Genomic DNA, 115343 nt, shown 5'->3' with positions numbered 1-115343 from the left:
CGGCAAGGCCGTGACGGTCCTGCCGGGCGGCGGTTTCCTGGTCCTCGACACCGTGGTGACCGAGGAACTTGCGGCCGAAGGCTCGGCGCGGGATGCCATCCGTGCCATCCAGCAGGCCCGGCGCGACGCGGACCTCCACATCAGCGACAGGATCATCACCACCCTGGGCGCTGCACCCGAACTGGTCGACGCCCTGACGTCGAACGCAGCACTCATCAAAGCGGAAACGCTCACCCACGAACTGCGGGTCGTCGCCTCGGCGTCGGCAGACGGCGAGCCAGCAGCCGGCGAGTTCACAGTGACAGTAGAGAGGCACTCATGAGCCAACAGATCCCCGAGCCGATGGGCTCAGAGCCAGCAGCTTTCGATCAGTTCTCGGTTGAGAGCGTCTACGCGGAATTGTTGAGCCGTGCACCGGAGAACAAGATGGAGCCACGGATGGCACCGATGTTCCGGGCCATGGAAATCCTGGGTGAACCGAACAAGGCCTACCCGATCATCCACCTCACCGGTACCAACGGGAAGACGTCCACCGCACGGATGGTCGAAAGCATTCTGCGGGCGCACGAGCTCCGGACGGGCCGCTACACGAGCCCGCACCTGAGCCGGGTCACCGAGCGCATCAGCATCGACGGCGAACCGGTCTCCGACGAAACCTTCGTCAGGATCTGGGACGAGATCAGGCCGTTCCTGGAAATCATTGACGCCGAGCTGGAGGCGGAAGGGGACCCCCGGCTGACCTACTTCGAGAGTGTCACCATCCTCGCGTTCGCTGTCTTCGCCGACGAACCCGTCGACGTCGCCATCATTGAGGTGGGCCTTGGCGGCATCACCGACGCCACGAACGTGGGCGACGGCCAGGTGTCGGTGGTCACGCCGATCTCACTGGACCACACTGAGCTCCTCGGCGACACCGAATACGACATTGCTCTGGAAAAGTCGGGCATCATCAAACCCGGCGGTTTCCTGATCAGCGCTGCCCAACACCAGGAGGCCGCCCAAGTGCTCCTCGAGAAGGCGCGGGAAGTCGGTGTCGAGTTCCGTTTCGAAGGAGTGGAGTTCGGCGTCGAAACCCGGACCGTGGGGGTTGGGGGGCAGGTCCTGTCCATCAACGGCATCGCGGGCCGGTACGAAGAGCTCCTGCTGCCCCTGCACGGCGCGCATCAGGCGCAGAACGCCGCCGTCGCCGTCGCAGCCGTGGAGGCGTTCATCGGTGGTGGTAGCCGGGAACTCGACGCGGCGGTAGTCCGCGAAGGGCTGCGGACCGTCACCTCGCCGGGGCGGGTCGAGGTGGTCCGCACCGCCCCCAGCATCATCGTTGACGCTGCCCACAACGCGGCCGGTGCCAAGGCGGCCGCGGCGGCCGTCAAGGAGGCCTTCGATTTCAGCCGGCTTATCCTGGTTGTGGGTGTGCTGCAGGACAAGGACGCGGGAGCCATCCTGGCGGAGCTGCACGAGGAGTTGGGCGGAATTCTCGAGGACATCTGCCTGACCCAGTCGAACTCGCCCCGCGCAATCCCCGCCGCTGACCTCCTCCAGGATGCCCTGGCGGCAGGATTCGCCGAAGAACATGTCCACATCGCCGAACGCCTCGACGACGCCCTCGAATGGGCGGTCATGAAGGCCGAGGAAAACAACGACCTTGCAGGAGGCATCCTCATCACCGGTTCCATCACGGTGGTGGGGGAGGCCCGCACCCTGCTGGGCAAGTAAGGCGGGTTGACTATGGAGCACAATCGAAAGCGCCGCATGACCAAGGCACAGCGGGAGTGGCGGCCCGGAACGCCGAAGAAGCGGCGTTCGATCAAGGTGACCTTTGCCTCGGTGGTTCTCACCCTGGAGGCTCTGGTGGTGTTGTTTGCTACCCTCGCCGCCTTTGGTCTCCTCCGCGACACTATTCCGCCCGCACTGATCCTGTCGGTCGGCGTGGTCCTTGCGTTCGCGCTGGTGGCGTCCTGCGCGTTTCTTACCAAGCCCTACGGTATTGCGATCGGCTGGGCACTTCAGCTGCTGATCATTGCCACCGGGTTTATCGAGCCCACCATGTTCCTGATCGGTGTGCTGTTCGCCCTCACCTGGCTGTATGGGATCCGGACCGGCAGGCGACTCGATGCCGAGAACGTTGAGCGGGACCGCCAGCAAGCCGAATGGGAACGGGCCAACCCCGAGGGCGGGTCGGAGCCCGGGGCTAATCTTTAGTAGAGTTCCAGTGGCCATACCCAACACTTTGGAGGACTTCTGTGAGCGCTGAACGCACTCTTGTACTGATCAAGCCCGACGGCGTGTCCCGCGCACTGACCGGGACCATCCTGTCCCGGGTGGAAGCCAAGGGATACACCCTCACGGACCTGAAGCTGGTGTCCGCTACCCGCGATCTCCTTGAAGAGCACTACGCCGAGCACGTGGGCAAGCCCTTCTTCGAACCACTCGTTGAGTTCATGCTCAGCGGGCCTATCGTTGCGGCCATCTTCGAAGGCGAACGGGTGATTGAGGGCTTCCGCTCCCTCGCCGGCGCCACCGAGCCGACGGCCGCCGCACCGGGCACCATCCGCGGGGATCTTGGCCGGGACTGGGGCCTGAAGGTTCAGCAGAACCTCGTCCACGGGTCGGACTCGACCGAGTCGGCCCAGCGCGAAATCGGTATCTGGTTCTCCTGATCCCTCAGCTCACCTTCGCCGCCCGGGCCCGAAAGGTGCCTCGGGTAACAGGTGTTGTAGCGTAGTGCCATGACTGAATATCGCAGACTTGGCAACTCCGGACTGAACGTTTCGGTGGTGGGGCTCGGGTGTAACAACCTGGGCCGCACCGGAACGCCAACGGAAACCCAGCGGGGCACCAACGCAGTGATCAACTCTGCTGTCGATGCCGGGATCAATTTCTTCGACGTGGCGGACTCCTACGGCAAGACTCCGGGCCTGAGCGAGGAAATGCTCGGCAAGGCCCTGGTCAAGAACCGTGACGACGTCCTGATCGCCACCAAGTTCGGGTTGGACCTCAAGGGCGCCAACGGCCCCGACTGGGGTGCCCGCGGGTCGCGCCGCTACATCATGAAGGCAGTCGAAGCCTCGCTGAGGCGTCTCGGCACCGACTGGATTGACCTGTACCAGTTTCACGCGCCCGACCCGCTGACGCCGATCGATGAGACGCTGTCAGCGCTTGATGCGCTGGTCCAGAGCGGCAAGATCAGGTACATCGGGCATTCGAACCGTGCCGGCTGGCAGATCGCTGAAGCAGAGTTTGTCGCCCAGCTCGGTGGATACACACCGTTCATCTCCGCGCAGAACCACTGGAATCTGCTGGAGCGCAAGATCGAGGCCGAAGTGGTTCCCGCCGCCGAGGCGTACGGGATTGGCGTGTTGCCCTTCTTCCCGCTGGCCAACGGGCTCCTGACCGGCAAATACAGCGCCTCGAAAGTTCCTGCCGGGAGCAGGCTCACCCACTCCCGCATCAACCTGCTCGAGGGAGCTAACTGGAACCAGCTGGCTGACTTCGGTGCATTTGCCCGGGCCCGTGACCTGACCGAACTGCAGGTGGCGTTCTCCTGGTTGGCGGCTCAGCCATCAGTGGCGTCCGTCATCGCGGGCGCCACCAAACCTGAACAGATCCAGCAGAACGCCGAGGCGGTGTGCTGGGTGCCCTCCGAAACCGAGCTGCAGGAACTCGACCGTATCTTCCCCAGGACTGCTGGCTAGAGTCCCGGATGGAGTCAGCCGAACGGTTCCATCTGAACGGCGAAGCCGTCGGATGGATAGTCCGGAGCCTTGACGGCGGCACCTTCAGGACCCAGGTGGACCTGAGGCCCCGCAACGGTGAGCGGTTCTCCTCGACCAGTGTGGTGGAAGGGATCGGAGAGGGGGCGGCTACCGAGGTCTTCGGCTGGCGTACCTATACCTACCGGGAGAAGTCCATGGAGGCTCCCATGGAATACATACGACCTGCTCATTTCGCCCCCGGGTCTGGTGTCGGCCCCGCAGTGCCGTCTTACGCCGAGCAGCTCCTGGTGGACGCCATCATCGCCGAGGGCCTTCCCGAGATCGTTTACCTTCGGTTGCAGGACAGCGATCCGACCGCGTCGCCAACGGTGGCGCGGCTCTTCCGCGCTGGATCGGGCCCGCTCGACGTGCAGGGGAGAACGCTCAGTGCGGAGCGGATCGACCTCATCGTCGACGGCAGAGTCGAAAACAGTCACTGGTTTGGCCGCGTGAACGACGACGGCCGGATCCAGCGCGTCAAGTCGTGGTGGAATGGTGCCGTCTCGTACCCGGTTACCGCAGACCAAGCGCCCTAGCGTTTGTCCCGTTTCGCCTGACGCTTCGCACCCTGGGATCGGCTCGACGCATCGCGCTTGACTCCGCCGGTGGTTTTTCGATGGATCCGGGCCCGGCCGGAAGCCTGGCTGGCCGTGATATCTGACCCTGAGGTAGCTGGTCCTGCCGACTTCCCCTTCCGCGAGCGTTCGAGACGCTCAAGTTTCAGGTCTTCGGCAGTGCCGTGCGCCACGCGGGCTAGTTCCGCGCTGACTATCGACAACGCCTCCTCAAACACATAGGCTCGGGCTCGCGCTTTGTCGGAACTTTTGGAGGCCGTACCCCGTCCACGGGCTTTCGACACTTCGCCAGCGGCTTTACGACGGTAGTTGGTTTGGTACTTGTTGCGGGCGCGCCTGATCCGCTTGTGCAACGCCAACAGCCCATCCTCATCCAACTGTGCCAGGCGCTCCGGATCCAACGCCCGAATGAGATCGAGCTGGCCCTTCTTCAATACCCACAGATACTGGTCCATCTGCCGATAATCCCACACCGCACACTTCAGGGATAGAGCTCCTCGCGGGGTACAGTCAATCAGATCCACCCGATCGTGAGATCGGGTGACTGCCTGAGGGGGATGGGATGTCGGTAGTGAAAGGCCGTGCCGTTGCGGTTGTCTTCGTTGGGCTGGGGTTGCTGGCCCTCGCCGTCGTCCCGGCCCTGGCCTTCCCCACGCTGATCGCACTGTCCTTGACCGTGGCGTTCCGGCTGAGGACGAAGCATCCCGCCTATTCCCGGGCCTGGATCTGCGCCGGGCTCACCGTGGGCCTCGGCACCGCTGCTATCGCCGCCGGAGCGATGATCGCTCCTCAGCCGGTAATCACTGGTCTTCTGGTGTTGGCGGTGCTCGCGTATGCCGCAACGGTTGTCCTGGTTGGCCACGCGTGGAGCCGCGGGAGCAACGCACCGCGGGCAGCGTGGATTAGCGCCGGCTCCCTGGGTCTGGCAGTTCTACTAGCTGTCATCTTCATGGCATCGTTTGGTCGCGGCATCGCGCTGGCGAACGACGGTGAGCAGTCTCCGGCGATCGATACACTTCTTCTTGTCAGCGCCATAGGGGCTCCGGTACTTCTCATTGCCGGCCTGATCGCGGTGCCGATCGCACGCCGCCAGCACCCTATCAGTACCCCGGCACGCTGACGGCGCTCAATTCTTCACGCTCTGCCGTCTGAGGCTCAGTCGTCCGAGACCAGCACCTTGACGTCGATGTTGCCCTGGACGGCGTTGCTGTAGGGGCACACCTGGTGCGCTTTGTCCGCCAACGCCTGGGCGTCTTCCTGCGACAGGCCCGGGACAACCACCTCAAGGCTGACGAGCAGGGAAAAGCCGCCCGCATCGTTGCGCGCCAGCCCCACCTTCGCCCCAACACTTGAATCACCAAGATCGGCCTTGGCCTCCCGTGCCACCAGCTGCAGCGCCGAATGGAAACAGGCCGCGTACCCTGCGGCAAAGAGGTGCTCAGGATTTGTCCCGGCACCCGAACCGCCGAGAGCCTTCGGCGCAGCGAGGGCAAAGTCGACCTGCCCGTCGTCGGTGCGGGTGCGGGTGCGGCCATTGCGGCCGGCTCCGGTGGCGATGGCCTCGGCGGTATAGATGGCGTTCATGATTCTCCTCATGGTTGGCTGATCAAGGGGTGAAGGGTCAGGCTGGTAGGACGGCGGACGGGGTTCGCGAAACGCTGCAGAATCGGGTGGCCAGCAGCTGCAGCGCCGCCAGTTCCTCGTCGGTCATGACGAGCCGTTCCCGGAGCTGTTTTTGGATGGCAGCTACTTGCGACTCAACGCCAGCGCCACGTTCGGTCAGGCGAATAGTGACCTGGCGTCCGTCGTGGCTCTCCCTGCGGCGTTCAACCAACCCAAGCGTCTCCAACCGCTTGAGTAGCGGTGATAGCGTGCCGCTGTCCAGATGCAGCCGCGACCCCACCTGCGAAACGGAGATGCCATCCTCTTCCCAGAGGACAAGAAGAACCAGGAACTGCGGATAGGTGAGCCCGAGCGGCGTGAGCGCAGACTGATAGGCACCGGCCATGGTCCGGGACGCATCGTAGAGCGCGAAACATAGCTGATTCTCGAGCCGAAGGTCACCGTCCATACACTCATCCAATCATCAAACTAAGTTGTGCACAACTTAGCTGGCGGCGAAGGGTCAGAACTCGCCGGCAGCTAGCAGGCCGCTTTCATAGGCGGTGATGACCAGCTGGGCGCGATCGTGAGCACGGAGCGTGGTCATCACACGGTTGACGTGGGTCTTCGCCGTGTGCATCTCCAGTGGTAGTGGGCTCCGGGGGGAGCACAAAGCGGGTGATTCGCACGCGCAGCGAAAGCCGACCCGGTGGAATCACTGCGATACGAGTAGGGAAGCCTGGCAAGCCCCAAAACGAAGAGAACCGGCGTCCGCACCTGCTCAAGAGGTGCGGATGCCGGTTCGCTTCGGCTAACGGGTGCTCTGCCCAGCCGTCTAGTGGAAGGTCTTCCCATTCACCCGCTCGGAGGCGCCGACCCGGTCCAGATACGGGGTGATACCGCCCAGATGGAACGGCCAGCCAGCGCCAAGGATGACACACAGGTCAATATCCTCGGGCGCAGCAACCACACCCTCGGCCAGCATCCGGCCAATCTCATCGGCGAGAGCATCCTGGGTCCGGCGCAGCACCTCGGCGCTGTCCGACGGCGAATCCCCCCGGGACATCAACGCAAGGGTTGCTTCAGGTACCGTCTCGGCTCCGTCGTCGCCCTTCACCCACAAACCCTTGATTCCCGCGTCGATCAGTTTCTGCTGGTTCGCGGAGACGTGGAAGCGGTCGCCGAAGGCCGTGTGCAGTGACTCCTGCACATGCTGGCCAACCGGCAGGCCCACCAGGGCCAGCAGCCGGAACGGGGTCATCGGCAATCCCATCGGGCGCAGAGCGTTGTCAGCCGTCTCCGCGTCGGTGCCCTCGTCGAAGACGGCAGTGATCTCGCCGAACATCCGGCCAAGGATCCGGTTGACGACAAACGCCGTGGCGTCCTGCACCAGCACCGCCGATTTCTTCAGTTCCTTGGCCAACGCGAAGGCGGTCGCCAGGACAGCGTCGTCGGTATGCGGGGCCCTGACGATCTCCAGCAGCGGCATGGCAGCCACCGGGTTGAAGAAGTGGAACCCCACCACCCGCTCGGGGTGGGCCAGATCCGCGGCCATCTCCGTGACGGACAGCGAGGAGGTATTGGTGGCGAGGATGCACTCGGAGGACACCACGGCTTCCACCTCAGCGAAGACAGTCTTCTTGACGCCCATCTCCTCAAAGACAGCCTCGATGACGAAGTCGGCGTCAGCGAATGCCTCCTTGGAGACCGAACCGGTGACAAGCGCCCTGGTCCGGTTCGCTGCATCGGGGGAGAGCCGCTTCTTCGACAGGAGCTTGTCCACCTCACCGTGAACGTAGGCGACACCCTTGTCGACGCGTTGCTGGTCAATGTCGGTGAGGACCACCGGGACCTTCAGCTGGCGGGCGAACAGCAGCGCCAGTTGCCCGGCCATCAGACCGGCGCCCACCACGCCGACCTTGGTCACCTTGCGCGCCAGTTTGCGATCAGGGGCGCCCGCCGGCCGCTTGGCCCGCTTCTGCACCAGATCCAGGAAGGCGTAGACGGTCGAGTGGAACTCGGGGGTCTGCATGAGGAAGGTCAACGCCTCGCACTCGGCGGCGGCTGACTCCTCACGGGTGAGGGTCTTCCCGGCCTCGAACAGGTCGAGCACCTTACCCGGTGCGGGGGCGGCATTGGAGGTTTTAGCGGTCACGAACGTACGCCCCGCGGCGGCGGCCGCGTCCCAGTCGGCGTCGGTGTAGGTGGCGTGGTCGGCACGCCGGGCCTCGATGGCGGACGGGTCCTTGAGTACCCCGGCCGCCCAGGCAAGGGACTGCTCGAGGAAGTCGGCTGGCTCAAGCAGCACATCGGCGATACCCAGACCGAAGGCGGCGCGCCCGTCGAGCATCCGGTTGTTGCTGAGCGGGTTCTCGATCATGACCTTCATGGCGGCGGCCGGGCCGATCAGGCGGGGCAGGCGGTAGACCCCGCCCCATCCTGGGACGAGGCCGATGAAGGCCTCGGGCAGGCCGATGCCGTTGGCTCCGGTCGAAATCGTGCGGTAATCGGCCGCCAATGCGACCTCCAGGCCGCCGCCGAGCGCCACCCCGTTGATGAACGCGAAGCTGGGGACGCCCAGGTTGCCGAGCAGGTTGTAGGCCTCGTGACCCAGTTCGGCCATCAGCCGGCCGTACTGGGCGGCTTTGAGGGACTTGACCGTCGACAGGTCAGCCCCAGCCACCAGGAAATAAGGCTTCCCGGTGATACCGACGGCGGCCAGGTCGCCATTTGCTGCGCGGACCTTCAGCCCCTCCAGAACCCGGCCCAGTTCGATCAGCGTGTTCGGGCCGAGCGTGGTGGGCTTGGTGTGGTCCAGTCCGTTGTCCAGAGTGATCAGCGCGAGGGTCCCCGCGTCGTTCGGCAAGGCAATGTCCTGGACGTAGGAATGAGTGATGACCTCATCCGGGACCAGGGCTGCGAGTTCCTCAAAACGGTCAAAACTCATGCTGCGTCCTCCGCTGCGGTTGACGTGTAGTCGGGGTGGTGGGGGTTTTCCCAGATGACGGTGGCGCCCATCCCCAGGCCGATGCACATGGTGGTCATGCCATACCGTACCGACGGGTCTTCCTCGAACTGACGGGCGAGCTGCAGCATGAGCCGCACTCCCGAGGAGGCGAGAGGATGCCCCACGGCGATAGCGCCGCCGTAGCGGTTGACGCGGGGATCGTCGTCGGCGATGCCGAAGTGATCCAGGAAGGACAGTACCTGGACCGCGAAGGCCTCGTTGATCTCAAACAGGCCGATGTCCTCGATGGTGAGCCCGGCCTGCCGCAGTGCCTTCTCCGTGGCGGGAACAGGCCCAATTCCCATCACCTCGGGTTCGACGCCGGCGAAAGCGTAGGCGACAAGGCGCATCTTGGCGGTCAGTCCCAGTTCAGCCGCTGTGTCCGACGAGGCGAGCAGGGCGGCGGTGGCGCCGTCGTTCAGCCCAGCGGCATTGCCCGCGGTGACCCGCCCATGCGAGCGGAACGGGGTGCGTAGCTGGGCGAGGTCCCCGGCGGTGGTGCCGGGCCGTGGTGGTTCGTCGACCGTGTTGAGCGTCCAGCCCGTGCCATCCTTCCGGGAGGCAACAGGAACCAGATCGGGCTGGATCTGACCGCCGGCGTACGCGGCTGCGAGCTTGGTCTGGCTGGCCACGGCGTAGGCGTCGGTGCGGTCCTTGGTGATAGCGGGGAAGCGGTCGTGCAGGTTTTCAGCCGTGTTGCCCATGTTCAGTGCGGCAGGATCAACCAGCCGCTCGGACATGAACCGGGGGTTCGGGTCGGTGTCGGCCCCCATCGGGTGGTTGCCCATGTGTTCAACGCCGCCAGCGATCACCACGTCGTAGGCGCCAAAGGCAATGCCCGACGCCGTCGTCGTCACCGCGGTCATCGCACCGGCACACATCCGGTCGATAGCGAAGCCGGGAACTGACCGGGGCAGTCCGGCGAGGAGCGCGGCGGTCCGCCCGATGGTCAGCCCCTGGTCCCCGGTCTGCGTGGTGGCGGCGATGGCGACGTCGTCAATCCGTTCCGGGGGGAGGGTGGGGTTGCGGCGCATCAGGTCGCGGATGCATTTCACCACGAGGTCATCGGCGCGGACGCCCGCGTAGATGCCCTTATCGCCGGCCTTGCCGAACGGGGTCCTGACCCCGTCAACAAAGACGACATCCCTGATCCGGCGGCCTGCACCGGTCTGTGCTGGCACTGAAGTGGTGCTCACCTGTTGCTCCTCGTTGAGTCCCTAGTCGATCTGAGATTGTGATTCGACCCTATGTTACTTGCGAGTAACTTAGGCCGCAAGGAGGGGAGGAGGTGTTGACCATCCGGTGAGGCGGTCTTACCGGGAGGAGTCGGCGGTCCGGGCGACCTTCTCGGGCAGGGGATCGGGGTCGAGGAACGCCACCGTCAACACCGCCGCTGTCTTCTCGACCTGCCACGGGCGGGCGCCCAGTTCCGCAAGCGCGGCGCTGACCGACTCAAGGGTGATCTCGGCCGGCGGCCGCCACGCCACCCGACGCAGATAGTCCGGCGTGAGCAGGTTCTCGATGGGGAGATTCAGGGTTTCCGCGATGGCCGCCAGCCGGGGGCGGGCGGTTGCCAGCCGTGCTGCGGCGTCGGGATCCTTATCGGCCCACACCCGCGGCGGTGGCGGCGAATTGGTGGGAAGTTGCAGGTCGGGCAGTTCAGCCAGCGAGCGGGCGTCGCTGATGCAGCGGAGCCAGCGGGGGGCTTCACGCGCCGCCGCGCGGCCATGGAAACCGCTGGTGCCCAGAAGCTGGGGGACGGTGGCGGGCATGGCCTTGGCCGCCGCGAGGATCGCCGAATCGGGGATCAGCCTGCCGGGAGCAATGTCCCGGTTCCTGGCCAGATCCTCCCGTTCCAGCCACAGCTGACGGACTGCTGCCAGCTGGCGACGGTCACGGATCTGGTGCAGCCCAGAGTTCCTGCGCCACGGATCAACGCGCGGCTCGGCGGGGGGCGTCTTGCGGAGGTGTTCAAACTCCTGCTCGGCGAAGTCCAGTTTGCCGTCGCGGGCCAGGAGGTCGATGAGTTCGCTGCGCAGTTCGGTGAGTACTTCGACGTCGAGCGCTGCGTAGCGCAGCCAGGGCTCGGGGAGGGGGCGTCGGGACCAGTCTGCTGCCGAGTGCTCCTTGGCCAGGGTGTACCCCAGCAGGCTTTCGATTACCGCTGCCAGCCCCACCCGGGGCATCCCGGCGATGCGGGCGGCAAGTTCAGTGTCGAACAACCGGTCGGGCCACATGCCCAGTTCCGAGAGGCAGGGGAGGTCCTGGGAGGCCGCATGGAGGATCCATTCAACCCCCTCCAGCGCTTCGTCGATGATCCGGAGGTTGGCAAAGGGCTCGGGATCAATCAGCCAGGTGCCCGACCCTTCGCGACGGATTTGCACCAGGAACGCCCGTTGTCCGTAGCGGAACCCTGACGCCCGCTCAGCGTCGACACCAGCCGGGCCGGTGCCCTGGGCGAGGGCCCGCGCGGCGCGTTCCAGGCCGGCCTGGGTGTCGATGACCAGCGGCACGCCGTCCTTGGGCTCATTGAGGAGGGGGAGCGGCTCTACGACGTCCTGCAGGGGTGCGTCATCACCTGGAGCGGGGTCGTCAGGAAACTGGGAAGTCTGCGAGGTCATGATGGGTCCAGTCTAGCCGCGCGGGCCGGGCAACAGCGCCAGCAGTCGCCGAGCTTCGCGTGGATCATCGGTGTGCTGCCGCTAGTTCCTGCGCCGGTTCGGGAGCGACACCACGCCGTCCGGGAGTGGGGGCAGGCCCGCGAACGTGCAGACCATGTCCGCCCAGGCCTCAAGGTGATTCCCCACCATCGATGAGTCGGGAGTCCAGGATGCGCGCAACTCGATGTCGATGCTGTCCGGCCGGTCGGTCAGGGTGCCGTAGCTTTCCGACAGGATCCGGGTGGCAGTCCCACCAGCTGAACCATACTGGGCGCCGTGGTTCTGCAGGGCTTCCACCAGCCAGGTCCACGCGACCGAACCCAGAAGCGAGTCGTTCCCCATTTCGGGCTCAAGTTGGGCCCGGATATAGGTGACAATCCGGAAGGTACCGTCCCACACCTCGGAACCGTTCGGGTCGTGGAGGAGGATGAACCGTCCGGTGGCCAGCTCTTCCTGCTCGGTGCCGGCGAAGGCCGCCCGCGCTGGTCCGTGCACTGGAAGCCGCTGCGGTCCGGCCTGCAAAACCTCGGCTCCCAGGGCCACAGCGAAGGGAGCCAGCCGCGAGGGGGCCGGAATTTCGTCAAGCCGGATCTCGCTGCGGCAGTTCGCCTGCCGGAGTTCCGTCAGGGCTGACAGGAAGTCACGGGGCATCGGGGTCAGATCGCCAATTGCGCTCACTCAGGAAGGCTATGGCACGCCACCGCCCACAACGGGCAGGCTCGCCGATGGAGAGTAGCGGATTGTGGGGAGGCGGTCAGCCCTAGTGCTCGACCTGGCTGGCCGCCGTCTCCCGGCGGATGGCAGCAGCGAAGGCGTCGACGTCCTCGCTGGTGGTGTCGAAGGAGCACATCCAGCGCACCTCGCCGGTGGTGATGTCCCAATCGTAAAACTTGAACTCCTCGCGGACCCGGTTTGCCGCGTCGCGGGGGAGTACAGCGAAGACCGCGTTGGCAGCGGTCTGCTGAGTGAGTTGCACCCCAGGGATCTCGCTGACCAGCGCCGTGAGACGGGCCGCCATCGCGTTGGAGTGGACGGCCGAGCGCAGCCACAACCCGTCCTCCAGGAGCGCGATCAGCTGAGCGGAGATGAAACGCATCTTGGAGGCCAGCTGCATATTCATTTTGCGGAGATAGGTCAGCCCGGTCGACGCTTCGGGGTTCAGGACCACTATGCATTCCCCGAACAGGAGTCCGTTCTTGGTGCCGCCGAAGGAGAGGATGTCGACGCCGGCGTCCCGGGTGAAGGCCCGCAACGGCAGGTTCAGGGCCGCTGCGGCATTGGCAATCCGTGCCCCATCCATGTGCAGGTGCATGCCCCGGGCATGGACGTGATCGGCGATCGCCCTGATCTCGTCAACCGTGTAGAGGGTGCCCAATTCGGTGGTCTGCGTGATGGACACCGCCAGCGGCTGTGCCCGGTGCTCGTCGCCCCAGCCCCAGGCTTCAAGGTCGATCAGCTCCGGCGTGAGTTTGCCGTCGGGTGTGGGGACGGCGAGGAGTTTGATCCCACCAATACGTTCGGGTGCCCCGTTCTCGTCCTTGTTGATGTGGGCGGTCTGGGCGCAGATGACGGCACCCCACCGGGGCAGGAGGGACTGCAGGCTCAGGACGTTGGCGCCGGTTCCGTTGAAGACAGGAAACACTTCTGCACCCGCACCGAAGTGTTCCTGCATGAGTTCCTGCAGGCGGTGGGTGTAGACGTCGTCGCCGTACGCGGTTTGGTGGCCGCCGTTCGCCGCGGCCAGGGCGGCGAGGATTTCGGGGTGAACACCCGAATAGTTATCCGACGCGAAGCCGCGAACGTGGGGGTTGTGAAGGGAGGCAGAGGGCGCAATGGTTTCAGTCACTCCTCAATTATCACCCAGCCGGTGTGCCCCTTTCGCGTTTCAGGCGCCGATGCGTGCAGACTGCCCCTCGGGGTCTGCTGCGATGAACGATTGGCGACGACCCGATGAACGGCTGTTGAACGAGACGCGAAACGGGACTACGCTGCTGTGTGCCCAAGGACGGGCTGGATGTCACGGGTGTTCACTGAACATGCAGGCATCTGGAAGGCAAGGGGTGCCATGTTCGGCCGTATTCTTCGCGTGACCCGACGGACCGGCGTCGTCGTGGGATTGGTCATGGTGCACGTTCTCATAGGCGTGGGGATTGCCCTGCTCATGGCCGCCGTCATCATTCGCTCCTATTGGGGCGAGATCTCCGTCAACCAGATGGTCCTGAACGTTGTCTCGGTGGAAACGGACGGCGGGGGCGGACCGATCGTCTGGATCAGCATCCTGGGAATCGGCGTGGTGCCCCTGCTGGTGACGGGAGGGATTGCCCTGTGGCGTCACTCCCGGCGCCGCAGGCGCCGTCGGGAGGGCGGCCGCCGCCCCCGTCACGCGCCATGGGTCATGCGCTCCGTCTCCACCGGCCTGGTGGCGGCGGTGGTTGTCGGCGGGACCACCGCCTTTGCCACCACGGTGAATGTAGGGGATTACCTGGAGGCAGCCAACTCCGAGTACGACGTCGGCGACTTCTATGTGGAGCCGACCGTCACCAACCACACCAACCAGCGCAACCTGGTGCTGATCTACCTTGAGTCCGGAGAAGCAACCCTCGCCGACGACCAGTTGTTCGAGAAGGACGCTTTCGCTCCCCTGAAAGCGGTGACCAAGGCCTCCGGCGGCTGGCAGAGTGTGGACAACCTCAAGCAGTACGAGGGCGGCGGCTGGACCATGTCCGGGCTCGTCTCGACTCAATGCGGCATCCCGCTGAAAGGCATTGGCTCAACCGCGGGCGGAGGCGCCTACAACGCCCTTGGTGGCAACGTTGAAACCTATCTCGAAGGATCCACCTGCCTGGGCGACGTTCTGGGCGAGCAGGGCTACACCAATGTGTTCCTGGGCGGCGCCAACTCCTCGTTCGCCGCGAAGGACGTCTTCCTGGGGAGCCATGGCTACTCCGAGGTGAAGGACCTTTCCGACTGGCGCGCCGCGGGTGAGCCCAAGACGGCTTTCCGCAGCGACTGGGGACTGAGCGATGAACGCCTGATGGCCAACGCCAAGGACGAGGTCGACCAGCTGCACGCCGAGGCGGAGAGGACCGGTCGCCCGTTCAACCTCACCGTGCTGACGCTCGATACGCACGAGCCGGTGCATGTCTACGATTACTGCAGCGTCGATACAGCAAGCGAGGTGACCTCTGTGTTCGCGTGTTCCATGACGCAGGTGGCCGGAGTGGTTGAGCATCTGAAGCAGGAGGGCTACCTCGACGACACCGCGGTGGTGATCATGGGTGACCACCTTAAACAGCTCGGTGGCAGCCACGCGTTCCAGGAGGAGCTGGCGGGCAACGCCAACCGCACCATCTTCAACCGGATCTGGGTGCCGGGCGGGAACCAGGACAGCACACTGCGCGCGGGCGTGGACCAACTGAGCATGTATCCCACGATTCTTGAGGCCGCCGGCCTGACCCTGTCGGGGCAGGAGGCCGGGTTGGGCGTGTCAGCATTTGCGCCGGAGCCCCCGGAAGGTTCAGCGCAGGCGCTGCCGCCTGGCCCCTATGCAGAGTTGGTGAAATCGCTGTCGCAGCAGTTCTACGCGGGGGCCTGGGCCGGTGAGGACGCCGCCGCGCAGTAGCCCTGGCCGCAGCCAGCTGTCCTGGGACAGCTAGCTGCGCTAAGCCAGGATGATCCGCTGGCCGTTGATGGCTGGCGCGTCGCTGCCATAGAGTCCGACCACTGCCGCCGCGAGGTCATCAACGTGGGTGTAGCCAGGAAACGCGCGGTCCGGTCGCGCGGCCCGCATCGCATCATCGACCAGGGCTTTGACCACAAGGATGGTGGCGGCCGAGGCCGGACCGGCGGCAGCGTCGTCGCTGCCGCCCACGCCCTGCTGGTCGCGCCGGAATCCGTCGGCAACCGCCCGGGTCCAGGTTTCGGCTGCCGATTTGACCGCCGCATAGGAGGCAACGGCCGCCGTCGGGTGGTCCACAGCGGTGGAGGAGACGATCGCCAGCCGGCCGGTCCGGGAGGCAACAAGCGCTGCGTAGAAGGCGCGGCTGGTGTTCCTGAGGGTAGTGAGCCCACTGGCTCGGAGTGCCTCGTAGTCGTCGTCGGACTGTCCGGTGATCCCGCTGCCGCCGCGCCAGCCTCCCACCAGGTGAATCAGGCCATCGATCGAGGGGTAGCCGGCCGTGAGCGCGCGGGCCAGGTCAGCGACCGCCGGTGCGTCGGTGAGGTCGCAGACCCTGCGGTCCACCTCCGTGAGGTGGCCCAGCGCGTGGTCCAGCCTGCCCTCATCCGAGCCGACGGCTACCACCGCGGCACCGTGCCGCCTCAGCAGGCTCACACAGGCAACGCCCGAGGCCCCTGCGGCGCCAGCGACGACGACGGTCAGGCCAGCCAGCGTGGGCCCGTCAGCACTCACGCGATGGTCCCGGTGATCCCTGCGGTCGACTCAATGACCTGCCGCATCTTGCGGTCGAGGGCCTCGAAGAACATGGAGAGCGGGAACTCGTCGTCGAGGACGGCGTCGGTGAGTCCGCGGGGCGGGCCGGTCAGTTCCAGGGCGTCGGGGCCCTTGGCCCAGACTGACGCCGGGTGGGGTGTCACGGTTTCGGTGACCAGATCGTAGGCTGCCAGCCAGTGGGCGGTCTTGGGGCGGTCGATGGACCGCCAGTACAGCTGCTCGATTTTCTCGCCGAGGGCGATGACGACGTCGGGAACCTCGTCCCAGTCGATGCTGAGGCGGCTGTCGGTCCAGTGCAGGACATGGTGCTGGTGCATCCAGGCGAACAGGAGCTGACCACCCAGGCCGTCGTAGTTCCTGACCCTGCTGCCGGTGATGGAGAAGCGGAAGATCCTGTCGAAGATGACCGCGTACTGGACCAGCCGGGCGTGGCGGCGGGTTTCGTCCGGCTCCGTGTCGTCCTGGGCAATTTTTACCGACTCGCGGAAGGCAGTGAGGTCACACCGGAGTTCCTCGAGGGAGTACAGGAAGTAGGGCATCCGCTGCTTGATCATGAATGGATCAAAGGGCAGGTCGCCGCGCATGTGGGTGCGGTCGTGGATGAGGTCCCACATGACGAAGGTGCGCTCGGCGAGCTGCTGGTCTGCCACCAGCTCCGCGGCTTCGGCAGGAAGCTCCAGCTTGGTGATGTCGGCTGCGGCGGTGACCACCCGGCGGAAGCGCGCCGCTTCGCGGTCGGCGAAGATGGCTCCCCAGGTGAACTGTGGAGTGGTGCTGACGGCCACCGTCTCCGGGAAGAGGACGGCCGAGTTGGTGTCATAGCCTGCCGTGAAGTCGAGGAACCGGATGGGGACGAAGAGTTTGTTGGAGTAGTCGCCTGCTTCCAACTCGGCGATGAATTCCGGCCAGAGCACCTCGATCAGCACTGCTTCGACCAGTCGGTTGGTGCTTCCGTTCTGGGTGTACATCGGGAACACCACCAGATGCAACAGGCCGTCGACTCGACGCTCCTGGGGCTGGAACTGCAGCAGGGAGTTCAGGAAGTCGGGCACACCGAAGCCTGTGGCCTGCCAGGCGCGGAAATCCTCAACCAGGGCGGTCAGGTAGGCGGCGTCGTGGGGGAAGCGCGGAGCCAGCGCCTCGATCGCCTCGACGATAGCGTCGACAGACTCGGTGGCGACGGGGAGGTCGGACGGTTCGGGGACGGAACCGTCCTTGACCTGGAGTGCCTGCAACGTCGAGGCGGCGGTCTTCAGCTGCCGCCAGGCGGGCGAACTTTCGGGGGCTCCGGTGGGCGGGACGGCGGGCAGGGCCGTCGGTCCGGCTGCGGTGCTACTGGTGTTCGTGGTCATCGTGGTCATGACAGCGAGCGTAGCAACCAAAAAGGATTACTTATGAAAAAAGATCATTAGCCTAAGGAACTCTAATGTTCCGTGAGATTCCGCGGGAGGGAAGGCCCAGACCTGCTGGACCTCCCGACCGTGGACTGCTTAGCCCTGTTCGACCAGTTTCATTGACACCGAGTTGATGCAGAACCGCTGATCCGTGGGGGTGCCGTAGCCCTCGCCCTCGAACAGGTGGCCCAGGTGTGAATCGCAGTTGGCGCAGCGGACTTCGGTGCGCTTCATGCCCATGGAGGTGTCATGCAGGTAGCGGACGGTATCCTGGGCCAGCGGGGCCCAGAAGGACGGCCAACCGCAGTGCGAATCGAACTTTTCGTTGCTGGTGAACAGCTCGTGGCCGCACGCACGACACTGGTAGACACCCTTGGTGTCATTCTCGTAGTACTCGCCGGTGTAGGGGCGCTCGGTACCGGCCTGGCGGAGGACGCGGTATTCCTCTGCGGTCAGCTCTGAACGCCATTCGTCGTCGGTCTTCTGGACAGGGACATCGCGGGGTTCTGTTGTGCTCATGATTTCTTCAACGCCTAAGAACCGCCGATAAATCCCGAACCGGAGTAGAGGTGCAACACTGGCACTCCCAGCCGGTCCTGCGCCTGGTTGGCCCAGTCGGTATGCAGCGTGTCGGCCACGGCATGTGGCCGGGTGATGACCACAGCCTGGCGTGCACCATGTTCGGCGACCGCCTCCACCAGGGATTCGACGGCGTTGCCGGTGGCGATGAACCCGCGGGCGGGGATCCCGTGGGATTCAGCCACCCGGAGCGACGACTCGAGCGCCGCTTCGGCGCTGACCCGTGACTCCTCGGCTGAGGGCTGCCCCTGGGACAGGTCGCGGAATGCCCCGGAGAATTCCAGCAGGCTCAGATGATGAAAGAACTCGGCCAGCACATTCTTGTGGCGGTCATTGGGGATCAGCACCAGCAGGGTGGTCGGTTCGTCGCCGACCAGGGTCAACAGGTTCTTGGCGTCGCCGTCGTTGAGGCTTTCTTCGGTTAGTACCACTATCGTCTCGGACATGAGCCAAGACTAGTGCTCAAGCCGCCAGCGCCCTAGCACCCGGCACGGTGGGGTCGGCACGACACCCCGCCCGGTGTGTCGACGATCCTCGGGGCGTCAGGCAAGAATGGGGTATGCCAAAATTTCGCGCCTCGGTGTCGGCGCCGATCGAAACCGCTCCCTGGGTCAAATGGACCATGCTCGGGATGGGGATAGGTGGCGCCGTCGGGTCAACGGTCGCGGCCGCCACGTCAGGTCTCGCAGCCCACTTCGCGCGACAGGTGGTCACGCCGGCGCGTGTCAGGGATGAAAACCTTGACATTCTTGCGGTGATCGGCGCGGGCACCGGACAACAGGTCATCCTCCCAGCAAACGACGACACAACGGTCGAGGGCACCTATAGCCTGTATTTTGACGGCGGCCGCGGGCATGCCCGGGTCGGAGCAATCCTGTCCTATGTTCCCCGTGAGGGCACCGTGCAACGCGAGGTGGAGGCTGTCTACTCGGGGCATCTGCCGAGCGCTACCCGCGGCTGGTGGAGCGGCGCGGTTTACCCGTCGCCGTCGTCGCTCGGTTTTGCCGACGAGGAGGTAAGCATTCCCGTGGAAGGGGGAGTAGCCCCTGCCTGGCTGATCCGCGCGGAGGAATCCTCGAAGGACTGGGCGGTCATGGTCCACGGCCGTGGGGTGCAGCGGACCGAGGGGCTGCGGGCGGTGCGGCTCGCCCGTTCGCTCGGGATGACCTCGCTGCTGGCCTCGTACCGGAACGACGGCGAAGCCCCCTATGCTGCCGACGGCAGATACGGTCTGGGGATGACCGAATGGCGGGACGTCGAGGCGGCAATTGATTATGCAGTGGCCCACGGCGCCGAGGGAGTGGTGCTTTTCGGCTGGTCGATGGGCGGTGCGATCTGCCTCCAGACCGCCGATCTCTCCCGGCACCGCCAGCGGATCAAGGCGCTCGTTCTCGACGGCCCCGTGGTCAACTGGATAGAAGTCCTCGCCTATCACGCGCAGCTCAACCGGATTCCCGCGCCGATCGGACGGCTGGGCCAGTGGCTGCTGACCAACCGTGCCGGCCGGAAGGTCACCGGGCTTGCGGCGCCGCTGGACCTGAAGAGCCTTGACTGGGTGGCCCGTGCCGAGCAACTCACGATCCCCACGTTGATCATCCACAGTGAGGATGACGAGTTTGTTCCGGTGGGTCCATCGGCCGAACTGGCCGAACGAAACCCGGCTTTCGTGACCTTTGAACGGTTCCACCTTGCCCGGCATACCAAGGAATGGAATGTCGACCCGGTGAAGTGGGAACAGACGGTGGCCGCCTGGCTCGCCCCGGTGCTCCACGGCCGGGCCCGTCCGGGCGTCCGGGCCTGACCGCGTGCCGAGGCCGGGTTAGGCCGGCTGGCCGGCCCGGACCGTTCGTTTGATCCGGCCGAGCATTGCCGTCATCCCCCGCATGCGGAGCGGAGTGATGGCGCGGGTGAGTCCCAGCCGATCCGGGACATCGTCAGGGACGGCGAGGACGTCGGCGGAGGGTAGCCCGTCCAGGCCCTCAAGCAGCACACCAGCGAACCCGCGGGTGGTGGGAGCCTCCGGTGGTGCAGAGAAGTACAGATGCACAATCCGCTCGGGATCCTCGCCAATCTCGACGTTGAGGAACAGGGGCGTCTGGCATTCAACCACCTGTTCGAGCAGTTCCGGGTGCTCCCGAAGGTGCTGGGGCAGCTCGGGGAGCCCCTGGGAGAACTCAAGCAATAACTGCAACCGGTCGGGTTCGTCGAGGGCCTGGAAATCGTCGACGATTTCCGCCAGCTTGACGGGAAGCGGCGTCGTCACGATACCGGGACCTCCCCGCGCTCTTCACCTTTGACGATGGGGACGCGCACAGCGTTCCCCCACTCGGTCCAGGACCCGTCATAATTCCGTACCTTGGTGAATCCCAGCAGGTGGAACAGGACGAACCAGGTGTGGCTGGACCGTTCCCCGATGCGGCAGTAGGCGACGACGTCGTCGTCATCCTTCAAGCCAACCTCGTCACGGTAGATGGCGTCGAGCTCACTCCTGCTCCGGAAGGTGCCATCCTCCGCGGCGGCGCGGGCCCAGGGCACCGACGCGGCCGTCGGGATGTGGCCACCCCGCAGTGCGCCCTCCTCCGGGTAGGCCGGCATATGGGTGCGTGCACCCGTGTACTCATCCAGCGAACGGACGTCGATGAGTGGCTTCCCGAGATGATCCAGGACGTCGCCCAGATAGGCGCGGATCGGTGCGTCGTTGCGTTCCACCACCGGATAATCGGTGGACTGGGGGGCGGGCACATCGGTGGTGGTGGGTCTTCCCTCAGCCAGCCACTTGTCGCGGCCGCCGTCGAGCAGCCGGACGTCCTCGTGGCCGAACAGAGTGAACACCCAGAGTGCGTAGGCGGCCCACCAGTTGCTCTTGTCACCGTAAATCACGACGGTCGAGTCGCGGGAAATTCCCTTGGCCGACATCAGACGGGCAAACGCGGCGCCGTCAACATAGTCCCGGGTAACCTCATCATTGAGATCGGTGTGCCAGTCCACCTTCACCGAGCCGGGGATGTGACCGGTGTTGTAGAGGAGCACATCCTCATCGGACTCGACCACCACCAGCGAGGGGGTATCGAGATTCTCCGCCAGCCAGGCGGTGGAGACGAGCCGTTCCGGGTGGGCATAGTGAGTGAACTTCTCCTGGGGGTCTGCTGCGACTGACATCCGCTGGCCTTTCTCGTAACGTTTGTGTGGTCCCTACTAGCCTAACCACGGGCACCCACAATTATTTCCGGGGCGTTCACCTCGGGTCATCATTGGTCCTTGCTGGGTCGCCGAAGGGCACCTGCCCCGAGGAAGTGCCGTATTCTTGCCTACCGTGGCAACTATCGAGCAGCTTTCCCAGCGGACCCCCAAAGTATCGGTCGACGAACTTCTGACGGGGTTCTTTCCGTCGCCGCGTTTCGGCGATGTGTCCTTTGACAGTTACCGTCCCGACCCGGGTCAGCCGTCGCAGGCCGCCGCAGTCAAAGCACTGTCCGAGTTTGCCGACATGGTCAACCAGCCAGAACCGACCGGCTTGCGCAAACTGTTCGGTGCGAAGAAGGCTCCGGCCAGGGCCGGGATTTACCTCGATGGCGGTTTCGGGGTCGGGAAGACCCACCTGCTCGCATCCCTGTGGCATGCCACCGCCGGCAAGAAGGCTTTCGGCACGTTTGTCGAGTACACCAACCTGGTGGGAGCCCTGTCCTTCCGCAAGGCAGTCGACGCCCTCAGTGGGTATGCGCTGGTCTGTATTGACGAGTTTGAACTCGACGATCCAGGCGACACTGTGCTGATGTCCCGCCTGATGCGGGAACTGGCCGACGCCGGGGTCAAGCTCGCTGCGACCTCGAACACCCTCCCGGGCTCGCTGGGCGATGGCCGGTTCGCTGCCGTCGACTTCCAGCGCGAAATCCAGGTGCTGGCCGACCAGTTCGATGTGCTGCGCATCGATGGGGAGGATTACCGGCACCGTGGGCTTCCCGAGGCGCCGGTGCCGTTCACCGAGGCGGGCCTCCACGATCGGGTGCGCGACCTTAAGGGCGGCCCCGATGGGCTGCTCGCCGAGGATGCCTTCAGCGACCTGGTCAAGCATCTAGCCGGTGTGCACCCGAGCCGGTACCGCCAACTGATCGACGGCGTGGACTTCATCGCCTGGCACAGCGTGGAAACCATTTCGGAGCAGGCAGTAGCACTCCGTTTCGTGGTCCTCGCTGACCGGATTTACGACAAGGACATTCCGGTGCTCGCCAGCGGCGTCGCCTTCGACCAGCTCTTCACCGAAGAAATGATGACCGGCGGGTACATGAAGAAGTATCACCGCGCGGTATCACGGCTGACGGCCCTGGCGCGTCAGGGCAGCGAGCTGTAAGGCTGACACGCAAAAAGTGCCGGTGCTGCCTCACGGCAGGACCGGCACTTTTTTGTCGAGCAGTAGGTCTTATACGGCCGGGGGAGTCCCGGGGCCAGCTGGCCGGTTGGTGTCCCCGCGGTCGGTCTTATCGACCATTTCGGAGGCTTTGGACTGAACCTGGTCGATCTTGTCGGCGTACTTTCCTCCGGTCTTGCTGTCAACGAAGTTGCCAGCGTGACCGATGCCGTCCTTGATCTTTTCAGAGTTCTCGCCCACCAGCTCGGTCGCTTTTTCCTTCAGCATCCCGGCCTTGCCTTTGAGCCCGTCAAATACAGACACAGGCACCTCCTTTCGATCCGGGAACCTGTTGTTCCCTCTGACCTACATCGTAGAACGTTGGAATGACAGTTCCAAGGACAAAGCCTGTGTGGAGGCTGGGTATCCGCCATTGGCGTATATTCGCCTGGGATTGCCCCCGGGCAGGGGGTGTGACAGCCTTGAAGAGCCAGATGGCACCCGGACGAGGTGCGCCGTACCCGGCCAGCGACAAGACGGCGTTTCAGGAGTGAGACTGTCATGGCATGGATCGTTCTAGTCATATCCGGCGTACTTGAAGCCGTCTGGGCCACGGCCCTGGGGAAGTCCGAAGGATTCACCCGGCTCGCACCCACCATCATTTTCGGTATCGCGGTCACGCTCAGCATGGTCGGACTGGCGTGGGCCATGCGAACCCTGCCCGTCGGGACGGCCTACGCGGTCTGGGTGGGGATCGGCGCTTCCCTGACCGTTGCCTACGCCATGATTTTCGACGGCGAGTCAGCGTCAGTGATCAAAGTGCTGCTGGTCCTGGGGATTGTGGCCTGCGTGATCGGTCTGAAGCTGCTTCACTGACCAAGAGCGGAGCCGACGCGGGGAGTGCGGGGATTCTGGCGCTCGGTCCCACCCACGGAGATGATTCAGTAGGGAAGTCTAGATATTCCCACTGATGGTCGCCGTTGGGTGGGATTCCAGGTGGCAAAGCAGCAGAAGGTGGAGCGGACGACGGGATTCGAACCCGCGACATCCACCTTGGCAAGGTGGTGCTCTAGCCAGCTGAGCTACGTCCGCGAAAAAGCGGTATCCAGATGATTCCGGGGAATCACAGGAAACCGCTTTGAGTGGGCGATACTGGGATCGAACCAGTGACCTCTTCCGTGTCAGGGAAGCGCGCTACCGCTGCGCCAATCGCCCATCGAGATGGGTGCAAGCTGTCGTACTGGAGGTGGGGACGGGATTCGAACCCGCGTATACGGCTTTGCAGGCCGCTGCCTCGCCTCTCGGCCACCCCACCGTGCCTGGTAAACCAGAACTGCCGAAAGGATCTCCGCCAGCTACAGTGACTTGCGAGCGGACGACGGGATTCGAACCCGCGACATCCACCTTGGCAAGGTGGTGCTCTAGCCAGCTGAGCTACGTCCGCATTGTTGAGTAAAGATTCATAACCCGCAAGAAATCGCTTGATTTACAGGGTTATTCGTCGTTTTCCAACGAGTAAAAACTCTATAGGAGGAAGTGGGGTTCGTCCAATCCGGGTCCGACAGCGCCGGATAAAGGCCGAATGTAGATTGTCGGTATCCGGTGTCAGACTGGAAGCATGACTCAACCGCTGCTGGCTCATTCGACTGAGCACGGACGCATGTATTCACGGTCCACCACCGACCGCCCCATCGTTCCGTCGATCACCACCGTTATCTCGCAGGCCACCACCTCGCTCGACGGCTGGATCGGCTACATGGCCGCGAACGCCGTCGCCAATGATCCCCGGGTGCCCGCGGCGCTCGGCAATCCGTCGCAGCTTCGGACGGTGGTCAAGGACGCTTCGGTCGCAGCCGAACGGTACCGCGATGAGGCAGCCGGTCGCGGCACCAGAGTGCACTACTACTGCGAACAGGTGGCGCTGCGGGACCTCGAACAGCAGCACGACGTCGACGCCGCCCGGCTCGCCCTCGTCGAGAACGGAGAGGAGGCCTTCGCCGCCCGCTTCGACGAATGGTGGACCCTGTACCAGGTGCGGCCCATCGCGGCGGAATTGACCGTCTGGAACCATGAGGTTGGCTACGCCGGTACCCTCGACCTGCTCGCCGAGATTGGTGGGCGGATGTGCCTGATCGACTTCAAGACCAAAAACACCGACCGCGACGGTCAGGTCAAGCCGCTTGACGACAAGGTGGTGATGCAACTGGTCGCCGGGATGAAGGCCCAGGAGAGCCTGGTCGACGGCGAGGCCGGATCCTGGGAGCCGTGGAAATACGACCACGAACTGATCCTGCTGGGAGTGGCGATCGGCAAGACGGAGGTCCGGGCCATGCGCGCCAATCCGGATGTCCTGAAGGAACACTGGTTCCGGTTCTGCGCCTTGAGGCGGTCGTGGGAGGCAGGGCTCGACGCCGCAGCCGCCGGCCGTGCGCTGTTGCCCATTGGGCCGCCGCCGGTGCCGGCCGCAGGCTGACAGCCGGGCCAGCGGACCTCCGCTCAGGACAATCCCCGGTTCCCGCCTAGAATGGCACCGAAGCCGTGAGCGTTGAGCGGGTGACCCGGAACCACCGGCGAAGCACCAACACCAGCGTTTTTCTACACCAGCGAATTTTCAACGTCCACTGATTTTTCAACATCCAGAGCAGCACCCACAACGTGAGGACCCCGCAGAGCATGGCCGTCTTGAGCATTCGGATCATCGGCGACCCGGTACTGAGAACTCCTTCCGCCGAGGTCACCGGCTTCGGCCCCGAACTGGCCAAGCTGGTCGCTGACATGACGGAAACCATGGACGATGTGCATGGCGCCGGCCTGGCCGCTCCCCAGGTGGGAATCAGCCTCCGGGTGTTCACTTTCAGGATCGACGACGCGGCAGGGTACGTGGTGAATCCAGTCCTTGACGTGGGCACCGAGGTGTCACCCGAGGAAACCGAAGGGTGCCTGTCCATCCCCGGGCTCGGCTACCCGGTGGAGCGCGCCAACTGGGCCAGGGTCACCGGTGTGGATGTCCACGGGGACCCGGTTGAGTATGAGGGAACCGGCATGTTGGCCCGCTGCTTCCAGCACGAAACTGATCATCTCAACGGCTCGCTCTACATTGAACGGCTGGCGGGGGAGCACCGGAAAGCTGCCATGCGCGCCATCCGCAGCTCCACCTACTCCGCCGTCGCGGACCGGACGGCACGGGAACGGTCACAGACCATTGGCTCAAGTTTCGGGTTCGGATCTCCCTCGGCCCGGCCTGCCGCACAGCCGACCGGCAGTGCATCCGGCCGTGCATCCGGCCGTGGAACCAGGCAGCCATGAGGGTGATCTTCGCCGGAACCCCGACCGTCGCGGTGCCCTCCCTCGACGCGCTGGTGGCGGCTGGATTCGACGTCGTCGCCGTACTGACCCGCGAAGACGCGCCACTCGGACGAAAACGGGTGATGACACCCAGCCCGGTAGCCGCCCGTGCCGCGGAGCTGGACATCGAGATCATCCGTGCCAACCGCATCGACGGCCCGGTGATTGAGCAGATCGCTGCACTCAGGGCCGATGTGGCGGCGATAGTTGCGTATGGCGGACTGGTTCCGTCAGCAGCACTTGACGTCCCGGTGCACGGCTGGATCAACCTTCATTTCTCGCTGCTGCCGGCCTGGCGCGGCGCAGCCCCGGTGCAGCACGCGGTGATCGCCGGGGACGAGCTCACGGGAGCATCCACCTTCCTGCTTGAGGCTGGCCTCGACACCGGACCGGTCTACGGGACCATGACCGAAGCGGTGCGGCCCAGCGACACCAGCGGAGAGTTGTTGGACCGGTTGTCCCACAGCGGTGCCGTTCTGCTGGTGCAGACCCTGGCCGGGGTGGCGGCGGGCCGGGCTGAAGCCGTTCCCCAGCACGGAGCAGTCAGTCTCGCCCCGAAACTGACCATTGACGACGCGCGGGTGGACTGGTCCCAGCTGGCCCTCGCCGTCCGGCGCAGGATCAACGGGGTGACACCCGAACCGGGCGCCTGGACCCAGCTCGGCGATCAACGGGTCAAGATCGGTCCGGTCTCGCTCCTCACCACCTCAGCAGCGGAGTCCTCGAACCCGTCGGACGAGGGCGTGAACCTGGCACCGGGTGAAGTCGCACTCGACGGGGCTGCCGTGCTGGTGGGCACCGGCTCGACCGCCGTCGTCCTCGGCAACGTCCAGCCTGCCGGGAAAAAGAACATGCGATCACAGGATTGGGCGCGCGGCGCCCTACAACAAGGAGAGCTGGTTTTTTCGTGACCAAGCAACAGGGACAAGGCAACGCCGGCGGTTCGGAGCGTCGTCGTAACGCCGCCGGCCGTGAACGCAACCGGCCGGAGCCGCGCGGGTTCTCCACCGCTGCGCCGTCGGAGCGGACCCGGCGCGCTGACCCGGCACGACTGGTCGCCTTCGAAGTGCTGCGCGCTGTTGCAGCCGACGACGCCTACGCCAACCTGGTACTGCCGGTCAGCATCAGGAAGCACCGCCTCGACAAGCGTGACGCCGGGTTTGCCACCGAGCTGGCCTACGGGGCATTGCGGGGGCAGGGCACGTACGACGCCGTGCTGGCGACGTGTGTCGACCGGCCCCTGGAGAAGCTTGACCCGGCGATTCTCGATGCCCTGCGCATCGGCACCCATCAGCTGCTCGCCATGCGGGTGCCGGCCCACGCCGCCCTCGACCAGACCGTGGGCCTGGCCCGCGCGGTCATCGGCGCCGGACCGTCAGCCCTCATCAACGCCGTCCTGCGCCGGGTCTCGGCGAAGAACCTCGAGGAATGGGTTGCCGAACTCACCGCCGGCCTGACCGACGCCACCAAAATCAGCTCACTCACCCATAGCCATCCCGAGTGGATTGTCCGCGCCCTCCGCCAGGCCCTGGTGGACCACGGCCGTGACGTCTCCGAGATTGAAACCCTGCTGGCCGCCAACAACGCGGCACCGGTGGTCAACCTGCTGGCCCTCCCCGGGCTGGGGTCCCTCGACGAGGCCTTCGATGCGGGAGCCGAACCCGGTGAACTCGCCGAAGGATCAGCGCTGTTCTCCGCGGGTGACGTGGGCCGCCTGGAAAGCATCCGCGTCGGCACCACCCGGGTCCAGGACGCAGGGTCCCAGCTGGTGGCACGGGCCCTCGCAGCAGTCGAACTGAACAGTGCCGGTCACGACGGAGCCGCCGGGACCGGACGCCACGAGCAATGGCTGGACCTCTGCGCGGGTCCCGGCGGGAAGTCAGCGCTGCTCGGTGCACTCGCCCAGCAGCGCGGCCACACCCTGGTGGCCAACGAACCTGCCGAGCACCGCGCCCAACTGGTGCGCCAGGCACTTCGACCGCTGGATCCCGCCGTCTGGACGGTGCGTGTCGGGGACGGCCGGACCGTCGCCGAAGAGTTCCCCGACACCTTCGACCGGGTCCTCGTCGACGCCCCCTGCACCGGACTCGGCGCGCTCCGCCGTCGGCCGGAGGCCCGGTGGCGGCGGAAGCCCTCCGACATTGCGGGCCTCGGAACGCTGCAGCGTGAACTGCTCGCCGCAGCCCTGAAAGCAGTCCGGCCCGGGGGAGTGGTGGCCTATGTCACCTGTTCACCCCACCCGGCCGAGACCTCCGCGGTGGTCCAGGACTGCCTGCGCCGGCACGACGACGTCGAACTCATCGACGCCGGGGCAGCGCTCGACGGCGTCAGCCTCACCGGTGCGCTGGCGGCCGGCCACGAGTCCACGGCCCAGCTGTGGCCTCACGTCCATGGCACCGACGCCATGTTCCTGGCGCTGATCCGCCGCACCGCCTAGAACCACCCCACCCCACCACCACTCCCACCCCACCACCTCCGCCGAGGAGTGAGATTTGGTGAGTCGCCAGAGCTCACGGTTCGGCGGGGTAGGTTGTGGGGAGCCGCCCGATGTTGAACCCGCCCAAGGAGCGCCATGACCGCCTGCTGCATCAACCCAAGCATCCTGTCCGCCGACTTCGCGAACCTCCAGACCGAACTGGCACGTATCGCCTCGGCCGACGCCGTGCATGTGGACGTGATGGACAACAGTTTTGTTCCCAACCTCACCCTGGGACTGCCGGTCGTCAAACGGATCCAGGAGGTCAGTTCACTCCCGCTGGATGTCCACCTGATGATTGACGACGCCGACCGCTGGGCCCCCGGTTACGCCGAGGTGGGTGCCGCCTCGGTCACCTTCCACGCCGAAGCTGCCGCCGCGCCGATCCGGCTCGCCCGCGAGCTCCGCAGCATCGGCTCGAAAGCAGGGATGGCCCTGCGCCCGGCAACGCCGGTTGAACCGTATCTGGACCTGCTGGGTGAACTGGACCTCCTGCTCATCATGACCGTCGAACCAGGATTCGGGGGCCAGCCGTTCCTCGACGTCATGCTGCCCAAGATTCGCCGGGCCGCCGACGCGGTGCGGGGAAGCGGGCTCGCGGTAGCCATCCAGGTGGACGGCGGCATCACCGAGGACACCATCCTGCGCGCCGCCGACGCCGGTGCAACAGTGTTCGTTGCCGGCTCGGCCGTCTATGGTGCAGCGGATCCCGACGCCACCGTCGCCAGTCTGCGCGCTGCAGCCCAGCGCGCCGCCGACACACGCCAGTAGCTTCACCCCCAACCGGAACCGGGCCGGAGGCAGGCGACGTCGGGCCGGTCAGGGACTAGGGGTCGATGATGGTGATCCTGATCGAGCGGGCATCGGTTGCCGCCTGCTTCAGGATGTCGAGCCGGGGATCGGGTACCACCAGGAACTTCAGCTGCGGCAGGGACTGGTAGCTCCGCAGGAGGGGGCTCGCCAGGGTCTCGGCGGACAGCGGCCGGTCCCCGCCCACCTGCAGGCAGTCCGGACGGTGCTCCCCGAACAGGCGTGCCGCGTGCATTGCCGCGGCGTCGGCCAGCCCGGACGCCTGATTGGCTCGGCGTCGGGCGAACCGCTGCTGGGACCAGCCCCCGGCAGCGGTCCGGGACTGCACATATTTGGTGCCGGTCTTCGAGGCTAGGAGCTTGCCCGTGTCGGCAACCCCCACCGCGTATCCGCCGCGCCGCACCAGCACAATTCCGATCAGGCGGTTCTGGGTGGCTGCGGCAATGAGGTCGTCGACGGTTATACCGCCGGGGCCGGCAGCAGATTTCCCGGGCGGTTCCAGGAGGGCCACGCACCCGTTGGTCCCGCGCAGCATCAGCCCGCCGCGCGAGCGGACGTCGGCGTCGTGCTCCGCGGTCGACGCCAACCCGCCGTTCCCGGCGACGAACCGGTCCACCCAGCCGGGCAGTCGTTCGGGCGACACCAGCACGTGGCGCGGTGATCCCATGACTGCTCCCTCTGCACGCCGATGGCGTGCACCCTCGCTGTAGTCCGGCCGCCGATGCTCCTGCCGTCAGTGCTTCACAGTAGCCTTGGCAGTGTGAATGATCTATTCAGTGCCGCCTACGGATCTGACGACGAGGACGACGACGCCGCGCCCACCCGCAGCCTCAGCAGCGCTGAACGCCACAGGAGTCCGCTCGCCGTCAGAATGCGTCCGCGCTCCATCGACGAAGTGGTGGGGCAGCAGCACCTCCTGGGACCGGGATCGCCGCTGCGCAGCCTGGCCGGTGACGCCGACCGCACCGGGCCGGCCGGCCCCTCCTCGGTCATCCTGTGGGGCCCGCCGGGAACGGGAAAGACCACCCTCGCCCACGTCATTGCGCGGGGCCGGGGCAGGACGTTCGTTGAACTCTCGGCCATCACCGCCGGAGTCAAGGACGTCCGCCGGGTGATGGACGAGGCGCTCACCGCCCGTGACCTGCACCGCACCACCACTGTGCTGTTCCTTGACGAGATCCACCGGTTCAATAAGGCGCAGCAGGACGCCCTGCTGCCCGGTGTGGAGAACCGGTGGGTGGTCCTGATCGCCGCGACCACCGAGAACCCCTCGTTTTCCGTGGTGTCACCGCTCCTGTCCCGGTCCCTCCTGCAGACCCTGAAACCCCTCACCGAGGCGGACATCGCCAACCTCCTCACCCGGGCGGTCGAGGACCCGCGCGGCCTCGACGGGTCGGTGCGGGTCAGCGACGGCGCCATGGAGCACCTGGTCAGGCTCGCCGCCGGGGACGCCCGCCGCGGTCTGACGGCGCTGGAAGCGGCCGCCGGGGTGGCCCATTCGGCCTCCGATGATCCCAGCGCACCGGTACTGGTGGAGCTTGAGCACGCCGAGAAGGCAGTTGACGTGGCCGCCCTCCGGTATGACCGGGCGGGGGACCAGCACTACGACGTCGCCAGCGCCTTCATCAAGTCCCTGCGGGGATCCGACGTCGACGCCGCACTCCACTACCTGGCGAAGATGCTGGAAGCGGGGGAGGATCCCCGCTTCGTGGCACGACGGCTGATGATCTCGGCGGCGGAGGACGTCGGCATGGCGGACCCGACGGCGCTGCAGACCGCTGTTGCCGCAGCCCAGGCCGTGGCGCTGATCGGGATGCCGGAGGGGCGGATCATCCTGGCCGAAGCCGTGGTGCATATCGCCACAGCACCCAAGTCCAACGCCTCCTACAACGGAATCAACGCGGCCGTCGCCGATGTGAGGGCCGGCCGCGGGCAGGGGATCCCGCAGCACCTGCGGGACGCCCACTACCCGGGGGCCAAGCAGCTGGGCCATGGCAGCGGGTACGTGTATTCGCACGATGAGCCGCACGGCATCGCTACCCAGCAGTACGCGCCCGACGATCTGACCGGACACGACTACTACCAGCCCACCGACCGGGGGGCCGAACGGGACATCGGGTCACGGCTGGCCCGGCTCCGGCGGATCATCCGCGGAAAGTGATTCCCCGGTGCCCGCCCGGCACTGCTAGGATTGACGGTTGACTGGCAAGTCGTGTTGCGCGCGCCCATCATCTACTGGATTTCCGCTCCGGCGGTCTTCTTGAGTCGTGGGTTGTGCACGGGCGAACTGTAGTACCGGGAAGCGGCTACTCCCGGCTCTCCGCAAGTGGAGGCCAGCGACACTGAAAGTGCCTGCCGTTCAGCTGGGAAACCATGCCGAACAGCAGAGCAGCTTTGCCGCAAAAATAATGGAAGGTATTCGTGGCTAACAACACACGTGCCCGCCGTAAGGTTCGCATTTCGCGTGCCCTCGGCATTGCTTTGACCCCAAAGGCTGAAAAGTATCTGGAACGCCGGCCGTACGCGCCCGGCCAGCACGGACGCGCCCGCCGCAAGCAGGACAGTGACTACGCTGTACGGTTGCGCGAAAAGCAGCGTCTGCGCGCCCAGTACGGCATCCGCGAAGCCCAGATGACCCGGGTCTTCGAAGAAGCCCGTCGCACCAAGGGCCTGACCGGTGAGAACCTGATCGAACTGCTCGAAATGCGTCTCGATGCCCTGGTGCTCCGCGCCGGCTTCGCCCGCACCAGCGCGCAGGCCCGTCAGCTGGTTGTTCACCGTCACATCATGGTCGACGGTTCACGCGTTGACCGCCCGTCCTACCGCGTCGCCGAAGGACAGCTCATTCACGTTCACCCTCGCAGCGAGGTCCTCGACCCCCTGCAGGTTGCCGCCGCAGGCGCGCACCGCGACGTGTTGCCAGCAGTTCCCGGCTACCTGGAGGTCCAGCTGGACAAGCTCCAGGCTCGCCTGGTGCGTCGCCCCAAGCGCTCCGAGGTCCCCGTGACCTGTGAAGAGCAGCTCGTGGTGGAGTACTACGCACGCTAATTCCTGAGCTATTTCAGCAAGGACCCTGTTCAAAGGCCCGCGGCACACGCCGCGGGCCTTTGAGTAGGTAAGGTACAGAGGTAACTTATCGCCGCTGAGCTATCGACGCCCAGACGGCTACCTGATTCAAAAGGAGACACGATCCATGTCTGGTGGAGATATCGCCGGTCTCATCGCAGCCGGTGTATTCGCCGTGCTGGTAGCACTGCTCGCTGTGCCGGTGTGGAAGCTCGGTAAAGTTTTTGACGAACTGCGGACCACGATCAGGAGCGTCAGCAACGAGACCACGCCCCTGATCGAAGAGGTGACCAGCACCGTCACCACCACGCATCAGCAGCTGAAGAACGTTGATGGGATCACGTCCAACGTCTCCGACGCGACCGCCAACCTCTCCGCCCTGTCCTCCCTGGTCGCCGCCACCGTGGGTGCGCCGCTGATCAAGGTAGCGGCGTTCTCCTACGGCGTCCGCACCGCCCTGGCCGGTCGCAGCAAACCCGCCCCCCGCCGCCGCAGCCGTTGAGGAAAACCATGAAAAACACCATGATCATGCGAGTTATCTGGATGGGCGCCGGTGTCGCCATCGGTGTAATCGCCGTACGCAAACTCTCCTCGGTCGCTGACAGCTACGGACCCGCCGGGCTCAACCGCGCGATGGGCGAGGTCACCGACGGTATCGCCCACTTCGCCGACACGCTGCGCTCAGGCATGCAGGAGCGCGAGTCCGACCTCCGGGCGGCCCTCGGCATCGACCCCGCCGCCATCCGCCCCGACCGGGCCGGCCACTAAGCCGCCGCTGGCTTCCCAGCCGGCCCTGCACTGCGGATCCAGTGAGGCGCCACCCACAGGATCCTTCACTGAACAGATCATAAGGACTGATAGCTTCCATGAAATCCCATGAGATTGCCCGCCGCTGGCTCGCCTATTTCGAGGGCAAGGGGCACACTGTTGTGCCGTCGGCGTCGCTGGTGTCGACCGATCCGTCACTGTTGTTCAACATCGCCGGCATGGTTCCTTTCATCCCGTATCTGACGGCGCGCGAGAAGGCCCCGTTTGACCGTGCCACCAGTATCCAGAAGTGCATCAGGACCGGTGACATCGAGGAAGTCGGCAAAACGGCCCGCCACGGCACGTTCTTCCAGATGTGCGGCAACTTCTCCTTTGGTGACTATTTCAAGGAAGGCGCCATTCCGATGGCGTGGGAACTGCTGACCTCGTCCCTCGACGACGGCGGTTTCGGACTCGACCCCGACCGCCTCTGGGTTACCGTTTACCAGGACGACGACGAGGCCCTCGCCATCTGGCGCGACCAGGTGGGAGTTCCCGCCGAGCGGATCCAGAAGCTGGGCGAAGCCGAAAACTACTGGAGCACCGGACAGCCCGGCCCTGGCGGCCCCTGCTCGGAAATCTTCTACGACCGGGGACCCGAGTACGGTATCGCCGGCGGGCCCGCCACCGATTCGCCGCGGTACATTGAAATCTGGAACCTGGTGTTCATGCAGTACCAGCTGTCAGCGGTGCGCAGCAAGGAAGACTTTGACATCGCCGGCGAACTGCCAGCAAAGAACATTGACACCGGGCTGGGCCTGGAGCGCCTTGCCCTGGTCCTGCAGGGTGTCGAGAACATGTACGAAACCGATCAGGTCCGCCCGGTCCTCGACCGTGCCGCCGAGCTGTCGGGCAAAACCTACACCAGCGCCGAATCGGACACCGACCCGCACCACACCGACGATGTCCGCATGCGGGTTGTGGCCGACCACATCCGGTCGGCGCTGATGCTCATCGCCGACGGCGTCACCCCCTCCAACGAGGGCCGCGGGTATGTGCTGCGCCGCCTGATCCGGCGTGCCGTTCGCGCCATGCGCCTGCTCGGCGTCGAATCCGCCTGCCTGCCGGAGCTGCTGCCGGCCTCCCGGGATGCCATGAAGGGCACCTACCCGGAGGTGGAGAAGGACTTCGAGCGGATCAGCCGGATCGCCTACGCCGAGGAGCGTGCGTTCCTGCGCACCATCGCGTCGGGCACCGCGCGGCTTGAGGGAGCGGTCCAGGAATCCAAGGCTGCAGGCCGGCCCCTGTCCGGCGAGGATGCGTTCGCCCTGCATGACACGTTCGGGTTCCCCATCGACCTGACCCTCGAGATGGCGGCTGAGGCTGGCCTGGCCGTCGACGCCGACGGGTTCCGTGCGCTGATGCTCGAGCAGCGCCAGCGCGCCCAGGCCGACGCCCGGGGCAAGAAAGCCGGTCAGGCTGACCTGTCGGTTTTCACCGAGCTGTTGGCCAGCGGCCAGACGGTTTTCACCGGCTACGACGAGCTCACCACCGAATCCCTCGTCGCCGGAATAGTGCGCGACGGCGTCGCCGTACCCGCAGCGTCCCAGGGCGAGGAAATCGACCTCATCCTCGACCAGACGCCGTTCTATGCGGAAGCCGGTGGCCAGGCCGCCGACGTCGGCCTCATCACGGGCAACGGGTTCCTCGTCGAGGTGCTCGATGTCCAGCGCCCCGTGAAGGGCCTGAGCGTCCACCGGGCGGTCGTCAGGGAGGGTGAGCTGTCGGTCGGCGCGCCAGTGGTGGCGGCTGTGGACCGGCAGCGTCGCCACGCGGGGGAGCAGGCCCACTCGGGCACCCACATTGTGCATGCTGCACTGCACCAGATCCTCGGCCCCGAGGCGCTGCAGCGCGGCTCCTTCAACAAGGCAGGCTACCTGCGGTTCGACTTCTCCTGGGGCGAGGGCATCAGTGCTGGAGCCAAGTCGGAGATCGAAGAGGTCTCCAATATCGCGATCCGCAACAACCACACCGTGGAGACCAAGCTGATGAAGCTTGACGAGGCGAAGGCCCTCGGCGCTACAGCGCTGTTCGGCGAAGCCTACGGGGACACCGTCAGGGTGGTCGAGATTGACGGCGACTGGTCGCGCGAACTGTGCGGCGGCACCCATGTCGGGTCGACGTCGCTGATCGGTTCCCTCACCCTGCTTGGCGAACAGTCGGTAGGCTCAGGAAACCGGCGCGTCGAGGCCCTGGTCGGCATGGACGCGTTCCGCCATCTCGCGGCCGAGCGAGCCCTCGTCACCGAGCTGTCCGACATGCTCAAGGTGCCGTCAGTCCAGCTCCCGGAGCGGTTGTCGGCCACCCTGGCCAAGCTCAAGGCCGCCGAAAAGGAGCTCGAACGGCTCCGAAAGGAAGCCCTCGGCGCCTCAGCTGCCGCCCTGACGGGCAGTGCGGTCGACGTCGACGGCGTCCGCCTCCTCGCCCACGACGCCGGAACGATCGGTGGCGCGGACGACCTGCGGACCCTCGCGCTGGATCTGAGGAACAGGCTCGGATCGGGTGCCGCTGTGGTGGCGGCTGCCGGAGTCAGCAACGACCGGCCCATGGTGCTGGTGGCGACCAATGAGGAAGCCCGCGCGGCCGGTGTGAAGGCGGGCGCCCTGGTCAGGGTTGCCGCCGGGATCCTCGGCGGTGGCGGTGGCGGCAAGGACGACGTCGCGCAGGGTGGCGGTTCCGACCCCTCCCAGGTCGGCGCTGCCCTCGCGGCCATCCGGGCCGCAGTCGCGTCCCGCTGACCCGGTTCGTGAGGCGACAATGACCGATCACCCGGCCAATCCCACCGACGACTACCCCCGCGGCGTCAAGCTTGGCGTCGACGTGGGGATGGTCAGGGTGGGACTGGCCAGCAGCGACAGCGGGTCCCTCCTCGCCACCCCGGTGCGGACCATGAAAAGGGATCTGAAAAAGAAGTCAGACCTCAATATCCTGATCAGGGAAATCACCGAGCGCGACGCCGTCCAGGTGTTTGTCGGGCTGCCGCGGAACCTGAGCGGGACCGATTCGGCCTCCACGGACATGGCGCGGGGGTATGCGCTGGAGCTCGCCAACGCGATTGCTCGGGCCAGCCTTGCCGTCAGTGTCCGCCTTATCGACGAGCGGCTGAGCACTGTTTCAGCGCACCGGTCCTTGCGCCAAGCTGGCTTGAATACCCGCAACCATCGTAAGGTGGTAGATCAGGTGGCAGCTGTGGAAATTCTCCAGCACGCCATCGACATGCAACGGTCACAGCTGCGGGATGTGGGGGAACCGGTCGCAGCACGACAGCGGATCCACTCACCACGGGATCAGCTGTCCCCTACCAAGGAGCCAGACATTACGGAGAACAGCCGCGAAAGGAACCTGGAACTGTGAGCCATCACCACCCCCAGTTCCCGGCCGCCGACAGCGAACCTGGTCGACACGCCGACGATGGTCAGCACGACGGCGTGTACGACGACCCTCACGACCAGGCAGTCCAGCCGGTGGAAGAGTTCTTCGAACCACGGTCCAGCAACCGCCGCAACCGCCGCCCCTCGAAGGCGAGACAGCGCCGCCGACGCCGCCGCACCGTGGTCATGCTGGTGGTCGTCCTCGCCTTTATTGGCGTCGTGGTTGCCGTCTCCCTCATGCTGCGAGACCTGCTGGGCCTCGACGACATCAAGGACTATCCAGGACCCGGGGAGGGCAGCGTGGTCTTCACCGTGCCCGAGGGTGCCGGTCCGCTGGCCATCGGCACGGGCCTCCAGGCCGTAGACATTGTCGCCGACGAGGCCGAATTCGTGTCCGCGCTGCAGCAGGTCGCAGATGGCCGCGAAGTGCAGCCCGGCGAGTACGAGCTGAGCTACCAGATGTCCTCCGAGGGTGCAGCCCTCGCCCTGCTCGACGTCGAAGCCAACCAGGTGCATTACGCGGCCGTGGCACAGGGCCTGCGTCAGGGTGAAACGCTGGACATCCTTGCCGAGTCGACCGCCATCCCCCGCGAGGAATTCGATGAGCTGGCGGCTGAACCCACCCAGTTCGGGCTCCCCGAAGAGGCGACAACCCTCGAGGGTTATCTTGCCCCGGGTGAGTACAGGTTCGACGTCGACGCGACGGCCACCGAGATGCTCCAGATCATGGTCGATGCCTCCTTTGCCCTGCTGGAGGACGCAGGCGTCACCGATCCCGCTGAACAGTTCAGGATCCTCACCATCGGCAGCATCATCGAAGCCGAGGCGGGTGAAGCCGACTACGCTGCGGTGTCGGGCGCCATCGAGAACCGGCTGCAGGAAGACAACACCGAGACCAACGGGCTCATCCAGTCGGACGCCACCGTCACGTATGGGTTGGACCGCCGGAGTTTCGACTTCACCGAAGAGGAACGCGCCGACGAATCCAACCCCTACAACACGTTCGCCAACCCCGGGCTCCCCGTGGGGCCGATCGGGTCGCCGGGAGCCGAGGCCATCGATGCAGCGGTCAATCCTGCTGACGTGCCCTTCTATTACTGGGTCACCGTCGATCTCGACACCGGTGAAACGAAGTTCTCCGAAACCCTCGCCGAACACGCCGTCTACGTTGCCGAATACCAGGCCTGGTGCACCGACAACCCCGGCAGGTGCATCTAGGTGAGCCCGTCGGCGCACTCCGCCGCCGGCACCCCTGAAGGGACCCGCCACCGGCGGGCCGCGGTGATCGGGAGCCCCATCGGGCACTCCCGATCACCCGTCCTGCACCGCGCCGCCTACGCCCACCTGGGTTTGGACTGCAGCTACGACGCCGTCGAGGTGCTGCCGCCGGACCTGGCGTCGTTCATGGAGCAGGTTCGCCACGACGATCAGTGGTGCGGTCTGTCGGTCACCATGCCGCACAAGGCGGCGATGGTTCCCCTGGTGCACCGGTTGACCGGTCCCGCCGCGGTGCTGAAGGTCCTCAATACGGTGACTGTCGACGGCGCCGGATCGGACCGCGTCCTCACCGGCCACAACACTGACGTTGCCGGGATTGTTGGCGCGCTCAGATACGGCGGAGTGACCCACCCGCCCGGCTCCGCGGTGATTCTGGGCGGCGGAGGAACCGCTGCAGCATCACTGGCCGCACTGCAGCTTCTCGGTGCTGACCACGCCACCGTCGTCGTCCGCTCACCGGAGCGGGCCGCGTCCCTGCAGGACCTGGGACGCACTCTGGGCCTTGGCGTCGAGCTCCGTGAGTGGAGCGCCGCCGCGGCCTGTGTCCTGACCGCCGACGTCGCCATCTCAACACTGCCTCCGCGGGGAGCCGACCCGCTGGGCGGCGAACTCCTGGCCGCGCCCGCAGCATCGACGACTGCCGCGCCGGTGCTGCTCGACGTCGCCTACGACCCCTGGCCCAGCGCCCTTGCCAGCGCCTGGCAGGCCCGGGGAGGCATCATCGTTCCGGGCCTGGAGATGCTCATCTATCAGGCGGTGGAACAGGTCAGGCTATTCTCGGGGGCCGCTTTCGCCGATGGTGCAGGGGTCCTAAAAGTCATGTGTGACGCAGTCGGAGCCGCCGCGCGCTGAAACAGCAGCGCCACCGTGGCAGGATTGGAAGCATGTTGCGTTGGTTAACTGCCGGAGAATCCCACGGACCGGCACTGGTGGGAATTATTGAAGGAATGCCTGCGGGCGTGGAGATCGCGAGCGGTGACATCCAGGCGGCGCTGGCCCGCAGGCGGCTCGGCTACGGTCGTGGCGCCCGGATGAAGTTTGAGCAGGATCAGGTCAGTATCATTGGAGGCGTCCGGCACGGGATCACCCAAGGTGGGCCCGTCGCCGTGCAGGTGGGCAACACCGAGTGGCCCAAGTGGGACCGGATCATGTCCGCCGATCCGGTGGATCCCGCCGAACTGGCCGAGCTGGCCCGCAATGCGCCGCTCACCCGCCCCCGGCCGGGACACGCCGACTTCACCGGAATGCAGAAGTACGGGTTCGACGAGGCACGGCCCGTCCTCGAACGCGCCAGCGCCCGGGAGACAGCCGCCCGCGTTGCCCTCGGCGAGGTAGCCGCACGGTTCCTGTCGGCACTCGGCATCCGCCTCGTGAGCCACACGGTGGCAATCGCCTCGGTTGCCGTCCCCGAAGGATCAGCGCTTCCCCGACCCACCGATGTGCTGGCCCTGGACCAGGATCCGTTGCGCTGCTTCGACAGCGAGACGTCCCTGGCCATGGTCTCGGAGGTGGACGCCGCCCACAAGGAGGGCGAGACTCTCGGCGGTGTCGTTGAGGTAGTGGTCTACGGACTGCCACCAGGCCTGGGAAGCTACGTTCACTGGGACCGGCGGCTGGACTCCCGGCTCGCCGCCGCCCTGATGGGGATCCAGGCCATCAAGGGCGTCGAGGTGGGCGACGGGTTCCTCACTGCTGCGCGGAGAGGCTCCAAAGCGCACGACGAAATGGTGCGCGGTGACTCAGGCATGATCGAGCGCACCAGCAACCGCGCCGGCGGCATCGAGGGTGGCATGAGCATCGGCGACACCCTCCGGGTCCGCGCCGCCATGAAACCGATCGCCACCGTCCCCCGGGCGCTGCGCACCATCGACGTCAGCACCGGGGACGCGGCCCGAGCCCACCACCAGCGGTCCGACGTCTGCGCGGTACCCGCAGCGGGTGTGGTCGCTGAGGCGATGGTGGCCCTGGTGATCGCCGAAGCGGTGACCGAAAAGTTTGGCGGGGACTCGGTTCAGGAGACCGCACGGAATCTTGAAGCTTATCTGGCAGCCATTCCCACGTCCCTGAATTCGGCCGGGAACTAATGCCCTCACCCGCCGTAGGGCCGGTGGTTTTCATCGGACTGATGGCTACCGGCAAGTCAGCCGTCGGCGCCAGCCTGGCCGCGCGCCTCGGCTGGACGTTCGTGGACACCGACCAGCTCATTGTCCAGCGGCACGGGCGGATCAGCATGATCTTCGCCCAGCAGGGCGAGCAGGCGTTCAGGACGCTTGAGGCACGGGCCGTCGCCGAGGTACTGGGCGCCGCACCAGCCACCCAGGTGGTGTCCCTGGGCGGTGGCGCGGTCCTCGACGAAGGCACCCGCACCCTGCTCGGCGGCGCGCGGGTTGTGTTCCTCGATGCTGACCTCGCCACCGTGCGGCGCCGGATTACCCGTGACCGGAGCCGGCCGCTCCTGGCCGGCGACCCGGTGGAAGCCTGGTCACGGATGGACCGGGAGCGGCGGCCGCTCTACGAAAGCCTAGCCAACCACGTACTTGACACGCGGGGCCGCAGCATCGAGCAGCTTGTCACCGAGCTCATTGAACAACTTCAGCTGAACCAGAATAAAGGAGGGGACCGTCATGGCGCATGAGCCGACAGTCACCAGCGAACCGACCATCATCAAGGTCACCGGAACCACCGCTGCCGAAAACTATGACGTGGTCATCGGCCATGGCCTGCTTGAACGGCTCCCCGCCGTCCTGGGCGAGCGGGTGCGCAGGGTCCTGGTGATCCACCCCCGCGCTCTGAGGAGCACCGGCGACACGGTACGGGCCGAATTGGCCGACGCCGGTTTCACCGCCGTGACAGCAGAAATTCCCGACGCCGAAGAGGGCAAACACATCCAGGTGGCTGCCTTCTGCTGGCAGGTCCTGGGACAGAACGACTTCACCCGCTCCGACGCCGTCGTCGCCGTGGGCGGGGGAGCGGTCACCGACCTGGCAGGCTTCGTCGCCGCCACCTGGCTGCGCGGGGTCAAGGTAGTTCACCTTCCCACCAGCCTGCTCGGCATGGTCGACGCCGCCGTCGGCGGAAAGACCGGAATCAACACGGCCGAGGGCAAGAACCTTGTCGGGGCATTCCACCCTCCGGCAGCCGTCCTGGCGGACCTCGACACCCTGGTCACGCTCCCGCGCAACGAGCTGCTGACCGGCATGGCCGAGGTGGTCAAATGCGGTTTCATCGCCGATCCGCGCATCCTGGAGCTGATTGAAGCGGATCCTGCTGCCGTGTCCGACGGCGGTTCAGCGACGGTCCGCGAACTGATCGAGCGGGCTGTCGCAGTGAAGGCCGAGTTTGTGTCGGATGACCTCAAGGACCACGGGCGCCGCGAGTTCCTCAACTACGGGCACACCCTGGGCCATTCGATCGAACTTGCCGAACGCTACTCGTGGCGGCACGGCGCGGCCGTGTCGGTGGGGCTGGTGTTCGCCGCCGAGCTCTCCCGCATGGTCGGCCGGCTCAACGACGAGACAGCCGACCGCCACCGCAGCGTTCTTGAGCTCCTCGAGCTCCCGGTCACCTACCGCCGGGACCGGTGGGCAGCGCTGCTGGATGGGATGCGGCGGGACAAGAAGGCCCGGGGTGACCTTCTGCGGTTCGTGGTGCTCGACGACGTCGCCCGGCCCGGAATGCTTGAGGTGCCCGACACCTCGCTGCTGTTCGCCGCCTACCAGGAGATTGCCTCCTAAACCCTGCACCACCACCGCTCAGCACCCGGTGCCCGCGCCACAAGGTAGAATGGGCTCTGGACTTTTCCCACCTCATCACATGTGCGCCCCGGATATGCTTGCCCGGACCCCACTGTGTTAACACGAAAGAGACCCTGTGGCTACCACAAACGACATCAAAAACGGCACGGTGCTGAAGCTTGAAGGCAACCTGTGGAACGTTCTCGAGTTCCAGCACGTCAAGCCCGGCAAGGGCGGCGCCTTTGTCCGCACCAAGCTGCGCAACATCCTGTCGGGCAAGGTAGTCGACAAGACTTTCAACGCCGGTTTGAAGATCGAAACTGCCACAGTGGACCGCCGTGACTACCAGTACCTCTACAAGGACGGCGAGGACTTCGTGTTCATGGACACGTCCGACTTCGATCAGCTCACCGTCCCCGGCAAGACGGTCGGCCAGGCCGAGAACTTCATGCTCGAAAGCCTCATGGTCACCATCGCCATGCACGAGGGATCAGCACTTTACGTTGAGCTGCCGCCGTCGGTGGTCCTTGAAGTGACCTACACCGAGCCGGGTCTGCAGGGCGACCGCTCCACCGGTGGCACCAAGCCCGCCACCGTTGAAACCGGCTACGACATCCAGGTCCCGCTGTTCCTCGAGACCGGCACCAAGGTCAAGGTCGACACCCGCACCGGCGATTACCTGGGACGCGTCAACGAGTGAGCGCCCGCAGTAAAGCCCGCCGTAGGGCACTGGACATCCTTTTTGAGGCGGAGCAGCGCTCCGTCTCACCCCTGGAGGCCCTCAAGGCCCGGCGGGAGAAGACCGACACGGTGGTGGCCCCCTACTCGGTGGATATCATCGAGGGCGTCATGACGCAGGGCGAACAGATCGACGAGTTCCTGGGCACCTATTCCCAGGGGTGGACCCTGGACCGGATGCCGGCAGTGGACCGGATGATTCTGCGGATCGGCGCCTGGGAACTGCTGTACAACGCTGACGTACCCGACGGCGTCGCCGTCAGCGAGGCAGTCGAACTCGCTAAAATGCTCTCCACCGACGAGTCTCCAACCTTCGTCAACGGCCTGCTCGGGCGCCTCCAGCAGCTGAAGCCGACACTTCTCGCCTAGCAGCACCACTTCCTGATGTGCCGGCGACAACCCGGCGGAACGCGGGGTAGCCTTGCCCGGATATCGGTAATAACACTGGTTATTATTGGATTTCGCGGGAAATGTCCCACACACTGGAAAGTCCAATGGTCAGCGGCAACCGTCGCTGACCGGGCATCAGGTTCCGCCTCAACGGTGGGCGTTGGACGCTGCCGTAGTCAACAGTTCGGTGCGTAACCTTGTCACGTCAGCCAGCAGCTGCTGCTCCCGCCCGGTATTGAGCTCGACGTCGTGCCCGGCGACGATGCGCTGCCGGGTGAAGGCCAGCCGGGTGGCGGACCTGATAAACGCTTTCATGCTGCGGTACCGGCCGAACCGGCGTGCCCAGCCCAGCGCCTGCGACCGGCCGCCCCGGGTGGCCAGCATGGTGACTTCCTGCGCGGTGAACCAGCCGGCCGCAGCATAACCGCCGAGGCGGTTCTCGGTGAGACGCCGTTCGGCCCGCCGCAGCGCCACGATGCTTGCCAGCGCGGCGAGGAAGAGGGGCAGCTGGATCAGGAAGTAGAACTCGAAAAAGTCGGTGAACAGCACCAGCAGGCCGCCATTCCACAGCATATGGCCGGCAATGGCCGGCACCAGGCCCGCCAGGAAGGCCGGAAAGATGTACCGGGTGCCGCTGCGGGCGACCGCCAGTCCCAGCACCGCACCGAGGGCTGCGGTGAACATCACATGGGCAAACGGGGAGAACAGGCCCCTGATCACGAAGACCGACACCAGTTCGCCGAGTCCACCGCCATTGATGGCCGCTGCCCCGAAGTATAGAATGTTCTCGGTAAATGCGAAACCCGCGCCGACCATCCCGGCGTAGACAATGCCGTCCACCGGGCCGTCAAAGTGGCTGCGCCGGGAAAACACCAGCACCAGGACCCCGAGACCCTTGGCAACCTCCTCCACCAGAGGTGCCTGCAGCACCGGGCCAATCACATCGGACGGGGTCGACGCCAATGCGAGCGACAGTAATTCTGTGACGTAGCTCCCCAGGACCAGGGTGGCGACCACCGAGATCCCGGCACCCCACAGAAAAGCGAACCAGAGTGCCCCCCGCGGCTCAGGGTCCCACCGGTCAATCCACATCAGTCCTGCCACGCAGATCGACAGCGGGATGAGGGCGAGGATTCCGCACACGATCAACGCACCGCCGCCGAGGGTGCTGCCAAGGAACCAGGCCAGTCCCACCAGGACCAGCGCCGCCACGACGACCAGGAGCACATTGATCACGCCGGGGCCCCTCCGGACGGTCCTGTCCCACAGCGGTTGGACGGGTTGTGGTGATCCCCAGGGTGGTGGTGCCGTCGTGGTCGTCTTCGCCGTCGTTGTCATCTTCACAGACTAGATCCTGAGGGGGTGGGCGGTGCCCGCTGTGATAGTTTTGACAACGCAACCAACCTTTAAGTTCCGTCCTGTGAGGCGGGGAAGGAGGAAGCGTCCAATGACTATGCCTGCACCTCAATCCGAGACTGCTATGTCGCGTGTCGTTCTCGCCGAAGCCGATATTGACCGAGCGCTTACCCGCATCGCCCACGAAATCCTTGAAGCCAACAAGGGCACCGCCGATCTGGTGCTGTTGGGCATCCCGCGGCGGGGTTATCCGCTCGCCCAGCGTCTGGCCCGCAAGATCGCCGCAGCCGAATACCAGGCCACCGGAGCGCAGCTCGACCCGGCCCGCATGGTCGGCCAGCTCGATGTGACGATGTTCCGTGACGATCTCCGCCACCACCCCACCCGGCCGCCCCTGCCAACCCAGCTGCCGCCGTCGGGCATCGACAACAAAGTGGTGGTCCTCGTCGACGACGTCCTGTACTCCGGGCGGACCATCCGCGCAGCGCTTGATGCCCTGGTGGACCTCGGCCGGCCGCGGGCGGTCCGGCTGGCGGTTCTGGTGGACCGCGGCCACCGCGAACTGCCCATCCGCGCCGACCACGTGGGCAAAAATCTTCCCACCTCATCGGCGGAAAAGGTGCGCGTCCATCTGGCGGAAATTGACGTCGTCGCGGGCCAGCCCATCAACCAAGTTGTGATCGAGGGCCCCGCGTGAGGCACCTGCTCTCCACCCGCGACCTGTCCCGCCAGGACGCCATCCGAATCCTCGACGTCGCCGAGGAAATGTCGGCGGTCGGCGAACGGGAGATCAAGAAACTCCCGGCCCTCCGCGGCCGCACCGTGGTGAACCTCTTCTTCGAGGACTCCACCAGAACGCGGATCTCCTTCGAAGCCGCAGCCAAACGGCTCTCTGCCGACGTCATCACCTTCGCCGTCAAAGGCTCCTCCGTCTCCAAGGGCGAATCGCTGAAGGACACAGCGCAGACCCTCGAGGCCATGTCCGCCGATGCGGTGGTGATCAGGCACTGGGCGTCTGGTGCTCCGGCCCGCCTGGCGACGTCGGGTTGGATCGACGCGGCGGTCATCAACGCGGGCGATGGGATGCATGAGCACCCCACCCAGGCGCTGCTCGATGCATTCACGCTCCGCCGCCACTGGGCGAAGATCTCGGGAGTCCCCTCGGTGGGCTCCGACCTGACGGGAATGGCGGTGACCATCGTCGGCGACGTCCTGCATTCCCGGGTGGCCCGCTCCAACCTGTGGCTCCTCGAGACCCTGGGGGCTTCAGTGACGCTGGTGGCCCCGCCCACCCTGGTCCCGGTCGGTGCGGAGCAGTGGCCCTGCCGGATCACCTACAACCTTGACGAGGCGCTGGCCGCTGGACCCGACGCGGTGATGATGCTCAGGCTTCAGGCCGAACGCATGAACGCTGCCTTCTTCCCCTCGACCCGTGAATACTCGAGACGGTGGGGGTTCGACGACGCCCGGTTGGCGGCGCTCGACACCCACGGACTGGACCACACGGTCATCATGCATCCCGGCCCGATGAACCGTGGCCTCGAAATTTCGGCCGCAGCAGCCGATTCACCCCGTTCAACAGTTCTTGCCCAGGTGCGCAACGGAGTCTCAGTCAGGATGGCCGCCCTCTACCTGCTGCTCTCCGGCGAGGACCGGGCCCCCTCCGGAGCAGCCACCACCCTCACCCAGGAGACCACACGATGACCTCACCAGCCCCAGCCCGCTATCTCATCCGCGGCGCAGCGTTGCTGGGTCGGGAACGGGCGGACCTGCTCATCGCCGACGGGATCATCGCCGGCGTCGGCCAGGGACTTTCCTCACCCGGCGCCACGGTCATCGACGCCGACGGCCTCGTGGCACTCCCCGGCATGGTGGACCTGCACACCCACCTCCGCGAACCGGGCCGGGAGGACGCGGAAACCGTCGAAACGGGCACCCGCGCCGCTGCGCGGGGCGGGTTCACCGCCGTCCACGCCATGGCCAACAGCACCCCGGTGGCCGACACCGCGGGGGTGGTCGAGCAGGTGTACAGCCTGGGGCGGCGCGCCGGCTGGGTGGAGGTCCGCCCCGTCGGGGCTGTCACTGTGGGCCTCGGCGGGACCCAACTCGCTGAGCTCGGTGCCATGGCCGACTCCCGTGCCGGTGTCAGGGTGTTCTCCGACGATGGGGTGTGCGTCAGCGACCCGGTGATGATGCGCCGCGCGCTGGAGTACGTCAAGGCGTTCGACGGCGTGATCGCCCAGCACGCCCAGGAACCCCGGCTGACCGAGGGCGCCCAGATGAACGAGGGCGCCGTCTCCGCGGTACTCGGACTGACCGGCTGGCCAGCTGTCGCCGAGGAAAGCATCATCGCCCGGGACGTCCTCCTGGCCCACCACGTCCAGTCCCGGCTGCACGTCTGCCACGTCTCCACGGCAGGCTCGGTGGAGATCATCCGCTGGGCCAAGGCCCGCGGCATCAGGGTCACCGCCGAGGTCACCCCGCACCACCTGCTGCTCACGGACGAACTGGTCCGCAGCTACAACCCGGTCTACAAGGTGAACCCACCGCTGCGCACCGGCGAGGATGTCCAGGCCCTGCGGGAGGCCCTCGCGGACGGCACCATCGACGTCGTCGGCACCGATCATGCCCCGCACCCCTCCGAGCACAAGGACTGCGAGTGGGCGCAGGCGGCGATGGGCATGACCGGGCTGGAAACCGCGCTGTCGGTGGTACAGCACACCATGATCTCCACCGGGCTGATGGACTGGGAGGGTTTCGCGCGGGTCACTTCCCGCACCCCGGCGGTGATCGGTGGCCTCGACCAGCAGGGCCGCCCCCTCGCCGAGGGTGAGGCGGCTAACGTCATACTCGTCGACCCGGAGGCACGCTGGGTGGTCGATCCGGATAAAATGGCCACCATGGGCCGCAACAGCCCGTTTGCGGGCACCGAACTACCCGGGGCGGTCCACGCCACCTTCTTCAGGGGCCACCCCACCGTCCTGAACGGCCGCCTGAACACACCGCACCCAACTGCAGCTGAGGAATCACCATGGACTGGCTAACGCCCGTCGCCCTCTCACTGGGCACCATCGCCGTCGTCGTCGCCCTCGGCGCCCTGGGCTGGCGCAGCCGACTCGGCCGGCAACGCGACATTCCGGCCCCGGCCGAGGCCCCTGAAGTCCTCAGCGAACCGCTGTACATCGCAAACGGTCAATACGTCGTGACGACGACGGCGGGAGACTGGCTCGACCGCATCGCCGTCCACGGCCTGGGTGTGAAGTCCAACGCCACCGCGACGGTGCATGAGGAAGGCATCCTGATCGTCCGCAGCGGCGCACGGGACCTGTTCATCAGGCGGTCCGACCTCACCAGCGTCAGGCTGGACCGGGGCATGGCCGGCAAGTTCGTCGAAAAGGACGGGCTGGTGGTATTCACCTGGACCCTCAACGGAACCGCCGTCGACACCGGCTTCCGGACCCGCCAGGCCGAAGCCCGCACCGGCCTCCTTCACGCCGCCTCGGACCTCGCCCCCACCGACCCCCGACAGGCGGCCGACCGCCGCACCCCGTCACAGACCCAGAACCCCCCGAAGGACACACAGTGACAGATTCCAGCCAGCCCGCCCCCGAGAGCGCCGCCGTCCTGATGCTCGAGGACGGCCGCACCTTCCGCGGCCGCAGCTACGGCGCTCAGGGCACCGCCCTGGGCGAAGCGGTCTTCGCCACCGGAATGACCGGGTACCAGGAGACCATCACCGACCCGTCCTACGCCCGCCAGCTGGTGGTCCAGACGGCCCCCCACATCGGCAACACCGGGGTCAACGCCGACGACGCCGAGTCCCGCCGGATCTGGGTGGCCGGCTACATTGTGCGTGACGCAGCCCGCCGGCCCTCCAACTGGCGATCCGAGCAGAGCCTTGATGGCCAGCTCCGTGACCAGGGCATCGTCGGTATCCAGGGTGTCGACACCCGGGCCGTCACCCGCCACCTGCGTGAGCGCGGCGCCATGAAGGCAGGGATCTTTTCCGGACCGGCGGCCACCGGCTCCGACGCCGACCTGCTGGCACAGGTCGCCGGACAGGAGTCCATGCAGGGCGCCCGCCTCGCCGACGAGGTCAGCGCAACAGTCCGGTACGTTGTTGAACCGTCCGATCACGGCTGGGAGGGCGAACCCCTCTTCACCGTCGCCGCCCTTGACCTCGGGATCAAATCCATGACCCCGAAACACTTCGCCCAGCGGGGGGTGCGTACCGTGGTGCTTCCCGCCAGCTCAACGTTCGCCGAGGTGGCGCAGGAGCATCCCGACGGCGTGTTCATGTCCAACGGACCCGGTGACCCGGCAACCGCCGACCCGCAGGTGGCCCTGCTCCGCGAAGTGCTCGACGCACGGATCCCTTTCTTCGGCATCTGCTTCGGCAACCAGATCCTGGGCCGCGCGCTCGGCTTCGGCACCTACAAACTCAGGTACGGCCACCGTGGCATCAACCAGCCCGTCCTCGACCGGCGCACCGGGAAGGTGGAAATCACCTCCCAGAACCACGGCTTCGCCGTCGACGCCCCCCTCGATGGCCCCACCCCGGCCCCCGAGGCCCGCTTCGGGAGGGTCGAGGTCAGCCACGTGAGCCTGAACGACGACGTCGTCGAGGGCCTGGCCTGCCTCGACCTGCCCGCCTTCTCCGTCCAGTACCACCCGGAAGCGGCAGCCGGCCCCCACGATTCTGCGTACCTGTTTGACCGATTCATCCAGTTGATGACCGACACCCGCTCCGATGACCAGCCGGGCAGCGCCAACGAGAAGGAAACACACTAGATGCCACGCAGAACCGACCTCAAGAGCGTCATGGTCATCGGCTCCGGCCCGATCGTCATCGGGCAGGCCGCTGAATTCGACTATTCGGGCACGCAGGCGCTGCGGGTGCTGAAGGAGGAAGGCCTGCGGGTCATCCTGGTGAACTCCAACCCGGCGACCATCATGACCGACCCCGAATTCGCTGACGCCACCTATGTGGAACCCATCACCCCGGAGGTGGTGGCGAAGATTATCGAGAAGGAACGCCCCGACGCCCTCCTGCCGACCCTGGGCGGGCAGACCGCCCTCAACACAGCGATCGCGCTGGACAAGAACGGGGTGCTCGACAAGTACGGCGTGGAGCTGATCGGTGCCAACATCGCGGCCATCGAGCTGGGGGAGGACCGCGAGAAGTTCAAGGGCGTGGTGGCCCGCTGCGGTGCCGAATCCGCCAGGTCGACGATCATCCACTCCATTGACGGCGCGCTGGACGCCGCCACCGACCTCGGATACCCGATGGTGGTCCGCCCCTCCTTCACCATGGGAGGCCTGGGCTCTGGTCTCGCGTACAACGAGAAGGACCTGCGCCGGATCGTGGGTCAGGGCCTGCAATACAGTCCCACCACCGAGGTGCTCCTCGAGGAGAGCATCCTCGGCTGGAAAGAGTATGAACTCGAGATGATGCGGGACAAGAACGACAACGTGGTGGTGGTCTGTTCCATCGAGAACCTTGACCCGGTCGGCGTGCATACCGGCGACTCGATCACCGTCGCCCCAGCGATGACCCTCACGGACCGTGAATACCAGCGGCTGCGTGACATCTCGATCGCGATTATCCGCGAGGTGGGCGTCGACACCGGCGGCTGCAACATCCAGTTCGCCATCGAGCCTGACACCGGACGCATCGTCGTCATCGAGATGAACCCGCGGGTCTCCCGGTCCTCAGCCCTGGCGTCCAAGGCCACCGGCTTCGCGATCGCGAAGATCGCCACCAAGCTCTCCCTCGGCTACACCCTCGACGAAATCCCGAACGACATCACCCAGAAGACCCCGGCGTCGTTCGAACCCACCCTCGACTACGTGGTGGTCAAGGTGCCCCGGTTCGCCTTCGAGAAGTTTCCGGCGGCCGATCCCACCCTGACCACCACCATGAAATCGGTCGGTGAAGCGATGGCCATCGGCAGGAACTTCACCGAGGCGCTCCAGAAGGCGCTGCGGTCCCTCGAGCAGAAGGGCTCGCAGCTGACCTTCGACACATCGGTCGACATCGACGTTCCGGCGTTGATCGCTGCCGCCAAGCGGCCCACCACCGAGCGTCTCGCCCAGGTCCAGCAGGCCCTCCTCGGCGGCGGCACCATCGACGAGCTCTACCAGGCGACGGGCATCGACCCCTGGTACCTTGACCAGCTGGTGTTGCTCAACGAGGTTGCTGCGACGGTCCGGGAGGCGCCGTCGTTGACCGGGGACCTGTTGCGGCTCGCCAAGCGCCACGGCTTCTCCGACGAGCAGATCGGCTCCCTCACCCACACCCCCGAGGCGGTGGTGCGCGGGGTCCGCCACGCGCTCGGCGTCCGCCCCGTCTACAAGACCGTTGACACCTGCGCCGCCGAATTCGCTGCCTACACCCCGTACCACTACTCGTCCTACGACGAGGAGGACGAGGTGGGCCAGCACGCCAAACCGTCGATCATCATCCTGGGCTCCGGCCCCAACCGGATCGGCCAGGGTATCGAGTTCGACTACTCCTGCGTCCACGCTTCCATGGCCCTGCGCCAGACCGGCTACGAAACGGTGATGGTCAACTGCAACCCCGAGACCGTGTCCACTGACTACGACATCTCCACCCGCCTGTACTTCGAACCGCTGACCCTCGAGGACGTCCTCGAGGTCATCGCAGCCGAGGAGCGCACCGGCGGAGTGATGGGTGTGTTTGTGCAGCTGGGCGGGCAGACCCCGCTGAAACTGGCGCAGGAGCTGGCCGACGCCGGCATCCCCATCCTCGGCACGTCACCGGAGGCGATCGACCTGGCCGAACATCGGGGGGCGTTCAGCCGGGTCCTCGACGCGGCCGGCCTGATCTCACCCAAGAACGGCACGGCAGTCTCGTTTGAGGACTCCAGGAAGATCGCCAACGAGATCGGCTACCCGGTCCTGGTCCGCCCGTCCTATGTTCTGGGCGGCCGCGGCATGGAGATTGTCTACGACGAAGCCAACTTGTCGCGCTACATCGCGAACGCCACCGAGATCACCGAGGCGCACCCGGTCCTGATCGACCGTTTCCTTGAAGACGCCATCGAGATTGACGTGGACGCCCTCTACGACGGCACCGACATGTACCTCGGCGGCATCATGGAACACATCGAGGAGGCAGGGATCCACTCCGGGGACTCGGCGTGCGTCCTCCCGCCGATCACCCTGGGCGCCGACATCCTGCAGCGCGTCAGGGAAGCCACCCTGGCCATCGCCGAAGGGGTGGGGGTTCGTGGACTGATCAACATCCAGTTCGCCCTGGCCTCCGACGTGCTTTACGTCCTGGAAGCCAACCCCCGGGCCTCGCGCACGGTGCCTTTCGTGTCGAAGGCCACCGGGGTGCAGTTGGCCAAGGCCGCAGCGCTGATCGGTACCGGCGTGTCGATCGCTGACCTGCGGACCGAGCACGGTCTGCTGCCCGTGACCGGTGACGGCGGCGATCTGCCTCTCGACGCTCCCGTCTCGGTCAAGGAAGCCGTGCTGCCGTTCAGCAGATTCCGCACCCCCGACGGCACGGTGGTCGATTCCCTGCTCGGCCCGGAAATGCGGTCAACGGGCGAAGTGATGGGGATCGATAAGTACTTCGACACCGCCTTCGCCAAGAGCCAGGCCGCAGCGAACGCTGCGCTCCCCACCGAGGGACGGGTGTTCGTGTCGGTCGCCAACCGGGACAAGCGCTCCATCATCATGCCGGTCAAACGGTTGGTGGACCTCGGCTTCGAAATCCTGTCCACCGGAGGCACCGCCGATGTGCTGCGACGCAACGGCATTCAGGCCACCACCGTGCGTAAAATCGCCGAGGGCACCGGCGACCAGGGCGAGGGCACGGTGGTGGATCTGATCACTGACGGCACCATCGACATGATCATCAACACCCCCTCAGGTGGCCAGGCCCGCGGTGACGGCTACGAAATCCGCGCCGCCGCAACGTCCTACGGTCTGCCGGTGATCACCACCATCCCCGAGTTCGGCGCCGCGGTGCAGGCGATCGAGGCGATGCGGTCCTACGAATGGTCGGTCACCAGCCTGCAGGAGCACGCGGCGAACCTGCGTGCCGCCACCGAAGTCCGCGATGCAGCACGGTAGCCCAACGTTCGGTGCACGCCTCGCGGCGCGGATGCAGGCCCGGGGCAGCCTCTGCGTCGGGATCGATCCGCACCCGGCGCTGCTCAGCGCCTGGGGGCTGGGCGACGACGCCGCCGGGTGCGAACGGTTTGCCCTGACGGTGCTGGACGCAGTGGGGGAGACGGCCTGCATCCTGAAACCGCAGGTGGCCCTGTTTGAGCGGCACGGCTCCGCCGGGCTGGCTGCGCTGGAACGCTTCCTCGCCGCAGCAGCAGACCAGGGTGTGCTGACCATCGCCGATGCGAAGCGCGGCGATATCGGTTCCACCATGGCTGCCTACGCGGATGCCTGGTTGCGCGACGGGTCGGCACTGGCAGCCGACGCCGTGACCCTGAACCCGTACCTGGGGTTCGAATCGCTCCGCCCGGCCCTGGACCTTGCCGCCGGGACCGGCCGTGGCGTGTTCGTGCTGGCCCTGACTTCCAACCCGGAGGGTGCTGACATCCAGCACGCCCAGGTGCGGGGTGCTGGCGCCGTGACAGGTGCCGAATCCACGATTGGTCACGCAGTGGCCCGGGTCATTGCCGACGCCGCCGCGTGGGAGAACCGTGACGCCGTCGGGCTGGGGTCGGTGGGACTGGTGATCGGAGCGACGGCTGGTGCTGCAGTGCGCCACCTTGGCCTGGATCTTGGCCAGCTGAATGGTCCGATCCTTGCCCCGGGTATTGGTGCCCAGGGTGCGGGGGCCGCTGAACTCGCTGACACGTTTGGTGCTGCATCAGCCCTGGTGCTCGCCAGTGCCAGCCGCAGTATCCTTGCTGCGGGCCCCGATCGGGAGAAACTGCGGGCTGCCGCTGAACAGGCGTTGGCTGACCTCGGCAATTGATTTTGGGTCCTCAGTACAGATAGGTTCAGTGGAAGCCCATTCCACAAGAATTGCATTTACCCGAGCGTTCAGCGCGGGACGGTGCCAACTGCAGGGGAGCACTTGTGAGCTTGAAGCCGCTATCGGACTCCGAACGGACGCAAGCGCGCGAGAAAGCCACGGCGGCCCGCGCCATCAGGGCTGAGGTGAAGGTCAAGCTGAAAAGCGGGGAGACCACAGTCGGTGAAGTGGTCAACGGCATGTCCAGGGATGTTGCAGTGGGCCGGTTGAAAGTCATCGACATGCTGAAAGCACTGCCCGGCGTGGGCGAGGTGCGGGCGGCAGGCATCATGAACGACGTCGGGATCGCGGCAACGCGCCGCGTGCGTGGGCTGGGAGTCCACCAGCGCCAGGCCCTGATCGAACATCTAGCAAAGCAGGATCCTTCGCCCTGAACGGGGCGAATTTCAGGAACCCTACAAGTGAGGAACCACGTGTCGCAGCCTCGGCTGACAGTACTCGCCGGGCCAACGGCCGTCGGTAAGGGAACCGTATCCACCTATATCCGCGATAACTATCCGCAGGTCTGGCTGTCGGTTTCGGCCACCACCAGGCCCGCCCGGCCGGGGGAGGTGGACGGCGTCCACTATTTCTTTGTCAGCAATGACGAGTTTGATGACCTGGTCGGGTCGGAGCAGATGCTGGAGTGGGCACTGGTACACGGACGCAACCGCTATGGCACCCTCCGCCGGACCGTCGATGCGGCCATGGCCGACGGGAAATCGGTGCTGCTTGAGATTGATCTGCAGGGCGCGCGGCAGGTCAAGGAGTCAATGCCTGAAGCCAATTTCGTCTTTCTCGCACCTCCCAGCTGGGAGGAAATGGTGCGCCGGCTGGTGGGCCGCGGGACCGAAACTGAGGAAGAACAGCAACAACGGCTGGAAACCGCTAAACTAGAACTTGCTGCGGAACCTGAATTTGATCACACGGTGGTCAATGACAGTGTTCAGCGGGCAGCGGACGAGCTTGTATCACTGATGGGACTGAGTCCCCTGGAGCGCTAGACAGGCGCCCCGGGAGCTCAGCAGCCACCAACAATCTGAACCATTTACGGAGTATTTGTGTCAACACAGCCTGAAGGCATCATCAACCCGCCGATCGACTCCCTGCTGGAGGCGTCGGACTCGAAGTATGCCCTGGTGATCTACGGTGCCAAGCGTGCCCGCCAGATCAACGCATACTACTCCCAGCTCCACGAGGGCCTGTTCGAGTATGTTGGCCCGCTGGTCGACACCCGCCTGAACGAGAAGCCGCTCTCGATCGCCCTGCGCGAAATCAACGAGGGCATGCTCGTTTCCACGCCGGTCGAATCCACCGACCAGTAACCTCGTACCGTCTACCTACGTGCGCATAATTCTGGGAGTCGGGGGAGGGATCGCCGCCTACAAGGTGGCCTCCCTCCTCCGGCTTTTTACTGAAGCGGGTCACGACGTCACGGTGATCCCCACCGACGCCGCCACGCGGTTCGTGGGAACCGCCACGTGGGAGGCCCTCTCCGGCAATCCGGTCAGTAATAGCGTGTTCGACGACGTCGACAAGGTCAACCACGTCCGGCTGGGGCAACACGCGGACCTGGTTGTCGTGGCGCCTGCCACCGCTGACCTGCTCGCGCGCGCGGCCGCGGGGATGGCCAATGACCTGTTGACCGGCACCCTGCTGATGGCCAGCTGTCCCGTCCTGATGGCGCCGGCCATGCACACCGAGATGTGGCATCACCCGGCCACCGTCGCCAACGTGGCGACCCTCCGGAACCGTGGCATTGTGGTGCTCGATCCAGCCTCCGGGCGGTTGACCGGCACCGATTCCGGAGCCGGCAGGCTCCCCGAACCAGCTGACATTTTCACGGCCGCGCTGGCCGCATTGGCCGAGCAGGGCACAGCACGCGCCTCCACGCCAGATCGTGCCACCGGCGAGGGCTCAGCCAACGGTTCGCTCGCCGGGCGCCGCGTGGTGATCACCGCCGGCGGCACCCGTGAACCCATCGACCCGGTCCGGTACCTTGGCAACCGCTCCTCGGGGAAACAGGGTATGGCCCTGGCCGCCGCTGCCCTCGCGGAAGGGGCAACGGTCGAACTGATTGTCGCCCACATCGAAGTCCCGGCACCCGGCGGCGTCGAACTGGTGCAGGTGGAGACCGCCGAGGAGTTGAGGGTTGCCACCCTCAGCGGAGCCAAACACGCCGATGTGTTGATCATGGCCGCAGCGGTAGCCGACTTCCGGCCCGCGGAGCCGGTGCTCACCAAAATCAAGAAGCGCGCCGACGGCGTTGATCCGGTAATCACCCTGGTGCGCAACCCCGACATCCTTCGTGAGGCAGTTGAACAACGCAGCGCGGCAGGTGCCGGACCGGTCATCGTCGGGTTCGCTGCCGAAACCGGGGACCCCACCGGGGATCCCCTGGACCATGCCCGCGAGAAGCTGGCACGCAAAGGCTGCGACTATCTGGTGCTGAATCAGGTCGGTGATGGCAAGGTGTTCGGCCGTGATGACACCATCGCAACCATCCTCGACGCCGGCGGCGCCGAACCTGTTGAGGTCATCGGTTCCAAAGCCGACCTGGCCACTGCTGTGGTGGCCCGGGTAGCGGTAGCCCTGGCGGGCCGCAGCTAGCCCACCCCGCGTCCACACAGTCCGTCACACAACCCGCCATGTACGTCGGTCGACCAAGTAGAGTGATCAAGTGAATTCAGCCAATCCCGTCCGCAGCGATCTGCGTCTATTTACCTCGGAATCAGTCACCGAAGGACACCCCGACAAGATCTGTGATCAGATCAGCGACGCCATCCTCGACGCCATGCTGGAAAAGGATCCGAAGTCACGGGTCGCAGTGGAAACCCTCGTCACCACGGGCCTCGTGCACGTTGCCGGCGAGGTCACCACCGAGGCCTACGTTGAGATCCCTGAGCTGGTGCGCCAGACCCTGCTGGGGATCGGCTACGACTCGTCAGCCAACGGGTTTGACGGCGCACGCTGCGGCGTGTCCGTGTCGATCGGACAGCAGTCACCGGAGATTGCCAACGGTGTCTTCAACTCCCTGGAAACCCGACAGGGAACCGGGCTGGACCCCTACGATGCGCAGGGAGCCGGCGACCAGGGCATCATGTTCGGATATGCGAGCGATGAGACGTCGGTGCTCATGCCGACCCCCATCTGGCTGGCTCACCGCCTCTCCGAACGGCTGACGAACGTCCGCAAGGACGGCACCCTCGACTATTTGCGCCCCGATGGCAAGACCCAGGTCACCATCGGGTACGACGGCGACGTCCCCGTCTCGGTGGACTCCGTGGTGGTGTCATCCCAGCATGCACAGGGTGTTGACCTGGAGCAGCTGCGGGCCGACCTCGTCACCCACGTCATCGATCCGGTCCTGGCGGCTTCCGAACTGGACGTCAGCAAGGTCCGTCATATCCTGAACCCGGGCGGCGACTTTGTCATCGGTGGTCCGGTGGGCGACGCCGGTCTGACCGGACGCAAGATCATTGTCGACACCTACGGTGGCATGGCCCGCCACGGCGGCGGCGCGTTCAGTGGCAAGGACCCCTCCAAGGTAGACCGGTCAGCCGCCTACGCCATGCGATGGGTCGCAAAGAATGTTGTCGCCGCCGGACTGGCACGGCGCGCCGAAATCCAGATCGCCTACGCGATCGGTATGGCTCAGCCCGTCGGGATCTACGTCGAAACCTTCGGCACCGAGACCGTCGACCCGGCCGCCATTGGCACAGCGATCCGCGAGGTCTTCGACCTGCGGCCGCTCGGCATCATCAACGCGCTGGACCTGCTGCGGCCGATCTACCAAAAGACTGCCGCCCACGGCCACTTCGGGCGGGAGGATGTCGGGTTCAACTGGGAACTCACCGACCGTGTGGACAAGCTGCGGAGCTATTTCAACGCCTGAGACGCGCCCGTCCGGCAGCGGGGACGGGGGCGGTTCCGGGGGCAGCGTCAGTCACCAGCCCCCGCGGCGAGGCGCGCCTCGGGCTACCGGAAGCCCCCTGAAACAGCCTGCAGGCTCGGGCAGCGGGGGAGCCGTTCAGCTGTCGCTGCTGCAGGGCTTCCCGACGGCGCCGCACGCCCTGGGCAGCCCGGTGCCCGCCGGGGATCTCCCGGTGGCCCAGGTCATTCTTGATTCACCGTTGCCGCACCTCGACCGGGTGTTCGACTACTCAGTGCCCCGGGAACTCGCCACGTCGGCCCAGCCCGGGGTGCGCGTCAGGGTGCGCTTCAGTGGACGGGAGCACACCGGATTCATCATCGAACGATCGGCCACCACCGACAGCACCACCCGGCTGCTGCCGCTGATGAAGGTCCTGTCGGAGCAGCAGGTGCTCACCCCCGGCGTGTTGGCCCTGAGCCGCGCCGTGGCCGCCCGCTATGCCGGCACCGTCAGCGATGTCCTCAAGGTGGCCATCCCGCCCCGGATGGCCAGAGTCGATACCGCTTTTGCTGCTGCGTCGGACCCTGCCGCCGAACCTGCTGTCTCGGAACCTGCCCCCGAACCTGCTGTGCCTGCAGCTGCCCCCTCCGGACCCGCCGATCTGTGGACGGCCGGGGAACCTCTTCTCGCCCGCTACGCCAACGGGGCCAGTTTCCTCCGGCATCTGGCCGCCGGCCACAGTCCCCGGGCCGTCCTGACCAGCCTCGGCGGGTATGGGTCACGGGACTGGGCCGCCGAGATCGCCGAGGCGGTGGCCGCAGTCTGGCACACGGGACGCGGCGCCGTCGTCGTCGTCCCCGACCAGCGGGACCTGGCGCGGGTCGAAGCGGCACTCGACCATCGGCTCGGCTCCGGCCAGGTGGCACGCCTGACCGCCGAAGACGGCCCCACCCCCCGCTATCGCAACTTTCTTAAGCTTCTCAACGGTCAGGTGCGGGTGGCCGTGGGAACCCGGTCGGCAGCCTACGCCCCGGTGCAGGATCTGGGCCTGGTGTGCCTGTGGGACGACGGCGATGACCTTCACCAGGAGCAGCGGGCGCCGTACCAGCACGTCCGTGAAGTGTTGCTGCTCCGTGCCGGACACGAGGGCTGCGCGGTGCTGCTCGCATCCGGATCGCAGAGCACCGAGGCGCACCGGTTGGTGTCCACCGGCTGGGCGCAGGCCATTGCCGCCGACCGTTCGGAGGTCCGGCGGAGTGCGCCGCGGGTGGTCCACACGGGAGATGAGTTTCAGCTGGCCCGGGATCCGCTCGCCGCCCGCGCCCGCATTCCGCACGCCGCGTGGCAGGCCGCGTCCGAGGGGCTCGCCCGCGGCCCGGTGTTGCTGCAGGTGGCCCGCACCGGGTTTTCGCCGGCCCTGGCCTGTGAGGACTGCCGCGAACCGGCCCGGTGCACGGTGTGCACCGGGCCCCTCGCCCAGACCGGCCGTGGCGGGGCTCCCGGGTGCCGCTGGTGCGGGAAGCCAGACCCGCGCTGGACCTGCGCGAACTGCGGTAGCCCCCGGCTGCGCGCCACGGTCGCCGGTGCGACCCGGACCGCCGAGGAGCTGGGCCGGGCCTTTCCCGGAGCGAAGGTGTATTCCTCGGCCGGCGAACACATCCTCGACACCGTGCCGGATGCGCCGGCGGTGGTCGTTGCCACCCCGGGCGCCGAGCCGCTGGTGCAGGGCGGCTACGCGGCGGTGATTCTGCTGGACGGTTCGGGGATGCTGTCCCGGGAATCGCTGCGGGCGGGCGAGGACACCCTGCGGCGTTGGTTTACCGCTGCAATCCTGGCCCGCCCGGCCGCCGACGGTGGGCTGGTGGTGATCACGGCCGATGATTCGACGGCGGTCGGGCATCTGGTGCGCTGGGACCCGCAGGGTGCAGCGGGCCGCGAGTTATCCACCCGGACCGACCTCGGGTTGCCGCCCGCCGTCCGGTTCGCCGCGTTGTCGGGATCCCGGGAGGCGTTGGCGGCCTTCACCGGGGACCTTGATTCAGGTCTCTTCCTGCGCACGATCGGTCCCATGCCCGTCGCGGCGCAGCCGGGCCGCTTGCCCGGTGCCCGGCAGGCCGGCCCGGGAGCAGGCCGCGACTTCGCCGATACCCAGACGTCCGGCGCCGATCTTCAGCGGCTGCTGCTGTTTTTCAGCTACCGCAGTGCGCCTGCAGCGACAGCGTGGTTGAAGGCCCGCAAGGTAGCCCTGTCCGCCAAAGGGACCACCGAGCCCGTCCATATCCGCTGTGATGCTGCCGACCTGATCTAGCCGCGCGACGTGGCGACGAGACCCCCGGCGCTGGCGTGTGGCCCGGGTGTTCGCCGTCGCAGGCACCCATCAGCGCCGCCACGGGCGCCATCGCGCCCGGCCCGCATGCTCGACGGTAGCGATAGCGGCAGCCTCAAGCAACTGTTCGGCGGACCGATCCCAGGAGTAGGTTCCGGCGTGGGTCTGGCCCGCCTGAGACGCCCGCTGCCACTGCTCGGGTTCGGCCAGGGCCAGGACCGCGGCGGTGAACCCGGCGGGTTCATCGGGGTCCACATAGCGGGCAGCCTCCCCGCCAACCTCCCTGAAGATCGGGGTGTCCGCGGCGATCACCGGGGTTCCTGCGGCCATGGCCTCGATGATCGGCAGGCCATACCCTTCGGCGCGGGACAGCGTCACCAGGGCTACGGCTGAGCGGAGTAACTCCTGATAGTGCTCGTCGCTGACCCCGTTGTGGAAGATGACCTGCTGACCCGGCGGAATCAACCCTTCCAGTTCGCTGCGGCGGGCATCGGTGATGCGGCTGAGCAGGTGCAGCGTGTAGCCCTCCAGACCCCGCATACCTGTGAGGATCGACTCAACATTCTTGTACGGCATGAACGACCCCATGTAGAGCAGGTCCCGCCCGGGTTCAACACCCGGGGCCCGGACCACCGTGTCGGACTGCGGTGCGTTGCCGACCAGCCGGACCGGACGGCGGGTCAGCCGATGCTCAGCCATCAGCTGGCGGGTCGTTTCAGAGATGGTGGCGACGACGTCGGCACGGTTGAGCAGCAGCCGCTGCGGCCAGTACGCCAGATGGTAGAGCCGCCAGAGCGCCCTGACCGGTAGGGGCAGGAAACCAGGCGGTTGCGGGTTCTGGTAGTAGATCAGGTCATGCAGCGTGAGCACGAGCGGATAGGTGCGGCCCCAGCTACCCATCGTCTGCATGGGGCAGATGACGACGTCGGGCCGTAGCCGGTTGATCCTGGTCGCCACGAACAGCTCACGAGGGGACAAGGGGGAGTTGATCAAAAGGTGGGGGACGTCGGGGAGGAGCCTGAGCTGGCGCTCGTCGGAGATGAGCATGACCACCTCGGCGTGCTTGGCTGCCGCAGCGATCAGGCTGGCTCCGTAACGGCTGATGCCGTCGTGCTGATCCAGCCGGGTGAACCGGGCGTCGAACAGAATCCTCATGCGAGGGTTTCCTTGAGGAAGGCGTCGATCAATCCGGCAGCCTCGTGGGGCGTCTCATAGTGCACCAGATGCCCCACGCCCTGAATGATCTCCAGGCGGGAATCGGGGATCATCGCGGCGAGTGTCCGCTGACCGGTGACCGACCCCAGATCGTCCTTCTCCGCCGCGACCAGCAGCACGGGCATCGCCAGCTGTCCCGCGCTGTCCCTGACCGTCCCGGCAATTGATGCCTGGAACGCTTCCAGCAGCACGCGGCGGCTGGCGTAGGTGCTGAAATAGCTCAGATGCTGGCCGTGAATGTACCGCCGCAGGGTGCGGTCCCGGGTTTTTGCCAGCAGGGAACTCATGGCGAGCACAATCAGCGGATTCCGGAGCAGGGCCAGGCCGAGCTTCTCGGGGAGCGCCGCTCCCACCCGGTAGTACAGGGCAGCCAGCCTCGAGGCCAAGCGGTTGGAACCCTCCAGTGCCGGTTCGCAGATCGGGTTGATGAGCACCAGTGCGGCGATCGCGCTCGGGTGGGCTGCCGCCCACCGCGCCGCCACAATCGACCCGAACGAGTGCCCGAGCAGTACGGAGTCGCTTCCCAGGCCGAGCGCGGTGACACTGAAGCCCACAAAATCGGCGTAGGCCCCGACGTCGTGAGCCCCTTCCAGCGCCTCCGACTGGCCAAACCCTGGCAGATCGGGGACGACGACCCGGTGGGACGGGAGCTCTTCGACGATGCGGAGCAACCCGTGGTGGTCGCCCCTGAATCCGTGGACCATCAGGATGGTCGGTGCGTCAGGGTCCGTGCCGCAGACCGGCGGGAAGTCCCAGTAGCGTTGGGCAGCGCCGCGGTAGGACAGGGTGAGTACGGTGGCCTCGCGGGTCACTGTGATGGCGGGGGTGGGCACGAGCTAGTTCACCCGGTCCGGGTGCGAACCGAAGCGGGTGTCCTGGTCAAGGGCAGCAAGCGCATCGAGGTGCTGCGGGCCGAGCTCGAACCCGTAGACATCAAGGTTGCTGACGATCCGTTCGCGGCTGCTCGCCTTCGGGATCACTGCATGGCCGGCCTGAACGTGCCAGCGCAGGGCAACCTGGGCCGGCGTCCTGCCCAGCTCTGAGGCGATCCGGCCAATCACCGGGTCGGCCAGGATGGCTCCCCGGCCCAGCGGGCTCCAGGCCTGGGTGCGGATGCCGTGGGTGTCGTGGAACTGGCGCAGCGCGTGCTGCTGGAGGTAGGGGTGCAACTCCACCTGGTTGATGGCGGGGACCACTGATGTTTCAGCGAGCAGCCGTTCCAGGTGGGGAAGCTGGAAATTCGATACCCCAATGGCCCGCACCCGGCCGTCGTGATACAGCTGTTCCAGAGCGCGGAACGTGTCGACATAAAGGTCCTGGTCGGGGCAGGGCCAGTGAATCAGGACCAGGTCAACGGTGTCCAGGCCGAGCTCGGCCTGGGAAGCATCGAAGGCGCGCAGGGTCGCGTCGTACCCGTGGTGGTCATTCCACACCTTGGTGGTGACGAAGAGGTCATCACGCTCCAGCCAGCCGGCGGCGACGGCGTCGCGCACCGCGCGGCCCACCCCCGACTCGTTGCCGTACATTGCCGCAGTGTCGATGGTGCGGTAACCGGCTTCCAGCGCCAAGGCGCACAGATCCCGTGTCGTCCCGGGCGGCACCTTGTACACCCCGTAGCCGATCTGGTCGATCTGAACCCCGTTGTTGAGAGCGATTTTCGGTGCCTTATGCATACCTCGACAATACCGAAGCGGCCACGGGTCAGCGGGACCCCCCGAGCACCAACCGTCGCGCCGAGCCCTCATCAAGAATCAGGTCGGTGGCAAGCCCGGCCGCCAGGGCGCCTCGCAGCCCGTTGATCTTCGTCTCCCCGGACACCACGCAGATCCGCCGGCGCACCTGCCGGAGCAGATCAAGTTCGGGCCCGGTGCTGCGCTGGTTGAGGAGGAGGTCGCTGTGCGAACCGTCGGCCCTGAAGAACATGGTTGCCACATCGCCGACCACCCGGTGCTCCTCGAGGGACTGCAGGTCGTCGTCGTCCAGATCGCCGCCCGAGTACACGTGGCTGGGGATGCCAGCGCCAATCGATCCGACGCCGAAAATGGCCATGGTCATCCGTCGCTGGAGGTCGAGGATCCTCAGGACGCTCCGTTCCGCCCACATGGCGGTTTTGGTTTCGGCGTGATCGAAGAACGCGGGTACCGGAAACTGTTCCACCCGCGCACCGTAGGCCTGGCCGAACCGTCGCAGGATTTCGCTGGCATAGGTGATGCCGGTGGTCTGCGTGTTGCCTGCGCCGTTGAGTTGCACGATGGTGCTGTCGTGGGTGACCTTGCGGGTCAGGTGATAGCTGACCGCGCTGACCGTCGAGCCCCAGGCCACCCCAATAATGGCGTTGGAATCGACGAGGGGGCCAATGGTGCGGGCAGCCTGGATTGCCACGCGGTCCAACACCTCGGAGTCGCTGACAATGTCGGTCACCGGAACCACATGGGCTTCCACCCCGTATTGGCGCCGGATCTGCTGTTCCAGGGACGGCGCCCGCTGCAGCGGATTGTTCACCTGGATCTGCACCAGACCGGTTTCCCGGGCCATCGACAGCAGCCGGGAAACGGTCGACCGGGAGGTCCGCAGTTCGCGGGCGATGGCGTTCATGGTCAGGTCCTGCAGGTAATACATCTGGGCTGCCCGGAGCGCGTCGCCGCCCCTTGACCGCTTGACGTCCTCAGCGGAAGATTGTGCAGCAGAATCGGTTCTTTCAGTCTCGGGTCGAAGGTTCATAGCCAAATCCTCTGTCTCTCGTGCACGTATGTGCAACACCATTGACTATTATTCCCAGCATTTCAAGAATAGGTGGAACGGCTGCGGATCCTGTGCGGCCGATAAACGTTGAGGAGATTGTTTTGGCTGAATCCGCCGGCGCGAATGGTGCTGTCAGCACACCCGCTGAACGGTCAGGAGTGCAGCAGCTGAAGAACACGCCGCAGGCCTCGGTGCTGATCATCGGGGGCGGGATCAATGGCGTGGGAACGTTCAGGGATCTCGCCCTGCAGGGCGTCGACGTGACCCTGGTGGAGCGCGGCGATTATTGCCAGGGAGCCTCGGGGGCGTCCTCCCACATGATCCACGGCGGAATCCGGTACCTCGAAAACGGTGAATTCCGGCTGGTCCGCGAATCGGTGGTTGAGCGCAACGCCCTGCTGAAAACTGCGCCCCACTACGTCAAGCCACTCCAGACCACCATCCCCATCTTCAGCACCTTCTCCGGGATTCTTGCCGCGCCGCTGCGGTTCCTCACCCACCGCCAGCATGGCCAGCCGCGGGAGCGGGGTGCTTTCCTGATCAAGGCGGGCCTGACCATGTACGACTGGTTCTCCCGGGACGGCGGAGCCGTTCCCCGGCACCGGTTCGCTGGACGCAAGGTGTCCCTCGCGCAGCTTCCTGATCTGCGTCCCGATGTACGGTACACGGCCACCTATTTCGATGCGTCGGTGCACAACCCCGAACGGATGACCCTTGACGTCCTCCGTGACGGCCTTGCCGCTAATCCTGAGGCCCGCGCCAGCAACTATGTCAGCGTCGTCGGGCGCGACAACGGTTCGGTGCTGCTCCGGGACGAACTCACCGGCGAGGAATTCAGCTTCACGGCCGACGTCGTCGTCAATGCGACGGGCGCCTGGGTTGACGGGACCAACGACGCCCTCGGCGGGGCCAGCGCGTTCATGGGCGGCACCAAGGGCTCGCATATTGTCCTGGATCACCCGGAGCTGCTGGCGGCTTGCGCGGGCCGCGAGATTTTCTTCGAACACACCGACGGCCGCATTGTGTTGGTCTACCCGATCGGGGATCGTGTGCTGGTGGGGACCACCGACATCGACACCGACATGGACACCCCGCCTGTTTGCACCCCCGAAGAGGTCGACTATTTCATCGAACTGATCGGTCACGTATTCCCAGCGATCGTGGTGCAGCCGGCCAACGTGGTCTACAGCTTCTCCGGCATCCGGCCGTTGCCGCGGCATGACGACACCCAACCGGGCTTCGTGTCACGGGATTACCGGATCGAGAAGCGGGAGGACACAGCGGGCGGCCGAGCCGTGACTACGCTCAGCCTCGTCGGGGGCAAATGGACCACCTTCCGTGCCCTGTCCGAGCACATGACCAACGACGTGCTGGCTATTCTCGGGAAACAGCGGACGACGACGACGGCTGGGCTCGCGATTGGCGGCGGCCGGGGGTTCCCCACCACCCCGTCCGGCGAGAAGGCCTGGGTGACGGCACATGTCGAACCCGGTCTGACCACCGACCGTGTCGAAGGTCTGTTGACCCGGTACGGAACCCGCGCCGTCGACGTTATCGACTACCTGAGGGCGGGTCCCGACGAGCTGCTGGCCTCCACTCCGGAGTTGAGCCGGCGCGAGCTCGCCTACATGGTGGATCACGAGCAGGTGGGCCACCTGGTGGATGTCCTGATTCGCCGGACGTCGATCGCCTTCAGGGGGTTGGTGACCAGCGAGCTGCTACACGAACTCGGCGGTGTTCTTGCCCCGCTGCTGGGCTGGAGCGGTGATACGGTTGCCGCCGAGATCGAGTTGGCTGAGCGGGTGCTGCGGGACTCGCACCACGTCAGTAGTGAAGATTTGGTTGCGTAGCGTACCTGGCGCGCAGCCGATTGCCGCTCCCGGAGCGGATGCAGGACCAACGGCAGCTGTTGCCGGGGGGAGCAAGAGAGCCACAGCCGCGGGCTGGGTTCGCTAAAAATGAATAATTAAAGGAGTCAAAGATGTCTCTGGAAGCATTCGTTGCCGAAATGTTCGGCACCATGCTGCTGTTGCTGCTAGGTACAGGTGTCGTTGCTAACGTCGCCCTCGCCGGCACCAAGGGCAATAATGGCGGATTTCTCATGGTTAACTTCGGTTGGGGGCTCGCCGTCTTTGCCGGCGTCTACGTTGCAGCGCTCTCCGGCGCGCACCTGAACCCCGCCGTTACGGTCGGCCTGCTCGTCAACTCAGACGTTGCAACACTCGGCCCCGATATCGACAAGACCTTCATCAACGTGTTGGCTTATTTCGCGGCCCAGCTGCTCGGTGCCATGATCGGCGCCTTCCTCTGCTGGCTGGCCTACAAGCAACACTTCGACGCCGAGCCCGATCCAGCCAACAAGCTGGGCGTGTTCTCCACCGGCCCGGCGATCAGATCAAATGCCTGGAACCTCGTTACCGAGATCATCGGTACCTTCGTGCTGGTGTTTGTGGTCATTTCGTTCGCTGGCACACCGTCGGGTCTCGGCCCACTGGCTGTTGCTCTCCTGGTTGTCGGCATCGGCGCGTCACTGGGTGGACCAACCGGCTACGCCATCAACCCAGCCCGTGACCTTGGTCCCAGGATCGTTCACGCCCTGTTGCCCATCAAGGGCAAGGGCGGAAGCGATTGGGGTTACTCATGGGTTCCAGTGGTCGGCCCACTGATCGGTGGGGTGCTGGGCGGATTGGTCGCCATGTTCATCACCTTCCCTGCAGTCACTGGCTAGCATAGGCACGGAATGACGGCCTAGAGGCCGTCTGCGACAACACTCATCACCGACAGAAACTCAACGAGGAGCATTACATGTCGAAGTACGTCATTGCGATTGACCAGGGCACCACTTCCAGCCGGGCGATCGTTTTCGATCACAGCGGGGATATCGTGTCCTCGGGCCAGAAAGAGCACGAGCAGATCTTCCCTAAGGCGGGTTGGGTTGAGCATGACCCGATGGAGATCTGGAACAACACCAGGGAGGTCATTGGCAATGCGTTGTCGAAGGCCAACCTGACACGGCACGACATCGCCGCCGTCGGCATCACCAACCAGCGTGAGACAGCTGTGGTCTGGGACAAGACCACCGGACAGCCTGTCTATAACGCGATTGTCTGGCAGGACACCCGTACCCAGTCGATCGTCGACGAGCTGGCGGCCGACGGGGGAGTGGAGCGGTTCAAGCAGATGGTGGGACTACCGCTGGCCACCTACTTCTCTGGCACCAAAATCAAGTGGATCCTTGACAACGTTGAGGGTGCGCGGGCCAAGGCTGAGGCTGGCGACCTGATCTTCGGAAACACCGATTCCTGGGTCACCTGGAACCTCACCGGTGGCACCGACGGCGGTGTGCACATCACCGACGTCACCAATGCCTCGCGGACCATGTTCATGGACCTGGAGACCCTCTCCTGGGATGACAGCATTCTCGCTGCGTTTGGCGTGCCGAAGTCAATGATGCCGGAGATCAAGTCCTCTTCGGAGGTCTACGGAACGGTTCACACGTCGCAGTTGCTGCGTGAGGTTCCGGTTGCTGGAATCCTGGGCGACCAGCAGGCGGCAACCTTCGGTCAGGCGGCGTTCGAGAAGGGTGGAGCCAAGAACACCTACGGCACCGGTAACTTCATGATCGTCAACACCGGTGAGGAGATTGTTCACTCGAAGAACGGGCTGCTGACCACAGTCTGCTACAAGCTCGGAGACGCGAAAGCCGTCTATGCCCTCGAAGGTTCGATCGCTGTCACCGGGTCGCTGATCCAGTGGCTGCGCGACAACCTGGGCATCATCAAGTCAGCACCAGAGGTCGAGGAGCTTGCACGGACCGTCGAAGACAACGGTGGCGTCTACATTGTGCCTGCGTTCTCCGGTTTGTTCGCACCATACTGGCGCGGTGAAGCCCGCGGCGCCATCGTGGGACTGACCCGGTTCGTCAACAAGGGGCATATTGCCCGCGCAGCTCTCGAAGCGACGGCTTTCCAGACCCGCGAAGTACTCGATGCGGCAAACGCCGATTCGGGAGTGGACATGGAGGATCTGCGCGTCGACGGCGGCATGGTCGCCAACGATGCGCTGATGCAGTTCCAGTCCGACATCCTCGGCATCCCGGTGATCCGTCCCAAGGTCACCGAGACCACGGCGCTGGGTGCAGCCTACGCGGCCGGTTTGGCTGTGGGGTTCTGGAAGGATACCGACGAGTTGGCCACCAACTGGGCCGAAGACAAGCGGTGGACGCCATCGATGGACTCCGGGGAACGTGACCGCCAGATGCGGCTCTGGAAGAAGGCAGTGACCCGGACCTTCGACTGGGTCGACGAAGACGTGAAGTAGTTCTCCCTTCACCTGTGGGTGTTTGACGAGTATTTTTAAAACCAGCAGGTATCTGAGACACGGCGGTATCTAAAACACCGCGGTATCTAAGTCACAGCAGTATCTAAAACACAGCAGGGGCGGTGACTATCCGGGAGGATGGTCGCCGCCTCTGTTGCGTAGTCGGCCTGTCGGGTACCTCATGCTCGCCCGACCAATACCTCCGTCGAATGGTGGACTGTGGTGGGTTGTGGCGGGTTGGCGGCATTCTGAGTCGCCAGAGCCAACGCCTCGGCGGGCACTTTTCACCAAGGGCGGCGCTGTTAGAAAGGTGGAGGTATGTCGGGCGGTGGGGCTGGTGGTGGGTCCGGTCGGGTGATGTAGGTTTCGCCTGTGGGTGAGACGGCGATGATGCTCCGCGGTTCGGGTTGTCGATAGTGCGAGTAGCCCTCGGATTTGAGCCGGTGGTGACGTTTGCACAAGGCAGCGAGGTTGCCGTAGCTGGTCTTTCCACCGTAGGCCCACGGTTTCGTATGGTCGAGTTCGCAAAACACTGCCAACCGGTTGCAACCCGGATGCCGACACGTCCTATCCCGCACTCTAATACTGTCTTGCAGGTCCTTCGGCACCGGATAGGTGGTGGCGTCGGCCCCGAGTCGTGCCCCGGTAAAGGGGGGGTGAGGATTCGTGCGAACGACGGCGCATGTCCCGCGAGTTTGCGGGCAAGGTCGGGGTGAGTGGGCCCATACCCTTCAAGTTCTCCCGGCGCATCCCCACCCGGAAGAGAAAAGTTGAACAATTTTTCGCGCCCGATCAGAGCAGCTCTAGGCAGCATTGGCCGCAGCCAATATGAGGCCCACACCGTGTTGCACCTGCCCGATGAATGACGGGATCCCACGTCACGGGGAACCGCGTGACGCCCGCTGATCCGTGCCTGGCCGACAGTGGTCCGATTCATGGCTCGGGTATGCTTGTAAGCATGGGAACGGTCCCGCTGATGTTCTGGTGTGCCACCCCGGTGGCCCCGCGGCAGGGGTCCCGGTGAGGGCCCTCGTGCCAGGCGGTGTTTTGGCCGTACTGCTACTGATGACCGGCTGCACCGGCAACGGCGGGGTGACCGGTCCGACCCAACTGACGCCTTCCGGGTCCGCGAGTGCTTCGAGCCCGACCAGCTCGTCCAGTGCGTCGAGCCCCTCCAGCTCGCCCAGCCCGTCGCCGCCAGCCACGGAGTCTGCTGCGGAGGTCTCCCCGAGCAGCCCATCGGTTACCTCGACGTCGCTCGCACCCGCCGAACTGATCGCGCTGAATCAAAACCTGATCGGGGTGGCCTGGGACAACGACGTCGACCAAGCCCGCCAGCTCATCGCCGCTGGCGCCGACGTCAACTACGAGGACGAGACCCAACAGAGCGCTTTCCTGATCGCAGCGAGTGAGGGCTACCTCGAGCTATTGGACCTGACCCTGCGTAGCGGCGCAGACGTTGACGCGCGCGACAGCTTCAACGGCACCGCTCTGATCCGCGCCGCTGAGCGTGGCCACGCGGACGTGGTGCGAAGGCTGCTGGAGACCGACGTGTTAGTCAACCACGTCAACAATCCGGGCTGGACCGCACTGCACGAGGCGATCATCCTGGGCGATGGCTCGCCCCGGTACGTGGAGACCGTGCAGCTCCTTGTCGAGGGCGGCGCCGATGTGAGGTTCCCTTCCCAGCGCGATGGTGTGACGCCCCTGCAGCACGCCACCGCCCTCGGCTTCCACGAGATTGCTGCCATTCTGCGCAACGCTACCGGGCAGTAGACCGCGGAGGCCGCCACAACAGCCAGGAAGTGTCGCCACGATCGACAGGAGTCGCTGCGTGAAGTGGTCCTGGCACCGGAATGAGTCACGCCCAGCGACTGGAACAATCGATCCTCGCTATCTGGCCCGAACGGGTCCGCTAGGCAAGCACCGTGTGGGAGACGTTGTCAGGGTTGCCGAACCGGTGAGCCGTGATGGACACCGCCTGCTCGTGCAGGAACGGCAGCATCTCCAGCCGGCCTGACTCGGTGACCGGGCCCGCGTAGATGGCCACGTCCGGATCACCCGACGTCGCTGCGCACAGCTCCGAATAGCCGCCGCCCACCAACCGGACCCGACCGAGACCGGCTGTCACCGCCTGCGCCAACCAGGCGGCGTCGTCTTCAACACCCTGATTCACGGCGTGTGCCGACAATACAGCAGTCAGCGCCGGGGGCAGGGGATGGGCCGACGACACCCGCAGCGTCGCCCCAGCCCGAAGCCCTGCCGCCAGCACACGGACCAGGGACGCCAGGGTTCCCTCCTCATTGAGGCGGACCGTCACCGCGCCAGGAACGTAGCGGAACTCATTGCGCTCCACCCCGAGCCCGGAGACATCGCGGTTGGCGCCGAAGGACTTCACCCAATGTCGCTGATCGTCGGCGGTCGCCCGGGCCAGGAAGCCCTGGTCCACGGCGGGAATGTCCGCAGCGTGTAACAGGTCCCGGACCGGTGCGCTCAGCGGCGCATGGACATTCCCCGGGTGCAGCTCGGCGGGCTTCCAGCTGCCCAGGTGCATCAGGTAATTGGGGCCGCCGGCCTTAGCGCCGGGCCCAACTGCCGACCGCTTCCAGCCACCAAACGGCTGACGCTGAACGATGGCGCCGGTGATGCCGCGGTTGACGTAAAGGTTTCCGGCCTGCACTGCGTCCAGCCACAGGGCCAGCTCGTCGCTGTCCATGGTGTGGATGCCCGCGGTCAGCCCGTAGGCGCTGGCGTTCTGCCATTCGATGGCCTGCTCCAGCGAATCGGCGTGCATCACTCCCAACACGGGACCGAAGAACTCGGTGAGATGGAAGTAGCTGCCTGGTTTCACCCCAGCGCGGACGCCCGGGCTCCAGAGCCGTCCGGTATCGTCGAGCTGCTTCGGCTTCACCAGCCAGGTCTCGCCGTCGCCGAGCGTAGTCAGCGCGTCACGGAGCTTGCCTTCTGCTGGTTCGATGACCGGGCCCATCTCGGTGGCCGCGTCGTCCGGGTATCCCACCTTCAGGGACGCCACCGCGTCGACCAGCTGGTTCCGGAAACGTGCCGACTTTCCGGCCGAGCCCACCAGAATCACCAGCGATGCAGCCGAACACTTCTGCCCGGCGTGACCGAACGCGGACTTCACGACGTCGGCGGCCGCCAGGTCGAGGTCCGAACTGGGCGTCACGATCAAGGCGTTCTTGCCGCTGGTCTCGGCGAGCAGGGGCAGGTCATGCCGCCAGCTGCGGAACAGCTTCGCGGTGTCGTACGCACCGGTGAGGATCACCCGATCCACCGAAGGATGGGAGATGAGGTGCTGGCCCACGGGGCCTTCCTCGACGTCAGCAAAGTGCAGTACCTCGCGGGGGACGCCAGCGTCCCAGAGAGCCTGGACCAGGACAGCCGCACAGCGCCTTGCCTGCGGTGCGGGCTTCACGACGACGGCGCTGCCAGCCGCCAACGGGGCAAGGGCAGAACCGGCCGCGATGGCCACCGGGAAGTTCCAGGGCGGGGTCACCACGGTCAGGCGTGCCGGAACAAACTCGGCTCCCTCAACCTGGTCCAGCTCCTCGGCGAGGAGCGCGTAGTAGTTGGCGAAGTCGATCGCCTCGGAAATCTCCGGGTCGGACTCGGCAACAGTCTTCCCGGTTTCGCTGGCGGCAACCTCGACCAGGTCACCGCGGATCGCTGCAAGCCGCGCCGCCGCGTTCCGCAGGACCACTGCCCGTTCGGCACCGCTGCGGGACGCCCACTCCAGCTGACCGGCAAGCGCCGCCGTAATGGTGCGCTCGACGTCGTCGTTCGTCTCGAGCCAGGAGGCCTCCACCAGCTCAAGGCCCAGGGTTGACCCCGGAACCCGCTCGAGGATTGCTGTCGCCCAGTCCCTGATGACGGGGAGGGACGGGTCGGAATCGGCCTGGTTGGCGAACTCGCCGGGAGCCGGCTCCACGAACCGGTCGACAGTCTGCAACCGGTTCGGTCCTGGGACAGCGGTGTCCACAGCGGCGAGTGAGTCAAGGAAGCGCTGCTTCTCCCGTTCGAACAGCTCAGGGCTCTTGTTCAACTCGAAAACAGCCGACATGAAGTTTTCCTGGCTGGCGTTCTCTTCGAGCCGGCGGATCAGGTAGCTGATGGCGACGTCGAACTGCGCCGGGTGCACCACCGGCGTGTACAGCAGGAGGGAGCCAACATCCTTTTTGATCTCCTCGGCCTGCTCCTCCGCCATCCCGAGGAGCATCTCAAACTCGATCCGGTCCTCCACCCCGCGGGCGAGCGCAAGCAGCCGGGCGAAAGCGATGTCGAACAGGTTGTGGCCGGCCACCCCGATCCTGACCGCCTCGGCGTTCTCGGGGCGCAGCGCCCAGTCGAGGCAGCGCTTGTAGTTGGTATCGGTTGCTTCCTTCGACGGCAGGGTGGCAGCTTCCCACCCGTGGACCGTCGCGTCGACCAGTTCCATGGCCAGGTTTGCACCCTTGACAAGCCGGACCTTGACGGCCGAGCCGCCACCGGCGCGGCGTGTGGTGGCCCACGCGGTGATGTCCTGCAGCGCTCCGAGCGCGTCGGGCAGGTAGGCCTGCAGCACTATGCCGGCCTCGAGCTGTTTGAGGTCCTCGGTGCCCAGGATGCGTTTGAACACCGCGACGGTCAGATCGAGGTCGTGGTATTCCTCCATGTCGAGGTTGATGAACTTCGGTGCCGGCGACGAGGCGGCCAGCCGGTACAGGGGGAGGAGCCTCTCGGCGACGCGCTCCACTGTCTCGTGGAAGTCCCACAGGTTCATGGTGCTCACCACCGAGGACACCTTGATCGACACGTAGTCGACGTCGTCGCGGGCCAGGAGCTTGGTGGTTCCGGCGAGCCGCGCGTCGGCCTCGTCGTTGCCGAGGACCGCCTCGCCCAGGAGGTTGATGTTCAGCCGGACCGATTCGCCGCGGAGCCCGGCAATGGCCTTGCCGAGTTTGTGTGGCCGTGCGTCGACAATGAGGTGGCCGACCATTTCGCGCAGGACCCGCTGCGCGACGGGAACCACGATACCGGGCAGGCTGGGAGCCAGCGCTCCACCAAGCTTCACAGCGCCCCTCATGTACCAGGGAAGGAACGACGGCGTTTGCCTGGCCAGTTTTGACAGGTTCCGTGCAGCGACAGCATTGTCCTCGGGCCTGATGACCCGGTCGACGAAGCCGAGCGTGAACTGGAGGCCGGCATCGTCCTTCAGCACTTCGGCGAGAAGCTGCGCCGACCGTGACCCTCGGGTGACGGTCGGCTCGGGGCGGCGGGCGTCGTCCAGGTGCAGCCAGCGGCGAACCAGTGCGACGGCGTCGTCACCGAGGGCTGCAGGAGCGGGATCGACTGCGGGAAAGAGTTGTGTCATGCGATCGTGCCTCACAATGCGACGGGCCACTGTAATCGGATCCTGATCTCAGGTGGTATTCCCCTCGCGGGGCCGGTGGCCGATCAGCCGGGGGCGCACTCCGCCTCGGCATGGCAGGTCACGCCTTGCGGGCGCGCATACCAGAAACATCGTAACCCGCGTCGCGGGTCGCTGGCGCCAATCTGCGCTAGAGTGGTCGCATGTCTGTAGTACAACTCCTTAGCTAGCCGCACGGTCAACCGTGCGGCATGCCCCTCCCTGGACGAGGGGCTTTTGTGTGTCTAGGGGCAATTGATCAAGAGGACAGGGCAACGACAGTGAGCACGCAAGCCGACGCCGGGCAGCCGGACGAGAACACCTACAACTTCGCCGACATCGAAGCCCGGTGGCCCGCGGAGTGGGACCGGCTCCAGCCGTTCAAGCCCGCCGACGACGGATCGCGGGAACGCCGCTACGTCCTGGACATGTTCCCTTACCCCTCCGGCGACCTGCACATGGGCCACGCCGAAGCGTTCGCGATGGGCGACGTCGTCGCCCGGTATTACCGTCAGCAGGGGTTTGACGTCCTCCACCCGATCGGCTGGGACTCGTTCGGGCTGCCCGCCGAGAATGCTGCCATCCAGCGCAACGCCCACCCCTCCGAGTGGACCTATACCAACATCGAGACGCAGGCCAACTCGTTCCGCCGCTACGCCATCAGCGTCGACTGGTCGCGGCGGCTGCACACCTCAGACCCCGGGTATTACCAGTGGACGCAGTGGCTGTTCCTGCGGTTCTTCGAGAAGGGTCTGGCCTACCGCAAGGATTCGCCGGTCAACTGGTGCCCCAAGGACCAGACCGTGCTGGCCAACGAGCAGGTAGTCAACGGCGCCTGCGAGCGCTGCGGCACCCCCGTGACCAAGAAGAGCCTGAACCAGTGGTACTTCAAGATCACCGACTATGCTGACCGCCTGCTCGACGATATGGACCAGTTGCAGGGTCACTGGCCCGACCGGGTCCTGGCAATGCAGCGCAACTGGATCGGCCGCTCCGAAGGCGCCCACGTAGACTTCGTGATCGAGGCGGCAGAGGGGCAGCCAGCGCAGAGCGTCCCCGTGTTCACCACCCGGCCCGACACGCTGCACGGCGCCACTTTCTTTGTGGTGGCCGCCGACGCGCCGCTGGCCCTGGACCTGGTCACCCAGGCTCACCGTGCCGAACTGGAGGAGTACCGGGAGGGGATCAAGTCCCTGTCGGAGATTGAGCGCCAGTCCACCGAGCGGGAAAAGACCGGCGTGTTCACCGGCCGCTGGGCCATCAACCCCCTGAACGGGGAGAAGCTGCCCGTCTGGGCAGCCGACTATGTGCTGGCCGACTATGGGACCGGAGCCATCATGGCCGTTCCCGCGCACGACCAACGCGACCTGGACTTCGCCAGAGCCTTCGACCTGCCCGTGAAGATGGTGGTCGACACGGGTGCCGAGAACCCAGCCGAGTCATGGGTCGCGACCACAGGGCCCGGCACCCTGCTGAACTCCGGCGAACTGGACGGGTTGGGCAAGGACGAGGCCATTGCCCGCGCCATTGACCTGGTGGCCGGACAGGGTACCGGCGAGCACACCGTCAACTACCGGCTCCGTGACTGGCTGCTGTCCCGGCAGCGGTTCTGGGGCACCCCCATCCCGATCATCCACTGCGCCACCTGCGGCGAGGTACCGGTCCCCGACGACCAGTTGCCCGTCACCCTGCCTGAGGATCTGCGCGGCGGCGACCTGTCCCCGAAGGGCACCTCACCACTGGCAGCGGTCGAGGAGTGGGTGAACGTGCCCTGCCCCCAGTGCGCCGGGCCCGCGAAGCGCGACACCGACACGATGGACACCTTCGTCGATTCCTCCTGGTATTTCCTGCGGTTCGCGTCGCCGGACACCACCGATGCACCGTTCGACACCGACGCAGTGAACCGCTGGCTGCCCGTCGGCCAGTATGTGGGCGGCGTCGAGCATGCCATTCTGCACCTGTTGTACAGCCGCTTCTTCACCAAGGTGCTGTTCGATCTGGGACTGATCGGGTTCACCGAACCGTTCTCGGCGCTCCTGAACCAGGGCCAGGTGCTCAACGGCGGCAAAGCGATGAGCAAGTCGCTGGGCAACGGCGTCGACCTGAGCCAGCAGCTGGACAAGTTCGGTGTTGACGCGATCCGGCTGACCATGGTCTTCGCCTCCCCACCGGAGGACGACGTCGACTGGGCGGACGTCTCGCCGTCGGGCTCGTCGAAGTTTCTGGCCCGTGCCTGGCGCCTCGGCCTCGATGTGACGAGCGCGCCCGACGTCGACCTCTCGGGTGGCGACCGGGCCCTGCGGTCGATCACTCACCGGACCGTCGCGGACAGCGCTGCGCTGCTGCAGGGCAACAAGTTCAACGTGGTCATCGCCCGGGTGATGGAGCTGGTCAACGCCACCCGGAAGGCCATCGACTCGGGTGTCGGCGGCGCCGATCCGGCAGTCCGCGAAGCTACCGAAGCGGTGGCGATCATCCTGAGCCTGTTCGCCCCCTACACCGCCGAGGATCTGTGGAACCGGCTGGGGCACCCGGCGTCGGTGGCGACGGCGGGCTGGCCCACAGTCGACGAGACGCTGCTGGTGCAGGACACGGTCGTCGCCGTCGTGCAGGTGAAGGGCAAGGTCCGCGACCGCCTTGAGGTTGCCCCGGACATCACCGAGGACGCATTGAGGGAACTGGCGCTGGCCAGCGCCGCGATCCAGAAGACCCTCGACGGCAGGGGAATCCGGACCATCATTGTGCGGGCTCCGAAGCTGGTCAACATCGTTCCTGAGTAACCCATGCGGGCCGACAAAGCGGGACAACCACCAGCAGCACAGCCTCCAGCGGTGCGCCCAGGGCTGAGTCACGACGAACCGGTCCAGGAGCCTTCAGCGTTGCCGAAAACCGGCTCCGCTGCGTGGTATTCGATGCGGTGGCTGGAGCGGCTGTGGGTCCGGCCGTTGGGTTCCCGAACCGCTCCGGAAGCCGTCGCACCGCCCCGGATCGCCGTAGTGACCGATTCCGCTGCGGCCCTCCCGCCTGAGTGGCTGGCCGAGGGCGGGGCCGCACACGGCGTCGTCGTCGTGTCGATGCCGGTGATGATTGCCGGGCGGATCTTCGGTGAAGGCACTGACGATCTCACCGGACCACTGTCGGTTGCGTTGGCCGAGGGCGCCGAGGTGCGCACCTCGCGCCCCTCGCCCGGTCAGTTCGAGGGCGTCTACCGTCGGCTGGAAGCGGAGGGCGCAACGGGGATCCTATCGGTGCACCTCTCGGGGGATCTGTCGGGCACCGCCGACGCCGCGCGGCTGGCGGCTGGCGCAGTGTCGATCCCGGTGGAGATTGTTGACTGCCGGACCGTCGGCATGGCGATGGGGTTCGGTGTCGCCGCCGCGCAGGCCGGTGGACGCGACGGACTCGACCTGGCCAGTGCGGCAGCGGTGACCCGCGCTGTCTGTGACTCGTCGACGCTGCGCTTCCTGGTGCCGAGCCTTGAACAGCTGCGCAAGGGCGGGCGAATCGGCGCGGCGGCAAGCGTGTTGGGCACCCTCCTGGCGGTGAAACCCATCCTCAGCGTGCAGGAGGGCAGGATCCTTCCGCTCGAAAAAGTCAGATCCACTGCCAAGGCGACGGCCCGCCTGATTGATCTGGTGGAGGCGGACGTCGCGGGTCGGCCTGGAGCGGTGGTGGCGTTCCACTACTTCGGTAACCACGCCCACGTGGCGGAGCTAGCGAAGACTCTGCAGCACCGCCACCCCGAAGTGCGAACAGTCCTGGCCCAGCTACCGGCAGTGCTCGCGGCCCACACCGGTCTGGGCGTGATAGCGATCGCCGTAGCAGGGCGGATTGGCGACGACGACCAGCCCTCCACAGCACCCTGAGTCCCGCTGGATTTGCCCACATAGCCTCATAGTGCAGCAGATCGGGCGCGGCTGGATCCTAGGCTCGGCGGCATGGCACAACACCGCTGGGCCACCAGCCCTCCATCCCGCGTCGGATTCACCGTCCGGCAGGAGTCGGCGGGTACTGCACAGGACCCAGACGATCCGGAGGATCCGGACGACCTGAACGATCCGGATGACCGGCCGCCGAGCCCTCAGCGAGCTCGCCGGTGGGCGGTCGGCCGGGGTGCGTCGCTGCTGGTCCTTGGTCTGACCCTGTCCATCGCCTTCGGCCTGTTTATGCTGCGCGGCGCTCCCTCCCCGGAGGTCACTTCGGTGGCTTTTGACGCCTCGGCCAGCAGCCTCCCAGACCCTCGCGGCGCCGTCGAGTCGACCGGTGCGCCGACGTCCGTCGTCCCCCCACCGGGGGCGCGCGCCGGAGCGGTCTCACCTGCTGGACCGTCACCGCCAGCGCCGGCGCAGAGAACTCCCGCTGCGGCCGGAGACGTGGTCCCGCAACTGCTGCTGGTTCACGTTGCCGGGGCGGTCGCCCGACCGGGGGTGGTGGAGCTTGCTGCGGGCGCCCGGGTGTTTGACGCGTTGGACCTGGCAGGCGGCGCGTTGCCCGAGGCCGATCTCGCCGCCATCAATCTTGCAGCACCGGTGCAGGATGGTCAGCAGATCAGGGTGCCGCTGGAAGGTGAGGTCCTGCCGGGCGGGTTGCTTCCTCCGGCCCCCGGCGGGTCCGGCGGTGCTTCCAGTAGTGGTGCTGACGCCCCACTGCCGGCTGACACGGCGGGTGCGTCGGGGATCGTGAACCTCAACACGGCAGGTCCTGATGAGCTGGAAACCCTTCCGCGGATCGGTCCGGTGCTTGCGGAGCGCATCGTTCAATGGCGGACCGATCACGGGGGCTTCACCAGACCGGAGGACCTCGACGCCGTCCCGGGTATCGGCGAAGCGATGCTCGCGGCCCTGATTCCGCTGGTGACCGTATGACGGCCGGTCGGGCTCGGGGCCAGATGTGGGGTCGGGAAGATGGCCGGGGACGGGGCTGGAGGTGAGATCCCGCAGGGCCTGGACGCGCTTCATCCAGGCGGCGACCCAGCCCGCCGGCTCCCAGCGGACAGCTGAGGACCGGATGACGATGCCTCGCCCCGGCCGGTTCGCCGTACCCGGCTGGTCCTCGCGGGCCGGCGGGGCCGCCCCGTTTCGACGGCTGACCAGATGGAAGGAGCGGTTGTCACTGAATTCCCCGGCGACCGGGACAGCGAAGGTCCCTGCGCCCGGGAACCGGGACCTTCGGCTCCTGCCTGCTGCTGTTGCTGCCTGGGTTGCCGCGGCGGGAGTGACCCGGCTCGACGCTGCTGCGGCCCTCCTCGGTGCTGGAGCCCTGGTGGCGTTGGCCGTGGGTTCAGGTATTGCGAGCTTCTTTCCCGCCGGTTGGGGGAGGTGCAGACGTCTGGTCCTCCCGTGCGTGGTGCCCCTGGCGGTCGCAGCAGTGGTTGCTGTACCGGCTGCCGCCTTGATCCAGGCCCGGACCGCGGGGCCTGTTTTCCCGGCGGTTCAGGACCGGGCCTCGATCACCGCTGTTCTTGAGGCAACCACGGATGCCGTGATGATTAGCCCGGACCGGTTTACGGGGGCGGACCGGTTCCTTGTCGAAGCCACCCTGACGGCTGGCACCGTCGACGGGACCCGGTTCGCAGCACGTACCCCGGTGGTGGTGATCGGGCCGGCCTCCTGGCGCCAGATCGCCGACTCAGACTCAGTCCGGGCCGCCGGGCACCTCCTGCCCACGGAACCGGGAGACCGGGCAGTCGCCCTCCTCCTGGCCGAGACGAGCCCCCAGATGGCACGGTCAGCAGACCGGACCACCTTTCCGGCCCAGGTGCGCGAGGATTTTGTGGAGCTGGCATCACGGGTTGCGGGGGAGGGAGGCCTCCTGCCAGGAATGGTGATCGGTGACCGGAGCACCCTCGATGCGTCAGTCGAACAGAACATGCAGACCACCGGGATGACCCATCTCACCGCTGTGAGCGGCGCCAACTGCACCTACGTGCTCGCGTTCGTGTTCCTCGGAGCCCGGGCCGCCAGGCTGCCGCGCCTGCCCGCAGCGGCGTTGGGGATGCTTGCGCTGATCGGATTCGTAATCCTGGTCAGGCCCGAACCGAGCGTGCTGCGTGCCGCAGTGATGGGCGGGCTCGGCGTGGCAGCGGTGCTGACCGGTCGTGGGAGGGTGCCGCTGGCACTGTTGCTGCTCACCGTGGTCGTCCTCCTCACGATCGATCCCTGGCTCACCGCTTCCTACGCGTTCATGCTCTCGGTCGCCGCGGCCGCCGGTCTGATCACGTTTGGCCCCGTATTGGCGGCCAGGCTCGCCCGGTTCATGCCAGCGCTGGCCGCCCAGCTCCTCTCCGTGCCGATCACTGCGCAGCTGTTCTGTACCCCTCTGCTGCTTGTCCTGCAGCCCGCATTGCCGCTCTACTCAGTTCCAGCGAACCTGGCGGCCACCCCGGTTGTCCCCATGGTCACCATCGTGGGGATGGCGGCTGTCGCGGTGCTGGTTGTCGCCGAACCGCTCGCCGTGCCGTTGGTCCTGGTGGCAGGCTGGGGGGCGGCGTGGGTCGGAAGCGTGGCCGAGTTCTTCAGCGCCGCTCCCGGTGCGGCCCTGCCATGGATGGGCGGCCCCCTGGGCGCTGTGGTCACCGGTGCCCTGGGCCTGTCGATCGTCCTGGCTGTGGTATTCAGCTCACAGCTGCTGGCGGCCGTCAGGAGACCGCACCACACCAGCCGGCGGGGCGGCCAGCGATCAACTGCCGGCCAAGGTAGGACCTCCACTCTGGTGTGGCTGGCCGGTGGCTGCGCGCTGGGTCTTGGCGCGGTGATGTTGTGGCCGGTCGGTCGACCCGCCGACGGTGCCTGGCTCGTGGCTGCCTGCGATGTCGGTCAAGGCGATGCTTTTGTGCTGCGAACCGGTGAACGTAAAGCGATTCTGGTGGATACAGGTCCGGAACCGGACGACGTCGATGCCTGTCTGGACCGCCTCGCTGTCACCACCGTTGAGCTTCTGGTTCTCACCCACCTGCACGCGGACCACTACGGAGGAATCGAAGGAGTGTTCAGGGACAGGGAGGTGGAGCGGATCCTCTACTCCTCCACCGAGCCGACCCTCCCCGCGGTGGTTAGTGAGGTCTCTTCCCAGCGTCCCGCGCCGGAGCGCCTAGTGGCGGGCATGCAGGGCGAGCACGGCGACGGCGGCACGTATGGCCGCCTTGCCTGGGCAGTGCTGTGGCCAGGCAACGGGGTCCGGCCAGCATCGGAGAACGATTCAAGCGCTGTGCTGGAGGTCATTATCGACCCGCCCGATTCCACCTCCGGGTCACCGGTGACCATCCTGATGACGGGTGATCTGGAAGAAGAGGCGGCCCGATCGATGCTGCGCGCCAACCCGGGTCTCGTGGAGCGCGGAGTGCAGATCCTGAAAGTTGCACACCATGGCGCACTTAACGGCGGGCTGGATGTTGCCCACGCAGTTCGGCCCCGTCTCGCCCTCATTTCCGCCGGACGGGACAACGACTACGGACACCCCCACCCATCGATCATCACCGGACTGGCAGCAGCAGGGATTACTGTCGCACGGACCGACGAGCTGGGAACGTTTCTCGTGTCGGTGGACGACAATGTATTGCGCATCAAACGGTGACCACCGGGTCCGCTTTGTCGTACGTCCGGCCCGTGGCACAGTTGACGCGTAGACCATCGACCCGCCCACCACCGAGCAGGAGCAACCACGTGACGTCCAGGCCAGCCGCATCCCGGCGGGAATCAGCCGGCAGCTCGGGAATGCAGTGGCGCACCGTGGTACCCGCACCGATGGTTCTGCTCAGTGGCCCTGAGGAGTATGCGGCAGGTCAGGCAGTCGAACGCATTCGGCGCAGCCTGCGGGACGCCCGTCCCGATCTTGAGGATGTGAAGCTCGACGCCGGCAAATATGAGGCGGGCGATCTGACGATCCATGGCAGCCCATCCCTCTTCGGCGAGGCCAAACTGATCGAGGCGAGTGGCCTCGCCCAGATGAATGACGACTTCCTGCAGGACGCTCTCGCGTACCTTTCGGATCCCGCGCCCGACGTCGTCCTGGTGATGCACCACAGCGGCGGAAACCGCGGCAAGAAGCTCCTGGACGCAGTCAAGGCCTCGGGGGCTACTGTTGTCGACTGCCAGCCGCTGAAAAAGGACTCGGACAAAACCGACTTCGTAATCGAGGAATTCAGGGCCGCTGGGCGGCGGATCGGCGGCGGACCATTGCGGGCCCTGGTGGCGGCTGTCGGATCCCAGCTCGCCGAGCTTGCGGCGGCCTGCCAGCAGCTGATCTCGGATACTACGGGCGAAATCACCGAAGAGACGGTCGAGAAGTACTATGGCGGCCGGGTTGAGGTGACCGGTTTCAAAGTGGCGGATGCGGCTCTGGCTGGCAGGGGAGGGCAGGCCCTCTCCATGCTCCGGCACGCTTTGGCCACCGGAGCCGACCCGGTACTCCTGACCGCTGCGCTGGCGATGAAGGTCAGGGCTGTGGCGAAGGTCCACCAGGTGCGCGGAAGCTCAGCCCAGCTCGCCAAAGAACTAGGGATGGCACCCTGGCAGGTAGACCAGGCCCGACGCGACGCCCAACGATTCAGCCCCGAAGGGCTGATCGAGTGCATCCAGGTGCTAGCCGAAGCCGACGCCCAGGTGAAAGGCGCGTCCCGTGACCCCGTCTACGCCGTCGAGCACGCAGTGACCACCATTGCCCTGGCTGGCCGCGGCTAGTTTCCGCCCCCACACTCCACCCCGAGTAATCGAGGTTGAGGGTCTGCCGGTTAAACGACAGATGGCCGGCCCGAAGGCCAGCCATCTGGAAAACGTCGAACAGTCAGGCTCTGGTTACAGAGCGTTGACCTTCTTCGAGATCGCGGACTTGTGGTTCGCTGCGTTGTTCTTGTGCACGACACCCTTGCTGACAGCCTTGTCCAGCTTGCGGCTTGCCGACTGGAGGGCGCTGGTAGCGGCTTCCTTGTCGGCGGTGCCGATCGCAGTGTTGACGGCGCGGATGGCCGTCTTCAACTCGGACTTAACCGAGTTGTTGCGCTGGCGCGCCTTCTCGTTGGTGAGAATGCGCTTTTTCTGGGACTTGATATTTGCCACGTATTTAGAACTCTCTTTGTATTGCGGACTGGTCGTGAGGGTAATTCAGTTCAACCAATGACTGAGCGGCGTGGGGATACCGTAGGCGATTGGACTAAAGTGCCCGTCGACCTGCGCGGACACACAGCTGTCTAGATTACCAGAGATGCCGGGATTAGTCCCGGCAGCGGGCAGGTCCGAGCGCGGCGCTGCCATCATTGGACGGGGCGCCGCCAATAATGCCGACGAGAACCCAGCAATGCCGACGGTCACTCAGCCGAGCCGCGCTGCAACACGATCAAACTGCGCCCGCGGCAGCACGGCGCCGATCCGGCGGACATCGCCCGGCGCCAACTGGATGATCCTGTTGGTCCTGACTTCGCTGGGACGCCCCTGCACATCCCAGGACCCGGACCCGATGTCGACGTAAGCGGGATCCGACGTCGATGAATCGTTCCGGTTTCGACTGGTCAGCATTAGGCCCAGCAACCTCCCGCGATGCGTCCCGATCAACAGGACGGGCCGGTCCTTACCCTGGCGGTGGTCCTCTTCGAAGGGCACCCAGGCCCAGACGATCTCGCCGGCATCCGGCACGTCGTCTGCCCGCGGGGCGTATGTGACGCGAGGGGTGCCGGTGAAATCCCCCGGGTAGGCAGTCGGTTTGGGGGCGGAACCGGACTGCCGCGCCGGGGGCTGGAGCACCCGGATGGCAGAACGGGCCAGGCGGAGCAGGGAACCGGCATCGAATCGCATGCGGTCAAGGATACCGTTCGGGCGCCCATGCAATTCAAGATCAATCGCCAGCTCATGGGAGACTGTTAACCGAGCTGGTTTTACGAAACCCGCCGAAGAGGTAAGTCCACCTCGCTCCGAACCCGGCAGTTGTTGCTGAGACGGCCGCTGCGCAGCAGCCCTTTCGCAACAGTAAGGAATGTCCAGTGTCACCGAAGGCCCGCACCTCACCGGTGCCCGCCGCCACTGATCCGGCGATTATCAGAAACTTTTGCATCATTGCCCACATTGATCACGGCAAGTCCACCCTGGCGGACCGCATGCTGCAGCTCACGGGCGTCGTCGAGCAGCGTGACATGAAGGCCCAGTACCTGGACCGCATGGACATTGAGCGGGAGCGTGGCATCACCATCAAATCCCAGGCGGTCAGGCTGCCGTGGGAACTTGACGGTGTGAGCCACGCGCTCAACATGATCGACACGCCGGGGCACGTTGACTTCACCTACGAAGTTTCGCGGTCGCTCGCTGCCTGCGAAGGGGCGATCCTGCTGGTCGACGCCGCCCAGGGGATCGAGGCCCAGACCCTGGCCAACCTCTACCTGGCAATGGAAAACAATCTCACCATCATTCCGGTGCTGAACAAGATTGACCTCCCCGCCGCGCAGCCCGAAAAGTACGCAGCTGAACTGGCCAACCTGATCGGCGGCGATCCTGACGACGTCCTGAGGGTCTCCGGGAAGACCGGGATGGGCGTCGAAGCCCTGCTGGACAAGATTGTCAAGGATCTTCCCCCTCCCGTCGGCGACCCCAACGCTCCCGCGCGGGCCATGATCTTTGACTCTGTGTACGACACCTACCGCGGCGTGGTGACCTATGTGCGGGTGGTGGACGGCATGCTGCATCCCCGCGAGCGGATCCAGATGATGTCCACCCGTGCCAGCCACGAACTCCTCGAGATTGGCGTCAGTTCCCCGGAGCCCACCCCGTCCAAGGGGCTGGGCGTCGGCGAGGTCGGCTACCTGATCACCGGCGTGAAGGATGTCAGGCTTTCCAAGGTCGGTGACACGGTCACCAATCTGGCCAAGCCCGCCCAGGCGTCCCTGCCCGGGTATGCCGACGCCAAACCCATGGTCTTCTCCGGCCTGTACCCGCTGGACGGCACCGACTACCCGGTGCTCCGCGACGCACTGGAAAAACTGATGCTGAACGATGCAGCGCTCGTCTACGAGCCGGAGACCTCAGCAGCCCTGGGGTTCGGCTTCAGGGTCGGCTTCCTCGGGCTCCTGCACCTGGAGATCACAAGGGAACGGCTCGAACGCGAGCACAACCTGAACCTGATCTCCACCGCCCCCAACGTCGAGTACCAGGTGACACTGGAGGACAAAAAGCTCATCCACGTCACCAACCCGAGCGAATACCCCACCGGCAAGATCGCCGAGGTGCGCGAGCCGATGGTCGCCGCGACGATCCTCGCCCCCACCGAATTCGTGGGCGCCATCATGGAACTGTGCCAGAGCCGGCGCGGCGTCATGGGAGGGATGGATTATCTCTCCGAGGACCGGGTGGAGATCCGGTACCGCCTGCCTCTCGCCGAGATCGTCTTCGACTTCTTCGACATCCTCAAGTCCCGCACCAGGGGCTACGGGTCGCTGGACTGGAAGGCCGACGGCGACCAGGTCGCCGACCTCGTCAAGGTCGACATCATGCTGCAGGGGGAGCAGGTCGACGCGTTCTCCGCCATCACCCACCGTGACAAGGCCTACGCCTACGGAGTGATGATGACCGGGAAACTGCGCGAGCTCATACCGCGCCAGCAGTTCGAGGTGCCCATCCAGGCGGCCATCGGCTCACGGATCATCGCCCGGGAGAGCATCAGGGCAATCCGCAAGGACGTTCTTGCCAAGTGCTACGGCGGCGACATCACCCGTAAGCGCAAACTGCTGGAGAAGCAGAAGGAAGGCAAGAAGCGGATGAAGATGGTGGGCCGCGTGGAGGTTCCCCAGGAAGCCTTCATTGCCGCTCTGACCACCGACGAATCCAAGGACAAGGTCAAGAAGTAGCGATGCCGAGTGCCCTGCCTCTCGGCCTGCCAGCGCCGGAGAACGGTCTGCTCCCGGAGCAGGCAGCCGTGGGCAGCGCCCACCGCAAACTGGGGCTTTACGTCCACATCCCCTTCTGCGCGGTGCGTTGCGGCTACTGCGACTTCAACACCTATACGGCCACCGAACTGGGCGGCGGGGCGTCCCAGGACCGGTACGCGGCAACTGTCAGCGCCGAATTGGATCTCGCCGCCGGCGTTCTCACCGCGACGGGCGCCGCGCCGCGCCCCCTGTCGACGGTGTTCTTCGGCGGTGGAACTCCCACCCTCCTGCCCGCCGAAGACCTTGCCGCAGTACTGGGTACGGCCGTGGGACATTGGGGTCTCGCTCCGGGCGCCGAGGTCACCACTGAAGCCAACCCGGACTCGGTGACGCCCGAGTCCCTTGAGCTGCTGGCGCGGGCAGGGTTTACCCGGGTGTCCTTCGGCATGCAGTCGGCAGTGCCTCACGTCTTGCAGGTCCTGGACCGCACTCACGCCCCGGAGCGTGTTCCCCTGGCGGTGCAGTGGGCGCGCGACGCCGGGCTGCGCGTCAGCCTCGACCTGATCTATGGCACCCCGGGGGAGACCCCAGCCGACTGGCAGCAGTCGCTTGACGCGGCACTGTCCTACGAGCCGGATCACGTCTCCGCCTACGCGCTGATTATCGAGGACGGCACCAAGCTGGCGGCGCGGATCCGTCGGGGAGAGGTGCCCGACATCGACGACGACGATCACGCCGAGAAGTACGCTTTGGCAGAGCAGTCGATGGAAGCCGCCGGCCTGGGCTGGTACGAGGTCAGTAACTGGGCACGCACACCCGACGACGCATGCCGGCACAACCTGGCCTATTGGCGCGGCGACGACTGGTGGGGTGCCGGACCGGGCGCCCACTCCCACCTGGGAGGGGTGCGGTGGTGGAATGTGAAACACCCGACTGCCTACGCCCAACGCCTCAGCTCGGGTGTGTCACCGGCCGCCGGCCGGGAAATCCTCGACGACGACACCCGGTACGTGGAGGATGTCATGCTCCGAGCCAGGCTCCGCGAGGGACTGCCCACCAGCAGGCTACGCCCCGCAGGACGACTCGCCGTCGCCGGGTTGATCGCAGATGAACTGATTGTTCCTGCCGACGCTTTTGCCGGGACCATCACTCTCACCGGCAGGGGAAGGCTGCTCGCCGATGCCGTGGTTCGCCGGCTGCTGCCGGACTAGGGCCAGTGACAATCAGGCGAGGGGCGACGCGCCTACTTGAACAGGCGCAGGTTGAAGGCGTACCGGTAGGGGCGGCCGCGGTTGACCTGAATCCCGGCGACCACTGAGGACACGGCAATGGCCACCCAGATCAGCGCGTTGACGACGGCGAACAGGCCGCCCACGGCGGGCAGCAGTGACAGCAACCAGGCAGCGAAGGCGAGGAGCGTGGGTGGGAACGTGAAGTTGAACGCCTCCCGCGACTCCTGAGCCGTGAAGGGGCCACGGTTCTTGAAGATCAACAGGATGATCAGCGAGGGAATAAAGCCCAGGATTCCGCCGAAGTGCGACAGTGTTGCCCACTGTCTGTCCTCGGATGCGGTCAACGGCAGTGCATTCGCCGGGGCACCCTCAAAAGCGGATGGAGGCTGGCTCTGGCCGTCCTCGGATCCGTACTGTTTGTGCTGGTCAGCGGGGTTAGACAACTAAACATCCTCTATTGCAGGGGGGCTCCCGGGTAGGTGCCGTCCCCTCTAGAATACGTCTTTGCCCGGGAAACGCGTAGTACGGATCAGCCGCTCTGGTCGGCATTCCCGGGAATGGTCAGGAAGTCAATGACTTCTTCGACCCTGCCGAGGAGGGACGGTTCGAGGTCCGCGTAGCTGGTCACGCAACCCAACAGGCGCTTCCAACCATGCGCCACGGCTGCCTTGTCCGCGTGCGGCCAGCCCAGGCCGGCAAGGATCCCCGTCTTCCAGTCCTGGCCACGGGGGACCACGGGCCAGGCGGTGAGCCCGACGGCGGCCGGTTTGATGGCTTGCCACACGTCGACATAGGGGTGCCCGACGACGAGCACGTTCGACGCCGCGCCGGGTACCTTCATGGCCTCCTGCGCAATGCGCTGCTCTTTCGACCCGGTCACCAGGTGGTCGACCAGGATGCCGAGTCGACGGTTCGGCCCCGGGCCGAAGGACCGGATCATCCCGGCCAGGTCGTCGACGCCGTGGAGTGGTTCCACAACGATCCCTTCGAGCCGCAGGTCGTCACCCCACACCTTTTCGATCAGCTCGGCATCGTGCTGGCCCTCCACCCAGATCCTGCTGGCCCGCGCGGTCCTCGCCCGGGCGCCATCAACCCTCACCGAGCCCGACGCCGTCAGCCGCCGGGCAGGCGCTGATGGCGGTCCGGTGGGGGCCACCACTTCCACCGGGCCGCCATCGATGTGGAAGCCGAACCCCAGCGGGAAGGTCTTGAGTTTGCCGCGCCGGTCCTCGAGCACCATCACGTGCATGCCGCCGGACTTCTCGACCCGAACCACGGCGCCCACATAACCGCTCTGGACGTCCTCCAGCACCAATCCGGCGCTGGCCGCAACCTTGGGGAGGGAAACCTGCCGCGGGGCGGAGATGTCCTGCGCGCCCCATTCGTATGTTGACAAGATTGTTGCTCGCTTCCAGGCTCGCCGCTGGACGGTCCGGCCAGGGATTTTCAATGCTAACAATCCTCTGGAACGTACTAGACTTGGCACTTGGGCGTGTCGAGTGCCAGATCTGCTGGAAGTGTCAGGGAACCGTGTGCGGAGGTGAAATGTGAGCGAACCACGCCGACTTGAGGTGTTGCGCGCCATCGTCGAGGACTATGTGCATTCCCGGGAGCCGGTGGGATCAAAGGCCCTGGTGGAACGCCACCAGCTGGGAGTGTCATCGGCGACGATCCGCAACGATATGGCAGTCCTTGAAGAAGAGGGTCTGATCACGGCGCCCCACACCAGTTCGGGTCGCATTCCCACGGACAAGGGCTATCGGCTGTTCGTTGACCAGATTTCCGAGGTTAAGCCCTTGTCGGCGCCCGAGAAGCGTGCCATCCAGGCCCTGCTGGAGGGTGCTGAAGACCTCGACGACGTCATGGACCGGACCGTCCGACTCCTCTCCCACCTGACCAATCAGGTGGCAGTTGTGCAGTACCCCCACCTCGGCAACGCGGCGGTCCGCCACCTTGAGTTCGTCCTGCTGGCCCCCAACCAGGTGCTCGTGGTGCTGATCGCCACCAATGGAACGGTCCAGCAGCGGGTGGTGCCGCTTCCCGAAGCCGTGCCGGAGGCCAGCCTCGCCGAACTCCGGCAGCATTTTCTCGGCTCAGTGTCCGGTATCAAGCTGACCTCACTCCCACAGGAACTCGCCCTCGCCGTCGCCGCCCTGCCGTTCAGGCAGCGCCGGGCAGGAACTGCGCTCGCCCGAACGCTTGAACAACTTGCCGGGATAAACCGTGACGACCGGATTGTGATGGCTGGCACAGCCAACCTGGCGCGATCCACAGTAGACTTCCCGTTGAGTATCGGACCAGTGCTGGAAGCCCTTGAGGAGCAGGTGGTGATGCTACGCCTGCTCTCCGAAATGAAGCACGACGCGTTTGGCGTCTCGGTGCGGATCGGGCGGGAAAACCCGCACGGTGGACTCGCCGAGGCCTCGGTGATTGCCACCGGATACGGCCCGGACTCGCTGGCCAAGGTCGGAGTCCTGGGGCCAACACGGATGGACTACCCCACCTCGATGGCGGCGGTGCGCGCGGTGGCCCGCTACCTGTCGAGGATTCTGACGGATTAGGCCGCGGCCATCGCAGTAATGAATATGTTCCAGCAACAGCAAGCCATACCGGGTGGGCACCAAATCCCCACCCGGGCAGTGACATAGGAAGTGAAGTGCAGGAGTGAGTAATCACTATGAAGTCCTCGGTGTGAACCGCGATGCCAGCGGCGAGGAGATCAAGAAGGCTTACCGCAAGCTTGCGCGAAAGCTGCACCCGGATGTCAACCCGGGTCCGGACGCCTCAGAGGATTTCAAGCTGGTGACCCGGGCGTACGAAGTGCTGTCGGACCCGCAGAAACGCCGGGTGTATGACACGACGGGTAACGAAAACGGGACCGACAACGGCTTCGGCGGCGGACACGCCGGTCCTGGCTTTGCGTTCCAGGACATCTTCGAAACCTTCTTCGGCGGGGGCGGTCCCAGCGGCCCGCCGTCGCGTACCCGCCGCGGCCAGGATGCGCTCATAGCCGTCCGCATCGACCTGGTCGATGCCGTCTTCGGGATCAACAAGAAGATCGAGGTCGACACGGCTGCTGTTTGCCCCACCTGTGACGGGTCCTGCTGCCAGGCGGGCACCTCGCCCCGGACCTGCGACATTTGTGGTGGCTCGGGCCAGGTGCAGCGCGCCGTCCGGTCCATCCTCGGTCAGGTGATGACCAGCGCGGCCTGTGGTACCTGCCAGGGCTTCGGCACTGTCATCCCTAACCCCTGCAACGAGTGCAACGGTGACGGCCGGGTTCGTAGCCGCCGCAGCCTCACCATCAAGGTGCCCGCGGGGGTTTCCACCGGCACCCGGATCCAGCTGGGCGGCCAGGGCGAGGCCGGCCTCGCCGGCGGACCCCAGGGCGACCTGTACGTGGAGATCAGGGTCAACCCGGACCCCACCTTCCTGCGTGAGGGAGACGACCTCCACGTCACCCTGAGCGTGCCGATGACCGCCGCCGCGCTGGGGACTACCCTGAACCTCGCCTCGTTCGACGGTGACCAGGAGCTTGGAATCAAAGCCGGCACCCAGTCCGGGGAAATTGTTACCCTTCGCGGCCTCGGCGTCACCCACCTGCGCGGCTACGGGCGCGGAGACCTCAAGGTCCACCTCAATGTGGAAACGCCGCGCAATATCGACCAGGCCCAGGAGGAACTGCTGCGCCGCCTCGCCGAACTCCGGGGTGAGGAATTCGTTGAAGGCCAGCTGGCGAGCAACGGGTCAGGAGTGTTCGCGAAGCTGCGGGAACGGTTGGGTAACCTCTAGGCGTGAGCAACGCACTCTATTTCGGTGATCCCGACGCCGTTGCGGCGGCGCGGCCCGGTTCGGAATTCATCCTCACCGGCGCCGAGGCCCGGCACGCCGCCACCGTCAAGCGGGTGACGGTCGGCGAGATGATCGACGTCGCGGACGGCCGCGGGCGGAGGATCGTCGGGGCAGTGAGCAGGACGGGCCAGGACGTGGTGCTCGACGTCGGCGCGGTCACCGACGAACCGGCCCCCGTCTGCCGGCTGATCCTGGTTCAGGCTCTCGCCAAGGGGGACCGCGATGAACTGGCGGTGGAGGCGGCCACCGAACTGGGCGTCGACGCGGTTGTCCCCTGGCAGGCCGACCGCAGCATCGTGCGGTGGCGTGCCGAGAAGGCCCTCAAGGGGCAACGGAAGTGGGAGACCACGGTATTCGGCGCGGCGAAGCAGTCCCGGCGAGCCTGGCTGCCCGACGTCAACCCGCTACTCGACAGCGGGTCCCTTGCCCGCTGGCTAACCGGGGTGGATCTGGCCCTGATCCTGCACGAGGACGCTGCGGTGGGGATCGGATCGCTCCTGCAGTCAGACTCCGGGGGCCAGCCGGGCCTACCTGCCTCCATTGCTGTGGTGGTGGGCCCCGAGGGCGGTATCAGCCGGCAGGAGCTGGATCTGTTCGAATCCCACGGCGCCTACGCGGCCAGGCTGGGGGGTCACGTGCTCCGCTCCTCCACTGCCGGCCCGGCGGCCCTTGCCGTCCTGAGCCAATTGATTGGCCGCTGGTAGCGGACCGGCCCCACCGACAGAACAGCCGCTGCCACCGACCCTCCTCCTTGACGGTTCTATTCGATGGTGAGGCGTTTGGTATCCATGTTGAGTTCCTGCCCGGACTGGTCATCTGCCGGTCGGTCGAAGACACTGATCTCGTACTCCCCGGGAACCAGGGCAATGGTGAATTCGAACAGGCCGGGTGAGCCGGGACCATTGTCGAGGCCCACGGTACCGCTGCGGTAGGCGTCGAGCACCGCGCCGTTCACCGGGGAAATGCGCCAGTGCAGCACTGCGTCCTCCGAAACCCCGCTGCCGGCCACGGTGATCGTCGGCTCGTCGCGGACCTCACCGTGCTGCGGCTCAATAATCCAGATCGGGGCCATCAAGGTGGCATCACGCTGCATCAGTCCCCCCAGGTCGATCTGTCCGAAAGCGGTGAAACCGGCTACCCCGTCGACCAGAACGACGACGCTGCTCGGGGCGCCGCCCGCCACGAGACCGGCGTTCGCTGCCGCTGCGGTTGCCGTATAGACGAGCTGCTGGACGGCCCGGTAGGCGGATCCCTCGTCGAGGCGGGCCCCGAAGGCGTCCGACGAAATGTCAACGGTGATGATGTTGTCCGGGGAGATGGAAGCACTCACGGCACTGGCCGGCGCCCAGGCTCCGAAGTAGTCGGGGTCCAGGGGGCTGCTCGCGGTCATCGCCTTGACCGCAGCAGCGATCGGGTCGCCGCCCATCTCGCCTTCGATGAACTCCCGGTACAGCCGGATGGTCCCCTTGTTGTCACCCAGCCAATAGACCGGGAGCAGATTGCCACCGATGGCCGTGGTGGACGGGAGAGCCGAATTGGCCACCGACGAGGGATCGGCCAGGGTACCTGCCTGTTCGGGAAGGGAGGTGGATGCACTGTCGCTGTCAACCGCCGTGCAACCACCGACCCCCGCGGTGGCCAGGGAGATCAGGACGGCCGTCGCCAGGGTGCGACCCCAGCGGCGCCGCATAATGCTGCCCTGAAAGGACCAGTCCATCAGTGTCCTGCCCTTTCGCTCTTCAGCCCGCACGTCATTGGTCGTCGCCGGAGGGGTGCGCCCAAGCAACGTCTTCCAGCTTTACACACGGCACCCGGGCCCCAAGGGGGTTTAGCCAAGTCGTCGCCGGACTGAGACAGTATTGAAACCGACCTGTTGCAGGGAAGAGATCAACTGCTTCCTGATGCCGCCAACGCGGTACCTATTCTCTGGATCAGCCGTGGGTGGAAACGCCCGGGTGGGGGAGCGCGTAACGTAAGATTGGCTGCGGGGCGGTATGCCGTCACGAATCTATTCAAGGAGAGATGGAAGGCCGCGACGGCCGATTATATGACCGATTCTTCAGTTGGCATTAGCGCAGTGGGCCAGGATACGAAGGTGGTCCACTTCGATTCGACCGAACAGATGGTTCAGGCGCTGGGGACAAACGATGAGGCCTTGAGGCTGATCGAAAGTACCTTCGTCGGAGTGAATCTCCACGTCCGCGGAAACGAGCTATCGATCACGGGTCCGGCAGTCGACGTCGCGCGGACCGAGCGTCTCATCACCGAGGTACGCACCCTCGCCGCCAACAACACCACGGTGAACCCACAGGTGCTCCGCCAGCTGGTGGCGATGTTGAAGGATCAGGCAATCAGCAGCCCGTCCGATGTCCTGACCATGAATATCCTGTCCTCCCGCGGCCGGACGATCAGGCCAAAGACGCTGAACCAGCGTGATTACGTCGAAGCGATCGACCGTCACACCATCGTGTTCGGTATCGGCCCCGCCGGGACCGGCAAGACCTATCTGGCGATGGCCAAGGCTGTCCAGGCGCTGCAGCATAAGGAAGTCAACCGGATCATCCTCACCCGTCCAGCAGTCGAGGCGGGCGAGCGGCTCGGATTCCTCCCCGGGACCCTCAGCGACAAGATCGACCCGTATCTGCGGCCGCTCTATGACGCGCTGCACGACATGATGGACCCCGACACCATTCCACGGCTGATGGCTGCCGGCACTATTGAGGTTGCACCCCTGGCATACATGCGTGGCCGCACCCTCAACGACGCCTTCATCATCCTCGATGAAGCGCAGAACACCACCCCCGAGCAGATGAAGATGTTCCTGACCCGGTTGGGCTTCGGATCCAAGATGGTGGTCACCGGCGATGTCACCCAGGTGGACCTACCCGGTGGCACCAATTCGGGTCTCAGGGTGGTCAGCGAGATCCTTGAAGGGGTGCAGGATGTCAGCTTCCGCACCCTCGACGCGTCCGACGTCGTCAGGCACCGGTTGGTGGGCGATATCGTCACCGCCTACAGCGTCTGGGACGAGAACCAGCGGGTGTCAGCCGCCCGCGATCACCGCAGTCCACGCGGTCACGCCGGCGTCAAACCGGCTGGCGCGAAACCAGCTGGGGGTGCGGCATGAGCATCGAGGTCAACAACGAGTCGGGGATGCCGGCCGACGAAGAGAACCTGATCAGGCTGGGACGTTTCCTGCTCGACGGGTTGTTCGTGCACCCCGAGGCGGAGCTGTCCATCATCCTGGTGGACACCACCGCGATGGAGAAGCTTCACATCGAGTGGATGGACGAGCCCGGGCCCACCGATGTCCTGTCCTTCCCGATGGATGAGCTCCGGCCAGGCACCACCGGACGGCTCACGCCCGCGGGGGTGTTGGGCGACGTCGTGCTATGCCCCGAGGTGGCGCAGGCGCAGGCAGTGAAAGCCGGGCATTCCACCCAGGAGGAACTGCTTCTGCTGACCACCCACGGCGTCCTGCACCTTCTGGGCTACGACCACGCCGAGCCGGACGAGGAAGCCGAGATGTTCGGCCTGCAGCGCCGTCTGCTGGCTGACTTCCTGGGTGGTAAAGCGCCCGAGGAGACTGTCAGTTGATCATTGGGGTTCTCGCCCTCATGGCGTTGGCTTTTGTTCTGGTGGCCGCTCTGGTGACCGCGGCCGAGGCCGCCTTCAGCTACCTGCCCCGCCAGGAGGGCGAAGAGCTGCTGCAGGGCTCATCGGGCAAGGCGCTCGAGGGCATCCTCGCGTCCCCGATCGCCCACATGCATGCGCTCCGGTTCTGGCGCGTCTGGTTTGAGATGGCAGCCGCCGTGGCGGTCGCGATCCTCTTCCACGACCTTCTCGACAACGTATGGATCGCCGGCCTGCTGGCCACAGCCACCATGGCCGCCGTCGGATTCGTGCTGGTGGGCGTCTCACCCCGGCAGCTTGGCAGGACCCACGCGAGCAGGGTGGTTCCGGCGACCGCCGGGCTTGTCAGGTTCCTCTGCGGAATCCTCGGACCGGTTCCGCGCTGGCTGGTGTCCCTGGGCAGCTCGATCACCCCGGGCGCCGCCCGTGCGGAGGCCGCCTTCTTCACGGAAGAGGAATTCCGTGAGCTGCTGTCCCGCGCCAACGACGCAGAAATGATTGAGGACAGTGAAGCCGAACTGATCCACTCCGTCTTTGAACTCGGCGACACCAAGGTGCGGGCCGTGATGGTGCCCCGCACCGACATGGTCTCCATCGACTCCGGCTCCACCCTCAAACAGGCGATGTCCCTGTTCCTCCGCTCGGGATACTCGCGCATCCCGGTGATCGGCGAGAGCGCCGACGAAATCGTGGGCATCCTCTACCTCAAGGATGTGGTGGCCCAGCTGCACGGCCCCGACGGCCCCGACGGTCACGCCGAGGACGCGGTCGACGCCGTCTGCCGGGCCGTCCGGTATGTCCCCGAATCGAAACCCGTCAGCGACTTCCTGCAGGAGCTGCAGCGCGAGTCGACCCATGTGGCGATCGTCATCGACGAATACGGTGGAACTGCCGGGCTTGTCACCCTGGAGGACCTGATCGAAGAGATCGTCGGCGAGATTGTCGACGAATACGACTCCGAAGTACCCGAGCTGGAACAGCTCGGCAACGGCGAATACCGGATCAGCTCCCGGATGGGCATCGACGACCTGGGCGAGGTGTTCCACGTCGACCTGGAAGACGACGAGGTGGACACCGTCGGTGGACTGCTCGCCAAAACCCTGGGCCGGGTGCCGATCGTGGGCAGCGAAGTAACAGTCGGCAGCATCGGCCTCCGTGCCGAACGTGTCGAGGGTCGCCGCAACCGGGTATCGCACATTATTGTGTGGAAACGGGAACCAGCACCTGACGACGACGGCCGGGACCGGAATCCCGCACAACTTCAAGGACACGGCGGAATATCATGAGCGAACACCAACACCGGGCCGGCTTTGTCTCCCTGGTCGGACGACCCAACGCCGGAAAGTCGACGCTGACCAACGCGCTGGTGGGACAGAAGGTGGCCATCACCTCCTCCAAACCCCAGACCACCCGCCACACCATCCGTGGGATCGTGCACCGCGAGGACGCACAGCTGATCCTCGTCGACACGCCGGGTCTGCACCGGCCCCGCACCCTCCTCGGCCAGCGCCTGAACGACCTTGTCGCCGACACCCTGGCCGAGGTCGACGCGATCGGGTTCTGCATTCCCGCCAACGAGCCGATCGGTCCGGGTGACAGGTTCATCACGCAGCAGCTCTCCCGGCTGCAGCGCAAGCCCCTGATCGCCGTCGTCACCAAAACCGATCTCGTCGACCGTGCTGCGTTGACCCGCCAGCTGATGGCCGTCGTCGCCCTCGGCGAGGAAGTGCTGGGAGCCGACGGGTGGGCCGACGTCGTTCCCGTGTCAGCATCCGACGGATTCCAGGTGGACACCGTCAGCGACGTGTTTGTGTCACACATGCCCGAATCCCCAGCCCTCTACCCGGGTGGGGCCCTGACCGACGAGCCGGAAGCCGTCATGGTGGCGGAACTGGTGCGGGAGGCAGCCCTGGAGGGGGTGCGCGATGAGATGCCGCACTCGCTGGCGGTGGTGGTTGACGAGATAGTTCCCCGCGAGGGCCGGAGCGCCGACAACCAGCTTCTCGACGTCAGGGTCAACCTGTTCGTCGAGCGGTCTTCCCAGAAAGCCATCATTATCGGCAAGGGCGGCGCCCGGCTCAGAGAGGTCGGCACCAACGCCCGCACCAGCATCGAGGCGCTGCTGGGCACCAGGGTCTACCTCGACCTCCACGTGAAAATTGCCAAGGATTGGCAGCGTGACCCGAAGCAGTTGGTACGCCTGGGGTTCTAATCGGGCACTACCCGGTCGCAGCAGACGTTGTCTCTAGTGGCTGGGATCAGTCCGCTCTGCTGGCGTTCCCGCCAGCCATCACCGACCGAAGACATCGAAAGGGCTGCAACGCATGATTCGTCGAGGCGCCGATGCCGGCCACACCGCTGAGGGCCCCGTGGGGTCCCCGGGCGGAAGGCACCTGGGCCGTCAGGCGTCGCAGCGGGTCCTGAAGATCATTGCTGTAGCTCTGGCCACCGTCCTAGTGGCAGGCGTTGGATTCGCTTCGGTGCAGCTGCTCCGGCTCCAGGGCAACGTGGCAACCCAGCCACTTAACCTTTCCACCGATCAGGGCGACGACACCGCTGCCGACATTGACAGTGATCCGGTGCAGATCCTGATCCTGGGCACCGATACCCGGACCGGTGCCGACAACGCTGCCTATGGCGGCGCCGAGTTCACCACCGAGACCGGCAACTCCGACGTGATGATGCTGATGCACCTGTCGGCGGACCGCGAGAACGTGACCATGGTCAGCTTCCCCCGCGACCTTCTGGTGCCGTTGCCGGCGTGCCTGGACCCGGAGACCGGGACGCTGAACCCCGCACAGGACCTGGCCATGCTCAACGGTGCACTGGGCAACGGCGGACCGGGCTGCACCGTGGCAGCCATCAACGAACTGACCGGCCTGAAGATCGACCACTTCATGATGGCCGACTTCAACGCTGTCAAGGAACTCTCCTCAACCCTCGGCGGCGTTGAAGTGTGCGTGAACGACGCGATCGAGGACACCTACTCGGGTCTCAGCCTGCCCGCCGGCACCTCGGAGGTGGAGGGCGAGCAGGCGCTGGCGTTCCTCAGGACCCGGCATGCGTTCGGCGACGGCGGCGACGAGGGCAGGATCCGCGCCCAGCAGTCCTTCATGGCATCGATGGCCCGAAAGATCCAGGCGGAGGGAACCCTCACCAACCTTCCCCGCATGTACGCCATCGCGGAGACGGTCACCAAAAACCTCACCGTCGACGACGGGTTGAGCCAGATCCCCGATCTGCTCCGCCTGGCGGACCGGCTTAAGGACGTCGACCTTGCCAAGGTGGCGTTCGTGACGGTGCCGGTGCTGCCCTACGAGCCCGACCTGAACCGGCTGATCCCCGACGAGGAACGCGCTGAGGAGCTCTTCGCCACCCTCGTCGAGGATCGCAGCGTCGTCGACGAACCGACGCCCGAACCCTCCGGATCCAGCGACCCATCAGGCTCACCGGACGCCTCGGCGGGCCCCGACGCGGAGCCATCCGACGCGGCCCCCGATTTCGACCCGGCGGGGGTTCCGTTCACCATTATCGATTCGTCGGGGGCACCCGACCGTGGCGAGGAGATCCAGAACCTCCTCCTGGACGAGGGGTACACGCAGGCGGTCGTTTCCGAGGACGTGGAAACCCCTGCGACGCAATTGTTCGTCGGGGCGGGCTACGAAGCGATCGGCGCGGCGGTGGCTGAGCTGTTTGGCCTGGCCGAGGTGCAGGTACTTTCCAGCCCGGCCACCGTCGGACTGGCCTTGAGTGTCGGTGAGGACTTCACTTCGGGCGGCACCGTCTCAACCGAGGGGCTGCCTCCCGAATTGTCCGGCCAGACGGCGGACCAGGTGACCTGCCAGTCGTCCTTCGGATCCTGACGCCTACCAGATCCTGACCCGCAGGGCGGGGTCCAGCCATAGGGCGTCGCCGTCGGCGACGGCGAAGGCGTGGTGGAACTCGTCGAGGTTGCGCACCACCTGATTGCAGCGGAACTCGTTGGGGGAGTGCGGGTCGACGGTGAGGCGGCGAAGTGCTTCCTCGCCGCGGATCTTCTGCCGCCAGCACCGTGCCCACGAAAAGAAGAACCGCTGGGCGCCGGTCAGACCATCAACCACCGGCGGCTCCTGGCCGTCGAGGCTCAGGAGATAGGCCCGGTAACTGATCGTCAGACCACCCAGATCGCCGATATTCTCCCCCAGGGTCAGGCGGCCGTTCACCGGGTGTCCCTGTGCCTCAGCGGGGGACAGCTGGTCGTACTGGTCAACCAGCTGCTGGGTCAGGGCGTCGAACGCGGCGCGGTCCGCATCGGTCCACCAGTTGTCCAGCCGGCCGCTACCGTCGAACTGGGAGCCCTTGTCATCGAAACCATGTCCGATTTCATGACCAATCACTGCACCGATCGCCCCATAATTCACCGCCGGATCCGCGTCGACGTCGAAGAACGGCGGCTGCAGGATGGCGGCAGGAAAGGCGATCTCATTCATGGTGGGCATGTAATACGCGTTGACCGTCTGCGGGGTCATCAACCAGTTCCCCCGGTCAATCGGGCCACCAAGTTTCGCGAGCTGGCGATCCAGCTCAAACGCCGTGGCACGCTGCACGTTGCCGTAGGTGTCGCCGTCGACTATGTCCAGCGCCGAATAGTCAATCCACCTGTCGGGAAACCCGATCTTGGTGTGGAACTGGTCAAGTTTTGCCAGGGCCCGCGATTTCGTGGCCGCGGTCATCCAGTCGAGGGAGCTGATACTGCTGTGGTAGGCGGCCAGCAGATTCTCCACCAGGTCGAGCATGACTGCCTTGTGGGTCGGGGGGAAATGCCGGGCCACGTACTCGCGGCCAACCGCTTCGCCAACCGCCCCTTCCACGAGTGCCACCGACCGCTTCCAGCGGTCCTTGATCTGGGGCGTCCCACTGAGGTGGGTCCCATAAAACTCGAAGGCCGCGTCAACGAACGGCCGGCTGAGATAGCCGGCTGCGTGCAGCAGCACCCGGGTGGCCAGCCAGCCCTTCCACACGCTCAGGTCTTCAGAGGCCAGTAGGCGGTCCACGGCCGCCAGGTACTCCGGCTGGCTGACCACCAGCTCCTCAATTCCTGGGTGATCCCGGGTCAGCCGCGCCAGCCAGGCCCGGCTGAACGGCGCGGCCTCGGCCAGCGCGTCAACGGTCAGCAGATTGTAGGTGGCCTGCGGGTCCCGTCGGGTCACAGCATCCATGTGGGACGAGGCAAGCCGCGTCTCAAGGGCAAGGACCGCTGTGGCCCGCTCCTCGGCGTCGGGCTCTCCCGCCTCCGTCAGCAAGGCAACGAGCAGCCTGAGGTATTCGGCCCGGGTCTGGCTGAACTTGTCCTCACGGTAATACGACTCATCGGGCATGCCCAGCCCCGACTGGTAGAGGTGCACCACGTAACGCTCCGGGTTGCCTGCGTCGTTGCTGACATAGGGCAGCGCCAGGCCGGCACACCCGGTGCGGGACAGTTCGGCGTCCAATGCGACCAGCTCGGCAGGCGACCCCACCGCGGCGATCCGATGGAGGATCGGTACCACCGGGTCGGCGGCCAGCCGCTCGATCCGTTCCTCATCCATGAAAGAACTGAACAGGGCCTTGATCCTGAAGGTGTCTCCGGAGGCGTCCGGCGTGGCGACGGCGTCCTCGATGATGTGGCGGACGGCCAGTTCGGCTGCGTCGCGCAACTGGGTGAACGCTCCTTCGAGCGGCCGGTCCGATGGGATGTCGGTGGCGTCCAGCCAGCTGCCGTTGATGTGGCGGAACAGGTCGTCCTGCACGCGGGGCGTGGTGGTCAGAGTCGCGTGGGTGGTGCCTGCCGAAGCCATGGGTGGTCCTAACCGCCGGGAGTGAATTGGTTCCGAAACCCATCCTATGCTCCGTGCTAGGGTTACTTTGTGCGCGCAGAACTGCTCCTTCTTAGCTGCCGCGGCGGGGCCAGAACGACTTCCTAGTCAAGGCCGACTCCCCGCTGCGGAGTCAGTAATGCCCCGGCCCAGTCGTGAAGAATCTGCCCCAAGAACTTCCATAGAACAGGCCAAACCCCCATGCGCAACGCACAAAAAACTTCCGGAATGCCGTTCCACAAATACAGCCCCTTCCAGGACCAGATCACCGTCCAGCTGCCCGACCGGACCTGGCCCGACAAGGTCATCACCAAGGCTCCGCGCTGGTGTGCAGTCGACCTCCGGGATGGTAACCAGGCACTGATCGATCCCATGAGCCCCGAACGCAAGCACAAGATGTTCGACCTGCTGGTGCAGATGGGCTACAAGGAAATCGAGGTGGGCTTTCCCTCCGCGTCGCAGACTGACTTCGACTTTGTCCGCCAGCTGATCGAGACGGACCGCATTCCCGACGACGTCACTATCCAGGTCCTCACCCAGGCCAGGGAACACCTGATCGAGCGGACCTACCAGTCGATCGAGGGCGCCGACCGGGCTATCGTGCACCTTTACAACTCGACGTCAGTCCTGCAGCGCCGGGTGGTCTTCAACCAGGACATGGACGGCATCATCGACATTGCGCTGACGGGCGCGCGGCTCTGCCGCAAATTCGAGGAGACCCTCCGCAACACCGACATCACCTACGAGTACTCACCCGAATCGTTCACCGGCACCGAACTGGAGTTCGCCGCCCGGATCAGCAACGACGTCGCCGCCGTGCTGGAGGCTGGCCCCGACCGCCAGATGATCCTGAACCTGCCCGCGACGGTGGAGATGGCCACCCCCAATGTCTACGCCGACTCCATCGAATGGATGTGCCGGAACCTGGACAACCGCGAGAACATCATCCTGTCCCTTCACCCGCACAACGACAGGGGTACCGGCGTGGCGGCGGCGGAACTCGGATACCTGGCCGGCGCCGACCGGATCGAAGGGTGCCTCTTCGGCAACGGCGAGCGTACCGGCAACGTTGACCTGGTGACCCTCGGTATGAACCTTTACGGGCAGGGCATCGACCCGGAGATCGACTTCTCCGACATTGACCACATCCGACGGACCGCCGAGTACTGCAACCAGCTGCCCGTTCCGGAGCGCTCACCCTACGGTGGCGACCTGGTGTTCACTGCGTTCTCCGGCTCGCACCAGGATGCCATCAAGAAGGGCTTCGAACGGATGGAGTCCGACGCCGCGGAAGCCGGCAAGACCGTCGAGGAGATTCCCTGGGCCGTCCCCTACCTGCCCATCGACCCCAAGGACATTGGGCGCAGCTATGAGGCAGTGATCCGGGTGAACTCGCAGTCCGGCAAGGGCGGGGTAGCGTACCTGCTGAAGAACGAGCACAGCCTTGACCTGCCACGGCGGGCGCAGATCGAATTCTCCGGCGTCATCCAGCGCCGCACCGACACGGTCGGTGGCGAGATCAGCGGCGCCGAACTGTGGAAGGTCTTCCAGGATGAATACCTCCCCAGCCGGTCCGGCGGGGCAGGGACCTGGGGTCACTACGCGCTCACGAGCGTGAACACTGCGACTGCCGAAGACGATTCCTTCAAACTGACCGCCTCCCTGCTGGTCGACGGCGTGCAGCAGCGCCGCTCCTCACAGGGCAACGGCCCCATCGCTGCGCTACTGAACATTCTCGGCGAAGACGGTGTGGACGTCAGGGTCCTCGACTACACCGAGCACGCCCTGTCGGCCGGCGGCAACGCCCGGGCGGCGGCCTACGTCGAATGCACCATCGGCGAGCGGGTCCTGTGGGGGATCGGAATCGACTCCAACACCACCATGGCCGCGCTGAAGGCGGTCATCTCGGCAGTCAACCGGGCGATCAGGGACCAGCAGCAGTCCAGCTCGTAACGGGGGAGCACATGGGACCGGTGCATACCGGCGGTGGGGCGGCGCGCCACCGCCGGGATGCGTCGCCCCGGCGCAAGGGGTGCGAAAATAGGGGAGTGTCTTCGTCTTTCGCTTCCCGCACCTACCGCGCCGAGGGCGTGGTGCTGCGCACCCATAAGCTGGGCGAAGCCGACCGGATCATCGTTTTCCTGACCCGGGACCACGGGCAGGTCAGGGCCGTCGCCAAGGGCGTTCGCCGCACCAGTAGCAAGTTCGGTTCGCGGCTGGAACCCTACATGACTGTTGACCTGCAGCTGGTTGCCGGGCGAAGCCTCGACGTCGTCACCCAGGCCCAGACCAAGGGCGCCTACGGCCACGGAATAGCGGCCGACTACGGGCGCTACACAGCTGCTGCGGCCATCGCCGAAACCGCCGAACGGCTCACCGATTCCGACGGCGAGTCTTCGGGCGCACAGTACAACCTGATTGTCGGGGCCCTGTCCGCTCTCAGCAGGGGCCTGCATGCCCCGGAGCTGATCCTCGATTCCTACCTCCTGCGCGCCCTGGCGACCGCCGGGTGGGCGCCCAGCTTTACCGATTGTGCACGCTGCGGCAAACCCGGTCCGCATACTGCGTTTTCCGCACCACTCGGCGGGGGTGTCTGTCCGGATTGCCGGCCGCCGGGGGCGGCGTCGCCGTCGGCCGAGTCCATGGCGCTGCTGGCCGCTTTGCTGTCGGGGAACTGGGAATCGGCTGATGCCTCAGGCCCACAGTCCCGCCGGGAAGCGGCAGGACTCGTGGCAAGCTACCTGCAGTGGCACCTGGAGCGTGTCGTGAAGTCCCTCAAACTAGTGGAGCGTCAGTGAACCAGAAACGACCGGGTAGCCCTTCGAAGCCGTGGCCGCACCCGAGCGGCGACACGGCCCCCGCCATTCCGGCGCAGTTCGTGCCCAAACATGTGGCGATCGTGATGGATGGCAACGGTCGGTGGGCCAACCAGCGAGGGCTGCCCCGGACGGAGGGCCACCGGGCGGGCGAAGCGGCGCTGCTCGACGTGATGGCCGGTGCCATCGAGATCGGGGTCACCCATGTCTCCGTGTACGCCTTTTCCACCGAGAACTGGAAACGTTCACCCGATGAGGTGCGATTCCTGATGGGGTTCAGCAGGGATGTGCTGCGCCGGCAGCGGGATCAGCTAGACGCCTGGGGGGTCAGGATCCGCTGGTCGGGCCGCAGGCCACGCCTGTGGGGATCGGTCATCAAGGAACTTGAGGTGGCTGAGCAGCAAACCCTCGGCAACACCACGTGCACCCTCACCATGTGCGTGAACTATGGGGGCCGCGCCGAGATTGCTGACGCAGCGCGGGCGATCGCCGAGCAGGTGGAAGCGGGAAAGCTACGCGCGTCAGCCGTGTCCGAGAAGACAGTCCAGAAGTATCTCGATGAGCCCGATCTCCCCGACGTCGACCTGTTCCTCAGGACATCGGGGGAGCAGCGGCTGTCAAACTTCATGTTGTGGCAGTCCGCCTACGCCGAAATGGTGTTCATGGATGTGTTGTGGCCCGACGTCGACCGACGGGTTCTGTGGCGGGCCATCGGCGAATACGCGGAGCGGGACCGCCGGTATGGTGGAGCAGTCGATCAGTCGGCTCAGGTTCCGGGCTAGACGGGGCGGGCTGCTTTAGGAGGGCTGGCCCGACCGGACTGGCTGTTCGGGAGGGTTCAGCCCGGTCGGGTGCTGGCAGCGCAACCAGGCATCGAGTGTCTGGTACACCTGACGGCGCACCGGCTCCCGGGACAGCAGCACGTCATGGAGGGCGTCCTCAAACCGGCGCACGGTGACCGACGACCCGAGCTGCAGTGCCCGCTGGGTCATCAGGGTGACATCGAGGACGCTGTCCGAGGTAAGCATTGAGTCACTCCAGACCGGGCTCACCGACGACCGCGCTGAGGCAAGGACCAGCACCGGCACATCGATGTCCAGGCTTCTGCGCACCTGCGCGTGCCCGGCCAGGATTGCTGCGACCCACCCCGCCCTGATCGGGAACCCGAACTCGGGGCGCCAATGGGGGTGGACGTCCCATTCCCCGTCGGCTGCGTTGCTGATGCTCCGCCAGTAGAAGCCGAATTCGGGCAGCTTCAGCCGTGCCTTGGGCCGGAAACGGGTGATGGGGTCCAGCAGACCCTGGGTGGCGCCCCGCAGGATGGCGCTTCCCTGCACATCCAGCCACGGACTGTTCAGGATCAGGCTGGCGACCCGGCCGGGATTCCGGTTGGCCCACAGGGAAGCGATCAGCGCGCCCGTGGAGTGTGCCATCAGATGGATGCTGGCCCGGACCGGTGTTCCCCGCTGTTCGGCGAGGTGGACGGTGATGGCCGTCAGCGCCCGGTCAATGTCGTCGTCGTACTCGGTCAGGCTCGCGACGTACCCGGGGGTCTGCCACTCGCGAAGGCTTCGTCCGTACTTTCTCAGGTCGAGTGCGTAGAACGCGACCCCGCGCTCGGCGTAGAACTCAGCCAGTCCCCGGTGCATGAAGTAATCGCTCCAGCCGTGCAGGTACAGGACGGCAGCGACATCCTGCGGTTCAGCTCCCGCCTCTGGCCCTGCCGCAGCATCGGCCGGCGCCGTCCGGTTCAGGAACCTTGACCGCCAGCCACCGAGGGTGGCGGAGATGCTGCTGGCCAGGGTGGGTTTCGGGTCGCTGGCCGGGGGGCCGGTGGGCGCCGGGACGGTTGGTGGCGAATAGGACACCAGGGTGGCCACACACGGGCCCTCATCGTCGGAGCCAAGGTTGAATTCGGCGCAGGTGAACCCGCCGCCAAGATAGTCCGGTTCCCAGATCAACCCCATCAGAAAACTGTAACCGTTATTGCCGCCGCCCGGCCCACACGGCAGCCCGCCGCCGCGTCCCACAAGTTGTTGTTGACAGCTCCCACGTGGGAGTTTTAGACCATGCGAATCTACCCTGCGATCTTTCGACTGGTCTTTGCCCGCATGGACGCCGAGAAGGCCCATCGGATCGGTTTCCGGCTGATTCGCGTCGCGGAGCGCACCCCGGCGGGGTTGGTGCTGCGGCAGCTCACCAAACCGCATCCGGGGCTGCAGACCAGCGCGTTGGGCATGACCTTCCCATCACCGTTCGGTCTGGCCGCCGGTTTTGACAAGGAAGGGCACGGGATCACCGCCCTGACCAGTCTGGGGTTCGGCCACGTCGAGGTGGGCACCATCACGGGTCAGGCGCAGCCAGGCAACCCGACGCCGCGCCTGTTCCGGCTGATCGCCGACCGTGCGGTGATCAACCGCATGGGCTTCAACAACGACGGCGCTGCGGCGGTGGCGCCGCGTCTGCGGTCGGCCCGCACCAGGCTGGAACGGCGGTATGTTGCGAACCGGCCCATCATCGGCATCAACATCGGCAAGACAAAGACAGTCAACCTGCGGGACGCAGTCGAGGACTATCTGGTCAGCACCCGCGAGCTCGCACCCGCGGCCGACTACCTGGTGGTCAATGTCAGCTCCCCCAATACCCCGGGGCTCCGGCTCCTCCAGAACATCGAATCGCTGCGGCCGCTCCTCACCGCAGTCCGCCGGACCGCTGACGAACGCGCCGGCCGGCCGGTGCCGCTCCTCGTCAAGATTGCTCCCGACCTTGAGGACCAGGACATTGACGACGTCGCCGCCCTCGCCGTCGATCTCGGTCTTGACGGGATCATCGCCACGAACACCACCATCACGCGGTCCAATCTGGTCACTGACAACGCGACGGTGATGAAGTGCGGTGTCGGTGGCCTCAGCGGGGCCCCGCTGAAGGAGCGTTCACTCGAGGTGCTCCGGCGTCTGCGTGCGGCCGCCGGTGACGGCCTGGCCATCGTGTCGGTCGGCGGTGTCGAAACAGCCGAGGATGTGCTTGAACGCCTCGACGCCGGGGCCACCCTGGTCCAGGGGTACACGGCGTTCCTCTATGAAGGACCGTTCTGGGCCCGCCAGATCAACCGCCGCCTTGAGGAATTGCTCGCCGCCAGGCAGTAAAGCTGGACCGCAGTAAAGCTGGAGCAGCAATGCTGGATTGCAGCAATGCTGGACAGCGGTGAATCAGGACCGCGGTGAATCTGGACAGATCCTGCACAACAGGACCAAACAATGAAAGCCCCCGGCTATGACAGCCGGGGGCTTTTATCGAAGGGTTTTTCCTAGGCGGGGTACTGGCCGCGCTTGACGAGCGCCTTGGGCAGTCGCAACCGGCGGAGCTGCAGGCCACGGGTGACCCCGTACCAGAGATCGCCGCGGCCTGGTTCGCCGAACTTCGCGGTCAGGCGCTTCTTGAGGCTCCTGCGGAGCAGGAAACAGTCGGCGACGACCGCGATGATCCCGATCCAGAACGCGTTCAGCGCGATGGCCTGCACCTGCATGCTGGGCACGAAGCTCAACAGCACGAAGACCAGGGCCGCGACCATCAGGAACTCGCCAAGGTTCCAGCGGGCGTCAACGAAGTCCCTCACAAAGCGGCGGTTCGGGCCCTTGTCGCGCAACGGCAGATACCGTTCGTCGCCGGTGTCGAGGGCCTGCCGGGTCTTCAGCCGCTCGGCTCGCTGGGCGTCGCGGCCTGCCGCCTTGGCTGCCTTCCGGTCATCCGGGACCAACGGGCGCTTCCTGGCAGCCTCCTGTGAGCTGCGGCGCGGCGTCGGCACTCCCTTGCCTACTGAGCGCTCTACGGGTAACTGGTCTACTGGGGCCTCAGGGGCTTCTTTTTTGCGTCCAAACACCTTTCAAGGATACCCGCCGCACCAGGGCCGTGCTCCCGGTCACTCTGTCAGCGTCACTGTGTAAGGTCGATCCCATGACTCAGCAACGACTTTCGTCCAGCACAGACTTCTCCGCCCAGGACCTCCGCGCCGCCGTCGCTGCGGACTTCGACGGGACGGTCAGTCAGCTCGTGGACCTGGTGGCCATCCCCGGCATCGCCTGGGCCGCCTTTGACCCGGCCGAGCTGGATCGCAGCGCCGCCGCCGTCGCGGAGCTGATCCGGGCGGCCGGCATCGACGACGTCCAGGTGCTGCGGGTCAGCACCGACGGCGTACCGGGAGGCCCCGCCGTCGTCGCTCGTCGTCCCGCCGCTCCGGGCAAGCCGACAGTTCTGCTCTATGCCCACCATGACGTCCAGCCGCCAGGGGATCCTGCACTGTGGGAGAGCGAGCCGTTTACCGCCGTCGAACGCCACGGCCGGTTGTATGGCAGGGGAGCCGCCGATGACAAGGCAGGCATTATGGCCCACCTGGGTGCGCTCAAGGCGCTGGATCAGGTGCTGGGGGAGGACTTCGGCGTCGGCGTGACCCTGTTTATTGAGGGCGAGGAAGAGGCGGGCTCCCCGACGTTCAGGACGTTCCTCGACACCCATCGGGAGCTGCTGCGGGCGGACGTCATTGTGGTGGCTGATTCCAGTAACTGGAAGGTAGGCGTTCCAGCCCTGACCACCAGTCTCCGCGGTCTGGTCGATGGGACCGTCGAGGTGCAGGTCCTTGGGCATGCGGTGCACTCGGGGATGTTCGGGGGACCGGTGCTCGACGCGCCGACCCTGTTGTCCCGGCTGATCGCCACCTTCCACGACGACGCCGGCGACGTGGCCATTGCCGGGCTGGCCGGCGGCGACGACGCGACAGTCGACTATCCGGAAGCCGATTACCGTGCCGACGCCTCAGTGCTCGACGGCGTGCGGCTCGCCGGCACCGGATCCATCGCGTCACGGCTCTGGACCAAACCGGCCCTGTCGATCATCGGAATCGACGCCCCGACCGTCGCGTTGTCCTCAAACACCCTGCTGCCGCGGGCTCGAGCCAAGTTCAGCCTGCGCCTCGCCCCGGGCCAGGACCCGGCGTCGGCCATGGCCGCCGTGGAGGACCATGTTCAACGGAATGCGCCCTTCGGAGCCACAGTGACCTTCACCGCCGGCGAGACCGGCAACGCCTTTGCTGCGGACACCGCGGCGCCAGCGGCCCAGACCGCACTGTGGGCACTCGAGGAAGCCTGGGGCGTCCCTGCGGTGGAGGCTGGAATGGGAGGCTCAATTCCGTTCATCGCCGATCTCACCGAGGTCTACCCGGCTGCGCAGATCCTGATTACCGGCGTCGAGGATCCTGACTCCCGCGCGCACAGCGCCAACGAGTCCCTGCACCTCGCCGAGTTCCAGAAGGCCGTCCTCGCTGAGGCGCTAATGCTTTCCCGGATGAACACCGAGGGTCTCTGACCTTCCAACACCCGGCCGAAGCGGCGGCGCGTGACGTTCACGACCGGCAGGGTTGGTCCCGACCGGGACTGCCGACGTACCATTGAGCAGGACGCAAATCCGCGACACGTGTCCACAGCGAGGAGAAACCAGTCATGAGTACTTCCACCAGCGAAACCACCAGCGACACCACCGAGGCCGCCCTGGCCCCGCACGAGGTGCAGCTCTCCGATGTTGCCGCCGACAAAGTGCGCAGCCTCCTGGAACAGGAAGGCCGGACCGACCTGCGGCTCCGCGTCGCAGTGCAGCCCGGCGGCTGCTCCGGTCTGATCTACCAGCTGTACTTCGATGAACGAACCCTCGACGGCGACGCCGTCCGGAACTTCGACGGAGTCGAGGTCATCGTGGACCGCATGAGTGTTCCCTACCTGGCGGGCGCTTCCATCGACTTCGAAGACACCATTTCGAAGCAGGGGTTCACCATTGACAACCCCAACGCGGGCGGCTCCTGCGCCTGCGGCGACTCGTTCCACTAGCACGGGTCTGCTGTGCGGCCAACCGCCGGAAACGACCCGCGAAAAGTTCGGCGGCAGGCCGTCGCTACGTCATCCGATGGCGGCCGTAACAGGTAAGCTCTACAGTAAGTAGTAAAACTAATTGTGTGCTTTTTGCGCACACGGGGTAATGCCGCCAGCGGTGGCAGACACGTTAGAAAAGGAAGGGCCGTCTGTGAGTTCGCAGGACCGAACCGGCACCCGGCGCGTAAGGATCGCTAAGATCTCCAGCATCATGCTGGTAGGCGCGCTGTTTTTGTCGGGCTGTTCATCTGAAGTCCAAAGGGGTTGGTTGCCCGCCGAGCGCGACAACACCAACCACACCGGCCGGATCATCGATCTGTGGGTGAACTCTTGGATCGCTGCACTGATAGTGGGTGTCATCACCTGGGGTCTCATCATCTGGTGCATCGTTGCCTACCGCAGGCGCCGGAATGAGACAGGATTCCCCCGCCAGGTCAGCTACAACCTTCCCCTCGAAGTGTTCTACTTGACCATCCCCCTGTTCATGGTGCTGGTGTTCTTCTACTTCACCGACCGTGACCAGCAGGCCATCGACGCCCGCGTCGACGACCCCGACGTCGTGGTTGACGTCCGTGGCAAGCAGTGGTCCTGGGACTTCAACTACGTTAATGAAGACAAGTACTTCAGCGGCGTACAGGCCAATCTCACTGGCGAGGAAGGCATTCCGGAAACCCTTCCGACGCTGTACCTGCCGGTCAACCAGACGGTGGAGCTCCAGCTCAATGCCCGCGACGTCCTGCACTCCTTCTGGGTGCCAGCGTTCCTGCAGAAGCGCGACATGATTCCTGGTCGCACCAACTACATCACCCTCACTCCCACGCGTGAAGGCACCTTCGACGGTAAATGCGCCGAGCTTTGCGGCGAGTACCACTCGGAAATGCTTTTCAACGTAGCCGTTGTGTCGCAGGAGGAGTTTGATGCTCACATGGCCACCCTTGAGGATGGCCAACTCGGGGAAGAATACGATCGCAATCCTGCCCCGGACGAAGAACTAGAACCAGCGGGGAGTAACGGCTGATGTCCACTTACGAATACACGGCTGAGGAAACCGGCACCACTGTCGCCCCTCGCGTCGTACCACGATCGAAGGGCCGCGTGGTGGTCAGCTGGATCACCTCCACCGACCACAAGACCATCGGGTACATGTACCTGATCTCGTCCTTCGTGTTCTTCTGCTTCGCCGGCGTCATGGCGCTGGTCATCCGCGCAGAGTTGTTCGAACCTGGAATGCAGATTCTGCAGACCAAGGAACAGTACAACCAGCTCTTCACCATGCACGGCACTGTCATGCTCCTGATGTTCGCCACCCCGCTCTTCGCGGGTTTCGCCAACGTCATCATGCCCCTCCAGATCGGCGCACCCGACGTCGCCTTCCCGCGGCTGAACGCCCTGGCCTTCTGGTTCTTCCTCTTTGGCAGCACCATCGCCGTATCCGGCTTCATCACACCACAGGGTGCGGCGTCGTTCGGCTGGTTTGCCTATGCACCGCTCTCCAACACCACCTTCTCTCCGGGGCTTGGTGGTGACCTGTGGGTCTTTGGGCTGGCACTGTCAGGGTTCGGTACCATCCTTGGCGCGGTGAACTTCATCACCACGATCATTTGTATGCGGGCCCCCGGCATGACGATGTGGCGGATGCCCATCTTCACCTGGAACACCCTGGTCACCGCGATTCTTGTCTTGATGGCCTTCCCGCCGCTGGCTGCAGCGCTGTTCGCGTTGGGCGCCGACAGACGGTTCGGAGCCCACATCTTCGATCCGGACAACGGGGGAGCGATCCTCTGGCAGCACCTGTTCTGGTTCTTCGGCCACCCCGAGGTCTACATCATCGCCCTGCCGTTCTTCGGTATCGTCTCGGAGATCTTCCCGGTCTTCAGCCGCAAACCCATCTTTGGCTACAAGGGTCTGGTGTATGCAACCATCGCGATCGCGGCGCTTTCCGTCACCGTATGGGCTCACCACATGTACGTCACTGGCGCTGTCCTGCTGCCGTTCTTCGCGTTCATGACGATGCTGATTGCGGTGCCGACGGGGGTCAAGTTCTTCAACTGGATTGGCACCATGTGGCGAGGGTCGCTCACCTTCGAAACCCCCATGCTATGGAGCCTTGGCTTCCTGGTGACCTTCCTCTTCGGTGGACTGACGGGCATCATCCTGGCTTCGCCTCCTCTCGACTTCCACGTCTCTGACACCTACTTTGTGGTGGCACACTTCCACTACGTGGTTTTTGGCACCGTTGTCTTCGCGATGTTCGCTGGCTTCTACTTCTGGTGGCCGAAATTCACCGGCAAGATGCTCAACGAGCGATTGGGAAAGATTCACTTCTGGATGCTGTTCGTCGGCTTCCACGGCACGTTCCTGATCCAGCACTGGCTCGGCGTCATCGGCATGCCTCGCCGTTACGCCGACTACCTCCCCGAGGACGGGTTCACGGCGATGAACCAGTTCTCGACCATCGCATCTTTCGTCCTCGGCGCCTCACTGATCCCGTTCTTCTGGAACGTGTACATCACGTGGCGCAGCGGCAAGAAGGTCGAGGTCGATGATCCGTGGGGCTTCGGTGCGTCACTGGAATGGGCGACGTCGTGCCCACCACCGCGTCACAACTTCACTTCACTGCCCAGGATCCGTTCAGAGCGTCCAGCGCTGGATCTCCATCATCCCGAGCTGCAGCAGCAGCACACACCAAGCTCGGCCGTCGGCCAGGCCCTTGGTGCGGCCGACCGGAAGGACGCCTAGCACATGAAGGTTGAAACCGGACTCTTCTTCTGGGGAGTACCCTTCTTCATTCTCGTTGGCGTGGTCTACGGCTACCTCACTGGATGGACCGAATATGTCGGCTTCCTCGGCATTCTGTTGGTCGGTGGCCTGGCAGCCATGATCGCGTTCTACCTGGGATTTACTGGCCGCAGGGTCGGAATGCGGCCCGAGGATCGTCTCGACGCTGAAATCCACGAAGGATCCGGCGAGCAGGGGCACTTCAGCCCCTGGAGCTGGTGGCCCCTCGTGCTCGGCCTGTCGGCCGCCACCGGGTTCCTCGGCCTGGCTGCGGGCTTCTGGATCCTCTACATCAGTCTCGGTATGGTCGTCATCGCGCTCGTTGGCTGGGTCTTTGAGTACAGCCGCGGGGATCACGCCCACTAGCGGGTCCTGCACCCTCGAGTCCATGTAAGTGCTTCACACACAATGGGCCTCCACCTCACGGTGGGGGCCCATTGTCATGCGGTGGAGCAAAGAGGTGGAGCAGTCATTATCCCCGGTCAGGGCCCGCGATCCACGGTCAGAGCCCGCGGCGGCCCGCCCAGAGTCCCTGCAGCAGGGGGAGGACTGACACCAGCATCAGGACGTTCCCCAGCGCCGTATCGTCCGCCCGGACCAGGGCCCCGGAGATCAGCAGGGCGCCGAAGATGAGGGCCGATCCCGCCCGTTGGGTGGTGCGATCGAGCCTGGCAAGCCGCTGCTCAAGTCGGGGGGTGGCCACCGAAACCGACCCTTCCTCGATACGGGTCACCAGGCCGTCAAGGCGTTGCGGCAGGCGCAGAGCCACTCCAGCCGCCTCAAGGGCCTGCTGGGCAACGTCCTGCACAATGTTGCCCCGTTCATCCCGCAGCAGTTGTGCAGCATAGGGTTCAACTGAGTCCCAGAGATTGAACCGGGGATCCAAGGAGCTGGCCACCCCCGAGGTGAGTGACATGGCGCGGATGATGAGGAGGAAGTTCTCCGGCAGTTGGAACGGCAACGAGCGAACCAGGTCGCCGAATTCGACGGCGAAGTCAATGAATTCGCGTGGATCCACCTCGCGGAGCTCCGCGAAGCCCATTCCGCCAAACCGGGCGAAGAGCTGAGTCATCGCCCGTTCAAGCTCGGTGGTATCGGCCGACGGGACAAGTACCCCCACGTCACTGATAGCCGCCACCAGACCCTTACCGTCACGGGAGGCAGCGGCGATGAGTAGCTTGCGCAGACCGTTGCGGGTGCTGGGCGGCACCTCACCCATCATGCCGAAGTCGATAAATGTCAGCTGCCAGGGGCGGGTAGGCGCCTGCCTCCGATCCGGGCCGTGAACCAAACCAGGGCCCGGGATGTCATCCGAACCGTTGCCCGGCGTGACGAAGATATTGCCGGGGTGCGGATCGGCGTGGAAGAAGCCCTGGGTAAATAGCTGATCAAACATGACCGAGGCAAACACCGGGGCGACCTGTGCCGGGTCGATGCCGGCGGCCAGCAGTGCCTTGGTGTCAGTGATCTTGATCGCCGTGACGTCCTGGAGGGTGAGGACGCGGCGGGTACTCCGCTCCCACACGACGTCGGGTACGGTTACGCGATTGTCGTCGGAGAAATCGTCGGCAAACCGTTCAAGATTCGCTGCCTCATGGAGATAGTCGATTTCTTCGAGACTGATCTGCGCGAACTCCTCAACCAGGGCCGGCATATCTGCGCGGGACGACACCAGACGGACATGGCTGAGCCACCCACCCACCTTGCGCAGGGCCGCCAGGTCGACGTCGACGATCGTATCGATGCCCGGGCGCTGGACCTTGAGCACCACGCTGTCGAGCCCGGTCTCCGAGGCATCGCCGGGCTGAAGCTGTGCCCGGTGTGCCTGGCCGAAGGACGCCGCGGCAATCGGTGTCTCATCAACCGAGGCAAACACCTGGCTGAGTGGCGCGCCGAGTTCCGCCTCGGCGAGGGCGCGGATGTAGCGGAAGGGGACCGGGGGCACCTCGTCCTGCAGGCCCTCGAGCTCAGCGGTGATTTCCGGCGGCAGTACATCAAGCCGCGAGGAGAGGAACTGTCCCACCTTGATCATCAGACCGCCCAGATCCACAGCAAGCACCCGGAAACGCTGGGCGAAGCGCAGCATCCGCCGCGTCCGGGTGCGTTCGGCAATCCTTCCAAGCCCGATGCGGGGGAGGAAGAGCTCAAACCACCAGGTCACCGCGAGATGCCAGGCGGCAAAGCGGAGGATGCGGCGGTAGCGGGCCTGGGTGTCCCCGACGCCGGGCAACGGATCTGTCCGGCCCCGGCGACCCCATGTCACGCGCGTCAATCCTGGGCGAGGATTGAGTACAGCCGGCGTCGGGCGTCATTGAGGACTTTGACGGCCTCCTGAACCTGCTCCGGGGATCCGGTGCGACCTACCTGGGCGGCGGCCTGCGCCAGTTCGACGCCCGCTTTGGGCAGGGCTGCGAAACCTGCGCCATTTCCTTGGCCACTGGCGGCCCACGGTGCCCCCGCACCGGCGCCAGCTACTTCCTCGCGGCCAGCCTCGGTGAGTGAGTAGATCTTGCGACCGTTGGACTCCTCCGCACTGATGAAACCTTCGTCGGCCAGGAGCTGCAGGGTGGGGTAGACAGAGCCAGCGCTGGGCTTCCAGCTGCCGCCGCTACGCTCCTCGATCTCATGGATGATCTGGTAGCCGTGCATGGGCCGTTCGGCAAGCAGGGCCAGGACCGCGGACCGCACCTCACCGCGACCTGCCCGGGTGCCCGCCCGCTTTTCGAAGCGTGACCGCAGTTCTTCCACTGCCTGCCACATGCCATCAATGTTGTTGCCGCCGAAGCCGCCGGCCGGGTATGAATTGCGCATAGTGCTCTCCTCAGTCATGTTCAACGATATATAACGATAGTCAACGATACCTCTCGTGAGCGGGACAAATCCACCCCGGGTTGGCCCCGCACCACCCGTCGCCCCAACCACACAGTGGAGCCTAGCGCGCCGTAGAATAGGGCCACCCCCCTGTCGTCTGGAGCTTGAAGAAGGGTCCTGCCGTTGTCAAGTACTTTGTTGCGCTCATTGGAACGCGGGCTGAGCCCCGGATCGTCGATGCCGAAGCATGTGCAGCTCCGGGAGATCCTCCGCGAGCTGATTGTCGAGCACGCGGAGCCGGGAACCGCGATCCCCTCGGAGCGGGAACTGACCCGGCACTTCGGGGTGGCCAGAATGACGGTGCGGCACGCGATTGACGCCCTCGTCGCTGAGGAGATTCTGGAACGGATCGTGGGGCTGGGCACCTTCGTGGCACACACGAAGCTCGACCTGCAGATGAAGCTCACCTCCTACAGCGAGGAGATGCACCGCCGCGGCATGGTTCCCGATGCCAGGGTGCTGAGCTTCGAACAGATCGGCGCTACACCTCTGATCGCCAGGGAGTTGCAGCTGGAGCAGGGCCAGCCGGTGGTGCGGTTCAGAAGGCAATTGCTGGCTGACGGCGAACCCATGAGCGTTGACGAGAATTTTATTCCTGCCCACCGGGTGCCGGGAATCCTCGACGAACCCGCACCGACGTCGTTGTACAACGTTCTCAGCGAACGGTTCGGGCTGCTGATGGAGTGGGGAGAGGACACCATTGAGGCGACGGCGGCATCCGCATCGATCGCCCGCCTCCTCAATGTTGACCTGGGTGCGCCCGTCCTGAAGATTCAGCGGCACGCCTACGTGGCACGGTCGATGATCGACTATTCGGTGTCCTACTACCGGGCCGACCGCTACAAGCTCTGGGTGCCGCTGCAGCGGCCAGGGGTCCGGTCTCCCCGCGCCTATACCGCCAAGCGGCTCAACAGCCCCTGAGACGGCTGGCTGCCCGTGCATCACCTCTCCGGGGTGCTTGCGGTCCCTCGAGAAAGCAAAAGACCCGGTCCAGCGATGAGCTGGACCGGGTCTTTTGTGGGGATCCTACTTCGAGACTGCCGCTTTATCGTGCTGTTCGGCGATCGCGTCGTGGTGTCCGTGCGAGTGAGCTGCTGCCAACTCGGCCGGGGTGACCGGGGCGACGCGGTCTTCGAAGAAGAAGCGTGACAGGCGGCCACGTGCCTTCTCTGTCCTGGTGACGTGTCCGTTGATGTCGGCCTGCGCGGGCAGAACGTCGTGGGACTCGTAGTTGACCAGGTTGTAGCGCTTGTACTCATCGAGCGGTTCGTGCACCTCGATGAACTCGCCGTGGGGGAGCCGTACAATCCGGCCGGTCTCCCGACCGTGGAGGGCGATCTCCCGGTCCTTGCGCTGCAGGGCCAGCGCAATGCGCTGGGCAACCATGAAGCCGATGACCGGGCCCACGAAGAACAGCACCCGCAACCAGTAAGTGACGTCGTTGAGCGAAACGAAGAAGTGGGTGGCGATAAGGTCGGAGCTGGCCGCTGCCCACATGATGCAGTAGAAGGCGACTCCAGCCACACCGACCGCCGTGCGGAATGGTGCGTTGCGGGGACGGTCCAACAGGTGGTGTTCCCGCTTGTCCTTCGTCAGCCAGGACTCGATCCACGGCCAGGCGAACATCAGGGTGAAGACAATTCCAGCAGGGACCAGAGCTGGAACGAGCACGTTTAGCGAGAGCGTGTTGACGCCCCAAGGCATTGCGAGCTCCCATTCCAACGGGAAGCCGCCCACAACACCTGGCATCAGGCGCAGAGCACCGTCGACCCAACCGATGTACCAGTCGGGTTGGGTTCCTGCGGACACAGGGGAGGGATCGTACGGTCCGTAGTTCCAGATCGGGTTGATCGTGAAGGCTGCAGCTATTGCAGCGACGATTCCGAACACGATGAAGAAGAATCCACCAGCCTTGGCAGCGTACACGGGGCCAAC

General features: G+C 65.6%; 105 protein-coding genes, 4 tRNA genes and 1 riboswitch (2 of these 110 running past the window's edge). Of the genes, 71 read left to right on the top strand and 38 right to left on the bottom strand.

Annotated elements, in window-relative coordinates:
* From ileS to IWX62_RS06640, 6 genes are all read left to right on the top strand, one after another.
* On the top strand, nucleotides 1-322 hold the 3' portion of the coding sequence (gene ileS, locus IWX62_RS06665) for an isoleucine--tRNA ligase (RefSeq protein WP_442859240.1). It extends 3086 nt beyond the left edge of the window; 322 of the gene's 3408 nt are visible here — the last part of the coding sequence; its start codon lies off the left edge, out of view; the stop codon is at nucleotides 320-322.
* Nucleotides 319-1713: a bifunctional folylpolyglutamate synthase/dihydrofolate synthase gene (locus IWX62_RS06660; RefSeq protein ID WP_333483248.1), complete on the top strand. Its 1395-nt coding sequence runs from the start codon at nucleotides 319-321 to the stop codon at nucleotides 1711-1713. The genes ileS and IWX62_RS06660 overlap by 4 nt, the downstream gene beginning before the upstream one ends.
* A 12-nt stretch (nucleotides 1714-1725) precedes the next feature.
* On the top strand, nucleotides 1726-2199 hold the full coding sequence (locus IWX62_RS06655) for a DUF4233 domain-containing protein (RefSeq protein ID WP_333483247.1): 474 nt from the start codon (nucleotides 1726-1728) through the stop codon (nucleotides 2197-2199).
* Between the two features lie 41 nt (nucleotides 2200-2240).
* The gene (gene ndk, locus IWX62_RS06650; protein WP_196840590.1) at nucleotides 2241-2657 is read left to right on the top strand and encodes a nucleoside-diphosphate kinase; all 417 of its coding nucleotides are present in this window, start codon (nucleotides 2241-2243) and stop codon (nucleotides 2655-2657) included.
* Between the two features lie 69 nt (nucleotides 2658-2726).
* Nucleotides 2727-3692, top strand: a complete 966-nt coding sequence (locus IWX62_RS06645) for an aldo/keto reductase (protein WP_196840589.1) — start codon at nucleotides 2727-2729, stop codon at nucleotides 3690-3692.
* A gap of 8 nt (nucleotides 3693-3700) precedes the next feature.
* Nucleotides 3701-4288 carry a hypothetical protein gene (locus tag IWX62_RS06640; RefSeq protein WP_196840588.1) on the top strand — a complete coding sequence of 196 codons (588 nt, stop codon included), beginning with the start codon at nucleotides 3701-3703 and terminating at the stop codon, nucleotides 4286-4288.
* Here IWX62_RS06640 and IWX62_RS06635 read toward each other — a convergent pair.
* Nucleotides 4285-4782: a hypothetical protein gene (locus IWX62_RS06635; protein WP_196840587.1), complete on the bottom strand. Its 498-nt coding sequence runs from the start codon at nucleotides 4780-4782 to the stop codon at nucleotides 4285-4287. The two genes, IWX62_RS06640 and IWX62_RS06635, sit on opposite strands and share 4 nt — an antisense overlap.
* Before the next feature lie 107 nt (nucleotides 4783-4889).
* Here IWX62_RS06635 and IWX62_RS06630 point away from each other — a divergent pair, with 107 nt between their 5' ends.
* A complete protein-coding gene (locus IWX62_RS06630; RefSeq protein ID WP_196840586.1) occupies nucleotides 4890-5447 on the top strand; it encodes a hypothetical protein in 558 nt (185 codons plus the stop codon).
* A 35-nt stretch (nucleotides 5448-5482) separates the two neighbouring features.
* On the opposite strand, the gene IWX62_RS06625 is transcribed toward IWX62_RS06630, so the two are convergent.
* The 7 genes from IWX62_RS06625 to IWX62_RS06595 all read right to left on the bottom strand — a co-directional run bounded on the left by IWX62_RS06625 (nucleotide 5483) and on the right by IWX62_RS06595 (nucleotide 13442).
* Nucleotides 5483-5911 carry an organic hydroperoxide resistance protein gene (locus IWX62_RS06625; RefSeq protein ID WP_196840585.1) on the bottom strand — a complete coding sequence of 143 codons (429 nt, stop codon included), beginning with the start codon at nucleotides 5909-5911 and terminating at the stop codon, nucleotides 5483-5485.
* Nucleotides 5912-5948: 37 nt separating this feature from the next.
* The gene (locus IWX62_RS06620; protein ID WP_196840584.1) at nucleotides 5949-6398 is read right to left on the bottom strand and encodes a MarR family winged helix-turn-helix transcriptional regulator; all 450 of its coding nucleotides are present in this window, start codon (nucleotides 6396-6398) and stop codon (nucleotides 5949-5951) included.
* A gap of 366 nt (nucleotides 6399-6764) precedes the next feature.
* Entirely contained in the window at nucleotides 6765-8876 is a 2112-nt protein-coding gene (locus IWX62_RS06615) for a 3-hydroxyacyl-CoA dehydrogenase NAD-binding domain-containing protein (RefSeq protein WP_196840583.1), read from the bottom strand.
* Nucleotides 8873-10132 (bottom strand): thiolase family protein, encoded by a 1260-nt coding sequence (locus tag IWX62_RS06610; protein WP_196840582.1) that lies wholly within the window; start codon nucleotides 10130-10132, stop codon nucleotides 8873-8875. Before IWX62_RS06610 ends, IWX62_RS06615 begins: the two co-directional genes overlap by 4 nt.
* A gap of 117 nt (nucleotides 10133-10249) precedes the next feature.
* On the bottom strand, nucleotides 10250-11557 hold the full coding sequence (locus IWX62_RS06605) for an HRDC domain-containing protein (RefSeq protein ID WP_196840581.1): 1308 nt from the start codon (nucleotides 11555-11557) through the stop codon (nucleotides 10250-10252).
* An 81-nt stretch (nucleotides 11558-11638) separates the two neighbouring features.
* On the bottom strand, nucleotides 11639-12247 hold the full coding sequence (locus IWX62_RS06600; protein WP_196840692.1) for a DUF3000 domain-containing protein: 609 nt from the start codon (nucleotides 12245-12247) through the stop codon (nucleotides 11639-11641).
* 109 nt (nucleotides 12248-12356) lie between these two features.
* Nucleotides 12357-13442 (bottom strand): threonine aldolase family protein, encoded by a 1086-nt coding sequence (locus IWX62_RS06595; RefSeq protein ID WP_196840580.1) that lies wholly within the window; start codon nucleotides 13440-13442, stop codon nucleotides 12357-12359.
* Between the two features lie 168 nt (nucleotides 13443-13610).
* Between IWX62_RS06595 and IWX62_RS06590 the strand changes: the two genes are divergently transcribed.
* A complete protein-coding gene (locus IWX62_RS06590) occupies nucleotides 13611-15218 on the top strand; it encodes an LTA synthase family protein (protein ID WP_196840579.1) in 1608 nt (535 codons plus the stop codon).
* Between the two features lie 39 nt (nucleotides 15219-15257).
* Here the strand turns inward: IWX62_RS06590 and IWX62_RS06585 are convergent, their stop codons facing one another.
* The 4 genes from IWX62_RS06585 to IWX62_RS06570 form a co-directional block, all read right to left on the bottom strand.
* Nucleotides 15258-16007: an SDR family NAD(P)-dependent oxidoreductase gene (locus IWX62_RS06585; protein ID WP_196840578.1), complete on the bottom strand. Its 750-nt coding sequence runs from the start codon at nucleotides 16005-16007 to the stop codon at nucleotides 15258-15260.
* Nucleotides 16004-17401: a DUF6421 family protein gene (locus IWX62_RS06580; protein ID WP_333483264.1), complete on the bottom strand. Its 1398-nt coding sequence runs from the start codon at nucleotides 17399-17401 to the stop codon at nucleotides 16004-16006. The genes IWX62_RS06585 and IWX62_RS06580 overlap by 4 nt, the downstream gene beginning before the upstream one ends.
* A 138-nt stretch (nucleotides 17402-17539) precedes the next feature.
* Complete coding sequence (msrB, locus tag IWX62_RS06575) at nucleotides 17540-17962, bottom strand: peptide-methionine (R)-S-oxide reductase MsrB (RefSeq protein ID WP_196840577.1); 423 nt, start codon at nucleotides 17960-17962, stop codon at nucleotides 17540-17542.
* 14 nt (nucleotides 17963-17976) lie between these two features.
* Nucleotides 17977-18468: a hypothetical protein gene (locus IWX62_RS06570; protein WP_196840576.1), complete on the bottom strand. Its 492-nt coding sequence runs from the start codon at nucleotides 18466-18468 to the stop codon at nucleotides 17977-17979.
* 113 nt (nucleotides 18469-18581) lie between these two features.
* On the opposite strand from IWX62_RS06570, the gene IWX62_RS06565 reads away from it, so the two are divergent.
* Nucleotides 18582-19823 (top strand): alpha/beta hydrolase family protein, encoded by a 1242-nt coding sequence (locus IWX62_RS06565; RefSeq protein WP_196840575.1) that lies wholly within the window; start codon nucleotides 18582-18584, stop codon nucleotides 19821-19823.
* Between the two features lie 18 nt (nucleotides 19824-19841).
* Here the strand turns inward: IWX62_RS06565 and IWX62_RS06560 are convergent, their stop codons facing one another.
* Together IWX62_RS06560 and IWX62_RS06555 are read right to left on the bottom strand one after the other, a co-directional pair.
* Nucleotides 19842-20288: a SufE family protein gene (locus IWX62_RS06560; RefSeq protein WP_442859243.1), complete on the bottom strand. Its 447-nt coding sequence runs from the start codon at nucleotides 20286-20288 to the stop codon at nucleotides 19842-19844.
* Nucleotides 20282-21181 (bottom strand): sulfurtransferase, encoded by a 900-nt coding sequence (locus IWX62_RS06555; RefSeq protein ID WP_196840573.1) that lies wholly within the window; start codon nucleotides 21179-21181, stop codon nucleotides 20282-20284. Before IWX62_RS06555 ends, IWX62_RS06560 begins: the two co-directional genes overlap by 7 nt.
* Before the next feature lie 154 nt (nucleotides 21182-21335).
* Here IWX62_RS06555 and zapE point away from each other — a divergent pair, with 154 nt between their 5' ends.
* Complete coding sequence (gene zapE, locus IWX62_RS06550; protein WP_196840572.1) at nucleotides 21336-22370, top strand: cell division protein ZapE; 1035 nt, start codon at nucleotides 21336-21338, stop codon at nucleotides 22368-22370.
* A gap of 69 nt (nucleotides 22371-22439) precedes the next feature.
* Here the strand turns inward: zapE and IWX62_RS06545 are convergent, their stop codons facing one another.
* Nucleotides 22440-22691, bottom strand: coding sequence for an antitoxin (locus tag IWX62_RS06545; protein ID WP_196840571.1), 252 nt, complete (start codon nucleotides 22689-22691; stop codon nucleotides 22440-22442).
* A 160-nt stretch (nucleotides 22692-22851) separates the two neighbouring features.
* Nucleotides 22852-22913: riboswitch (guanidine-III (ykkC-III) riboswitch) on the top strand.
* Nucleotides 22914-22928: 15 nt separating this feature from the next.
* Here IWX62_RS06545 and IWX62_RS06540 point away from each other — a divergent pair.
* Complete coding sequence (locus IWX62_RS06540) at nucleotides 22929-23243, top strand: DMT family transporter (RefSeq protein WP_196840570.1); 315 nt, start codon at nucleotides 22929-22931, stop codon at nucleotides 23241-23243.
* A 139-nt stretch (nucleotides 23244-23382) separates the two neighbouring features.
* On the opposite strand, the gene IWX62_RS06535 is transcribed toward IWX62_RS06540, so the two are convergent.
* From IWX62_RS06535 to IWX62_RS06520, 4 genes are all read right to left on the bottom strand, one after another.
* Nucleotides 23383-23459 (bottom strand) — tRNA-Gly (locus IWX62_RS06535).
* A 51-nt stretch (nucleotides 23460-23510) separates the two neighbouring features.
* Nucleotides 23511-23582 (bottom strand) — tRNA-Val (locus IWX62_RS06530).
* A 26-nt stretch (nucleotides 23583-23608) separates the two neighbouring features.
* A tRNA-Cys gene (locus IWX62_RS06525) sits at nucleotides 23609-23682 on the bottom strand.
* 55 nt (nucleotides 23683-23737) lie between these two features.
* Nucleotides 23738-23811, bottom strand: a tRNA-Gly gene (locus tag IWX62_RS06520).
* Between the two features lie 174 nt (nucleotides 23812-23985).
* Between IWX62_RS06520 and IWX62_RS06515 the strand changes: the two genes are divergently transcribed.
* From IWX62_RS06515 to rpe, 5 genes are all read left to right on the top strand, one after another.
* Entirely contained in the window at nucleotides 23986-24840 is an 855-nt protein-coding gene (locus IWX62_RS06515) for a cytochrome (protein ID WP_196840569.1), read from the top strand.
* 200 nt (nucleotides 24841-25040) lie between these two features.
* The gene (gene def, locus IWX62_RS06510) at nucleotides 25041-25673 is read left to right on the top strand and encodes a peptide deformylase (RefSeq protein ID WP_196840568.1); all 633 of its coding nucleotides are present in this window, start codon (nucleotides 25041-25043) and stop codon (nucleotides 25671-25673) included.
* Entirely contained in the window at nucleotides 25670-26623 is a 954-nt protein-coding gene (gene fmt / locus IWX62_RS06505) for a methionyl-tRNA formyltransferase (protein ID WP_196840567.1), read from the top strand. Before def ends, fmt begins: the two co-directional genes overlap by 4 nt.
* A complete protein-coding gene (locus IWX62_RS06500; protein ID WP_333483246.1) occupies nucleotides 26620-28149 on the top strand; it encodes an RsmB/NOP family class I SAM-dependent RNA methyltransferase in 1530 nt (509 codons plus the stop codon). The genes fmt and IWX62_RS06500 overlap by 4 nt, the downstream gene beginning before the upstream one ends.
* Nucleotides 28150-28284: 135 nt before the next feature.
* On the top strand, nucleotides 28285-28959 hold the full coding sequence (gene rpe / locus IWX62_RS06495) for a ribulose-phosphate 3-epimerase (protein WP_196840565.1): 675 nt from the start codon (nucleotides 28285-28287) through the stop codon (nucleotides 28957-28959).
* Nucleotides 28960-29014: 55 nt separating this feature from the next.
* On the opposite strand, the gene IWX62_RS06490 is transcribed toward rpe, so the two are convergent.
* On the bottom strand, nucleotides 29015-29665 hold the full coding sequence (locus IWX62_RS06490) for an acVLRF1 family peptidyl-tRNA hydrolase (protein WP_196840564.1): 651 nt from the start codon (nucleotides 29663-29665) through the stop codon (nucleotides 29015-29017).
* 93 nt (nucleotides 29666-29758) lie between these two features.
* Here IWX62_RS06490 and IWX62_RS06485 point away from each other — a divergent pair, with 93 nt between their 5' ends.
* The 13 genes from IWX62_RS06485 to nusB all read left to right on the top strand — a co-directional run bounded on the left by IWX62_RS06485 (nucleotide 29759) and on the right by nusB (nucleotide 42361).
* On the top strand, nucleotides 29759-31159 hold the full coding sequence (locus tag IWX62_RS06485) for a replication-associated recombination protein A (RefSeq protein WP_196840563.1): 1401 nt from the start codon (nucleotides 29759-29761) through the stop codon (nucleotides 31157-31159).
* A 260-nt stretch (nucleotides 31160-31419) separates the two neighbouring features.
* Nucleotides 31420-32046 carry a 30S ribosomal protein S4 gene (gene rpsD / locus IWX62_RS06480; RefSeq protein ID WP_019482828.1) on the top strand — a complete coding sequence of 209 codons (627 nt, stop codon included), beginning with the start codon at nucleotides 31420-31422 and terminating at the stop codon, nucleotides 32044-32046.
* Nucleotides 32047-32191: 145 nt separating this feature from the next.
* Nucleotides 32192-32566 (top strand): DUF948 domain-containing protein, encoded by a 375-nt coding sequence (locus tag IWX62_RS06475; protein ID WP_196840562.1) that lies wholly within the window; start codon nucleotides 32192-32194, stop codon nucleotides 32564-32566.
* Between the two features lie 8 nt (nucleotides 32567-32574).
* Entirely contained in the window at nucleotides 32575-32832 is a 258-nt protein-coding gene (locus IWX62_RS06470; RefSeq protein ID WP_333483245.1) for a DUF6167 family protein, read from the top strand.
* A 98-nt stretch (nucleotides 32833-32930) separates the two neighbouring features.
* Nucleotides 32931-35609 (top strand): alanine--tRNA ligase, encoded by a 2679-nt coding sequence (gene alaS / locus IWX62_RS06465; protein WP_196840561.1) that lies wholly within the window; start codon nucleotides 32931-32933, stop codon nucleotides 35607-35609.
* 19 nt (nucleotides 35610-35628) lie between these two features.
* Nucleotides 35629-36225, top strand: a complete 597-nt coding sequence (gene ruvX / locus IWX62_RS06460; RefSeq protein ID WP_196840560.1) for a Holliday junction resolvase RuvX — start codon at nucleotides 35629-35631, stop codon at nucleotides 36223-36225.
* Nucleotides 36222-37460, top strand: coding sequence for an endolytic transglycosylase MltG (gene mltG, locus IWX62_RS06455; protein WP_196840559.1), 1239 nt, complete (start codon nucleotides 36222-36224; stop codon nucleotides 37458-37460). Before ruvX ends, mltG begins: the two co-directional genes overlap by 4 nt.
* Nucleotides 37461-38372: a shikimate dehydrogenase gene (locus IWX62_RS06450; protein ID WP_196840558.1), complete on the top strand. Its 912-nt coding sequence runs from the start codon at nucleotides 37461-37463 to the stop codon at nucleotides 38370-38372.
* Between the two features lie 32 nt (nucleotides 38373-38404).
* On the top strand, nucleotides 38405-39604 hold the full coding sequence (gene aroC, locus IWX62_RS06445; protein ID WP_196840557.1) for a chorismate synthase: 1200 nt from the start codon (nucleotides 38405-38407) through the stop codon (nucleotides 39602-39604).
* A gap of 41 nt (nucleotides 39605-39645) precedes the next feature.
* On the top strand, nucleotides 39646-40155 hold the full coding sequence (locus tag IWX62_RS06440) for a shikimate kinase (protein WP_333483244.1): 510 nt from the start codon (nucleotides 39646-39648) through the stop codon (nucleotides 40153-40155).
* Entirely contained in the window at nucleotides 40145-41254 is a 1110-nt protein-coding gene (gene aroB / locus IWX62_RS06435; protein ID WP_196840555.1) for a 3-dehydroquinate synthase, read from the top strand. The genes IWX62_RS06440 and aroB overlap by 11 nt, the downstream gene beginning before the upstream one ends.
* A 136-nt stretch (nucleotides 41255-41390) precedes the next feature.
* Complete coding sequence (gene efp, locus IWX62_RS06430; protein WP_196840554.1) at nucleotides 41391-41954, top strand: elongation factor P; 564 nt, start codon at nucleotides 41391-41393, stop codon at nucleotides 41952-41954.
* Nucleotides 41951-42361, top strand: a complete 411-nt coding sequence (nusB, locus tag IWX62_RS06425; protein WP_196840553.1) for a transcription antitermination factor NusB — start codon at nucleotides 41951-41953, stop codon at nucleotides 42359-42361. The genes efp and nusB overlap by 4 nt, the downstream gene beginning before the upstream one ends.
* A gap of 168 nt (nucleotides 42362-42529) precedes the next feature.
* On the opposite strand, the gene IWX62_RS06420 is transcribed toward nusB, so the two are convergent.
* Complete coding sequence (locus tag IWX62_RS06420; RefSeq protein ID WP_333483243.1) at nucleotides 42530-43720, bottom strand: PrsW family intramembrane metalloprotease; 1191 nt, start codon at nucleotides 43718-43720, stop codon at nucleotides 42530-42532.
* A 115-nt stretch (nucleotides 43721-43835) separates the two neighbouring features.
* On the opposite strand from IWX62_RS06420, the gene pyrR reads away from it, so the two are divergent.
* The 13 genes from pyrR to IWX62_RS06355 all read left to right on the top strand — a co-directional run bounded on the left by pyrR (nucleotide 43836) and on the right by IWX62_RS06355 (nucleotide 58930).
* On the top strand, nucleotides 43836-44435 hold the full coding sequence (gene pyrR, locus IWX62_RS06415) for a bifunctional pyr operon transcriptional regulator/uracil phosphoribosyltransferase PyrR (protein ID WP_333483263.1): 600 nt from the start codon (nucleotides 43836-43838) through the stop codon (nucleotides 44433-44435).
* Complete coding sequence (locus IWX62_RS06410) at nucleotides 44432-45442, top strand: aspartate carbamoyltransferase catalytic subunit (protein WP_196840550.1); 1011 nt, start codon at nucleotides 44432-44434, stop codon at nucleotides 45440-45442. The genes pyrR and IWX62_RS06410 overlap by 4 nt, the downstream gene beginning before the upstream one ends.
* On the top strand, nucleotides 45439-46782 hold the full coding sequence (locus IWX62_RS06405) for a dihydroorotase (RefSeq protein ID WP_196840549.1): 1344 nt from the start codon (nucleotides 45439-45441) through the stop codon (nucleotides 46780-46782). The genes IWX62_RS06410 and IWX62_RS06405 overlap by 4 nt, the downstream gene beginning before the upstream one ends.
* On the top strand, nucleotides 46770-47324 hold the full coding sequence (locus tag IWX62_RS06400; protein ID WP_196840548.1) for a PH-like domain-containing protein: 555 nt from the start codon (nucleotides 46770-46772) through the stop codon (nucleotides 47322-47324). Before IWX62_RS06405 ends, IWX62_RS06400 begins: the two co-directional genes overlap by 13 nt.
* Nucleotides 47325-47365: 41 nt before the next feature.
* Complete coding sequence (gene carA / locus IWX62_RS06395; RefSeq protein ID WP_333483262.1) at nucleotides 47366-48529, top strand: glutamine-hydrolyzing carbamoyl-phosphate synthase small subunit; 1164 nt, start codon at nucleotides 47366-47368, stop codon at nucleotides 48527-48529.
* The gene (gene carB / locus IWX62_RS06390; RefSeq protein WP_196840546.1) at nucleotides 48530-51844 is read left to right on the top strand and encodes a carbamoyl-phosphate synthase large subunit; all 3315 of its coding nucleotides are present in this window, start codon (nucleotides 48530-48532) and stop codon (nucleotides 51842-51844) included. It abuts the gene before it with no gap.
* Nucleotides 51831-52709: an orotidine-5'-phosphate decarboxylase gene (gene pyrF, locus IWX62_RS06385; protein WP_196840545.1), complete on the top strand. Its 879-nt coding sequence runs from the start codon at nucleotides 51831-51833 to the stop codon at nucleotides 52707-52709. The genes carB and pyrF overlap by 14 nt, the downstream gene beginning before the upstream one ends.
* A gap of 104 nt (nucleotides 52710-52813) precedes the next feature.
* Nucleotides 52814-53143, top strand: coding sequence for an integration host factor, actinobacterial type (gene mihF / locus IWX62_RS06380; protein WP_196840544.1), 330 nt, complete (start codon nucleotides 52814-52816; stop codon nucleotides 53141-53143).
* 39 nt (nucleotides 53144-53182) lie between these two features.
* Nucleotides 53183-53752: a guanylate kinase gene (gmk, locus tag IWX62_RS06375; RefSeq protein WP_196840543.1), complete on the top strand. Its 570-nt coding sequence runs from the start codon at nucleotides 53183-53185 to the stop codon at nucleotides 53750-53752.
* Between the two features lie 57 nt (nucleotides 53753-53809).
* Nucleotides 53810-54073, top strand: coding sequence for a DNA-directed RNA polymerase subunit omega (gene rpoZ / locus IWX62_RS06370; RefSeq protein WP_196840542.1), 264 nt, complete (start codon nucleotides 53810-53812; stop codon nucleotides 54071-54073).
* Between the two features lie 19 nt (nucleotides 54074-54092).
* On the top strand, nucleotides 54093-55358 hold the full coding sequence (gene coaBC / locus IWX62_RS06365; protein ID WP_196840541.1) for a bifunctional phosphopantothenoylcysteine decarboxylase/phosphopantothenate--cysteine ligase CoaBC: 1266 nt from the start codon (nucleotides 54093-54095) through the stop codon (nucleotides 55356-55358).
* Nucleotides 55359-55428: 70 nt separating this feature from the next.
* A complete protein-coding gene (gene metK, locus IWX62_RS06360) occupies nucleotides 55429-56643 on the top strand; it encodes a methionine adenosyltransferase (RefSeq protein WP_196840540.1) in 1215 nt (404 codons plus the stop codon).
* A gap of 211 nt (nucleotides 56644-56854) precedes the next feature.
* On the top strand, nucleotides 56855-58930 hold the full coding sequence (locus tag IWX62_RS06355; RefSeq protein ID WP_333483242.1) for a primosomal protein N': 2076 nt from the start codon (nucleotides 56855-56857) through the stop codon (nucleotides 58928-58930).
* 69 nt (nucleotides 58931-58999) lie between these two features.
* Here the strand turns inward: IWX62_RS06355 and IWX62_RS06350 are convergent, their stop codons facing one another.
* Genes IWX62_RS06350 through IWX62_RS06335 form a run of 4 tightly spaced genes read right to left on the bottom strand, consistent with a single transcriptional unit; the run spans nucleotide 59000 to nucleotide 62782 of the window.
* The gene (locus tag IWX62_RS06350; protein ID WP_196840538.1) at nucleotides 59000-60103 is read right to left on the bottom strand and encodes a glycosyltransferase family 4 protein; all 1104 of its coding nucleotides are present in this window, start codon (nucleotides 60101-60103) and stop codon (nucleotides 59000-59002) included.
* Nucleotides 60100-60996 (bottom strand): alpha/beta fold hydrolase, encoded by an 897-nt coding sequence (locus IWX62_RS06345; RefSeq protein ID WP_196840537.1) that lies wholly within the window; start codon nucleotides 60994-60996, stop codon nucleotides 60100-60102. Before IWX62_RS06345 ends, IWX62_RS06350 begins: the two co-directional genes overlap by 4 nt.
* Nucleotides 60997-60999: 3 nt before the next feature.
* A complete protein-coding gene (locus IWX62_RS06340) occupies nucleotides 61000-61836 on the bottom strand; it encodes an aldo/keto reductase (protein WP_196840536.1) in 837 nt (278 codons plus the stop codon).
* 28 nt (nucleotides 61837-61864) lie between these two features.
* Nucleotides 61865-62782, bottom strand: coding sequence for a sugar-binding transcriptional regulator (locus tag IWX62_RS06335; RefSeq protein ID WP_196840689.1), 918 nt, complete (start codon nucleotides 62780-62782; stop codon nucleotides 61865-61867).
* Nucleotides 62783-63006: 224 nt separating this feature from the next.
* Here IWX62_RS06335 and IWX62_RS06330 point away from each other — a divergent pair, with 224 nt between their 5' ends.
* The 3 genes from IWX62_RS06330 (at nucleotide 63007) to glpK (ending at nucleotide 67225) form a co-directional block, all read left to right on the top strand.
* Nucleotides 63007-64755 carry a glycerol-3-phosphate dehydrogenase/oxidase gene (locus tag IWX62_RS06330; protein ID WP_196840535.1) on the top strand — a complete coding sequence of 583 codons (1749 nt, stop codon included), beginning with the start codon at nucleotides 63007-63009 and terminating at the stop codon, nucleotides 64753-64755.
* Nucleotides 64756-64886: 131 nt separating this feature from the next.
* Nucleotides 64887-65633, top strand: a complete 747-nt coding sequence (locus IWX62_RS06325; RefSeq protein WP_196840534.1) for an MIP/aquaporin family protein — start codon at nucleotides 64887-64889, stop codon at nucleotides 65631-65633.
* 77 nt (nucleotides 65634-65710) lie between these two features.
* Nucleotides 65711-67225 carry a glycerol kinase GlpK gene (gene glpK / locus IWX62_RS06320; protein WP_196840533.1) on the top strand — a complete coding sequence of 505 codons (1515 nt, stop codon included), beginning with the start codon at nucleotides 65711-65713 and terminating at the stop codon, nucleotides 67223-67225.
* Nucleotides 67226-67527: 302 nt separating this feature from the next.
* Here the strand turns inward: glpK and IWX62_RS16235 are convergent, their stop codons facing one another.
* The gene (locus IWX62_RS16235; RefSeq protein WP_333483260.1) at nucleotides 67528-67758 is read right to left on the bottom strand and encodes an HNH endonuclease; all 231 of its coding nucleotides are present in this window, start codon (nucleotides 67756-67758) and stop codon (nucleotides 67528-67530) included.
* A 514-nt stretch (nucleotides 67759-68272) separates the two neighbouring features.
* Between IWX62_RS16235 and IWX62_RS06310 the strand changes: the two genes are divergently transcribed.
* Entirely contained in the window at nucleotides 68273-69001 is a 729-nt protein-coding gene (locus IWX62_RS06310) for an ankyrin repeat domain-containing protein (RefSeq protein ID WP_196840532.1), read from the top strand.
* 139 nt (nucleotides 69002-69140) lie between these two features.
* Here IWX62_RS06310 and IWX62_RS06305 read toward each other — a convergent pair whose 3' ends face one another.
* Nucleotides 69141-72596, bottom strand: a complete 3456-nt coding sequence (locus IWX62_RS06305; protein ID WP_196840531.1) for a bifunctional proline dehydrogenase/L-glutamate gamma-semialdehyde dehydrogenase — start codon at nucleotides 72594-72596, stop codon at nucleotides 69141-69143.
* Nucleotides 72597-72913: 317 nt separating this feature from the next.
* Here IWX62_RS06305 and leuS point away from each other — a divergent pair, with 317 nt between their 5' ends.
* The 5 genes from leuS (at nucleotide 72914) to holA (ending at nucleotide 81310) form a co-directional block, all read left to right on the top strand.
* Nucleotides 72914-75412 (top strand): leucine--tRNA ligase, encoded by a 2499-nt coding sequence (leuS, locus tag IWX62_RS06300; RefSeq protein WP_333483241.1) that lies wholly within the window; start codon nucleotides 72914-72916, stop codon nucleotides 75410-75412.
* Nucleotides 75413-75463: 51 nt separating this feature from the next.
* Nucleotides 75464-76498 (top strand): DegV family protein, encoded by a 1035-nt coding sequence (locus tag IWX62_RS06295; protein WP_333483240.1) that lies wholly within the window; start codon nucleotides 75464-75466, stop codon nucleotides 76496-76498.
* Between the two features lie 72 nt (nucleotides 76499-76570).
* Nucleotides 76571-77497 (top strand): ComEA family DNA-binding protein, encoded by a 927-nt coding sequence (locus tag IWX62_RS06290; RefSeq protein WP_333483239.1) that lies wholly within the window; start codon nucleotides 76571-76573, stop codon nucleotides 77495-77497.
* A gap of 61 nt (nucleotides 77498-77558) precedes the next feature.
* Nucleotides 77559-80204 (top strand): ComEC/Rec2 family competence protein, encoded by a 2646-nt coding sequence (locus tag IWX62_RS06285; protein WP_196840529.1) that lies wholly within the window; start codon nucleotides 77559-77561, stop codon nucleotides 80202-80204.
* A 140-nt stretch (nucleotides 80205-80344) separates the two neighbouring features.
* Entirely contained in the window at nucleotides 80345-81310 is a 966-nt protein-coding gene (gene holA, locus IWX62_RS06280; RefSeq protein ID WP_196840686.1) for a DNA polymerase III subunit delta, read from the top strand.
* A gap of 114 nt (nucleotides 81311-81424) precedes the next feature.
* Here holA and rpsT read toward each other — a convergent pair whose 3' ends face one another.
* Nucleotides 81425-81685 (bottom strand): 30S ribosomal protein S20, encoded by a 261-nt coding sequence (gene rpsT, locus IWX62_RS06275; RefSeq protein ID WP_196840528.1) that lies wholly within the window; start codon nucleotides 81683-81685, stop codon nucleotides 81425-81427.
* Between the two features lie 252 nt (nucleotides 81686-81937).
* Nucleotides 81938-82417 (bottom strand): type II toxin-antitoxin system PemK/MazF family toxin, encoded by a 480-nt coding sequence (locus tag IWX62_RS06270; RefSeq protein WP_196840527.1) that lies wholly within the window; start codon nucleotides 82415-82417, stop codon nucleotides 81938-81940.
* Between the two features lie 185 nt (nucleotides 82418-82602).
* Between IWX62_RS06270 and lepA the strand changes: the two genes are divergently transcribed.
* Both lepA and hemW read left to right on the top strand, forming a co-directional pair.
* On the top strand, nucleotides 82603-84456 hold the full coding sequence (lepA, locus tag IWX62_RS06265) for a translation elongation factor 4 (protein WP_196840526.1): 1854 nt from the start codon (nucleotides 82603-82605) through the stop codon (nucleotides 84454-84456).
* Nucleotides 84457-84458: 2 nt separating this feature from the next.
* A complete protein-coding gene (gene hemW, locus IWX62_RS06260; protein WP_196840525.1) occupies nucleotides 84459-85688 on the top strand; it encodes a radical SAM family heme chaperone HemW in 1230 nt (409 codons plus the stop codon).
* A 32-nt stretch (nucleotides 85689-85720) separates the two neighbouring features.
* On the opposite strand, the gene IWX62_RS06255 is transcribed toward hemW, so the two are convergent.
* Both IWX62_RS06255 and IWX62_RS06250 read right to left on the bottom strand, forming a co-directional pair.
* Nucleotides 85721-86152, bottom strand: coding sequence for a DUF4870 domain-containing protein (locus IWX62_RS06255; RefSeq protein WP_196840524.1), 432 nt, complete (start codon nucleotides 86150-86152; stop codon nucleotides 85721-85723).
* Between the two features lie 86 nt (nucleotides 86153-86238).
* A complete protein-coding gene (locus tag IWX62_RS06250; RefSeq protein ID WP_196840523.1) occupies nucleotides 86239-87105 on the bottom strand; it encodes a DUF3097 family protein in 867 nt (288 codons plus the stop codon).
* Nucleotides 87106-87256: 151 nt separating this feature from the next.
* Between IWX62_RS06250 and hrcA the strand changes: the two genes are divergently transcribed.
* The 3 genes from hrcA to IWX62_RS06235 all read left to right on the top strand — a co-directional run bounded on the left by hrcA (nucleotide 87257) and on the right by IWX62_RS06235 (nucleotide 90265).
* Nucleotides 87257-88270 (top strand): heat-inducible transcriptional repressor HrcA, encoded by a 1014-nt coding sequence (gene hrcA / locus IWX62_RS06245; protein WP_196840522.1) that lies wholly within the window; start codon nucleotides 87257-87259, stop codon nucleotides 88268-88270.
* A gap of 103 nt (nucleotides 88271-88373) precedes the next feature.
* Complete coding sequence (dnaJ, locus tag IWX62_RS06240) at nucleotides 88374-89501, top strand: molecular chaperone DnaJ (RefSeq protein WP_196840521.1); 1128 nt, start codon at nucleotides 88374-88376, stop codon at nucleotides 89499-89501.
* Between the two features lie 2 nt (nucleotides 89502-89503).
* Entirely contained in the window at nucleotides 89504-90265 is a 762-nt protein-coding gene (locus tag IWX62_RS06235; protein ID WP_196840520.1) for a 16S rRNA (uracil(1498)-N(3))-methyltransferase, read from the top strand.
* 56 nt (nucleotides 90266-90321) lie between these two features.
* On the opposite strand, the gene IWX62_RS06230 is transcribed toward IWX62_RS06235, so the two are convergent.
* A complete protein-coding gene (locus tag IWX62_RS06230; protein ID WP_196840519.1) occupies nucleotides 90322-91278 on the bottom strand; it encodes a GerMN domain-containing protein in 957 nt (318 codons plus the stop codon).
* A 330-nt stretch (nucleotides 91279-91608) separates the two neighbouring features.
* Between IWX62_RS06230 and IWX62_RS06225 the strand changes: the two genes are divergently transcribed.
* From IWX62_RS06225 to IWX62_RS06205, 5 genes are all read left to right on the top strand, one after another.
* The gene (locus tag IWX62_RS06225) at nucleotides 91609-92688 is read left to right on the top strand and encodes a PhoH family protein (protein WP_196840518.1); all 1080 of its coding nucleotides are present in this window, start codon (nucleotides 91609-91611) and stop codon (nucleotides 92686-92688) included.
* Nucleotides 92685-93158, top strand: coding sequence for an rRNA maturation RNase YbeY (ybeY, locus tag IWX62_RS06220; RefSeq protein ID WP_196840517.1), 474 nt, complete (start codon nucleotides 92685-92687; stop codon nucleotides 93156-93158). The genes IWX62_RS06225 and ybeY overlap by 4 nt, the downstream gene beginning before the upstream one ends.
* A gap of 20 nt (nucleotides 93159-93178) precedes the next feature.
* Entirely contained in the window at nucleotides 93179-94480 is a 1302-nt protein-coding gene (locus tag IWX62_RS06215) for a hemolysin family protein (RefSeq protein WP_442859242.1), read from the top strand.
* A complete protein-coding gene (gene era, locus IWX62_RS06210; protein WP_196840515.1) occupies nucleotides 94477-95406 on the top strand; it encodes a GTPase Era in 930 nt (309 codons plus the stop codon). Before IWX62_RS06215 ends, era begins: the two co-directional genes overlap by 4 nt.
* Nucleotides 95407-95518: 112 nt before the next feature.
* Nucleotides 95519-97057, top strand: coding sequence for an LCP family protein (locus IWX62_RS06205; RefSeq protein WP_196840514.1), 1539 nt, complete (start codon nucleotides 95519-95521; stop codon nucleotides 97055-97057).
* 3 nt (nucleotides 97058-97060) lie between these two features.
* On the opposite strand, the gene IWX62_RS06200 is transcribed toward IWX62_RS06205, so the two are convergent.
* Nucleotides 97061-99010: a M13 family metallopeptidase gene (locus IWX62_RS06200; RefSeq protein ID WP_196840513.1), complete on the bottom strand. Its 1950-nt coding sequence runs from the start codon at nucleotides 99008-99010 to the stop codon at nucleotides 97061-97063.
* A gap of 219 nt (nucleotides 99011-99229) precedes the next feature.
* Here IWX62_RS06200 and leuA point away from each other — a divergent pair, with 219 nt between their 5' ends.
* From leuA to IWX62_RS06185, 3 genes are all read left to right on the top strand, one after another.
* Nucleotides 99230-100981: a 2-isopropylmalate synthase gene (leuA, locus tag IWX62_RS06195; protein ID WP_196840512.1), complete on the top strand. Its 1752-nt coding sequence runs from the start codon at nucleotides 99230-99232 to the stop codon at nucleotides 100979-100981.
* 95 nt (nucleotides 100982-101076) lie between these two features.
* Nucleotides 101077-101826, top strand: coding sequence for a DNA repair protein RecO (recO, locus tag IWX62_RS06190; protein WP_196840511.1), 750 nt, complete (start codon nucleotides 101077-101079; stop codon nucleotides 101824-101826).
* Nucleotides 101823-102626 carry an isoprenyl transferase gene (locus IWX62_RS06185; RefSeq protein ID WP_196840510.1) on the top strand — a complete coding sequence of 268 codons (804 nt, stop codon included), beginning with the start codon at nucleotides 101823-101825 and terminating at the stop codon, nucleotides 102624-102626. The genes recO and IWX62_RS06185 overlap by 4 nt, the downstream gene beginning before the upstream one ends.
* Nucleotides 102627-102641: 15 nt before the next feature.
* On the opposite strand, the gene IWX62_RS06180 is transcribed toward IWX62_RS06185, so the two are convergent.
* The gene (locus tag IWX62_RS06180) at nucleotides 102642-103811 is read right to left on the bottom strand and encodes an alpha/beta hydrolase (protein ID WP_196840509.1); all 1170 of its coding nucleotides are present in this window, start codon (nucleotides 103809-103811) and stop codon (nucleotides 102642-102644) included.
* A gap of 102 nt (nucleotides 103812-103913) precedes the next feature.
* On the opposite strand from IWX62_RS06180, the gene IWX62_RS06175 reads away from it, so the two are divergent.
* Nucleotides 103914-104990 carry a quinone-dependent dihydroorotate dehydrogenase gene (locus tag IWX62_RS06175; RefSeq protein WP_196840508.1) on the top strand — a complete coding sequence of 359 codons (1077 nt, stop codon included), beginning with the start codon at nucleotides 103914-103916 and terminating at the stop codon, nucleotides 104988-104990.
* A gap of 161 nt (nucleotides 104991-105151) precedes the next feature.
* On the opposite strand, the gene IWX62_RS06170 is transcribed toward IWX62_RS06175, so the two are convergent.
* Nucleotides 105152-105724, bottom strand: a complete 573-nt coding sequence (locus tag IWX62_RS06170; RefSeq protein ID WP_196840507.1) for a DUF3043 domain-containing protein — start codon at nucleotides 105722-105724, stop codon at nucleotides 105152-105154.
* 74 nt (nucleotides 105725-105798) lie between these two features.
* On the opposite strand from IWX62_RS06170, the gene IWX62_RS06165 reads away from it, so the two are divergent.
* From IWX62_RS06165 to IWX62_RS06145, 5 genes are all read left to right on the top strand, one after another.
* Nucleotides 105799-107202, top strand: coding sequence for a dipeptidase (locus tag IWX62_RS06165; protein ID WP_196840506.1), 1404 nt, complete (start codon nucleotides 105799-105801; stop codon nucleotides 107200-107202).
* A gap of 134 nt (nucleotides 107203-107336) precedes the next feature.
* Nucleotides 107337-107717 (top strand): HesB/IscA family protein, encoded by a 381-nt coding sequence (locus IWX62_RS06160; protein ID WP_196840505.1) that lies wholly within the window; start codon nucleotides 107337-107339, stop codon nucleotides 107715-107717.
* A gap of 193 nt (nucleotides 107718-107910) precedes the next feature.
* Entirely contained in the window at nucleotides 107911-108777 is an 867-nt protein-coding gene (gene ctaC / locus IWX62_RS06155; protein WP_196840504.1) for an aa3-type cytochrome oxidase subunit II, read from the top strand.
* Nucleotides 108777-110498 (top strand): aa3-type cytochrome oxidase subunit I, encoded by a 1722-nt coding sequence (gene ctaD, locus IWX62_RS06150; RefSeq protein WP_196840503.1) that lies wholly within the window; start codon nucleotides 108777-108779, stop codon nucleotides 110496-110498. Before ctaC ends, ctaD begins: the two co-directional genes overlap by 1 nt.
* Nucleotides 110499-110501: 3 nt before the next feature.
* Nucleotides 110502-110903, top strand: a complete 402-nt coding sequence (locus IWX62_RS06145; RefSeq protein WP_196840502.1) for a cytochrome c oxidase subunit 4 — start codon at nucleotides 110502-110504, stop codon at nucleotides 110901-110903.
* A gap of 136 nt (nucleotides 110904-111039) precedes the next feature.
* On the opposite strand, the gene IWX62_RS06140 is transcribed toward IWX62_RS06145, so the two are convergent.
* Together IWX62_RS06140 and IWX62_RS06135 are read right to left on the bottom strand one after the other, a co-directional pair.
* Entirely contained in the window at nucleotides 111040-112800 is a 1761-nt protein-coding gene (locus IWX62_RS06140; protein WP_196840501.1) for an ABC1 kinase family protein, read from the bottom strand.
* 5 nt (nucleotides 112801-112805) lie between these two features.
* Nucleotides 112806-113348 carry a PadR family transcriptional regulator gene (locus IWX62_RS06135; protein ID WP_196840500.1) on the bottom strand — a complete coding sequence of 181 codons (543 nt, stop codon included), beginning with the start codon at nucleotides 113346-113348 and terminating at the stop codon, nucleotides 112806-112808.
* Nucleotides 113349-113585: 237 nt separating this feature from the next.
* On the opposite strand from IWX62_RS06135, the gene IWX62_RS06130 reads away from it, so the two are divergent.
* Nucleotides 113586-114329, top strand: coding sequence for a GntR family transcriptional regulator (locus tag IWX62_RS06130; RefSeq protein ID WP_196840685.1), 744 nt, complete (start codon nucleotides 113586-113588; stop codon nucleotides 114327-114329).
* Between the two features lie 105 nt (nucleotides 114330-114434).
* Here IWX62_RS06130 and qcrB read toward each other — a convergent pair whose 3' ends face one another.
* Nucleotides 114435-115343: the 3' portion of a cytochrome bc1 complex cytochrome b subunit gene (qcrB, locus tag IWX62_RS06125; protein WP_196840499.1), read on the bottom strand. Its footprint extends 774 nt past the window's final position; only the last 909 of its 1683 coding nucleotides appear in the window; its start codon lies beyond the right edge, outside the window — the gene reads right to left on this strand; the stop codon is at nucleotides 114435-114437.

The organism is Arthrobacter sp. CAN_A1, from assembly GCF_015751665.1.
Taxonomy (GTDB): Bacteria; Actinomycetota; Actinomycetes; order Actinomycetales; family Micrococcaceae; genus Arthrobacter_D.
This window is presented reverse-complemented; position numbering and strand designations above follow the sequence as displayed.

Excerpts from the sequence above, each read along its gene's own strand:
- IWX62_RS06180 (WP_196840509.1), bottom strand. The coding sequence starts at position 103,811 with ATGGGGTTGATCTGGGAACCGGACTATCTTGGCGGCGGGTTCACCTGC.
- IWX62_RS06620 (WP_196840584.1), bottom strand. The coding sequence starts at position 6,398 with ATGGACGGTGACCTTCGGCTCGAGAATCAGCTATGTTTCGCGCTCTAC.
- IWX62_RS06135 (WP_196840500.1), bottom strand. The coding sequence starts at position 113,348 with ATGCGCAATTCATACCCGGCCGGCGGCTTCGGCGGCAACAACATTGAT.
- IWX62_RS06325 (WP_196840534.1), top strand. The coding sequence starts at position 64,887 with ATGTCTCTGGAAGCATTCGTTGCCGAAATGTTCGGCACCATGCTGCTG.
- IWX62_RS06515 (WP_196840569.1), top strand. The coding sequence starts at position 23,986 with ATGACTCAACCGCTGCTGGCTCATTCGACTGAGCACGGACGCATGTAT.
- IWX62_RS06205 (WP_196840514.1), top strand. The coding sequence starts at position 95,519 with ATGATTCGTCGAGGCGCCGATGCCGGCCACACCGCTGAGGGCCCCGTG.
- IWX62_RS06565 (WP_196840575.1), top strand. The coding sequence starts at position 18,582 with ATGCCAAAATTTCGCGCCTCGGTGTCGGCGCCGATCGAAACCGCTCCC.
- IWX62_RS06175 (WP_196840508.1), top strand. The coding sequence starts at position 103,914 with ATGCGAATCTACCCTGCGATCTTTCGACTGGTCTTTGCCCGCATGGAC.
- aroB (WP_196840555.1), top strand. The coding sequence starts at position 40,145 with ATGGCGCATGAGCCGACAGTCACCAGCGAACCGACCATCATCAAGGTC.
- IWX62_RS06570 (WP_196840576.1), bottom strand. The coding sequence starts at position 18,468 with ATGTCCGAGACGATAGTGGTACTAACCGAAGAAAGCCTCAACGACGGC.
- pyrF (WP_196840545.1), top strand. The coding sequence starts at position 51,831 with ATGCAGCACGGTAGCCCAACGTTCGGTGCACGCCTCGCGGCGCGGATG.
- pyrR (WP_333483263.1), top strand. The coding sequence starts at position 43,836 with ATGCCTGCACCTCAATCCGAGACTGCTATGTCGCGTGTCGTTCTCGCC.
- msrB (WP_196840577.1), bottom strand. The coding sequence starts at position 17,962 with ATGAGCACAACAGAACCCCGCGATGTCCCTGTCCAGAAGACCGACGAC.
- IWX62_RS06200 (WP_196840513.1), bottom strand. The coding sequence starts at position 99,010 with ATGGCTTCGGCAGGCACCACCCACGCGACTCTGACCACCACGCCCCGC.
- IWX62_RS06615 (WP_196840583.1), bottom strand. The coding sequence starts at position 8,876 with ATGAGTTTTGACCGTTTTGAGGAACTCGCAGCCCTGGTCCCGGATGAG.
- IWX62_RS06660 (WP_333483248.1), top strand. The coding sequence starts at position 319 with ATGAGCCAACAGATCCCCGAGCCGATGGGCTCAGAGCCAGCAGCTTTC.
- IWX62_RS06160 (WP_196840505.1), top strand. The coding sequence starts at position 107,337 with ATGAGTACTTCCACCAGCGAAACCACCAGCGACACCACCGAGGCCGCC.
- IWX62_RS06590 (WP_196840579.1), top strand. The coding sequence starts at position 13,611 with ATGTCACGGGTGTTCACTGAACATGCAGGCATCTGGAAGGCAAGGGGT.
- IWX62_RS06635 (WP_196840587.1), bottom strand. The coding sequence starts at position 4,782 with ATGGACCAGTATCTGTGGGTATTGAAGAAGGGCCAGCTCGATCTCATT.
- IWX62_RS06270 (WP_196840527.1), bottom strand. The coding sequence starts at position 82,417 with ATGCGATTCGATGCCGGTTCCCTGCTCCGCCTGGCCCGTTCTGCCATC.
- fmt (WP_196840567.1), top strand. The coding sequence starts at position 25,670 with ATGAGGGTGATCTTCGCCGGAACCCCGACCGTCGCGGTGCCCTCCCTC.
- aroC (WP_196840557.1), top strand. The coding sequence starts at position 38,405 with ATGTTGCGTTGGTTAACTGCCGGAGAATCCCACGGACCGGCACTGGTG.
- IWX62_RS06490 (WP_196840564.1), bottom strand. The coding sequence starts at position 29,665 with ATGGGATCACCGCGCCACGTGCTGGTGTCGCCCGAACGACTGCCCGGC.
- ctaD (WP_196840503.1), top strand. The coding sequence starts at position 108,777 with ATGTCCACTTACGAATACACGGCTGAGGAAACCGGCACCACTGTCGCC.
- rpe (WP_196840565.1), top strand. The coding sequence starts at position 28,285 with ATGACCGCCTGCTGCATCAACCCAAGCATCCTGTCCGCCGACTTCGCG.
- holA (WP_196840686.1), top strand. The coding sequence starts at position 80,345 with ATGCAGTGGCGCACCGTGGTACCCGCACCGATGGTTCTGCTCAGTGGC.
- IWX62_RS06165 (WP_196840506.1), top strand. The coding sequence starts at position 105,799 with ATGACTCAGCAACGACTTTCGTCCAGCACAGACTTCTCCGCCCAGGAC.
- IWX62_RS06625 (WP_196840585.1), bottom strand. The coding sequence starts at position 5,911 with ATGAACGCCATCTATACCGCCGAGGCCATCGCCACCGGAGCCGGCCGC.
- IWX62_RS06605 (WP_196840581.1), bottom strand. The coding sequence starts at position 11,557 with ATGACCTCGCAGACTTCCCAGTTTCCTGACGACCCCGCTCCAGGTGAT.
- IWX62_RS06230 (WP_196840519.1), bottom strand. The coding sequence starts at position 91,278 with ATGGACTGGTCCTTTCAGGGCAGCATTATGCGGCGCCGCTGGGGTCGC.
- carB (WP_196840546.1), top strand. The coding sequence starts at position 48,530 with ATGCCACGCAGAACCGACCTCAAGAGCGTCATGGTCATCGGCTCCGGC.
- leuA (WP_196840512.1), top strand. The coding sequence starts at position 99,230 with ATGCGCAACGCACAAAAAACTTCCGGAATGCCGTTCCACAAATACAGC.
- alaS (WP_196840561.1), top strand. The coding sequence starts at position 32,931 with ATGAAATCCCATGAGATTGCCCGCCGCTGGCTCGCCTATTTCGAGGGC.
- ybeY (WP_196840517.1), top strand. The coding sequence starts at position 92,685 with ATGAGCATCGAGGTCAACAACGAGTCGGGGATGCCGGCCGACGAAGAG.
- IWX62_RS06215 (WP_442859242.1), top strand. The coding sequence starts at position 93,179 with ATGGCGTTGGCTTTTGTTCTGGTGGCCGCTCTGGTGACCGCGGCCGAG.
- IWX62_RS06405 (WP_196840549.1), top strand. The coding sequence starts at position 45,439 with ATGACCTCACCAGCCCCAGCCCGCTATCTCATCCGCGGCGCAGCGTTG.
- IWX62_RS06225 (WP_196840518.1), top strand. The coding sequence starts at position 91,609 with ATGACCGATTCTTCAGTTGGCATTAGCGCAGTGGGCCAGGATACGAAG.
- IWX62_RS06600 (WP_196840692.1), bottom strand. The coding sequence starts at position 12,247 with ATGCCCCGTGACTTCCTGTCAGCCCTGACGGAACTCCGGCAGGCGAAC.
- IWX62_RS06555 (WP_196840573.1), bottom strand. The coding sequence starts at position 21,181 with ATGTCAGTCGCAGCAGACCCCCAGGAGAAGTTCACTCACTATGCCCAC.
- IWX62_RS06130 (WP_196840685.1), top strand. The coding sequence starts at position 113,586 with ATGCCGAAGCATGTGCAGCTCCGGGAGATCCTCCGCGAGCTGATTGTC.
- IWX62_RS06645 (WP_196840589.1), top strand. The coding sequence starts at position 2,727 with ATGACTGAATATCGCAGACTTGGCAACTCCGGACTGAACGTTTCGGTG.
- IWX62_RS06640 (WP_196840588.1), top strand. The coding sequence starts at position 3,701 with ATGGAGTCAGCCGAACGGTTCCATCTGAACGGCGAAGCCGTCGGATGG.
- IWX62_RS06540 (WP_196840570.1), top strand. The coding sequence starts at position 22,929 with ATGGCATGGATCGTTCTAGTCATATCCGGCGTACTTGAAGCCGTCTGG.
- IWX62_RS06145 (WP_196840502.1), top strand. The coding sequence starts at position 110,502 with ATGAAGGTTGAAACCGGACTCTTCTTCTGGGGAGTACCCTTCTTCATT.
- IWX62_RS06335 (WP_196840689.1), bottom strand. The coding sequence starts at position 62,782 with ATGTATTACCTGCAGGACCTGACCATGAACGCCATCGCCCGCGAACTG.
- IWX62_RS06350 (WP_196840538.1), bottom strand. The coding sequence starts at position 60,103 with ATGAGGATTCTGTTCGACGCCCGGTTCACCCGGCTGGATCAGCACGAC.
- ruvX (WP_196840560.1), top strand. The coding sequence starts at position 35,629 with ATGACCGATCACCCGGCCAATCCCACCGACGACTACCCCCGCGGCGTC.
- IWX62_RS06470 (WP_333483245.1), top strand. The coding sequence starts at position 32,575 with ATGAAAAACACCATGATCATGCGAGTTATCTGGATGGGCGCCGGTGTC.
- hemW (WP_196840525.1), top strand. The coding sequence starts at position 84,459 with ATGCCGAGTGCCCTGCCTCTCGGCCTGCCAGCGCCGGAGAACGGTCTG.
- IWX62_RS06630 (WP_196840586.1), top strand. The coding sequence starts at position 4,890 with ATGTCGGTAGTGAAAGGCCGTGCCGTTGCGGTTGTCTTCGTTGGGCTG.
- IWX62_RS06420 (WP_333483243.1), bottom strand. The coding sequence starts at position 43,720 with ATGACAACGACGGCGAAGACGACCACGACGGCACCACCACCCTGGGGA.
- IWX62_RS06290 (WP_333483239.1), top strand. The coding sequence starts at position 76,571 with ATGGCACAACACCGCTGGGCCACCAGCCCTCCATCCCGCGTCGGATTC.
- IWX62_RS06400 (WP_196840548.1), top strand. The coding sequence starts at position 46,770 with ATGGACTGGCTAACGCCCGTCGCCCTCTCACTGGGCACCATCGCCGTC.
- IWX62_RS06340 (WP_196840536.1), bottom strand. The coding sequence starts at position 61,836 with ATGCATAAGGCACCGAAAATCGCTCTCAACAACGGGGTTCAGATCGAC.
- IWX62_RS06440 (WP_333483244.1), top strand. The coding sequence starts at position 39,646 with ATGGCTACCGGCAAGTCAGCCGTCGGCGCCAGCCTGGCCGCGCGCCTC.
- IWX62_RS06305 (WP_196840531.1), bottom strand. The coding sequence starts at position 72,596 with ATGACACAACTCTTTCCCGCAGTCGATCCCGCTCCTGCAGCCCTCGGT.
- IWX62_RS06655 (WP_333483247.1), top strand. The coding sequence starts at position 1,726 with ATGGAGCACAATCGAAAGCGCCGCATGACCAAGGCACAGCGGGAGTGG.
- def (WP_196840568.1), top strand. The coding sequence starts at position 25,041 with ATGGCCGTCTTGAGCATTCGGATCATCGGCGACCCGGTACTGAGAACT.
- era (WP_196840515.1), top strand. The coding sequence starts at position 94,477 with ATGAGCGAACACCAACACCGGGCCGGCTTTGTCTCCCTGGTCGGACGA.
- IWX62_RS06475 (WP_196840562.1), top strand. The coding sequence starts at position 32,192 with ATGTCTGGTGGAGATATCGCCGGTCTCATCGCAGCCGGTGTATTCGCC.
- IWX62_RS06580 (WP_333483264.1), bottom strand. The coding sequence starts at position 17,401 with ATGACCACGAACACCAGTAGCACCGCAGCCGGACCGACGGCCCTGCCC.
- glpK (WP_196840533.1), top strand. The coding sequence starts at position 65,711 with ATGTCGAAGTACGTCATTGCGATTGACCAGGGCACCACTTCCAGCCGG.
- carA (WP_333483262.1), top strand. The coding sequence starts at position 47,366 with ATGCTCGAGGACGGCCGCACCTTCCGCGGCCGCAGCTACGGCGCTCAG.